101 protein-coding genes, 1 tRNA gene, 1 pseudogene and 2 riboswitches (2 of these 105 running past the window's edge) are annotated in these 115,343 nt (G+C 39.1%); of the genes and pseudogenes, 75 read left to right on the forward strand and 28 right to left on the reverse strand.

Annotated features, from left to right (window positions below):
* Positions 1 to 911: the 5' portion of a dihydrofolate reductase gene (locus V8G61_RS10455; RefSeq protein WP_394875602.1), read on the reverse strand. It extends 1 nt beyond the left edge of the window; only the first 911 of its 912 coding nucleotides appear in the window; it begins with the start codon at positions 909 to 911; the stop codon is cut by the window's left edge — 2 of its three bases fall inside, at positions 1 to 2.
* Between the two features lie 297 nt (positions 912 to 1,208).
* Between V8G61_RS10455 and V8G61_RS10460 the strand changes: the two genes are divergently transcribed.
* Positions 1,209 to 1,505: an isoamylase early set domain-containing protein gene (locus tag V8G61_RS10460; RefSeq protein WP_394875603.1), complete on the forward strand. Its 297-nt coding sequence runs from the start codon at positions 1,209 to 1,211 to the stop codon at positions 1,503 to 1,505.
* A gap of 56 nt (positions 1,506 to 1,561) precedes the next feature.
* Here the strand turns inward: V8G61_RS10460 and V8G61_RS10465 are convergent, their stop codons facing one another.
* The 5 genes from V8G61_RS10465 to V8G61_RS10485 form a co-directional block, all read right to left on the reverse strand.
* Positions 1,562 to 2,386: a thymidylate synthase gene (locus V8G61_RS10465; RefSeq protein ID WP_394875604.1), complete on the reverse strand. Its 825-nt coding sequence runs from the start codon at positions 2,384 to 2,386 to the stop codon at positions 1,562 to 1,564.
* Positions 2,387 to 2,485: 99 nt separating this feature from the next.
* Entirely contained in the window at positions 2,486 to 3,742 is a 1,257-nt protein-coding gene (locus tag V8G61_RS10470) for a nucleoside permease (RefSeq protein ID WP_394875605.1), read from the reverse strand.
* Positions 3,743 to 3,763: 21 nt separating this feature from the next.
* Positions 3,764 to 4,387, reverse strand: a complete 624-nt coding sequence (locus V8G61_RS10475; protein WP_394875606.1) for a bifunctional nuclease domain-containing protein — start codon at positions 4,385 to 4,387, stop codon at positions 3,764 to 3,766.
* 119 nt (positions 4,388 to 4,506) lie between these two features.
* Complete coding sequence (locus tag V8G61_RS10480; protein ID WP_394875607.1) at positions 4,507 to 5,466, reverse strand: electron transfer flavoprotein subunit alpha/FixB family protein; 960 nt, start codon at positions 5,464 to 5,466, stop codon at positions 4,507 to 4,509.
* A 44-nt stretch (positions 5,467 to 5,510) separates the two neighbouring features.
* Positions 5,511 to 6,257 (reverse strand): electron transfer flavoprotein subunit beta/FixA family protein, encoded by a 747-nt coding sequence (locus V8G61_RS10485; protein ID WP_394875608.1) that lies wholly within the window; start codon positions 6,255 to 6,257, stop codon positions 5,511 to 5,513.
* A gap of 203 nt (positions 6,258 to 6,460) precedes the next feature.
* On the opposite strand from V8G61_RS10485, the gene V8G61_RS10490 reads away from it, so the two are divergent.
* Together V8G61_RS10490 and V8G61_RS10495 are read left to right on the forward strand one after the other, a co-directional pair.
* Positions 6,461 to 7,438, forward strand: a complete 978-nt coding sequence (locus V8G61_RS10490; RefSeq protein WP_394875609.1) for a pyruvate dehydrogenase complex E1 component subunit beta — start codon at positions 6,461 to 6,463, stop codon at positions 7,436 to 7,438.
* A gap of 63 nt (positions 7,439 to 7,501) precedes the next feature.
* Positions 7,502 to 10,006 (forward strand): DUF5686 family protein, encoded by a 2,505-nt coding sequence (locus tag V8G61_RS10495; protein WP_394875610.1) that lies wholly within the window; start codon positions 7,502 to 7,504, stop codon positions 10,004 to 10,006.
* A 5-nt stretch (positions 10,007 to 10,011) separates the two neighbouring features.
* On the opposite strand, the gene V8G61_RS10500 is transcribed toward V8G61_RS10495, so the two are convergent.
* Positions 10,012 to 10,905, reverse strand: a complete 894-nt coding sequence (locus tag V8G61_RS10500) for a LysR family transcriptional regulator (protein ID WP_394875612.1) — start codon at positions 10,903 to 10,905, stop codon at positions 10,012 to 10,014.
* Between the two features lie 79 nt (positions 10,906 to 10,984).
* Between V8G61_RS10500 and hutH the strand changes: the two genes are divergently transcribed.
* From hutH to hutG, 4 genes are read left to right on the forward strand one after another with little or no spacing between them, the layout of a single operon-like run.
* On the forward strand, positions 10,985 to 12,472 hold the full coding sequence (gene hutH, locus V8G61_RS10505; protein ID WP_394875614.1) for a histidine ammonia-lyase: 1,488 nt from the start codon (positions 10,985 to 10,987) through the stop codon (positions 12,470 to 12,472).
* An 11-nt stretch (positions 12,473 to 12,483) separates the two neighbouring features.
* Positions 12,484 to 14,475 carry a urocanate hydratase gene (locus V8G61_RS10510; protein WP_394875616.1) on the forward strand — a complete coding sequence of 664 codons (1,992 nt, stop codon included), beginning with the start codon at positions 12,484 to 12,486 and terminating at the stop codon, positions 14,473 to 14,475.
* The gene (hutI, locus tag V8G61_RS10515; protein WP_394875618.1) at positions 14,475 to 15,710 is read left to right on the forward strand and encodes an imidazolonepropionase; all 1,236 of its coding nucleotides are present in this window, start codon (positions 14,475 to 14,477) and stop codon (positions 15,708 to 15,710) included. The genes V8G61_RS10510 and hutI overlap by 1 nt, the downstream gene beginning before the upstream one ends.
* The gene (hutG, locus tag V8G61_RS10520; protein ID WP_394875620.1) at positions 15,703 to 16,704 is read left to right on the forward strand and encodes a formimidoylglutamase; all 1,002 of its coding nucleotides are present in this window, start codon (positions 15,703 to 15,705) and stop codon (positions 16,702 to 16,704) included. The genes hutI and hutG overlap by 8 nt, the downstream gene beginning before the upstream one ends.
* Before the next feature lie 3 nt (positions 16,705 to 16,707).
* Here hutG and V8G61_RS10525 read toward each other — a convergent pair whose 3' ends face one another.
* On the reverse strand, positions 16,708 to 18,939 hold the full coding sequence (locus V8G61_RS10525; RefSeq protein ID WP_394875622.1) for a M1 family metallopeptidase: 2,232 nt from the start codon (positions 18,937 to 18,939) through the stop codon (positions 16,708 to 16,710).
* A gap of 238 nt (positions 18,940 to 19,177) precedes the next feature.
* Here V8G61_RS10525 and V8G61_RS10530 point away from each other — a divergent pair, with 238 nt between their 5' ends.
* The gene (locus tag V8G61_RS10530) at positions 19,178 to 19,705 is read left to right on the forward strand and encodes an inorganic diphosphatase (protein ID WP_394875623.1); all 528 of its coding nucleotides are present in this window, start codon (positions 19,178 to 19,180) and stop codon (positions 19,703 to 19,705) included.
* Between the two features lie 236 nt (positions 19,706 to 19,941).
* Positions 19,942 to 22,341 carry a sodium-translocating pyrophosphatase gene (locus tag V8G61_RS10535; protein WP_394875624.1) on the forward strand — a complete coding sequence of 800 codons (2,400 nt, stop codon included), beginning with the start codon at positions 19,942 to 19,944 and terminating at the stop codon, positions 22,339 to 22,341.
* A 173-nt stretch (positions 22,342 to 22,514) separates the two neighbouring features.
* Here the strand turns inward: V8G61_RS10535 and V8G61_RS10540 are convergent, their stop codons facing one another.
* From V8G61_RS10540 to V8G61_RS10550, 3 genes and pseudogenes are all read right to left on the reverse strand, one after another.
* Positions 22,515 to 23,129 (reverse strand): deoxynucleoside kinase, encoded by a 615-nt coding sequence (locus tag V8G61_RS10540; protein WP_394875625.1) that lies wholly within the window; start codon positions 23,127 to 23,129, stop codon positions 22,515 to 22,517.
* 4 nt (positions 23,130 to 23,133) lie between these two features.
* Positions 23,134 to 23,883, reverse strand: coding sequence for a hypothetical protein (locus tag V8G61_RS10545; RefSeq protein ID WP_394875626.1), 750 nt, complete (start codon positions 23,881 to 23,883; stop codon positions 23,134 to 23,136).
* 63 nt (positions 23,884 to 23,946) lie between these two features.
* Positions 23,947 to 24,069: pseudogene (locus V8G61_RS10550) on the reverse strand (winged helix-turn-helix domain-containing protein); the annotation flags it as partial.
* Positions 24,070 to 24,218: 149 nt separating this feature from the next.
* On the opposite strand from V8G61_RS10550, the gene V8G61_RS10555 reads away from it, so the two are divergent.
* From V8G61_RS10555 to V8G61_RS10570, 4 genes are all read left to right on the forward strand, one after another.
* Positions 24,219 to 25,079 (forward strand): GLPGLI family protein, encoded by an 861-nt coding sequence (locus V8G61_RS10555; protein ID WP_394875627.1) that lies wholly within the window; start codon positions 24,219 to 24,221, stop codon positions 25,077 to 25,079.
* Between the two features lie 88 nt (positions 25,080 to 25,167).
* Positions 25,168 to 26,001, forward strand: a complete 834-nt coding sequence (locus V8G61_RS10560) for a GLPGLI family protein (protein WP_394875628.1) — start codon at positions 25,168 to 25,170, stop codon at positions 25,999 to 26,001.
* Between the two features lie 38 nt (positions 26,002 to 26,039).
* Positions 26,040 to 28,745 (forward strand): carboxypeptidase regulatory-like domain-containing protein, encoded by a 2,706-nt coding sequence (locus V8G61_RS10565; RefSeq protein WP_394875629.1) that lies wholly within the window; start codon positions 26,040 to 26,042, stop codon positions 28,743 to 28,745.
* A 78-nt stretch (positions 28,746 to 28,823) separates the two neighbouring features.
* Positions 28,824 to 28,906: transfer RNA gene (locus V8G61_RS10570), tRNA-Tyr, on the forward strand.
* Between the two features lie 348 nt (positions 28,907 to 29,254).
* Here V8G61_RS10570 and metK read toward each other — a convergent pair.
* Positions 29,255 to 30,508 (reverse strand): methionine adenosyltransferase, encoded by a 1,254-nt coding sequence (gene metK / locus V8G61_RS10575; RefSeq protein WP_394875630.1) that lies wholly within the window; start codon positions 30,506 to 30,508, stop codon positions 29,255 to 29,257.
* 516 nt (positions 30,509 to 31,024) lie between these two features.
* Between metK and ilvD the strand changes: the two genes are divergently transcribed.
* The 6 genes from ilvD (at position 31,025) to azu (ending at position 39,526) form a co-directional block, all read left to right on the forward strand.
* Positions 31,025 to 32,704 (forward strand): dihydroxy-acid dehydratase, encoded by a 1,680-nt coding sequence (gene ilvD / locus V8G61_RS10580; RefSeq protein WP_394875631.1) that lies wholly within the window; start codon positions 31,025 to 31,027, stop codon positions 32,702 to 32,704.
* 45 nt (positions 32,705 to 32,749) lie between these two features.
* The gene (gene ilvB / locus V8G61_RS10585; protein ID WP_394875632.1) at positions 32,750 to 34,489 is read left to right on the forward strand and encodes a biosynthetic-type acetolactate synthase large subunit; all 1,740 of its coding nucleotides are present in this window, start codon (positions 32,750 to 32,752) and stop codon (positions 34,487 to 34,489) included.
* Between the two features lie 16 nt (positions 34,490 to 34,505).
* Positions 34,506 to 35,042, forward strand: a complete 537-nt coding sequence (gene ilvN / locus V8G61_RS10590; RefSeq protein WP_394875634.1) for an acetolactate synthase small subunit — start codon at positions 34,506 to 34,508, stop codon at positions 35,040 to 35,042.
* Between the two features lie 13 nt (positions 35,043 to 35,055).
* Complete coding sequence (gene ilvC, locus V8G61_RS10595; protein WP_394875635.1) at positions 35,056 to 36,531, forward strand: ketol-acid reductoisomerase; 1,476 nt, start codon at positions 35,056 to 35,058, stop codon at positions 36,529 to 36,531.
* 867 nt (positions 36,532 to 37,398) lie between these two features.
* Positions 37,399 to 38,991, forward strand: a complete 1,593-nt coding sequence (locus V8G61_RS10600) for an NADP-dependent glyceraldehyde-3-phosphate dehydrogenase (RefSeq protein ID WP_394875636.1) — start codon at positions 37,399 to 37,401, stop codon at positions 38,989 to 38,991.
* 22 nt (positions 38,992 to 39,013) lie between these two features.
* Positions 39,014 to 39,526 (forward strand): azurin, encoded by a 513-nt coding sequence (gene azu, locus V8G61_RS10605; protein ID WP_394875638.1) that lies wholly within the window; start codon positions 39,014 to 39,016, stop codon positions 39,524 to 39,526.
* Positions 39,527 to 39,601: 75 nt separating this feature from the next.
* Here azu and V8G61_RS10610 read toward each other — a convergent pair whose 3' ends face one another.
* The 4 genes from V8G61_RS10610 to V8G61_RS10625 are packed head-to-tail and all read right to left on the reverse strand — an operon-like array spanning position 39,602 to position 44,224.
* Positions 39,602 to 41,050 (reverse strand): Gfo/Idh/MocA family protein, encoded by a 1,449-nt coding sequence (locus V8G61_RS10610; protein WP_394875639.1) that lies wholly within the window; start codon positions 41,048 to 41,050, stop codon positions 39,602 to 39,604.
* Between the two features lie 19 nt (positions 41,051 to 41,069).
* Positions 41,070 to 41,900 carry a DUF1080 domain-containing protein gene (locus V8G61_RS10615; RefSeq protein WP_394875640.1) on the reverse strand — a complete coding sequence of 277 codons (831 nt, stop codon included), beginning with the start codon at positions 41,898 to 41,900 and terminating at the stop codon, positions 41,070 to 41,072.
* Positions 41,897 to 42,463, reverse strand: coding sequence for a gluconate 2-dehydrogenase subunit 3 family protein (locus tag V8G61_RS10620; RefSeq protein ID WP_394875641.1), 567 nt, complete (start codon positions 42,461 to 42,463; stop codon positions 41,897 to 41,899). Before V8G61_RS10620 ends, V8G61_RS10615 begins: the two co-directional genes overlap by 4 nt.
* A 42-nt stretch (positions 42,464 to 42,505) precedes the next feature.
* Complete coding sequence (locus tag V8G61_RS10625) at positions 42,506 to 44,224, reverse strand: GMC oxidoreductase (protein ID WP_394875642.1); 1,719 nt, start codon at positions 44,222 to 44,224, stop codon at positions 42,506 to 42,508.
* 250 nt (positions 44,225 to 44,474) lie between these two features.
* Between V8G61_RS10625 and V8G61_RS10630 the strand changes: the two genes are divergently transcribed.
* The 18 genes from V8G61_RS10630 to V8G61_RS10715 all read left to right on the forward strand — a co-directional run bounded on the left by V8G61_RS10630 (position 44,475) and on the right by V8G61_RS10715 (position 62,806).
* Positions 44,475 to 45,464 carry a sugar phosphate isomerase/epimerase family protein gene (locus V8G61_RS10630; protein ID WP_394875643.1) on the forward strand — a complete coding sequence of 330 codons (990 nt, stop codon included), beginning with the start codon at positions 44,475 to 44,477 and terminating at the stop codon, positions 45,462 to 45,464.
* Positions 45,465 to 45,492: 28 nt separating this feature from the next.
* Positions 45,493 to 46,722: a nucleoside permease gene (locus tag V8G61_RS10635; protein ID WP_394875644.1), complete on the forward strand. Its 1,230-nt coding sequence runs from the start codon at positions 45,493 to 45,495 to the stop codon at positions 46,720 to 46,722.
* 5 nt (positions 46,723 to 46,727) lie between these two features.
* Positions 46,728 to 47,867 carry a Gfo/Idh/MocA family protein gene (locus V8G61_RS10640; protein WP_394875645.1) on the forward strand — a complete coding sequence of 380 codons (1,140 nt, stop codon included), beginning with the start codon at positions 46,728 to 46,730 and terminating at the stop codon, positions 47,865 to 47,867.
* 6 nt (positions 47,868 to 47,873) lie between these two features.
* Positions 47,874 to 48,926 carry a sugar phosphate isomerase/epimerase family protein gene (locus V8G61_RS10645; RefSeq protein ID WP_394875774.1) on the forward strand — a complete coding sequence of 351 codons (1,053 nt, stop codon included), beginning with the start codon at positions 47,874 to 47,876 and terminating at the stop codon, positions 48,924 to 48,926.
* A 15-nt stretch (positions 48,927 to 48,941) separates the two neighbouring features.
* The gene (locus tag V8G61_RS10650; protein ID WP_394875646.1) at positions 48,942 to 49,673 is read left to right on the forward strand and encodes a DUF1080 domain-containing protein; all 732 of its coding nucleotides are present in this window, start codon (positions 48,942 to 48,944) and stop codon (positions 49,671 to 49,673) included.
* Between the two features lie 556 nt (positions 49,674 to 50,229).
* Positions 50,230 to 50,850: a GNAT family N-acetyltransferase gene (locus V8G61_RS10655; RefSeq protein WP_394875647.1), complete on the forward strand. Its 621-nt coding sequence runs from the start codon at positions 50,230 to 50,232 to the stop codon at positions 50,848 to 50,850.
* Complete coding sequence (locus V8G61_RS10660) at positions 50,847 to 52,022, forward strand: argininosuccinate synthase (RefSeq protein WP_394875648.1); 1,176 nt, start codon at positions 50,847 to 50,849, stop codon at positions 52,020 to 52,022. The genes V8G61_RS10655 and V8G61_RS10660 overlap by 4 nt, the downstream gene beginning before the upstream one ends.
* 26 nt (positions 52,023 to 52,048) lie before the next feature.
* Positions 52,049 to 53,032, forward strand: coding sequence for an N-acetyl-gamma-glutamyl-phosphate reductase (gene argC, locus V8G61_RS10665; RefSeq protein WP_394875649.1), 984 nt, complete (start codon positions 52,049 to 52,051; stop codon positions 53,030 to 53,032).
* Between the two features lie 36 nt (positions 53,033 to 53,068).
* On the forward strand, positions 53,069 to 53,860 hold the full coding sequence (gene proC, locus V8G61_RS10670; RefSeq protein ID WP_394875650.1) for a pyrroline-5-carboxylate reductase: 792 nt from the start codon (positions 53,069 to 53,071) through the stop codon (positions 53,858 to 53,860).
* Positions 53,861 to 53,864: 4 nt separating this feature from the next.
* Positions 53,865 to 54,995: an aspartate aminotransferase family protein gene (locus V8G61_RS10675; protein WP_394875651.1), complete on the forward strand. Its 1,131-nt coding sequence runs from the start codon at positions 53,865 to 53,867 to the stop codon at positions 54,993 to 54,995.
* 9 nt (positions 54,996 to 55,004) lie between these two features.
* On the forward strand, positions 55,005 to 56,201 hold the full coding sequence (locus V8G61_RS10680; protein WP_394875652.1) for a glutamate-5-semialdehyde dehydrogenase: 1,197 nt from the start codon (positions 55,005 to 55,007) through the stop codon (positions 56,199 to 56,201).
* A gap of 1 nt (position 56,202) precedes the next feature.
* Complete coding sequence (proB, locus tag V8G61_RS10685; RefSeq protein ID WP_394875653.1) at positions 56,203 to 56,967, forward strand: glutamate 5-kinase; 765 nt, start codon at positions 56,203 to 56,205, stop codon at positions 56,965 to 56,967.
* Between the two features lie 3 nt (positions 56,968 to 56,970).
* Positions 56,971 to 57,909, forward strand: a complete 939-nt coding sequence (locus V8G61_RS10690) for an N-acetylornithine carbamoyltransferase (RefSeq protein WP_394875654.1) — start codon at positions 56,971 to 56,973, stop codon at positions 57,907 to 57,909.
* Between the two features lies 1 nt (position 57,910).
* Positions 57,911 to 58,687: an acetylglutamate kinase gene (argB, locus tag V8G61_RS10695; RefSeq protein ID WP_394875655.1), complete on the forward strand. Its 777-nt coding sequence runs from the start codon at positions 57,911 to 57,913 to the stop codon at positions 58,685 to 58,687.
* The gene (locus V8G61_RS10700) at positions 58,684 to 59,742 is read left to right on the forward strand and encodes a M20 family metallo-hydrolase (RefSeq protein WP_394875656.1); all 1,059 of its coding nucleotides are present in this window, start codon (positions 58,684 to 58,686) and stop codon (positions 59,740 to 59,742) included. The genes argB and V8G61_RS10700 overlap by 4 nt, the downstream gene beginning before the upstream one ends.
* 41 nt (positions 59,743 to 59,783) lie before the next feature.
* Positions 59,784 to 61,058: an argininosuccinate lyase gene (gene argH, locus V8G61_RS10705; protein WP_394875657.1), complete on the forward strand. Its 1,275-nt coding sequence runs from the start codon at positions 59,784 to 59,786 to the stop codon at positions 61,056 to 61,058.
* Between the two features lie 14 nt (positions 61,059 to 61,072).
* Complete coding sequence (locus V8G61_RS10710) at positions 61,073 to 62,254, forward strand: glycoside hydrolase family 130 protein (protein WP_394875658.1); 1,182 nt, start codon at positions 61,073 to 61,075, stop codon at positions 62,252 to 62,254.
* A 312-nt stretch (positions 62,255 to 62,566) separates the two neighbouring features.
* Positions 62,567 to 62,806 (forward strand): CDGSH iron-sulfur domain-containing protein, encoded by a 240-nt coding sequence (locus V8G61_RS10715; protein WP_394875659.1) that lies wholly within the window; start codon positions 62,567 to 62,569, stop codon positions 62,804 to 62,806.
* Between the two features lie 85 nt (positions 62,807 to 62,891).
* Here V8G61_RS10715 and leuB read toward each other — a convergent pair whose 3' ends face one another.
* A complete protein-coding gene (gene leuB, locus V8G61_RS10720; protein ID WP_394875661.1) occupies positions 62,892 to 64,010 on the reverse strand; it encodes a 3-isopropylmalate dehydrogenase in 1,119 nt (372 codons plus the stop codon).
* A 10-nt stretch (positions 64,011 to 64,020) separates the two neighbouring features.
* Positions 64,021 to 65,196, reverse strand: coding sequence for a 2-isopropylmalate synthase (locus V8G61_RS10725; RefSeq protein ID WP_394875662.1), 1,176 nt, complete (start codon positions 65,194 to 65,196; stop codon positions 64,021 to 64,023).
* A gap of 148 nt (positions 65,197 to 65,344) precedes the next feature.
* Between V8G61_RS10725 and V8G61_RS10730 the strand changes: the two genes are divergently transcribed.
* The 20 genes from V8G61_RS10730 (at position 65,345) to V8G61_RS10825 (ending at position 90,178) form a co-directional block, all read left to right on the forward strand.
* A complete protein-coding gene (locus tag V8G61_RS10730; RefSeq protein ID WP_394875663.1) occupies positions 65,345 to 66,895 on the forward strand; it encodes a hypothetical protein in 1,551 nt (516 codons plus the stop codon).
* Between the two features lie 79 nt (positions 66,896 to 66,974).
* A riboswitch (SAM riboswitch) is annotated at positions 66,975 to 67,081 on the forward strand.
* 116 nt (positions 67,082 to 67,197) lie between these two features.
* Positions 67,198 to 68,475 carry an O-acetylhomoserine aminocarboxypropyltransferase/cysteine synthase family protein gene (locus V8G61_RS10735; protein ID WP_394875664.1) on the forward strand — a complete coding sequence of 426 codons (1,278 nt, stop codon included), beginning with the start codon at positions 67,198 to 67,200 and terminating at the stop codon, positions 68,473 to 68,475.
* Between the two features lie 6 nt (positions 68,476 to 68,481).
* Positions 68,482 to 71,883, forward strand: coding sequence for a bifunctional aspartate kinase/homoserine dehydrogenase I (gene thrA / locus V8G61_RS10740; RefSeq protein ID WP_394875666.1), 3,402 nt, complete (start codon positions 68,482 to 68,484; stop codon positions 71,881 to 71,883).
* Positions 71,884 to 71,919: 36 nt separating this feature from the next.
* Positions 71,920 to 73,092, forward strand: coding sequence for a trans-sulfuration enzyme family protein (locus tag V8G61_RS10745; RefSeq protein WP_394875667.1), 1,173 nt, complete (start codon positions 71,920 to 71,922; stop codon positions 73,090 to 73,092).
* A 12-nt stretch (positions 73,093 to 73,104) separates the two neighbouring features.
* Complete coding sequence (locus V8G61_RS10750; protein ID WP_394875668.1) at positions 73,105 to 73,518, forward strand: RrF2 family transcriptional regulator; 414 nt, start codon at positions 73,105 to 73,107, stop codon at positions 73,516 to 73,518.
* Positions 73,519 to 73,697: 179 nt separating this feature from the next.
* Positions 73,698 to 73,943: a DUF2061 domain-containing protein gene (locus V8G61_RS10755; protein WP_394875669.1), complete on the forward strand. Its 246-nt coding sequence runs from the start codon at positions 73,698 to 73,700 to the stop codon at positions 73,941 to 73,943.
* Positions 73,943 to 74,563, forward strand: a complete 621-nt coding sequence (locus V8G61_RS10760) for a phosphoadenosine phosphosulfate reductase family protein (RefSeq protein WP_394875670.1) — start codon at positions 73,943 to 73,945, stop codon at positions 74,561 to 74,563. The genes V8G61_RS10755 and V8G61_RS10760 overlap by 1 nt, the downstream gene beginning before the upstream one ends.
* An 11-nt stretch (positions 74,564 to 74,574) precedes the next feature.
* Positions 74,575 to 75,480, forward strand: coding sequence for a sulfate adenylyltransferase subunit CysD (cysD, locus tag V8G61_RS10765; RefSeq protein WP_394875671.1), 906 nt, complete (start codon positions 74,575 to 74,577; stop codon positions 75,478 to 75,480).
* A gap of 89 nt (positions 75,481 to 75,569) precedes the next feature.
* A complete protein-coding gene (locus tag V8G61_RS10770; protein ID WP_394875672.1) occupies positions 75,570 to 76,817 on the forward strand; it encodes a sulfate adenylyltransferase subunit 1 in 1,248 nt (415 codons plus the stop codon).
* An 8-nt stretch (positions 76,818 to 76,825) separates the two neighbouring features.
* Complete coding sequence (locus V8G61_RS10775) at positions 76,826 to 78,919, forward strand: HEPN domain-containing protein (RefSeq protein ID WP_394875673.1); 2,094 nt, start codon at positions 76,826 to 76,828, stop codon at positions 78,917 to 78,919.
* A 6-nt stretch (positions 78,920 to 78,925) separates the two neighbouring features.
* A complete protein-coding gene (cobA, locus tag V8G61_RS10780) occupies positions 78,926 to 79,696 on the forward strand; it encodes a uroporphyrinogen-III C-methyltransferase (RefSeq protein WP_394875674.1) in 771 nt (256 codons plus the stop codon).
* A gap of 4 nt (positions 79,697 to 79,700) precedes the next feature.
* Positions 79,701 to 80,282 carry a bifunctional precorrin-2 dehydrogenase/sirohydrochlorin ferrochelatase gene (locus tag V8G61_RS10785; RefSeq protein WP_394875675.1) on the forward strand — a complete coding sequence of 194 codons (582 nt, stop codon included), beginning with the start codon at positions 79,701 to 79,703 and terminating at the stop codon, positions 80,280 to 80,282.
* Between the two features lie 4 nt (positions 80,283 to 80,286).
* The gene (locus V8G61_RS10790; protein ID WP_394875676.1) at positions 80,287 to 81,339 is read left to right on the forward strand and encodes an NAD(P)/FAD-dependent oxidoreductase; all 1,053 of its coding nucleotides are present in this window, start codon (positions 80,287 to 80,289) and stop codon (positions 81,337 to 81,339) included.
* A 14-nt stretch (positions 81,340 to 81,353) separates the two neighbouring features.
* Positions 81,354 to 82,097 carry a serine O-acetyltransferase EpsC gene (gene epsC, locus V8G61_RS10795; RefSeq protein ID WP_394875677.1) on the forward strand — a complete coding sequence of 248 codons (744 nt, stop codon included), beginning with the start codon at positions 81,354 to 81,356 and terminating at the stop codon, positions 82,095 to 82,097.
* Positions 82,081 to 82,971, forward strand: a complete 891-nt coding sequence (gene cysM, locus V8G61_RS10800) for a cysteine synthase CysM (RefSeq protein WP_394875678.1) — start codon at positions 82,081 to 82,083, stop codon at positions 82,969 to 82,971. The genes epsC and cysM overlap by 17 nt, the downstream gene beginning before the upstream one ends.
* A 74-nt stretch (positions 82,972 to 83,045) precedes the next feature.
* Positions 83,046 to 83,163: riboswitch (SAM riboswitch) on the forward strand.
* Between the two features lie 52 nt (positions 83,164 to 83,215).
* Complete coding sequence (locus tag V8G61_RS10805; protein WP_394875679.1) at positions 83,216 to 84,220, forward strand: homocysteine S-methyltransferase family protein; 1,005 nt, start codon at positions 83,216 to 83,218, stop codon at positions 84,218 to 84,220.
* A 242-nt stretch (positions 84,221 to 84,462) separates the two neighbouring features.
* Positions 84,463 to 87,132 (forward strand): methionine synthase, encoded by a 2,670-nt coding sequence (gene metH, locus V8G61_RS10810; protein WP_394875681.1) that lies wholly within the window; start codon positions 84,463 to 84,465, stop codon positions 87,130 to 87,132.
* Positions 87,133 to 87,323: 191 nt separating this feature from the next.
* Positions 87,324 to 88,280 carry a methylenetetrahydrofolate reductase [NAD(P)H] gene (gene metF / locus V8G61_RS10815; protein WP_394875682.1) on the forward strand — a complete coding sequence of 319 codons (957 nt, stop codon included), beginning with the start codon at positions 87,324 to 87,326 and terminating at the stop codon, positions 88,278 to 88,280.
* A gap of 37 nt (positions 88,281 to 88,317) precedes the next feature.
* Positions 88,318 to 89,418 (forward strand): acyloxyacyl hydrolase, encoded by a 1,101-nt coding sequence (locus tag V8G61_RS10820; RefSeq protein ID WP_394875683.1) that lies wholly within the window; start codon positions 88,318 to 88,320, stop codon positions 89,416 to 89,418.
* 16 nt (positions 89,419 to 89,434) lie between these two features.
* On the forward strand, positions 89,435 to 90,178 hold the full coding sequence (locus tag V8G61_RS10825) for a head GIN domain-containing protein (RefSeq protein ID WP_394875684.1): 744 nt from the start codon (positions 89,435 to 89,437) through the stop codon (positions 90,176 to 90,178).
* Here V8G61_RS10825 and gldA read toward each other — a convergent pair.
* Positions 90,165 to 91,079: a gliding motility-associated ABC transporter ATP-binding subunit GldA gene (gldA, locus tag V8G61_RS10830; RefSeq protein WP_394875685.1), complete on the reverse strand. Its 915-nt coding sequence runs from the start codon at positions 91,077 to 91,079 to the stop codon at positions 90,165 to 90,167. The genes V8G61_RS10825 and gldA overlap by 14 nt on opposite strands.
* 282 nt (positions 91,080 to 91,361) lie before the next feature.
* Between gldA and V8G61_RS10835 the strand changes: the two genes are divergently transcribed.
* The 4 genes from V8G61_RS10835 to V8G61_RS10850 are packed head-to-tail and all read left to right on the forward strand — an operon-like array spanning position 91,362 to position 95,272.
* On the forward strand, positions 91,362 to 92,189 hold the full coding sequence (locus V8G61_RS10835; protein WP_394875686.1) for a prephenate dehydratase: 828 nt from the start codon (positions 91,362 to 91,364) through the stop codon (positions 92,187 to 92,189).
* Positions 92,186 to 93,331 (forward strand): pyridoxal phosphate-dependent aminotransferase, encoded by a 1,146-nt coding sequence (locus tag V8G61_RS10840; protein WP_394875687.1) that lies wholly within the window; start codon positions 92,186 to 92,188, stop codon positions 93,329 to 93,331. Before V8G61_RS10835 ends, V8G61_RS10840 begins: the two co-directional genes overlap by 4 nt.
* Positions 93,328 to 94,179 (forward strand): prephenate dehydrogenase, encoded by an 852-nt coding sequence (locus V8G61_RS10845; RefSeq protein WP_394875688.1) that lies wholly within the window; start codon positions 93,328 to 93,330, stop codon positions 94,177 to 94,179. Before V8G61_RS10840 ends, V8G61_RS10845 begins: the two co-directional genes overlap by 4 nt.
* Positions 94,180 to 94,189: 10 nt before the next feature.
* A complete protein-coding gene (locus V8G61_RS10850; RefSeq protein WP_394875689.1) occupies positions 94,190 to 95,272 on the forward strand; it encodes a chorismate mutase in 1,083 nt (360 codons plus the stop codon).
* Between the two features lie 50 nt (positions 95,273 to 95,322).
* Here V8G61_RS10850 and V8G61_RS10855 read toward each other — a convergent pair whose 3' ends face one another.
* Entirely contained in the window at positions 95,323 to 95,970 is a 648-nt protein-coding gene (locus V8G61_RS10855; protein ID WP_394875690.1) for a hypothetical protein, read from the reverse strand.
* Positions 95,971 to 96,055: 85 nt separating this feature from the next.
* On the opposite strand from V8G61_RS10855, the gene rsgA reads away from it, so the two are divergent.
* From rsgA to V8G61_RS10895, 8 genes are all read left to right on the forward strand, one after another.
* Positions 96,056 to 97,009 (forward strand): ribosome small subunit-dependent GTPase A, encoded by a 954-nt coding sequence (rsgA, locus tag V8G61_RS10860; protein WP_394875691.1) that lies wholly within the window; start codon positions 96,056 to 96,058, stop codon positions 97,007 to 97,009.
* Positions 97,006 to 97,458, forward strand: a complete 453-nt coding sequence (gene dtd, locus V8G61_RS10865; protein WP_394875692.1) for a D-aminoacyl-tRNA deacylase — start codon at positions 97,006 to 97,008, stop codon at positions 97,456 to 97,458. Before rsgA ends, dtd begins: the two co-directional genes overlap by 4 nt.
* Positions 97,459 to 97,989 (forward strand): metal-dependent hydrolase, encoded by a 531-nt coding sequence (locus V8G61_RS10870; protein WP_394875693.1) that lies wholly within the window; start codon positions 97,459 to 97,461, stop codon positions 97,987 to 97,989.
* A 144-nt stretch (positions 97,990 to 98,133) separates the two neighbouring features.
* Complete coding sequence (locus V8G61_RS10875) at positions 98,134 to 98,460, forward strand: nucleotide pyrophosphohydrolase (protein WP_394875694.1); 327 nt, start codon at positions 98,134 to 98,136, stop codon at positions 98,458 to 98,460.
* A 34-nt stretch (positions 98,461 to 98,494) separates the two neighbouring features.
* Positions 98,495 to 99,718, forward strand: a complete 1,224-nt coding sequence (locus V8G61_RS10880; protein ID WP_394875695.1) for a 3-phosphoshikimate 1-carboxyvinyltransferase — start codon at positions 98,495 to 98,497, stop codon at positions 99,716 to 99,718.
* 180 nt (positions 99,719 to 99,898) lie between these two features.
* Positions 99,899 to 100,948, forward strand: coding sequence for a tRNA preQ1(34) S-adenosylmethionine ribosyltransferase-isomerase QueA (gene queA, locus V8G61_RS10885; RefSeq protein WP_394875696.1), 1,050 nt, complete (start codon positions 99,899 to 99,901; stop codon positions 100,946 to 100,948).
* A 192-nt stretch (positions 100,949 to 101,140) separates the two neighbouring features.
* Positions 101,141 to 102,181 (forward strand): 23S rRNA (adenine(2503)-C(2))-methyltransferase RlmN, encoded by a 1,041-nt coding sequence (gene rlmN, locus V8G61_RS10890; RefSeq protein WP_394875697.1) that lies wholly within the window; start codon positions 101,141 to 101,143, stop codon positions 102,179 to 102,181.
* Between the two features lie 99 nt (positions 102,182 to 102,280).
* Entirely contained in the window at positions 102,281 to 103,255 is a 975-nt protein-coding gene (locus V8G61_RS10895; protein WP_394875698.1) for a polyprenyl synthetase family protein, read from the forward strand.
* A gap of 9 nt (positions 103,256 to 103,264) precedes the next feature.
* Here V8G61_RS10895 and V8G61_RS10900 read toward each other — a convergent pair whose 3' ends face one another.
* Genes V8G61_RS10900 through V8G61_RS10910 form a run of 3 tightly spaced genes read right to left on the reverse strand, consistent with a single transcriptional unit; the run spans position 103,265 to position 106,622 of the window.
* Positions 103,265 to 104,227, reverse strand: a complete 963-nt coding sequence (locus V8G61_RS10900) for a transglutaminase domain-containing protein (protein ID WP_394875700.1) — start codon at positions 104,225 to 104,227, stop codon at positions 103,265 to 103,267.
* Positions 104,228 to 104,232: 5 nt separating this feature from the next.
* A complete protein-coding gene (locus V8G61_RS10905) occupies positions 104,233 to 105,162 on the reverse strand; it encodes an alpha-E domain-containing protein (RefSeq protein WP_394875702.1) in 930 nt (309 codons plus the stop codon).
* Between the two features lie 17 nt (positions 105,163 to 105,179).
* Positions 105,180 to 106,622, reverse strand: coding sequence for a circularly permuted type 2 ATP-grasp protein (locus V8G61_RS10910; protein WP_394875703.1), 1,443 nt, complete (start codon positions 106,620 to 106,622; stop codon positions 105,180 to 105,182).
* Positions 106,623 to 106,856: 234 nt separating this feature from the next.
* Here V8G61_RS10910 and V8G61_RS10915 point away from each other — a divergent pair, with 234 nt between their 5' ends.
* The 4 genes from V8G61_RS10915 (at position 106,857) to dnaG (ending at position 111,433) form a co-directional block, all read left to right on the forward strand.
* The gene (locus V8G61_RS10915; RefSeq protein WP_394875705.1) at positions 106,857 to 107,423 is read left to right on the forward strand and encodes an RNA polymerase sigma factor; all 567 of its coding nucleotides are present in this window, start codon (positions 106,857 to 106,859) and stop codon (positions 107,421 to 107,423) included.
* Positions 107,410 to 108,180 (forward strand): hypothetical protein, encoded by a 771-nt coding sequence (locus tag V8G61_RS10920; protein ID WP_394875706.1) that lies wholly within the window; start codon positions 107,410 to 107,412, stop codon positions 108,178 to 108,180. The genes V8G61_RS10915 and V8G61_RS10920 overlap by 14 nt, the downstream gene beginning before the upstream one ends.
* 52 nt (positions 108,181 to 108,232) lie before the next feature.
* Positions 108,233 to 109,321 carry a hypothetical protein gene (locus tag V8G61_RS10925; RefSeq protein ID WP_394875707.1) on the forward strand — a complete coding sequence of 363 codons (1,089 nt, stop codon included), beginning with the start codon at positions 108,233 to 108,235 and terminating at the stop codon, positions 109,319 to 109,321.
* Positions 109,322 to 109,471: 150 nt separating this feature from the next.
* Positions 109,472 to 111,433, forward strand: a complete 1,962-nt coding sequence (gene dnaG / locus V8G61_RS10930) for a DNA primase (RefSeq protein WP_394875708.1) — start codon at positions 109,472 to 109,474, stop codon at positions 111,431 to 111,433.
* Here the strand turns inward: dnaG and V8G61_RS10935 are convergent.
* On the reverse strand, positions 111,416 to 112,066 hold the full coding sequence (locus V8G61_RS10935; RefSeq protein ID WP_394875709.1) for a response regulator: 651 nt from the start codon (positions 112,064 to 112,066) through the stop codon (positions 111,416 to 111,418). The two genes, dnaG and V8G61_RS10935, sit on opposite strands and share 18 nt — an antisense overlap.
* A 118-nt stretch (positions 112,067 to 112,184) precedes the next feature.
* Positions 112,185 to 112,973 carry an NAD(+) synthase gene (gene nadE, locus V8G61_RS10940; protein WP_394875710.1) on the reverse strand — a complete coding sequence of 263 codons (789 nt, stop codon included), beginning with the start codon at positions 112,971 to 112,973 and terminating at the stop codon, positions 112,185 to 112,187.
* A gap of 92 nt (positions 112,974 to 113,065) precedes the next feature.
* Here nadE and gldB point away from each other — a divergent pair, with 92 nt between their 5' ends.
* Both gldB and gldC read left to right on the forward strand, forming a co-directional pair.
* Complete coding sequence (gldB, locus tag V8G61_RS10945; RefSeq protein ID WP_394875711.1) at positions 113,066 to 114,028, forward strand: gliding motility lipoprotein GldB; 963 nt, start codon at positions 113,066 to 113,068, stop codon at positions 114,026 to 114,028.
* Complete coding sequence (gldC, locus tag V8G61_RS10950; RefSeq protein ID WP_394875712.1) at positions 114,028 to 114,363, forward strand: gliding motility protein GldC; 336 nt, start codon at positions 114,028 to 114,030, stop codon at positions 114,361 to 114,363. Before gldB ends, gldC begins: the two co-directional genes overlap by 1 nt.
* A gap of 10 nt (positions 114,364 to 114,373) precedes the next feature.
* Here gldC and V8G61_RS10955 read toward each other — a convergent pair whose 3' ends face one another.
* The 3 genes in view from V8G61_RS10955 to rodA are tightly spaced (at most 33 nt apart) and all read right to left on the reverse strand, a layout consistent with a single transcriptional unit that may run on beyond the window.
* On the reverse strand, positions 114,374 to 114,661 hold the full coding sequence (locus tag V8G61_RS10955) for a hypothetical protein (protein ID WP_394875713.1): 288 nt from the start codon (positions 114,659 to 114,661) through the stop codon (positions 114,374 to 114,376).
* Complete coding sequence (gene def, locus V8G61_RS10960) at positions 114,648 to 115,274, reverse strand: peptide deformylase (RefSeq protein ID WP_394875714.1); 627 nt, start codon at positions 115,272 to 115,274, stop codon at positions 114,648 to 114,650. The genes V8G61_RS10955 and def overlap by 14 nt, the downstream gene beginning before the upstream one ends.
* 33 nt (positions 115,275 to 115,307) lie before the next feature.
* Positions 115,308 to 115,343, reverse strand: the final stretch of a protein-coding gene (gene rodA / locus V8G61_RS10965) for a rod shape-determining protein RodA (protein ID WP_394875715.1). Its footprint extends 1,242 nt past the window's final position; 36 of the gene's 1,278 nt are visible here — the last part of the coding sequence; the start codon falls outside the window, past its right edge — the gene reads right to left on this strand; the stop codon is at positions 115,308 to 115,310.

Raw genomic sequence — 115,343 nt, forward strand, 5'->3', positions numbered from 1 at the left:
TAGGCCCGTTCGTAAGTGATAAATGAATAATCGAATCCGTTTTTTGCATCCTTCTTAACTAATTGTCTTCCTGTTTCCTTCCAAAGCGAGCCGTCAATTTCCGGAAAAAATGTATCTGCCTCAAAAGTGGCATGTACTCGAGTTAGTTCAATCTTGTCCGCTAATACCATGGCTTGTTTGTATATTTGACCACCTCCAATAATAAAAGGTTGTTCATCGTCCTTCACATTAGCAATTGCTTCGTTAAGACTGTTCACAACAATAACCCCTTCAGGAACCTTATAATCTTTTTGATTTGTGATCACGATGTGGGTTCTGTTAGGTAAAGGTTTTGGAAAACTTTCAAAGGTCTTTCTGCCCATTAGAATATGGTGCCCCATGGTGAGTCGTTTAAAACGCTGCAAATCATCAGGTAAATCCCAGATCAATTTATTGTCTTTACCCAGTGCATTGTTTTCGGCCGCAGCCGCAATAATGGTCAGTTCACTTTTTTTTTTAGAGGAGTCATCATTTTCAAGAACCTCCTTATCAGCTTTTAGTGTTACTTCTTTTTCAACTTTGGTCCTTAATTTATCAATGCGTTTTTCTTGTTTGGCCACGAGTTTTTCCAATTGATTTTTCTCCCAAGACTTCCCCATAAAACGATGCGTAATAAAAACATTGAAGGTATGGTACATTAGAAAGAAAAGCCAAATGGTAATGGCAATAACAAACCACTCGACACCGAATATGGTAAAATCCTTACCAACACCAAAAACGATATTAGCCAGGATAAAAAATAATGAGCCTATCAAAAATACGACAAAATGAGCGTATAGCTGCTTTTTTTGTCGAATGCGTTTTTGAGCGGTTTCAATGAGCTCCAACTGCTCTTTATCGATGTGTGAATCTGTTTTATTCTTAGTAAACATGGTATAAAAATCTTAGGGTAAAGTTAATGTTTTTTTAGGGATAATTTAGGGCTTTTAAATGCCTAAAAATTAGTATTTTGCCGAAAACGTTTGCGAGGAATTTTGAGCTAAAAATGGGCTATTTTGGTATTATTAAGGTTGTTAATCTTGTAAATTTAATAGGCTATTTTTTCCAACAGTATAATTATGGTAAAGGCATATTAAGAAATTGATAATTCTTTAGCCTAAACCATTAATTCGCTGCTTACTATGCTGTAACTTTTATACCTTAGCACTATCAAACAATACATTTTTATTATGGCTATTAAAAAACAATATTTGAAGAGCAAACCTATTTGTAAGGTGACTTTTTCCATAGATGCTGAAGATGCAAAGAAAGTTTCTGTTGTTGGAAGTTTTAACGATTGGAATGCTAAAAAAGCACCTTTAAAGAAATTAAAGAACGGTACTTTTAAAGGTACTGTAGACTTAGAGAAAGATAACACCTATGAATTTAAGTACATCGTTGACGGCGCTTACTTAAATGATGATAGTGCCGATTCGTATGCATGGAATGACTATGCCGGTACTGAAAATAGTGTGGTAACGGTTTAAGTAAAATAAATCTAAGAAAAATTAAAAAGCTTTCCTGTTTCGGGAAAGCTTTTTCTTTATACCGCTACGGCACCTTTGATATGTGGGTGCGGATTGTAATCTACCAGAGTAAAATCCTCGAATTTGAAATCGAAGATGTCTTTGATCTCAGGGTTTAATATCATTTTTGGTAGTGGCCGGGGCTCCCGGGAAAGTTGTAATTCTAATTGCTCCATATGGTTGCTGTAGATATGGGCATCGCCGAAGGTATGAATAAATTCGCCGGCTTCATATCCGCAAACTTGCGCCATCATCATTGTGAACAATGCATAAGAAGCAATATTGAACGGTACTCCTAAAAATATATCAGCGCTCCGTTGGTATAACTGACAAGATAATTTTCCGTCGGCTACGTAAAATTGAAAAAATGCGTGACATGGCGGCAAGGCCGCTTTACCGTTAGCAACATTTTCACTAAAATTTTTTGAAGTATCAGGAAGAACGGATGGGTTCCAGGCCGATACCAGCATCCGGCGACTGTTGGGATTCGTTTTTAAGGTTTGGATCACCTCTTTGATCTGATCAATCTCATCATTGTTCCAGTTACGCCATTGGTGACCATAAACCGGACCCAGATCGCCATTTTCGTCTGCCCACTCATTCCAGATGCGTACGCCATTTTCGGTGAGGTATTTTATATTCGTATCACCTTTTAAAAACCAAAGCAATTCATAAACAATCGATTTTAAATGTAATTTTTTGGTAGTTACCATGGGGAATCCTTCACTTAAATCGAATCGCATTTGATAGCCGAAGACACTTTTAGTGCCGGTTCCTGTGCGGTCGCCTTTAGCATTACCGTGCTCTAAAACGTGTTTTACTAAGTCGTGATACTGTTTCATATACTTATGCTTTTTCCGGGATGAAAAATATAAAAAAAGGCTAAAACCAAAATGATTTGACCCTCTAATAATATAAAAAGTTATTAACGTGTATTGTTATTAATGCGTAAGTTCTTTAATGACCTCCGGATTGTGTTTGTGCTTGAATAGGAATGCAAAGGCTACAGTGATTACTAAAGCATAGACGGCGAAGGTTAGCCAAATGTTTTGCCAGTCCTTTCCGCTGGCCGAGGTAAAATACTGATCGATTAAAAAGCCACTTACCACACTTCCAAAAATAGCACCAAAACCGTTAGTCATCATCATAAATAACCCCTGAGCAGAAGAACGGATCTTCGGACTTGTTGAGGTCTCTACAAATAACGATCCTGAGATATTGAAAAAATCGAAAGCCATACCGTAAACGATACATGACAGAACGATAAGCACCAAACCGAAGCTTTCCGGATATCCGTAGGCGAAAAAGCCAAAACGCAATACCCAGGCCACCATACTCATAAGCATAACTTTCTTTATTCCAAATCGTTTTAAAAAGAACGGGATAGCCAAAATAAAAACTGTTTCAGAAATTTGTGATATCGACATAATGATGGTGGAATACTTCACCACAAACGAATCGGCATATTGCGGTATCAATTTAAAATCATCTAAAAACACATCGCCATAGGCATTGGTGAGTTGTAAAGCAGCACCTAGAAACATACTAAAAATAAAGAATAGGGCCATTTTATAATTCATAAATAACTTGAAAGCGTCCAACCCAAATAATTCTACAAACGATTGACTTCCGGACGTTGTATTCTCTGGTTTACACTTTGGAAGCGTAAAGGAGTATAAGCCTAAAAAAATGGCCGCAGCGGCTGCAATATAAAATTGATTTGCAGATGCCTTGTTGCCAGTCAAATTAGTAATCCACATTGCTACAATAAAACCGATGGTTCCCCATACACGAATCGGAGGGAAATTTTTAACGACGTCCAGATCACTTTTTTTTAAGGCATTATAAGCTACAGAATTTGATAAGGCGATAGTTGGCATATAAAAGGCCATGGCTAACAAAATCACCCAGAAAAAAGTTGTGGTGTCATTGATCATGGGAACATAAAGTAGAGTTAAACCACTTAAAATATGTAAGGTGCCATATAATTTTTCTGCATTGATCCATCGGTCTGCAATGATTCCGCAAATAGCGGGCATGAATAATGATGCGATCCCCATAGTAGAAAAAATGGCTCCGAAATCAGAACCATCCCAACCTTTTGTGCCAAACCAATAGTTGGCAACTGTAATTAGCCATGCACCCCAAACAAAGAATTGTAAGAAGCTCATGATAATTAGTCGAAATTTTACACTCATATGATATAAGAAATGCTGATTTTATTGTTCCCGTTTAGAAATTTCATCACGAATGTATGCTGCTTTTTCGTAGTCCTCGCTGGACACAGCTTCATCCAGCATATCATGCAGTTCTTTTAGACTTTTGCCTTTCAGGTTTTCTTTTGGAGATTCGCTTTCCAGTTCACTGGCCACAAGATCATCCATTAAAATACCATCATCAGTATCTTCTTCATCTTCCTTTTTGGGGTTCACCTTAAGATAAATACCAGCTTTATCTAGAATATTTTTATAGGTGAAGATAGGTGCCTGAAAACGTAGTGCCAAAGCGATGGCATCACTGGTTCGGGCATCAATAATCTCTTCGATTTTATCTCGTTCGCAAATCAGACTAGAATAGAATACACCATCAACCAGTTTGTGGATAATAACCTGCTTCACCACAATGTCAAAGCGGTCGGCAAAATTTTTAAATAAGTCATGAGTTAGCGGCCGAGGCGGACTAATTTCCTTTTCAAGGGCAATGGCAATGGATTGGGCCTCAAAGGCACCAATAACAATTGGTAGCTTTCGGTCTCCGTCTACTTCATTCAATATCAAGGCATACGCTCCATTTTGAGTTTGGCTGTACGATATCCCTTTTATATTTAATTTTACTAGGCTCATAACATATTAAAAAGCAAAGAACTGTTTAAATTAGGACTTTACCAACTGTAAATTACAGTTTTTCGTAATAAAATGCTAATTTAAACAGTTCTAAATGACTTCACAATTTATGTGAAATTTTATTGTTGCGCTTTAAAGACCTTTAATTTTTCAATGAGTTGCGGTACGACCTCAAAGGCATCACCAACCACACCATAATCTGCAGCCTTGAAGAACGGTGCCTCCGGGTCGTTATTGATAACAACTTTATATTTTGAAGCATTAATTCCTGCCAAATGTTGAATTGCACCTGAGATCCCGATTGCAATATACAAATTAGCCGCTACCGGTTTTCCGGTTTGTCCAACGTGTTCGCCATGAGGTCTCCACCCTAGATCGGATACTGGTTTTGAGCAAGCTGTGGCAGCACCTAGAACATCTGCGAGTTCTTCGATCATGCCCCAATTTTCAGGACCTTTTAATCCACGACCGGCAGATACCACAACTTCCGCATCAGCGATTGTAACTTTATCTGTTGCTTTGTCAACGGAGTCTACTGTAACGCCACTTTCTGCAATCTCTGGTGAAAACGTTACAACCTCTGCCTCGGTTTGGTTCTCATGAAGACCAAATGAATTATTGGAAAGACCAATTAATTTCACATCGGTTTTCAATTCTAAAATTTCAAATGCCTTGTTTGTGAAAGCGGTACGCTTTACTTGAAATGGCTCGGTACTTAAAGGTTTTGCCACAACATTTGAAGCATAACCGGCATTGAGGTCTACCGCCAATAGCGGTGCTAAATACTTATCGTTGGCACTTGAACTCATCACAATAACCTTAGCGCCTTCTTGTTGTGCCACCTGCTTGATCACATCAGCATAAATACTGGCATTGAAGGTTTTTACGGCATCATTGGTAACATTCAATACCTTGTTAACACCATAAGCTCCTAATGCAGCCGGGTCGGCGGCATTAAAACTCACAGCAGTTACTGTAGTGCCCATGGCATCGGCAATAGCCTTTGCGTATGAAGACACTTCAAATGCAATTTTTTTAAATTTTCCTTCTTCGGATTCTGTATATACTAAAACGGACATAATGTTTTTTATCTTTTTAGTTTAAAATTTTCTTTTACTGTTTTTTAAATAACCTTTGCTTCGTTATGAAGTAAGTTCACAAGTTCGTCCAAATTATCCGGAGAAACGAGTTTGACGTCACCTTTTGGAGCTGGTTTTTCGAATTTCACTGAGCTACTTTCACCATCAACAGCAACAGGTTCTATCACGTTCAAAGGTTTTTTTCGTGCCATCATGATCCCGCGCATGTTTGGGATTCTTAGATCACTTTCTTCAACCAAACCTTTTTGGCCTCCAATAACAAGTGGAAGCGCGGTGGTTAAGGTTTCTTTTCCACCGTCAATTTCTCTGATCGCCTTGGCGTTTGTGCCATCAATATCCAAACTAATGCATTTATTTACAAAATTAGCTTTTATCAAACCGGCTAACATTCCTGGTACCATACCGCCATTATAATCGATCGATTCCCGGCCGCAAATGATGAGGTCGAAACCACCATCTTCAACTACTTTAGCAAGTTGCTTTGCTACAGAAAAACCATCGGTTGCAGGGGTGTTTACGCGAATAGCTTCATCGGCTCCTATGGCCAATGCCTTCCGCAGCGTTGGTTCAGTTTCCGGGCCGCCAACATTCGCAACCGTAACACTGGCACCTTGTTTTTCTTTGAACCACATAGCACGCGTTAAACCAAATTCATCATTCGGATTAATTACGAACTGGACACCATTGGTGTCAAATTTGGTATCGTTTTCTGTGAAATTAATTTTCGACGTGGTGTCTGGTACATGACTAATACAGACTAATATTTTCATAATAATTAGGTGTTTAAATTTTATTCAAGTTGGTAAACTTTTAATACAAAAATAGGCTTTTAAACCGCCTTTTAATCAAAGGCGCTACGAAGTTAATTATTTTATTTCAAAAATACTATGCATGCATAATAAATTTTAAAAAAATTGTCCTAAGCACCTCGGCATTTATTGTTATTTTTGCTGTTCTAATAAATATGTAATCAATGAAGACAATTCAATTTAGAGAAGCTATTTGTGAAGCGATGAGCGAAGAAATGCGTCGTGATGAAAGCATTTACCTAATGGGCGAGGAAGTAGCTGAATATAATGGAGCCTACAAGGCTTCAAAGGGAATGTTAGACGAGTTTGGGGCGAAACGTGTTATTGATACGCCAATTTCGGAACTGGGATTCGCGGGGATCGCTATTGGTTCTGCCATGAATGGTAATCGTCCTATCGTGGAATACATGACCTTCAACTTCTCTTTGGTTGGAATTGATCAAATTATAAACAATGCAGCGAAGATCCGACAAATGTCCGGCGGACAATTCAACTGTCCGATCGTGTTTCGTGGCCCGACGGCTTCCGCAGGGCAGCTTGGAGCAACACACTCACAAGCTTTTGAAAGTTGGTTTGCAAATACACCGGGACTTAAAGTTGTGGTGCCGTCGAATCCAAAAGATGCTAAAGGCCTTTTAAAAGCTGCTATTCGCGATGATGATCCTGTGATCTTTATGGAAAGTGAGCAAATGTACGGCGATAAAGGTGAGGTGCCTGAAGGGGAATACATTATTCCTTTGGGTGTGGCTGAGGTGAAACGAAAAGGGGACGATGTTACAATCGTGTCTTTTGGTAAAATTATTAAAGAAGCTTACAAAGCGGCTGATGCTCTGGAAAAAGAGGGAATTTCCTGTGAAATTATCGATTTGCGTACAGTGCGTCCTTTGGATAAAGAAGCCATTTTAGAATCTGTTAAGAAAACCAATCGATTAGTGGTTTTAGAAGAAGCGTGGCCTTTTGGTAATGTGGCAACTGAAATCACCTATATCATTCAAAGCGAAGCGTTTGATTATCTGGATGCTCCGATCATCAAATTGAACACGGCCGATACTCCGGCGCCTTATTCCCCGGTATTATTAGAACAATGGTTACCAAATAGTGACGATGTTATTAAAGCCGTGAAAAAAGTACTTTATAAATAAAATAAAATAATTTACGTTATAGAAACTTCATTGGCCTTGTAGTTAATGAAGTTTTTTTGTCTTATGTCCAAATCACTGCTATCCATCATACTGTTTTTTAGCCTATTTTCCGCGACAGCGCAAACCAAGGTGAGTGGTTATGTTTTTGATGAGTCAAATGAGCCCGTAGCCTATGCTAACGTGATTTTTAAAGATTCAAAAGAGGGCACCACAACGGATGAAAATGGTAAGTTCTACATGGAGTCTGACACCACTTGGTCAACCTTAGAAATTTCTTTTTTGGGCTATGAAACTATCCTATTGCCTTTGGAAAAAAGGGTGAATTACAACCTGAACATTGTATTGAGGGAGCAAAACTCCCAATTGAATGAGGTGATGATCGTCGCCGGAAAACAATCGAAAAAAAATAATCCAGCCATCGATCTATTACGAAAGATATGGGAACATAAGCGTCAGAATGGTCTAAGGCAGTTCAAACAATATACCTACGACAAATACGAAAAGCTAGAATTCGATATTAATACTATCGACAGTGCATTAATAAAGAGTAAGCTTTTTAGGGGGATGGAATTTGTGTTCGATCATGTGGATACGTCCAGCGTGACCGGAAAAACCTATCTGCCTATGTTTATCAATGAGGCCGTTTCGACGGTATACGGTGATAATGAATTAAACATGGAAAAGGAGATTTTAATAGGAAATAAAAACTCAGGTTTCAGTGATAACCAGATTATTATCGACTTTGTGAACGATCTTTATTCAGATTTTAATGTTTACGATAACTACCTTAAATTTTTCGATAAAAGCTTCGTAAGTCCACTATCCCGAACAGGTATCGGCACTTATAATTATGTGTTGTCGGATAGTATGTATATCGATAATAAATGGTGTTATAACATTATATATTATCCGCGGCGGAAAAATGAACTTACCTTCAAAGGTGATTTTTGGGTAGCTGACACCACCTATGCCGTAAAAGAAATTAATTTGAAAGCCTCGAAAAGTGCCAACATCAACTGGGTTAAAGATATTTATATCGAACAGGAATTTGAGGTGCTTAACGATTCCTTGTTTTTGATCAAACGGGATTATATGATGAGTGATTTTGCCTTTAATAAGAAGGAGAAATCACGTGGGATTTATGGTAAACGTACCACTTTGTATAATAAATATAAGTTCGACATCCCTAAGCCAAAAAAATTCTATGAAACGGAGGTTTATAATTACGACCAGGATATTTATGACCGCGACAGTATTTTTTGGGCTGCTAATCGTTTGGAGAAATTAAATCAGGATGAGCAAGGCGTTTATAAAATGCTGGATACACTCAAAACCGTTAAAAAATTTAAACGTCTTTATAATTTAGGGAGTATTCTGGCTTCCGGTTATGTAGAATTCAATAAGCTGCCTCTGGATTACGGACCTATTTTTTCAACCTTCGGGTACAATCAAGTGGAAGGCGTTCGACTGCGAACCGGATTACGGACCTATTTTGGACGTAATGACCTGTGGCGATTGGAAGGCTTTTTAGCCTATGGGATTGATGATGATAAATTCAAATACGGTATTTCGGGTAAATGGTTACTCGACAAGAAAAGTCGCCTTATCATTTCAGGAGGAAACAGACGTGATGTGGAACAAATAGGAGCCAGTTTAACCTCAAGTACGGATGTTTTAGGTCGAAGTCTGGCATCATCTGCAGTCGTAGGAACGGGTATAAACGACAAACTTACTAATATCAATCTGACCAGTTTTGAAATAGAGGCCGAACCCTGGCATAATTTTATAGTCCGTTTGGGTGGAAATTATCGTACTCTGGAATCGGCATCTCCAACATTTAGTTTGGATTATAATACTCCTGATGGTATCGCCTCTACAATTGATCAATATGAATCGACCCTATCCATGTATTATTTTCCAAAGCGAAAAATGACCGGATTTGGCGTTGAACGATTGCCGGCCAATGATAATTATGCGCGTCTTTTTGGGCGGGTAAGTCGCGGTGATAAAAACGTTTTAAACAGCGATTTTGATTATACCAAAGTACAGTTTTCATATGTGCAGCCTTGGCAGTTGGGTGGTTTAGGCAGGCTCACTACTAGCTTAGAATCTGGAAAAACCTATGGCGAAGTGCCTCTCGGTTTATTGAGTGTGGTTCCCGGAAATCAATCGTATTTTTCTATTTATAACACCTTTTCCCAGTTAGATTTTTACGAATTTGTAACCGATACCTACACCTCTTTGCAGCTGGAGCATAATTTTAACGGACGCTTATTTTCAAGAATTCCGCTTTTGCGGAAACTCAACCTTCGCGAAATTTTAAGTCTTCGTGGGGTATGGGGTACTTTATCACAAGATAATATTGACCTAAATACTACGAATAACCCGAATAGTATTCCGCTTAAAGCGCCATCAAGTGAACCTTATTATGAATACAGTTTAGGTGTTGGGAATATTTTTAAGGTGTTTCGGATCGATTTTAATTTTAGAGGAAATTACAAAGATCCTATTCTATACCCGAACGCTCGTAAATTTGGCGTGACAGGCAGTTTCGGTTTCTATTTTTAACAGGTTTACCCTTTTATTTTTTGCATCAATTCTAGAGCATGAAGTAATACAGGATTCCGGTTCTTAGTATGCCATACCATGGAAAGTTCTGTGCGTTGTTTGATGGTTTTCAGGTCGATAAACTTGATGCCTTTTACGGCGTCATTTTGTAAAGATTTAGGAACTATAGAAATGCCAAAATCGTTTGCAACGAGCTTATAAATGGAGGTCGCGTGGATGGTAAGGTGTGAAACCGACGGCGTAAAACCACAATCCTTAAAGATCTGAATTACTTTATCGTAATAAGAAGCACTATAATCCGGATCAAAAAGAATGAAGGTCTCTTCTTTAAATTGAGCCAAAGATTTAAAGTTCTTGCTGTTTATGGCGTGATTCTCAGGAAGGACGATACAGAAAATATCACTTAAAACGGTTTGACGCATCAAATTTTTTGGCAGCGTTTCCAAACGCATAAAGCCAATATCAATATTATACGACAGGAGGTCATCAATTTGGTTTTGATTTTCCATTTCCTTCAAACTAAACATGACATCAGGGTGCTCTTCCCGGTATTTGATTAGCAGGTTAGGAATGATGTTTTGCATGGCAGAACCTACATAGCCTATTTTAAGTTGCCCTTTTTTTCCTGCTTGAACAAGCTTGGCATGATCCAAGATATCCTCAAATTGCTTCAGGTTTAATTGCAGTTCTTTTTTTAGATATTGACCGGTTTTGGTTAAAACGACTTTGCGATTATGGCGTTCGAATAACACCACGCCCAGTTCATTTTCCATCTGCTTAATTTGACGACTTAATCCCGGTTGTGAAATGAACAGGCGTTCTGAAGCTTTTCGGAAGTGTAATTCTTCGGCGACAGCCAAAAAATATCGAATATGGCGTAATTCTATTTGATAACTCATAGTTATTATTATGAAACAAAGATAGTCTTTTTAAGCATTAATTTAAAGCGTAATTTTGTGAAACAAATTCGAACGAAAAATGTTTAAATACGGCATAGACACACTCACTGTTAATAGCGTAATGGCCCTCAGTACGAAGGCTGATAAAGGGGTGTTGACAGATGAAACCAAAGATGTTTTAACGAAATCACGACAAAACGTTGAGACCATGGCGGCCTCGAACAAAGCGGTGTATGGGATCAATACAGGATTTGGTCCTTTATGTGATGTTCAAATCACACCGGAAGAGACCAGTTTATTGCAACACAATCTGCTTATAACACATGCGGTGGGCGTTGGAAACCCCATTGCGCCGCAGTTATCAAAATTGATGATGATCTGCAAGGTCCATGCCTTATGTCAGGGCTACTCTGGAATTCGATTGGAAGTTGTGGAGCGTATTTTGTTTTTTATAGAGAACGATCTTATTCCGGTCGTTCCTGAACAGGGCTCTGTGGGTGCTTCCGGAGACTTGGCGCCGCTAGCGCATTTATTCTTGCCGCTTTTTGGTGAAGGTGAATTTTGGGACGGACAAAATATAGTTCCTGCAAAAATGGTTTTAAAGCAGCATAATTTAGAACCTATACGTTTAGAGGCTAAAGAGGGTCTGGCTCTTATTAATGGCACTCAGTTTATTTTGGCTCATGCCATTATGGGTTTACATAAAATGAATTATCTACTTCAATTAGCCGATGTGGCAGGAGCCATGAGTATTGAAGGTTATAAAGGAAGTGCTTCACCGTTTAAGGAAGCCTTGCATATCATTCGACCATTCAAAGGTAATTTAGAGGTCGCTGCACACATGCGGGAGTTGTTTAAAGGTTCTGAGAATATCATGTCTCATGAAAACTGTGAACGCGTCCAGGATCCGTATTCCATGCGCTGTATTCCACAGGTGCATGGGGCCTCTCGAAACGCCTATTATCATTTAAAAGAATTAGCCGAGATCGAGATGAATTCAGTAACAGATAATCCTATCGTGTTAAGCGAAACCGTAGCGATCTCCGGGGGAAATTTCCATGGGCAGCCACTCGCTATGGCATTGGATTACGCTTCTATAGCGGCTTCGGAATTAGGAAATATATCTGATCGCCGTTCGTATCTATTACTGGAAGGAAAATTTGGATTACCACGTTTACTAACGACAGGTGGTGGCCTCAATTCCGGTTTTATGATCCCACAGTATACGACGGCAGCTTTGGTGACGGAAAATAAATCATTGTGTTTTCCGCCATCGGCGGATAGTATTCCAACATCTTTGGGTCAGGAAGACCACGTATCAATGGGCAGTATTTCCGGCAGACAGTTCAACCAGATATTGAATAATCTGGAAAATATCTTAGCGATTGAACTTATGTATGCGACACAGGCTTTGGAATTTAGACGCCCAAATCGTTTTTCTGAAATTATTGAACAGAATTTTGCATTGATCCGAACCCGAGTTAAAAAACTGGAAGAAGATCGTTTACTGAAAGATGATATCGCAGCCATGACAGCTCTGGTTCGCAATAAAGAAATAAAAGTTTAAAATCTTAAAACATGACGTTTAAAGAAACCATATTACAAGGCATACCGGAAAAACTTCCGACTAAAAAATCGTATCCCGAGGGTGTGAATCGCGCTCCAAAGCGGAAAGATATTTTATCTCAAGAAGAAAAAAAACTCGCAGTAAAAAATGCCTTACGTTATTTTCCAAAAGCTTGGCACGAAACGCTAGCTGTAGAATTTGCTCAGGAGTTATCAGATTATGGACGTATTTATATGTACCGTTTTAAGCCGGATTATTCCATATATGCCAGACCCATTGATGATTACCCGGCAAAATCCCGGCATGCCGCAGCTATCATGCTTATGATCCATAATAATTTGGACCCGGAAGTGGCGCAGCATCCTGAGGAGCTTATTACTTACGGTGGAAATGGAGCTGTATTCCAAAATTGGGCGCAATATTTACTCACTATGAAATATTTGGCTACCATGACGGATGAGCAAACATTGCACATGTATTCCGGGCACCCCATGGGTCTATTCCCCTCTTCAAAAGCAGCACCTCGTGTGGTTGTGAGCAACGGGATGATGATCCCAAATTATTCCAAACCGGATGATTGGGAGCGATTTAATGCTCTTGGGGTTACGCAATATGGTCAGATGACAGCGGGTTCATTTATGTATATTGGTCCGCAGGGGATCGTACACGGCACCACCATTACGGTTATGAATGCCTTTCGAAAAAAATTAAAATCTGGGGAGTCGTCTTCAGGCAAGGTGTTTTTAACCGCCGGACTTGGGGGTATGAGTGGGGCGCAGCCTAAGGCTGGAAATATTGCAGGCTGTATTACGGTTTGTGCTGAAATAAATCCGAAGGCCGCTAAAAAACGGTATGATCAGGGTTGGGTTGATGAGCTGGTCGCCGATATGGATGTATTGGTAGCACGAGTGAAACAGGCTCAAAATAATAATGAAGTGGTTTCTGTGGCTTTCATAGGAAATGTGGTGGATGTTTGGGAGCGCTTTTATGAGGCTGATATTTTTGTTCACTTAGGGTCTGATCAAACATCTTTGCATATTCCCTGGACAGGTGGTTATTACCCGTTAGGTTTGTCTTATGAGGAATCGAATGTGATGATGCGTGAGCAACCCGAACTATTTAAGGAAAATGTTCAAGCTTCTTTACGCCGCCAGGTGGACGCTATAAACAAACATGCTGAACGTGGCACGTATTTCTTTGATTATGGAAATGCCTTTTTACTGGAAGCGTCTCGTGCCGGTGCAAATATCATGGATGGGGAAGACTTTAAATATCCATCATATGTTCAGGATATTTTAGGACCTATGTGTTTCGATTATGGTTTTGGCCCCTTCCGTTGGGTGTGTGCTTCAGGAAAATCCCATGATCTGGATGTCACAGATCGTATCGCTTTAAATGTTCTAAAGACGATACAGAAAACAGCACCTGATGAAATTAAGCAGCAGATGCAGGATAATATCACCTGGATCGAAAATGCGAAAGCGAATAAATTGGTAGTTGGCTCTCAGGCACGTATCTTGTATGCTGATGCTGAGGGACGTTTAAAAATTGCTGAAGCTTTTAACAAAGCGGTAGCCGATGGTAAAATTGGACCGATAGTATTGGGTCGCGATCACCATGATGTTAGTGGTACCGATTCTCCGTATCGCGAAACATCAAATATTTACGATGGCAGCCAGTTTACCGCCGATATGGCCATCCAGAATGTTATCGGAGATAGTTTTCGCGGGGCTTCCTGGGTATCTATCCACAATGGCGGTGGTGTAGGCTGGGGTGAAGTGATCAATGGTGGTTTTGGCTTGGTGTTAGATGGGAGTGAGGACGCTGATGCTAGATTAAAGAACATGCTTTTTTATGATGTGAATAACGGTATTGCACGCCGGAGTTGGGCGCGCAATGATGAAGCTATTTTTGCGATAAAACGGGAAATGGAACGAACGCCTAATTTAAAAGTTACATTACCTAATTTAGTGGAAGAAACCCTTTTAAACGCACTTTTTTAATGACATTACTAGTAAAAAATATTAAAGAATTACTTCAGGTTCGTGAGACCTCGGTTTCCTTTCTGTCAGGGAAAGCTATGGGGGAATTGCCCGCTATTAAAAATGCTTTTTTAGCTGTTGAAAACGGGATCATTTCTGATTATGGAATTATGAGGGATTGTCCGGATGAAACTGGATTTGACACTGTTTTGGACGCCAGTGGTAAACTGGTATTGCCAACCTGGTGTGATTCACACACACATTTGGTCTTTGCCGGAAACCGGGAAGGCGAATTTGTTGATCGGATTCATGGGCTGACCTATGAAGAGATCGCTAAAAAAGGAGGCGGGATCCTGAATTCGGCTAAAACCTTACAGAATACTTCAGAGGAAGATCTTTATGAGCAAAGCAAAACCCGTTTAAAGGCTGTTATGGCCATGGGAACAGGCGCTATCGAAATCAAATCAGGGTACGGTTTGAGTCTGGAGGCTGAGTTGAAAATGCTCCGGGTTATAAAACGTCTGAAAGAGGCATTTCCGATATCTGTGAAAGCTACTTTTTTAGGGGCTCATGCTGTGCCAAAGAATACTGATAAGGCCGCTTACGTGAATCACATTATTCAGGATATGATTCCCCGCATAGCGGAAGCTAAACTTGCTGATTATATCGATGTGTTTTGTGAAACCGGTTATTTTTCTGTGGCGGATACTAAGGCTATTTTGAAGGTTGGGAAATCGTATAATTTACAAGCTAAGATCCATGTGAATCAGTTTACAAGCATTGGTGGTGTGGCAGCAGGTGTTGAGAATCAAGCCCTATCCGTCGACCATTTGGAATTGCTTACAGCGTCTGATGTTCAAGCTCTAAAGAACTCCATGACCATGCCCGTTGCTTTACCGGGCTGTTCTTATTTTTTAGGGATTCCTTACACACCGGCGCGAACCATTATTGATGCGGGATTACCTTTAGCTTTGGCAACGGATTATAATCCGGGTTCTGCACCGTCAGGAAATATGAATTTTGTGGTATCCACAGCCTGTGTAAAAATGCAAATGACCCCGGAAGAAGCTATTAATGCGGCCACCATAAACGGAGCATATGCCATGGGATTAGAAAATGAATTAGGGTCCATTACTAAGGGGAAATTAGCTAACTTTAGCATTACAGAACCAATTAACTCTTATAGTTTTCTGCCGTATTCATTTGGGGAAAATCATATCGAATCGGTTTATATCAAAGGTCAGAACATTGGATAAGTCTTGGAAACAATATAATAATTATGCCCCGGGAAACCGGGAGATCTGGACGGGTAGAAAGACACCTGAACATCTAGGTGTTCAATATTGGTATCAGGCTGTGAACTGCGTTTTGCTTTCTGATTTGAATGACTTGCCTGCCGGTGGTTTTGGCTTAATTGGTTATGCTTGTGATGAAGGTGTGAGGCGAAATCAGGGACGTATTGGAGCAGTAGAAGGTCCGGGAGCTTTACGTGAAAAATTAGGAAAAGTGGCTTGGCATCACCAATCAGAAACAGTCTATGATTTTGGAGATGTTTTGTGTCAGGATGATAATATGGAAGCCAGTCAGGCAGCTTTTGCTGATGGCATTTCAGATTTAATTTCAAAAGGAATTTTGCCCATTGGGATTGGTGGCGGACATGATATGGCCTTTGCACATTTTAACGGTATCAAAAAGGCTTTTAATAATATCAATAAGCGTATTGGGATCATTAATTTTGATGCCCATTTTGATTTGCGACCGGTTGAAGAACAACCGAATTCGGGGACCCCATTTAATCAAATAGCGAAGCTTTTAAAACAAGAAAATAAACGCTTGGACTATTTTGTATTGGGAATCCAAAAAGGGTGCAATACCAGATCTTTATTTGATGTCGCTAAAAAGGAGGGTGTTAAGGTCGTCTTCGCGGAACAATGCCAAAACCAACCTGAGCAAATAAAAGCTATAAAAACTAAATTAAATGCCTTCGTCGCTTCTGTAGACCTGCTTTATATTACGATCGATATGGATGGGTTTTCTTCGGCCTATGCACCTGGAGTTAGCGCTGCATCACCATTAGGTTTTTCGCCCGAATTTGTATTTGAGACATTAGGCTTCCTTTTGAGTAGTGAAAAGGTTATGGCTTTGGATATTGCAGAATTAAATCCGAAGTATGACAGGGATCATCAAACAGCTATTTTAGCTTCGAGGCTTATTGACTTTGTGGTGGCCAATTGTCCTCGAAGCGTTTAGGCTTTAATCTTGTTTATTTTTGAAGGAATCAAATTCCGAAGGTTTTTCTTCTTTAGGGAAACTGTTATTCGACATGTCTGTATCGGCAAATTCAAAATTCGGATCTAAATTTACCTCTTGAACTTCTTTGTCTTTCATAAAGGTATGTTTGACCTCATATTCATTTCTTCGCCAAATTTCTGCTGGCAGGCGTTCAATTTCACTTGTACCATCGGTGTAGATCCATTGTATGGTTACGGGCATCACGAGACCGCCAACATTTTTTATAGTAAGTTCGTAAATGTTCTTACCGGATACGGCCTTGCGCATTTCTTTGCTATCGATCCTTGATAAAAATTGTCCGTAATCTGAATCTGGTGAATCGACCATGGTGACTATCTCAGGTCCGTTTGAAAAATCTTTAGCTTGACTATCAGCGGCATTGCCTTCTGCTTCAATTTTCGTTTTAGAGGCTTTATTTTGATCTTCAATATTCTTATCGTCTTCATAGACTTTGAACCATTTTACATTACTGAGTTCCATATCAACGTGGTCGGTAGAGAAAAACCAGCCTCTAAAGAACCAATCCAGATCTGTAGCCGAAGCATCTTCTAAAGTTCTAAACAGGTCAGCAGGATTGGGATGCTTATACTTCCAGCGATTCGCATAGGTGCGAAAAGCTTCATCGAACAACTCTTTACCTATGATTGAGTTTCGTAACATTTGCAAACCAACTGTTGGTTTTTGATAAAAGTTATTTCCAAATTGATTGAATAATTCATTATCCGAAGTCACCATGATCGGGCGCATGATATTGGTATCGCCGCTCATGAAGGGAACAATACTTTTTGGCGTGGTATGGGGGAATTCAGGGTATCGTTCAGCCAAGGTGCGCTGATGTAAAAAGGTATTTAAACCTTCGTCCATCCACATCCATTTGCGTTCGTCTGAACTCACTATCATAGGAAACCAAATATGACCAACTTCATGTATAATAGTACTGATCATTCCTCGTTTAGCACGATCACTCATAAATCCATTTTTATCAGGTCGACCCCCGTTAAAGCTAATCATAGGATATTCAATACCTACATTAGAGGTGTTTACAGAAATGGCTACAGGATAGGGATAATCAAAGGTCGCCTCAGAGTATACTTCCAAAGCTTGAGTAATTGCTTTAGTTGATTCTTCAGACCAAACCGGCAACCCTTCTTTGGGATAGAATGACATGGCCATCACCTTATTGGTGGGTAATTTTACGGCCTGAGCATCCCAAAGGAATTTTCTCGAACATGCAAAAGCGAAATCACGAACATTCTTGGCCGAGAATTTCCATGTTTTCTGCTTTGTAGATTTTGTTTTTTCATTTTCAATAGCTTCTTCTTTAGTGACGATCATGACAGGCTTGTCGAAACTGCTTTCAGCTTTTGCATAACGTTCACGTTGAGTTTTGGTTAGAACCTCATTCGGGTTCATAAGCTTTCCGGTTGCTGCAACGAGATAATCGGCGGGAACGGTAATAGCCACATCAAAGTCACCAAACTCCAGAGCAAATTCACCTAGACGTTGAAATTGCTGATTTTGCCAACCTTCCGTATCGTTATAAACCGCCATTCTGGGATACCAATGCCCCATAAGAAATTCTTTGTTATCATCCTCAGGGTAATATTCATAACCTTCACGTGATAAACGAAACAAACCTCGATCTGTAACGGGATAAGACCAGGCTAGTTGAAACTGAATGGAAGCTCCCGGTTTAAGGGGGTCGTCCAGATTCAATTTCATCATGGTGTTATTCACTAGGGTACGGATAGGATTTCCGTTACTATCGGTTACGGATTTAATTGTGTAACCAGCTGGAAACTTTATAGGACGTGTTAAAAACTCCATTTTCCGAGTGGTTATGCCGTCCTGCATACTGTTTCCTATAGACCCAAAATCTTCATTACCTTCTTTATTGACATTCTGATCCAGTTGCACCCATAAATAATCCAGAGTATCTGGTGAATTATTGAAATAGGTTATGGTTTCCTCACCGGAAAGTACATTGGTATTTTCATCGATACTGGCCTTGATATCATAATTAGCACGTTGTTGCCAGTACTCAGGCCCGGGAGCACCGCTGGCCGAGCGATAGACATTCGGAGCCGAGATCATATGGTCTATGGGTTCAAATTTCCCTTGCCAGGGTTTGGTTTGTGCCAGTAAATTATGGGAAATAAAAATCAGGGAGAAAATAAAGGTGAGTTGTTTCATGCTGTTCAATTTCAAATTTTAATGATGCAAGATACTAATATTGGAGAAGTTCTTAGACTTAAAATTTCCGTTAAAGCTACTTTTAACACTTACCCATATTGGGGTGCATGAGATCGCCTTGCTAATAAATTGTGTATCCAAATGTTCCAAAGGATTTAAAAGTGCGCAAAAACAAGGGAATTCACTTGTTTGCGGGCAAGGGGTTCAGTAAATTTGCAGCCTTAAATAGAACAGACCCATGAGTGCTAAAAAAATATTGACTTTTGATGTATTGATTGAAATACCTAAAGGAAGCAGAAATAAATACGAATACGATTTTACCTTGCATAAAATTCGGTTTGACCGAACCTTATTTTCATCGATGATGTATCCCGGAGATTACGGTTTTGTTCCGGAGACCTTGGCCTTGGATCACGATCCTCTGGATGTATTGGTTTTATCTACAGAGCCATCCTACCCGATGGTAGTCATGGAAGTACGCCCGATCGGGGTATTCCATATGGCGGATGAGAAAGGACCCGATGAGAAAATAATCTGTGTACCAGTCTCAGACCCGGTATGGAGCAAGCGTTCCGACATAGCCGACCTTAACCCTCACCGTTTAAAAGAAATTGAGCATTTTTTTCAGGTTTATAAGGATCTTGAAAAGAAAAAAGTTGATGTAGGAGGTTGGGGAAATGCTGAAGAAGCCGAGAGAATCTATCACGAGTGTGTAGCGCGCTACGAAAATAGTGATCACAAGAAAAAAAGAACTTTTACAATTTAATATGGTTAAAGCCACCTTTTTTAGGTGGCTTTTTTATTTATTTTCATTTAAAACACGAAATACCATTAAAGTATCGATCCTGCTATTGTATCTCTAAACAAGTCAGATTATCATATTCTTAAAATACCTCGAAAAAATTAAATCATCTTAAATATATCGGGGTTTTTTTTATCACTTATATTTTACTATTTTTAGCCCCGTTAAAATTTTAATAATTCAAACTAACAAGAACTAATATGGATTTATTTGTAGATTTTTTACCACTATTTGGGGTGTTGGCATTAGGCTTTGTATTTTTAAAAAGTGCCTGGGTATCCAAACAAGACCAAGGTGATGAAAAAATGATCAAGATTGCGAAAAACATTGCTGATGGAGCAATGTCCTTTCTTAAAGCTGAGTACAAAATATTATCAATTTTTGTGGCGGCTGTAGCAATCTTGTTGTACTTCAAAGGAAGTGCAGAGCAGGGGTCAAATGGCTTGATTGCTGTATCTTTTATTGTTGGTGCCGTTTGTTCTGCGCTGGCTGGTTTTATTGGGATGCGCGTTGCTACGAAAGCGAACGTGCGTACTACGAGTGCCGCTAGAACCTCTTTAGGGAAAGCCCTTGAAGTGGCCTTCGCCGGAGGTGCCGTTATGGGACTTGGTGTTGTTGGTTTAGGGGTTTTGGGCTTAAGTGGTCTTTTTATGATCTACAGCCAACAAGGTTGGGCTATTACCGAAGTGCTTAATGTGCTTTCCGGATTCTCTCTTGGGGCGTCTTCTATTGCTTTATTTGCCCGTGTTGGTGGTGGTATTTATACCAAGGCCGCGGATGTTGGTGCAGATTTAGTAGGTAAGGTGGAAGCTGGTATTCCTGAAGATCACCCGTTGAATCCTGCGACTATTGCTGATAATGTGGGTGATAACGTTGGAGATGTTGCCGGGATGGGTGCCGATTTATTTGAGTCTTATGTAGGATCTATAATAGGTACTATGGTTCTTGGAGCCTTTATTATAACACCTGAATTAAATGGTCTTGGTGCGGTTTATTTACCTTTAGCATTAGCTGCAACAGGAATTGTAATGTCGATTATTGGAACCTTTTTTGTTCGTGTTAAAGATGGTGGTAACCCGCAAACAGCTTTAAATATTGGAGAATTTGGATCTGCCGGATTGATGGTTGTGGCTTCGTATTTTATTATTTCAGCTTTTATACCTGAAAATGTGGAAGGTTTACCTTTTGGAGCTATGGGTGTTTTCTGGGCTACAATTGCTGGATTAGTTGCCGGATTAGCCGTTGGAAAAGTTACCGAATATTATACAGGAACAGGTAAAAAACCTGTAAATAGTATCGTAAAGCAATCTGAGACTGGATCGGCTACAAACATTATTGCTGGTCTTGGTATTGGGATGATGAGTACTGCTATTCCAATTATACTGATTGCAGCAGCTATTCTAGTATCGCATTACTTTGCTGGTTTATATGGTATCGCTATTGCTGCGGTAGGTATGTTAGCGAATACAGGAATTCAGTTAGCAGTTGATGCTTACGGACCTATTTCTGATAATGCCGGTGGTATTGCTGAGATGGCTGAGTTACCTAGTGAAGTAAGAGAGCGTACAGATAAGTTGGATGCTGTGGGTAATACAACAGCTGCGATCGGTAAAGGATTTGCTATTGCTTCAGCAGCCTTAACAGCTTTAGCCTTGTTTTCTGCCTTTATGAAAACAGCTGGTATTACATCTATTGATGTATCGAAGCCAAATATTATGGCCGGACTTTTAGTAGGAGGTATGTTGCCTTTCGTGTTTTCAGCCTTGTCTATGAATGCTGTGGGGCGCGCTGCGATGTCGATGATCGAAGAAGTGCGTCGTCAGTTTAGAGATATTCCACAATTGAAAGCCGCCTTAGAGGTGATGCGTAAGTATGACTCTGATATGAGTAAAGCATCTGAGGCTGATAGAAAGATTTTTGATGCTGCAGACGGTTATGCCGAGTACGATAAATGTGTGGATATTTCAACGAAAGCTTCCATTAAGGAAATGGTGTTGCCAGGACTTTTAGCAATCGCTGTTCCGGTACTTGTTGGTTATATTGGAGGTGCTGAAATGTTAGGGGGTTTACTTGCCGGTGTTACTACAACCGGAGTGCTTATGGCCATTTTCCAATCGAATGCCGGTGGTGCTTGGGATAACGCAAAGAAAACAATTGAAGAGCAAGGTAGAAAAGGTTCCGATGCACACAAAGCTGCCGTAGTTGGTGATACTGTTGGAGATCCTTTCAAGGATACTTCAGGACCATCTTTGAATATTCTATTAAAATTAATGTCCGTTGTAGCTTTGGTTATCGCACCGAGTATTGCTGTAGGAACTTTGGTTACAGCTGAGGATAGTATGAATTCAGATTCTGCTGCGGTTATCCAGGTTGAGAAAGACGTTCAGGTGAATTTAACTCAGAATGACGATAACACGGTAAAAGCTGTAGTAACCACTACAGTAACCAAGAATGGTGAAAAAACCATTAATTACGATACGATTGAAGGCACTGAAGCTGAGGTTAATGCTAAGCTTGAAGCGATGAGAGCCGAGGATGCTGAGGTTGATGGCGCTAAAATAGAGATCAAGAAAGAAATTAAGGAAGAAGTGACCCGTTAAGGACTTCCAAAACTTAAAATAATATGTAATAAAACCACGCTTCGGCGTGGTTTTTTGCGTTAGGCCTACCCACTTGGCAGGCAGGAATTGAAGCAGGCTTCGGTGTAGCGCGTAAAGCCTGACTCTCGCGCTTCGCGGGAGAAACGCCCAAATAATAGTTTAGATAATAGATTTTAAAAGAGGCCGTGAATTTCGGCGTCGATGGTGTTGATGACCTGTCCAAGATCTTCGGGGTTGGTCACAAAATCGAGTTTATCAACATCAATAACAAGAAGTTTGCCCTTATCGTAACCATGTATCCAGGCTTCGTAGCGCTCGTTTAGGCGACTTAAATAATCGATGCTTATGGAGTTTTCATAATCACGACCACGCTTGTGAATCTGATTAACTAGATTGGGAATGGTGCTACGAAGGTAAATGAGCACATCGGGGCCTTTTACCAGCGACTCCATGAGATCAAAAAGGCTTTTGTAATTTTCGAAATCCCGATTGGTCATGAGGCCCATGGCGTGTAGGTTAGGTGCGAAAATATGAGCATCTTCATAAATGGTACGATCCTGAATGATGTTTTTACCGCTTTCGCGGATCTGAAGCACTTGACGGAATCTGCTGTTTAAGAAATACACCTGCAAATTGAAACTCCAGCGTGCCATCTGGTTGTAAAAGTCATCCAGATAGGGATTGTCTACAACGTCCTCGAGTTGAGCCTCCCATTTGTAGTGTTTGGCCAATAATTTAGTGAGGGTTGTTTTTCCGGCGCCAATATTTCCTGCAACAGCAATATGCATAGTATTAATTGATTTTTAATTGGTATTCCACGAGATTTTCGCGACTGTAAATATACAAGGTTTCGTTGGTTACAAAAAACTGTTTTATTAACAAATTTGGCAGGCTGATGGCCCGTGCATCCTCACTGTTTAATTTGAGAAAATACAGAGTATTATCCTTTTTTAATACAACCCCATTGGATGCTAATTGCATGTCTGTGTAGCCGTTATTTTTTATTTTTTGAAGCACACTGCCAAAGTAATTATAGATGTAAAGGTTGTTTTGGGTTAGCAACCAGCAGGTATTGTAATTACTGGTCATAGCCAAAACAGGTGACGTAACAGGGAGGGTTTTCATCACCGTTTTTTGAAGTTTGAAATCGAAGCGTTCCACATGTTGGCGATCTTGATTAAATAACCATAACGTATTATCGCTTCCAGTACTTATATGGGTAACATTCCTATATTCGGGAAGGGTATTAAAGTCGATTTTATACATGTCGGCCAACCTATTGTCAAGAATCACAACGGTATTAAAATCCTGATAGAATAAATTTATTTTTAGTGGGTTGAAAGCCTGAGCCCGGGTTAATATTCCTAATTGTAAATTCATGTAGCGCAGTAGTTTTGAATCGGTCTTTTTATAGAAAACATTATCAGTAATGTAATATAAGGTTCCAAAATTATCGACTGAAACGATCTGATCTGCTGTGATTTTGATGCTATCACTAAGGCTAACAGGAATAGGTTCCTGAGCTGAAAGCCAGGTACTCATAAAAATTAAAAAGCAAAAGGTATATTTCATTGTGATCTGAAAAGTACAAAAATCAAACCACTTTTAGCAAATTAACTTGTAACCAAAACCTCGGACATTGATGATCTTTAGGTTATCGTCCCAACTTAGTTTTTTTCGAAGTTTTGTAATGAAAAAATCCATACTTCGAGCGTTAAAATAGTCGTTGAGGTAGCGTTGATAAATGATCATAAAGATTGGTAGATAATTTAAGATTATTTTAACGTTTTCGGCTTAAACTAATAAGGCAATGGCTAGTCTAAAAAGGTATTAAAAACCTTTTTACAACAAACAAACTCGGACTATAAACCCTATCCATGAAAATTTTAAGCACCAGTAGTATAGCCTTGGTCATCTTGATGATCATTGGCAGTCAATCAGTCAACGGACAGACCACATTTCAAGGAAAAGCCTATTACAACTCCAAAACAAGTATGGACTTTAGTCGCTTTCGCGGAAGACAACTCACAGAACAACAAAAAAAGGAGATGGAGGAACGCATGAAATCCTTTTTGGAAAAAACGTTCATTCTAGACTTTAATGCAGAGGCTTCCATGTTTAGGGAAGAAGAAAAGCTTGCGGCACCTTCAGCCGGTGGCGGTGGCGGAAGAGGTTTTGGGTTTATGAATAGTTTTTCCAGTGGGCCTATATACAAGAATATAAAGACCAAAACTTTTGTTCAGGATCAGGAGTTTTTTGGAAAGCAATTCTTAATCAAAGATCAATTAACAAGCTATCCTTGGGTCATGGGAAAGGAGATGCGGAAAATAGGTGAGTACACCGCTTTTAAAGCCACTACTATGATTCCTGCAGAATCTTTGAATTGGACCAGACCGCGGCCTCGGGAGGCTGAGCAGAACGAAAACAAGGGAGAGCAGGCAGAAGAGGTTGTTGAAATGATAACCGTTACCGCTTGGTATACGCCACAGATTCCAGTGAGTCAGGGGCCAAGTGAATTTTGGGGTTTACCTGGTCTTATTTTAGAACTGAATACCGGAGAAACCGTGATTCTATGTTCAAAGATCATTATGAATCCTAAAGAAAAAGGTGCCATAGAAATGCCGGAGAAAGGAAAAGAAGTGACCAAAGCGGAATATAATGCCCTTATTAATCAAAAAGTGATAGAATTAAGAGAAAACCGGATGAGAAGAGGTGGCGGTGGAAGAACAAATAGATGATTAATAGGATATTAGATCTAAAAATAAATAAAATTATTGTTTAATGTTTTGTTATATTTGTTAAACAAAATATTTAAATGATATTAAAATGATGAGAACAGCACTAAAAATCACGATTATACTCCTTTCGATTCTGACCGGTACTAAAGACCTAAACGCACAAGATTTCCAGGGGAAAGCTTATTATTTCAAAAAAACGTCTTTGGAGTTAGGGAGTTGGGGCGCCAGAATGAGTGAACAACAGAAAAAGCAAATAGCTGAACGCTTAAAGAACCGACTGGAAAAAACCTATGTGCTAACTTTTAACAAAGAAGCTTCAACGTATAAGGAAATCGAACAATTAGACGCTATTTCCGGAGCCACGGACAGTTGGGGGAAAAACTTTTCTCCCGGACTCATTTATAAGAATATCAAAACCAACCAACTTGTTCAAAACCAGGAATTTTATGGGAAACAGTTTTTAGTAAAAGATAGTTTGCAAGAGATTAAATGGACAATGACAGGAGATACAAAAAAAGTAGGTAATTATATGTGCTTTAAAGCTACAGCCCAAATACCGAGTAGTGATCTGGAATGGTGGTCTTTCTCCTGGAACAGCATTACAAGTTCGAACAACAATGAAGATACCGAAAATGACAATGAGGAAACATCCTTTTCCGAGGTTATAGCATGGTACACGCCACAAATACCGGTAGGACATGGGCCTTTGGAATATTATGGATTACCGGGATTAATTCTTGAAGTCAGTGCCGGAAATACAGTAATGCTGTGTTCTAAACTTATAATTAACCCTGAAGATAAAGATCAGATAGAAGCTCCTGATAAGGGAAAAGAGGTGACCAAAGAAGAATATAAAACCACCGTTATTGCAAAAATGAAAGAGTTTAGAGAGAACCGGATGGGCAGAAGGCCTAGAGGGTAGAACTAAACATGTGAAACCAACCAAATAGAATCAAATTCATGAAAAAATTATTGTTCATTACCATGCTCGCCTTTAGTGCTTTAAGTTTTGCGCAAGTTACATTTCGAGGCACAGTAAAAGACAGCATCGGGGCTCCATTGGAATTAGCCAATGTCATTGCCATTAATAAGGCGACAAATGCTTTGGAATCCTATGGTATAACAAATGATAAAGGAAAATTTATCTTAACGCTGGAAAAGAATACGGCTTATAATCTTCAGGTCAGTTACATTGGAATGAAGACCTTTGAAGAGACCTTTGAAACCAAAACAGAAAACATCGAAAAAGAGATCACACTTTATGACGATAATGCTTTGGCGGAGGTTGAACTTACATATGAAATGCCTGTAAGTGTTAAAGGCGATACCCTGATTTATAATGCTGATTCGTTTAAGGATGGTACTGAACGCAAACTTGAGGACGTCCTAAAGAAGTTACCCGGTGTTGAGGTGAATGACGACGGTCAGATCGAGGTTGAAGGGCAACGCGTGAACAAGATCATGGTGGACGGTAAAGATTTTTTTGATGGGGATACCAAATTAGCAACCAAAAACATCCCATCCAATGCCGTGGATAAAGTTCAGGTATTAAAGAATTTTTCTGAAGTAGGACAATTGAGCTCTGTAACCAATAATCAAAATAATTATGCGATAAATATTAAACTTAAAGAAGGTAAAAAGAATTTCTGGTTTGGTAATGTAACCGCAGGGGGAGGGGCGTCTACGGATAATGAATTATACCTGGCACAACCCAAATTATTCTATTACAGTCCGAAATACAGCATAAATTTTATAGGTGATCTCAATAACTTGGGTGAACCAGCCTTGAACCGACGAGATCTGCAGAATTTTGGAGGTGGTTTTAGGGCACCGAGCCGGAGCAGCGGTACTTCCCTAAATCTGGGAAATAATAATCTGGGCTTTTTGGCGCAACAAAATAACCGTGCTCTGGATGTTGAAAACAAACTCGCTGCAAGTAATTTTAGCTATTCCCCATCAAAGAGCCTTGATCTTAGTGGTTTCGGCATCTTTAATAGCAGTAAGGTGTTTCTGCGCCAAAAAAGTTTCCGCCAATATACCAATCCGGATCTTGGGATTCCAGATGAAGCTACAGATCAGTTAACCAAACAACGCTCAGATATTGGCTTATTAAAACTTAGTGCTACGTACAAGCCTAATATTGATAATCAAATGGATTATGATGTTCTGGCACGATTCACCAAAGAAACACAGGATCAGGACTTGTTTTCATCGGTAGTTGGTAACACAGTTCAATTTGAAGAAAACACACCGTTCAGTATCAATCAAAGCCTCAACTATTACTATACTTTAGATGCTAACAATATATTTGCTTTTGAGGCTCAGCACTTATTACAAGATGAAGATCCGTTTTATAATGCCTTTCTGGAAGATAAAACAACTTATGATCCAACGGCCGGTAGTTTAGGTTTGGATCCCAATCAAAGTGGTTATGATATAAATCAAAGCAGACGCGTAAAATCCAATCAGCTGGATGCGAAACTCGATTATTGGAACATCCTGAACGGAAAAAGCAACATCAATTTTACCTTAGGAGCCTTGGTGAGTCGTCAGGATTTTAATTCCAATATTTTTCAAACTTTAGATGACAATTCAACCTTTGAACCCACCCCAGATTTTAATGATGGTTTGGATACCAACGACACCAAGTATAATTTCAGTGACTGGTATCTTGGCGTTCATTACACCTTAAAAGCAGGCAAATTTACCTTTACGCCCGGTGTGTCGTTTCATGCTTACTCCAATAGTAACGATCAGTTTGGGAATTTATACTCTGATAATTTTTTCCGTGTATTGCCCGATTTTGAAACGCGCATCGATTTAAAAAAGAGTGAAAGTTTGAGTCTTAGATATAGTATGACCAATCAGTTTACAGATGTTACTAATTTGGCCAGAGGCATCGTGCTTAACAATTACGACGCTATTCAAATAGGAAATCCACTTTTAGAAAATGCCTTAACAAATAATATCCGTTTATTTTACCGCAGCTTCAATTTGTTTAACTACACCAATGTATTTGGCTCAGTAACGTATTCTAGCGCCGTAAATCAGATCCGATCGCTATCCGATTTCCAAAGTGTTATCAGGACCAATCGCTTTTTTAATTCTGAATTTGCTGATGAAAGTGTATCTTCGTTCGGCCGTGTACAACGTACTTTTGGTAAATTCCGAGGGAGCTTAAATGCCAATTTCAACTACAGTAAATTTAACCAGTTCATTCAAGGTAATCGCTCTGTAAATGAAAGTTATCGGCAGTCTTATACTCCGGAATTGCGAACCAATTTCAGAGAAGCACCTAACTTCGAGATCTCATATCGTTATAGTGTGAACAATAACAAGCAGGGTGGACGTACCTCAACATTTATAACCCGTGCTCCGCGTGTTGAATTCGATGCCTTTATTTTAAAGAAATTCACATTTTTAACGGACTACAGTTATAACACACAAAGCAATCCTAACGGATCGCCACAAACCTTTGAGATTTGGGATGCTTCACTTTCTTATAGAAAGAACAATGATTCAAAATGGGAGTATACCATCAAGGCAACGAATTTATTAAATACACAGTCTTTGGTGCAAAACGGAAACAATAACGTTTCGGTATTCAGCTCAGAATATTTTATTCAGCCACGATTCATAACCCTTAGAATCAGCTATGAAATATAAATCTGAAAAATAAATCACGAAGTTATACGAATTTTCTTTGTACAAAACCGGAGGAATAATATATTTGCCGTCGGTTTCGGGGAGATACTCAAGCGGCCAACGAGGACAGACTGTAAATCTGTTGTTTTTTAACTTCGCAGGTTCGAATCCTGCTCTCCCCACTTAACTCGGAAAGTCTGCGGGAGCAGACTTTTTTGGTTTTATAAAAAACCAAAACGTGTTTTAGGTTTTTTATAAAACCAAAAAAGTAGCTGTACTAACAGCGTAACTTTTCAATTTCAGGTGCGGGGCAAAAGGATATCCAATCCTGCCTATCGGAAGGCAGGCCTGCCAACCAAAACGTGTTTTAGGTTTTTTAATCCTGTGAAATTTATTTGGGCGTTCCCCTGCGGGTCAGGCTTTCCGCTATATCTTTTTTTGCAAGCTCAAAAAGGATGTTGCTGCAATCTTTAACGCAAAAAAAAAGACCACCAATAAGGCAGCCTTTTTATTTATAATTTAGAAGCATATTACAAGCCAAAAGCTTCTTTGACCTTCTCTACATAATCCAGTTTTTCCCAAGTAAATAACTCGACCTCTACAGTCACATCATTACCATTTGGTTGTGAAAAGGTTTTGGTTACCGTTTCATTTTGACGTCCCATGTGGCCATAAGCAGCCGTTTCACTATAAATAGGTGCACGTAATTTCAGGCGTTCTTCGATGGCAAACGGGCGCATATCAAAGATTTTGCGCACTTTTTCAGCAATTTCTCCATCGGTCATATTAAACGGACAGGTGCCATAGGTGTCAATAAAAATTCCGGTAGGTTCTACAACGCCAATAGCGTAACTCACCTGAACCAAAACTTCTTCAGCAACACCGGCAGCAACAAGGTTTTTAGCGATGTGTCGTGTTGCATAAGCAGCACTTCGGTCTACTTTACTAGGGTCTTTTCCTGAAAAAGCACCACCTCCATGAGCTCCTTTTCCACCATAAGTATCTACAATGATCTTTCTTCCGGTCAAGCCTGTATCTCCGTGAGGTCCACCGATTACGAATTTTCCTGTTGGATTGATATGATAAGTAATATCCGAATCAAATAATTGTTGAGTAGCCTCCGGTAATTTAGCGATAACACGAGGTATGAGGATTTCGATGATATCTTTTCGGATGGTTTCCAACATTGTTTTATCATCTGCGAAATCATCATGTTGTGTAGATAACACAATACTGTCAATACGTTGGGGAACATTATCATCACTGTATTCAATGGTCACCTGACTTTTACTGTCGGGTCTTAAATACGTGATCTCTTTATTTTCGCGGCGTAAAGCAGCTAATTCTTTCAAAATTAAATGTGATAGGTCCAGACCCAGAGGCATAAAGTTTTCAGTCTCGCTGGTCGCATAACCGAACATCATTCCCTGATCGCCGGCACCTTGTTCTTCTTTGCTACCGCGGTCTACACCTTGATTAATATCTTCAGACTGCTCATGAATCGCAGATAAGACACCGCAGGAATTCCCATCGAACATGTATGCGCCCTTGGTATACCCAATGCGGTTTATGGTATTTCGGGCAATTTGTTGTACATCCAAATAAGTGTTGGATTTTACCTCACCTGCAAGAACTACTTGGCCAGTGGTTACTAAGGTCTCACAAGCTACTTTCGATTCAGGATCAAAGGCCAAAAAATGATCGATCAGAGCATCGCTAATTTGGTCTGCTACTTTATCCGGATGTCCCTCAGAAACACTTTCCGAAGTAAATAAATAAGCCATAAAATCTTAAATTTAAAGGAGATTTGACGCTACCGTCTGCAGGAAGTTTGCACTGCCTTTAGCATTTTTACTTATACGGTTTTTAGGCTCGTACAAAGAGGTTGCAATCAGTCAAATCTTTCCTCTGTTTCTTACGGGAGCAAAAGTATAAAAATAAAGAGAAACAATACTCTTTTTTCGATTTTTTGAACCTTTATCATGTGTTAATTTTTTAGCCCCGATTTAGTGCGTTATATATTTCAGTATTATTGCTGATAAAATCTTTCATTTTTTTATGATTTTTTAATCCTTTTGAACATCATAAAAAATATTATTTAAATAACTGAAAAACAGGTATTTGAATAAATTTTTAGTTAGGTGAGTTTAAACTAAGCTTAAAGCACAGCTTATTCTAATAATGCAAATCCAGTAATTTCGATAATTGATAGATGTTTCCGAAGTATTCATGTATATTCTAAGGCATTTCATTTTAATAAAAGACCAACAAGACCTAAAATAAAACAGTTCAAAATACGAATGAAAGAACTAAACAAATACAGTAAAACTGTAACACAAGACCCAACACAACCTGCAGCACAGGCTATGCTTTATGCTATTGGCTTTTCAGACGAAGATTTTTTTAAACCGCTTGTAGGCATAGCCAGTACGGGCTATGAAGGAAACCCTTGCAATATGCACTTAAATGATCTGGCCAAACTAGCCAAGGAAGGAACACTGGAAGAGGATCTGGTAGGTTTGATCTTCAATACGATTGGGGTGAGTGATGGTATTTCCATGGGAACACCGGGGATGCGTTATTCTTTGCCATCCCGAGATATCATTGCCGATTCTATGGAAACGGTAGTGCAAGCGATGAGCTACGACGGATTAATAACCGTGGTGGGCTGTGATAAGAATATGCCAGGGGCACTCATGGCGATGATCCGTTTGAATCGCCCGTCTATTTTAGTTTACGGTGGAACGACAGACTCAGGATGCCATGCCGGAAAGAAACTGGATATCGTATCTTCTTTTGAAGCTTGGGGAGGAAAAGTAGCCGGGACCATTGAAGAAGCTGAATATAAAAATATTATTAAAAAATCGATTCCCGGACGCGGTGCTTGTGGTGGTATGTATACCGCAAATACCATGTCGTCGGCTATTGAGACTTTAGGTATGGCCTTACCGTATAATTCCTCGAATCCTGCGAACAGTGAAGCCAAACGTGAGGAAGCCATACGCGCTGGAAAAGCCATGCGTTTATTATTAGAAAAAGACATTAAACCTTCAGATATTATAACTAGAAAATCTATTGAGAATGCCATTCGCGTGATCACTATTTTAGGAGGATCGACGAATGCGGTATTACATTTTCTTGCGATCGCCAGAGCGGCGCAAATAGATTTCACCTTAAAAGATTTTCAGGATATCAGTGATAACACACCGTTCCTAGCCGATTTAAAACCTAGTGGAAAATACCTGATGGAAGATGTTCATGCCATTGGTGGTATGCCTGCGGTTTTAAAATATTTGTTAAAGAAAGGCTTGCTTCACGGTGATTGTTTGACCGTGACCGGAAAGACCTTGGCTGAGAATTTACTGGATGTTGATGATTTGGCGGAAGGTCAGGAAGTTATAAAGCCTCTTGAGAACCCTATAAAAGCGACGGGGCATTTGCGCATGTTATACGGAAACCTGGCAACGGAGGGAAGTGTAGCCAAGATCACTGGAAAGGAAGGGCTCAACTTCGTTGGAAAAGCTAAAGTATTTAACGGCGAGTATGCAGCAAATGACGGTATTCGTGATGGAAAAGTGGAGAAAGGCGATGTAGTTGTTATTCGTTATGAAGGGCCCAAAGGTGGTCCGGGAATGCCAGAAATGCTGAAGCCTACAGCCGCCATTATGGGAGCCGGTCTAGGGAATGATGTGGCTTTGATTACCGACGGTAGATTCTCCGGAGGTACACACGGTTTTGTTGTGGGGCACATCACACCTGAAGCTCAGGAAGGTGGTAATATCGCTTTGGTAAAAGATGGAGATATGATCACTATAGATGCTGAAACCAATACGATCACTCTGGAAGTTTCAGATGAAGAATTAGCCAAAAGAAGACAAGAATGGTCTGCGCCAAAATTAAAATTTGAGCGTGGTGTTCTTTATAAATATGCTCGCTCTGTATCATCAGCTTCACGAGGCTGTACTACAGACGAATTTTAAAAAATATTTGTCCTGCCCTTAATTGCAGGAAGACCTAAAAAGCTTATGAATACACAAGCACAAACAATAAATAAAACGGAAAACGCAGACAAAAAAGCCTTGCGTATTACCGGAAGTGAAGCCATTATACGCTGTCTCATTGCTGAGGGTGTAGATGTGTTGTACGGTTACCCCGGTGGGGCGATCATGCCGGTATATGATGAACTTTATAAATTCCGAAATGAGATTCATCATGTATTAACGCGCCACGAGCAAGGAGCTACGCATGCGGCTCAAGGCTACGCCCGAATTTCAGGAAGAGTAGGTGTGGCTATGGCGACTTCAGGGCCTGGCGCTACGAACCTGATTACCGGAATTGCTGATGCACAAATCGACTCGACACCTTTAGTGTGTATCACGGGTCAGGTAGCTTCTAATTTGTTGGGGAGTGATGCCTTTCAGGAGACCGATATCGTGGGTATTTCTACACCCGTTACAAAATGGAACCATCAGATCACTAAGGCATCTGAAATTCCAGAAGTGATGGCGAAAGCTTTTTATATTGCTAAAAGCGGTCGCCCCGGACCAGTACTTGTTGATATTACAAAAGATGCGCAGTTCGAGGAATTCGATTTCACTTATGAAAAATGCATCGGCGTACGCAGTTATAATCCGGTTCCGAAAACGGATGTTTCTGCTGTAAAAGCGGCTGCTGAACTTATTAATACAGCTAAAAAACCCATGATCGTTTGGGGGCAGGGCGTAATTTTAGGGGAAGCTGAAGCGGAATTGAAAGCCGTTATTGAAAAAGCAGGAATCCCTGCGGCATGGACCATTTTGGGCGCTTCTGCAATTCCAACCTCACACCCACTGAATGTGGGCATGGTTGGAATGCATGGAAATTACGGACCGAATAAATTAACCAACGAGTGTGACGTTCTCATCGCCATAGGTATGCGATTTGACGATCGTGTAACAGGAAATCTAAACACCTATGCCAAACAAGCCAAGGTGATACATTTCGAGATCGATCCTGCAGAGATCGATAAAAATGTGAAAACAGATGTCGCCGTATTAGGTGATTCTAAGGACAGTTTGGCGCAGCTCTTAACATATTTAGATAAAAATAATCATAAGGCTTGGTTGGAAGAATTCAGAGCTTATGATGCTATTGAGTTTGAAAAGGTTATTAAAGAGGACTTAACTCCAACAAAAGAAGGCCTGACCATGGGAGAGGTGATCAAACAGATCAATCTTGAGACCAAGGGGAATGCCGCTATTGTATCGGATGTGGGGCAGCATCAAATGATTGCATGCCGTTATGCGGAGTTCAATATCACGAAAAGTAATATTACCTCTGGTGGTTTGGGGACCATGGGCTTTGCCTTACCTGCAGCTATCGGAGCTAAAATGGCAGCACCGGAACGTGAGGTTGTTGCGATTATTGGTGACGGTGGTTATCAAATGACTATTCAGGAATTAGGAACCATTTTTCAACAACGTGTACCGGTAAAAATTGTGGTTTTAAATAATGAATTCCTCGGAATGGTTCGCCAATGGCAACAACTGTTCTTTGACAAACGTTACGCGTCCACCGAGATGACCAACCCCGATTTTGTGACTATCGCTAAAGGCTATCATATTGAAGCCAAGCGCGTAAACAAACGTGAAGATCTGGCGGCCGCTGTGAAGGAAATGATCGCTTCCGATGACGCTTATTTCCTGGAAGTTTGTGTGGAGAAAGAAGATAATGTGTTCCCGATGATCCCATCAGGAGCATCCGTTTCAGATATACGATTAAGCTAAATAAACCGAACCAATAATGGAAGAAGATATAAAAACATATACGATCTCGGTTTATACCGAAAATAACATAGGTCTGCTAAACCGGATCTCAGCCATTTTTCAACGGCGCCATGTGAACATTGAAAGCTTAACCACATCGCAATCTGAAATTGACGGAGTAAACCGCTTCGTTATTGTGGTTAATATTACCAAAACACAGGCGATCAAGATCGTGAAGCAAATCGAAAAGCAGGTAGAGACCATTAGGGCGTATTTTCACACGGATGAAGAAACGATATTTACGGAATCATGCATGTTTAAGATCAAGTCGAGTTTGTTGTTCGAAGAACCTCAGATCCAAAATATAATTAAAGAGAGCAATACCCGAATTGTTACGGTGAACAGGGAGTTTTTTGTATTGGAAAAATCCGGACGCCGAAATGAAATTGAGGCTCTACGCCGCGATCTGAATGTGTTTGGCATTATGCAGTTTGTACGTTCCGGGCGTATTGCTGTGACTAAAGATGAAATGAAAATAACAGAAATGCTTTCAGCATTTTATAACCAATACTAATTAAAAACTAAAAATGGGAAATTATTTTAACACCTTATCCTTAAGAGATAAAATAAATCAATTATCAAAATGCCGCTTCATGGAAGCTTCCGAGTTTGAGGAAGGCGTAAATGCGTTAAAAGGCAAAAAAATTGTAATTGTTGGATGTGGTGCTCAGGGCTTAAATCAGGGCTTAAATATGAGAGATTCCGGACTGGATATTTCTTATGCTTTGCGGGATGGTGCTATCAAAGAAAAGCGAGCCTCTTACGTGAATGCAACCGAAAATGGATTTACAGTTGGAACTTATAAAGAACTCATTCCTACTGCTGATTTGGTGTGTAACCTCACACCGGATAAACAACATACGCCAGTGATCAATGCGGTTATGCCTCTTATGAAAAAGGGAGCGACCCTATCGTATTCTCACGGTTTTAATATCGTGGAAGAAGGAATGCAGATCCGTAAAGACCTTACCGTAATTATGGTGGCTCCGAAATGTCCGGGTACTGAGGTGAGAGAAGAATATAAAAGAGGTTTTGGTGTGCCAACATTGATTGCGGTGCACGAAGAAAATGATCCTGAAGGTAAAGGTTGGGCGCAGGCTAAGGCTTATGCTGTAGCTACCGGAGGTGACCGAGCGGGAGTTTTAGCATCATCATTTGTGGCTGAGGTAAAATCCGATCTTATGGGTGAGCAAACCATTTTATGTGGTTTGTTACAAACTGGATCTATCTTGTGTTTTAATAAGATGGTTGAAAAAGGAATTGATAAGGGGTATGCCTCTAAACTGATCCAGTATGGTTGGGAAACCATTACCGAAGGTTTGAAGTATGGTGGGATCACCAATATGATGGACCGCTTATCGAATAAGGCTAAGATCAAGGCTTTTGAACTGTCTGAAGAAATGAAGGACATTATGCGTCCCTTATTTAGAAAGCACATGGATGATATTATGCAAGGGAATTTCTCACAAGGTATGATGGAAGACTGGGCTAATGATGATGAAAAATTATTGACTTGGCGTGCTGCGACCGGTGAGACCGCTTTTGAAAAAACACCTGCAGGAGATGTGAAAATCACGGAACAGGAATATTATGATCATGGTGTACTTATGGTTGCTTTTGTAAGAGCTGGTGTAGAATTAGCTTTTGAATCGATGACCGAATCCGGTATCATTGACGAATCAGCTTATTACGAATCGTTGCACGAAACGCCATTAATTGCCAATACGATCGCTCGTAAAAAATTATTCGAAATGAACCGCGTGATTTCAGATACAGCAGAATATGGTTGTTATTTATTTGACCATGCTTGTAAACCGTTATTAGGGGATTTTATGAAAAAGATTGATACCGATGTGATTGGGAAAGCTTATGCGAAGGACAATGGTGACGGTGTTGATAACGCCAAGCTTATTGAAGTGAATGCGAAACTTAGAAATCACCCTGTTGAAGAAATAGGAAGATTCTTAAGAGCGTCTATGAAAGCGATGAAACCTATCGTTTAGAATAAAAATAACATCTTAGTTATAACCAAAACAGCGCTGTTGCTTGATTGCTCAGTGCTGTTTTTTTTAAGTAGAATTTGATTATTGTCATTCAGAAGGAACGCAGTGCCTGAAGAATCTGGTAACAAAGTATGGAAGATTCTTCGCTAGCGCTCTGAATGACAGCTGGAATTATAATGAACGGATTGCTTCGCCTTGCTCGCAATGACGTTTCGATTTGTCATTACGAGGAGTGCAAGAACGTGGTAATCTTTTAATTTGACCTAGAGATTCTTCGCTAGCGCTCTGAATGACAACCAGAATTACAATGAGCGGATTGCTTCGTTTTACTCGCAATGACGTTTCGATTTGTCATTACGAGGGGTGCAAGAACGTGGTAATCTCTTGAATCAGATTGCTTCAACACTTTGGTAATGATGAGGTTTTTTGTCATTCAGAAGGAATGCAGTGACTGAAGAATCTGGTAACAAAGTATAGGAGATTCTTCGCTAGCGCTCTGAATGACAACCAGAATTACAATGAACGGATTACTTCACTTCGTTCTCAATTACGGAATTCGCGTTAGGGATTGAGGCATTGTTGGAGCTCGCCCAACGGGAAGCGACTGCCGAAAGCCCGACAAGCGCGCTTTTTAGCGCGCGAAGGAACGCCAAAAAGTATAAGGTTCTGAATTACAGTTTTCAACTCATTATTTTCGATGGAATAATTTTATAATGTTTAGGCGAAATCGTTTTCGAATCGTCTTTTCTCGATTTCTTTTTGGATCGCATTAGCAATTCGTTATTTTTTAAAGAAGTCAGTCCGCAAGACGTCTTATTTTTATAAAATATAGGTATATTTACTTTTGATTTAATAACACCTTTTTTGATGATAACAACGTTTACAGACATCCCAGATAAATTCAAAATAAAAACCTTATTACACCAAACGACCTACTTGGTTGACGGTGAGTTGAAGCCCTGGAAAGGGGAAACAGCTGAGGTATATTCAACCATTTCTTCAACCGAGACGTACAAGCCTACTTTATTGGGCACGATACCACAACTAGGAAAAGACGAAGCTATGGAGGTATTGCAGTCGGCGAGCACCGCGTACCAAAAAGGACAGGGATTATGGCCTACCATGAAGGTGATAGACCGCATAAAATGCATGGAGACATTTGTGGAACAAATGAAAACCAAGCGTGATGAGGTAGTGAAATTGCTGATGTGGGAAATTGGAAAAAATTTAGGAGATTCTGAGAAAGAATTTGACCGTACGGTGGATTATATATACGATACCATTGAGGCGTATAAACAAATTGATAGGGATTCGGCGAAGTTTGAAAAGAACTCGGGAGTGTACGCGCATATTCGCCGAGGTCCTTTAGGTATTGTACTCTGTTTAGGGCCTTATAATTATCCTTTGAATGAAACTTTTGCTTTATTGATTCCTGCCTTGATCATGGGGAATCCGGTGATCTTTAAACCGGCTAAACATGGGGTACTATTGATATCGCCACTTCTGGAAGCTTTTCAGACGAGTTTTCCTAAAGGCGTTGTGAATATAGTTTATGGTCGGGGTCGCGTGCTAGCAACACCATTGATGGAAACGGGTAAAATTGATGTTTTGGCACTTATTGGAAATAGTAAATCGGCCAATGCCTTGCAGGAAGTGCATCCCAAAGGAAACCGACTGCGCATGGTATTAGGGCTGGAAGCTAAAAACCCGGCTATTGTATTACCGGATGCTGATCTGGATCTGGCGGTTGAAGAGTGTATTGCCGGAGCCTTATCCTTTAACGGGCAACGTTGTACAGCGCTTAAAGTATTGTATGTGCACGAATCTGTTGTTGAGGAATTCAATCGTAGATTCAGCTATAAAGTAGATCAATTAAATTTCGGAAATCCCTGGGAGGAAGGCGCTAAACTAACGCCACTTCCTGAAACTGATAAGCCTGCGTATATTCAGGAATTGATTGATGATGCCACAGAAAAAGGGGCTAAGATTATTAATAAAAAGGGTGGAGAAACCACAGAAAATTATATTTTTCCGGCAGTATTGTATCCGGTTTCAAAGGACATGCGTGTATTTCAGGAGGAACAATTTGGACCTGTGGTTCCAATCGTATCCTTCTCTGACATTGATGAACCTCTGGATGACATGGCCGAATCGGATTACGGGCAACAAGTCAGTTTATTTGGAAAAAATGTGCATACCTTATCGCCGTTAATAGATACTTTAGTAAATTTAGTGTGTCGTGTGAACCTTAACAGTTCCTGCCAGCGTGGTCCGGATGTGTATCCTTTTACGGGTCGGAAAGATTCAGCTTACGGTACCTTGAGTGTGCACGATGCATTACGCTCGTTCTCTATACGTACTTTTGTAGCGTCTAAAGACAACCCGTATAATAATGCTATTTTAACAGAACTATTAGAAAAGAAAACCTCTAATTTTATAAGTACAGATTACATTTTATAACTACTAGACTAAATTAAACACTATGAAATCAATTAAATTTATACTCGTTGCCTTATTATCGATCACTTTGATGAATTGTGGCGGTAACGATAAAAAGGAAGAGAAGGAAGGTTTTTCCTATGAGAAAAAAACAGATGACACTAAAGAAGTTGAAGCCAATCCCAATGATGTAGTTATTACCGGAGACGATATGATGAAATTCAATAAGAGTGAAATCAAAGTAAAAGCTGGTAAAAAAGTGAAGATCACCCTGCGTCATATTGGTAAATTAGACAAGCAGGTGATGGGGCACAACTGGGTACTTCTAAAACCCGGCGTAGACCTTTTGAGCTTTAGCGCAAAGGCAGCTACTGAGCGTGAAAATGAATATATTCCTTCAGGTTCGGAGGATGTTATTGTTCACACCAAACTTATAGGAGGCGGAGAAACAGCCGTTATTGAGTTTGATGCTCCGGAACCTGGAACCTATGAGTTTTTATGTAGTTTCCCCGGGCATGCCGCTTTGATGCGTGGCACCTTCGTGGTGGAAGAATAGATCTTTATTAAAAGAAAATAAAAACCCTTTTTAGTTTTTCTAAAAAGGGTTTTTTTATATACAGTATTAATATAGTTATACGTTTAGAGACCAACCTTCTCGGTATTCTCTTTTTACAAATTGGTTGGCAGGATCGAAATTAGTGATCTTCATGAGGTCTCCATCCCAAAGTAACTTTTTACGCCCGGGATATTCAAAACGATTTGGTGAAACTTCACGTCGTAAATTGTAGCTTCGGATCGCCAAATTCCCCATAAGGATACTTTCTGTTAATGGTCCGGCAAAATCAAAGGATGAGGTGAGTGCCTGGTGTTTTGGCTTTCCGTAGCCTTCTTTACAGGCTTCTACCCAGTCCGTAGGGTGACCATTCTCAGGAAGACTATTTTCACCTTCACTATCATCATAAGTGAGAAGTTCTCCATTATTAAGATAAACTTTTGGGTTTCGGGCATAGACACCGCAGGTCATAATACCTTTTTCACCAATCATAATGACTCCATTGGCACTATTATCGTCACCTATAGGATGATCTGCCGGGATGAGATCCGGATGGAATGGACGGATACCACCATCAGACCAAGTTAGAGTAATACCTTTAGAGTTTTTAGCTGTTGCCGGGAATTTTAGTTGCGTGCGTGAGGATGGCGGACAAGATTCCGGTAAATATTCCGGTACCCAATCTTGTTTAAAAATGGCACCTACACTACTCTCCACTTCGGTAGGATACCCTAAGCCCAACACTCTGAAAGGTGGGTCAATTAAGTGGCAACCCATATCACCTAATGCACCGGTACCAAAATTCCACCAGCCACGCCATTTAAACGGATGATATAGGGGATGATAATCTACCCATTGTGCCGGGCCAATCCAGTTGTCCCAGGCTAGGCCATCCAAAAGAGGCGGTTTATCGGTAGGTGTTTCGATACCTTGTGGCCAAACGGGTCGGTTCGTCCACACATGTACCGTATCCACAGCACCAATGATACCGGAGTCAAACCACTCGATCATTTTTTTCACCCCTTTGCCGGAAGCGCCCTGATTCCCCATTTGGGTCACAATTTTGTATTCTCTCGCGGCTTTGGTAAGCACACGAGCCTCGTGGATATTGTGGGTTAAAGGTTTTTGTACATATACATCCTTTCCTAGTTTCATAGCCGCAAGTGTAATGACAGCATGCGTATGATCCGGAGTAGAAATGGTTACTGCATCAATATCTTTTTCTTTATCAAAAAGGATTCTAAAATCCTTGTACTTGTTCGCTTTTGGAAATTTCTCAATAAATCGGCCTGCACTATGCCAGTCCACATCGCAAATAGCGGCAATATTAGACGCTCCGTTATTCCAAACATTCATACCATCCGAATAGCCTTTTCCTCCCGCACCAATAACGGCAATATTAAGTTTGTCGCTTGGCGGAATAAATCCATGACCCATAACATGTCGTGGTATGATCGATATACCAAAAGATGTGAGAGCAGTGTTTTTAATAAACGTACGACGGCTATTCGTTGGTTTTTTTGACATATTTGGTAACCTTTTGGAGTTATTTAAATTCTAGTATTTCAATGTTTCTGAATTCGATAGGATGACTTTCGCTTTGCAATGAAATATATCCAGACGTGAGATGTTCCCCATCTTTTGCCTGAATGGCTTCAGAGGCTCCATCTAAATGCTGACCGCCGATTGTGGGGTGACTGTAAGTGATCACAGGTTTTCCGTTAATGAACTGAGTAATAGTATCATTGGAGATAACGACTTCAGCGGCTATCCATTCTTCACCATAAAAGGTGTCGGAGGTAGAATTAATGCAATGTTCGGTGATCAATTCGCCATCCATGATAACATGGGTTCCCGGAGTACATAAATTACCAGAGGGTCTGGCTATTCCTTCTTCTAAGCCTCCAAGTAATTGAAACTCCAAAGACACCGGAAAATTTTGATCTACAGTCATGCTTTCGGGCGACTGGCAATGGAGCATAATACCACTGTTCTTTGTTCCCCAGGCCTGTCCTCCTTTGGCTTGTTCACCAACAAACCGATATTCTAATCTGAGCTTGTAATCAGAATAGGGTGTTTTGTAAAAAATATGACCGAAAGTGTTGTTGAATTCATCATATTGATCATAAGAAACTTTCATTACACCATCCTCAACCCGAAAGGTGTTGTTGTAATTATCATCAAGTTCGTGGCCTTTGATTTTTACATGCCAACCCTCCAAGTTCTTTCCATTAAAAATGGAGGTCCATTCTTCAGAAACTGGCTTCTCTGTAGCTGTTTCAGGTATTGCTTCGGTTGATTTTTCTTTAGTTTCCTTACAGCCGAGTCCCAAAAAGAGGATGCTAATAAGCCCTACAACTTTAATTGTTTTCATCATAATGAATAGTCTTTGCCACCAGTTAATTCTTGAAGATCGCCGCAAAAATATTGCGCAGGAACAGGATCGTATACCAATACATTTTCCCCAATTTCCTGTGTGGTTTTATAGGCTTTAATGGTCATGCTTTTGATCTTGTTTAAGAATTCTGAAACTGTCAAACCCTTAAATTCAATATCGGCTTCTCGTTCTTCATCGATAACATCTTTTAAAAGCATATGGTTATCCAAGAGGGTCATATAATCTTCATCTGAAATGGTAGTAATATCGCTTTCGGTAGTAGGTTTAACCAATGCTATGGTCTTATCGAAAGCTGTTTTGAAATGATCTTGATCTTCAATAGCAAAAACTTCATCTACGTAGCGGTCTATAAATTGTGGTACATTCAGGTCCGTTACAGAGGGGAGATCATCTGTATTTGGTAAAATAATACTTACCAGTCGGGTTAGCACAACGCCTTGTTCTGTAGTTAAGATAATTGGTTGCCAGCTATCGGGCTCTGCAGTGCAACTTTGAAGGATACTTATCATCGTAGGTGTTGCAACAAAAAATCCTGTTGCCATACCCAAATTTTTTAATGCCTCTCGTCGTTTCATAAGTTCGTATTAAGCGTTATTCTTTTTTAATTCTTCTGCGGCATGATTTGCAGCTCTTGCTGTAAAGGCCATGTAACCTAATGACGGGTTATGGCAGGCCGATGAGGTCATGAAGGATCCATCTGTAACATAAACATTAGGACAAGCATGGATCTGATTGTATTTATTTAAAACTGATGTTTTAGGGTCGTGACCCATGCGCGCGGTTCCCATTTCATGGATGCCCAAACCTAAAACTCGGGAATCTTCATCATCATAACCTTGTACATTTTTAAAACCGGCGGCCTCAAGCATTTTTACAGCTTGCTCTTTCATATCTTTCCGCATAGCTAATTCATTTTCACCTAGACCCGCATCAAAGGTTACCGTGGGGAGTCCCCATTCATCTAATTTCTCATAGTCCAGATACATACGGTTATTACGGTCTGGTAATACTTCGCCAAAAGCTGTTAAACTTACTTGCCATTGTCCGGGTTTCAGTATGGCCTCCTTTAGTTGAGGCCCATATTTTAACTCTGCCACGGCATCTGAAGCACTACCTCTACTGGCGCTACCTTGATAACCGTAACCACGTTTAAATTCTTTGACATCGGTATTCCCGCCTAGATTTCTAAATCTTGGGATGTATACTCCATTGGCGCGACGTCCTTTGTTAATTTTATCTTCAAAACCCTCTGCGATGGCACGGGCTCCTACCTTGAAATGATGGTCCATAATATTACGTCCAAGTTGATCGCTATCGTTACCCAATCCATTTGGAAAACGCTCCGATTTTGATTGCAATAAAATAGCAGCCGAAGCTATGGCTGAAGCACATAAAAAGATCACCTTAGCGTTATAAATATGTATTTCTTTGGTTTCAGAATCAATAACTTTTACGCCCGTTGCTTTTTTAGTTGTATCATCATAAATCACTTCGTGTACTATAGAATTTGGTCGTAGGGTCATATTTCCAGTAGCTTCGGCAGTGGGTAAGGTCGATGAGTTACTGCTAAAATAAGCCCCAAATGGGCAGCCACGCATACAACGATCGCGGTATTGGCAAGTACTTCGTCCCATTCCCGGTTTCGTTCCTTCAGTAATATGAGCGGTCCTGCCAATGGTAAGTACACGTCCGTCATCAAATTTTTCGGTAATTTTGGATTTTAAATGCTCTTCAACACAGTTGAGGTTCATGGGCTTTAAAAGCTTTTGATCAGGAAGGATTTCCAAACCTAAATTTTCGCCACAAACCCCTATAAATTCCTCTACTTTATCATACCACGGAGCAATGTCCTTATAACGCACCGGCCAATCTACGGCAATGCCTTCCTTTTTATTCGCTTCAAAATCAATATCGCTTAAACGGTAACTTTGGCGTCCCCAGGTTAGGGAGCGCCCACCTACATGATATCCGCGAATCCAATCGAAGCGACGTTTTTCATTGTAGGGATGCTTTAAATCATCAACGAAAAAATGTTTACGATATTCTTTGGTTACATAACCGGTTCGATGTTGCTTCGCCATGCGCTCTCTAGTTTCACGAGTAGCCTCACCGCCATTTGGAAAATCCCAGGGGTCCATATTTGCGGTTGGGTAATCCTGAATGTGTTTAACCATTCTACCGCGTTCTAAAACCAGAGTTTTCAAGCCATTTTCACAAAGTTCTTTCGCCGCCCAGCCGCCGGAAATACCCGTGCCTACTACAATAGCATCATAGTCATTTTTGAGTTCAGAGTTATTATTCATCTTAAAAAGGAGAATTTATTAATATGGAAAAATTCGATTGTTAAATTTATGAAATATGTATTTAATGAAACAAAATATTAAAGAAATTTAATTATTCGTACATTTCCATAAGAAATATGACGAAAGGTGAACCGAAAACGATTTCGATATTCAATACGTCCTTTTTTTTAACAATAAATTCCGAAGTCATCATAAAAATTAATACATTTCAGTCAATTTCTATTAAAATTCAACAATACCCAACATTAAAATGGCAAAACTAATTTTTCTCCCTAGACTTACCGGATTTATTCTTTTAAGTCTTTTTTTAAGTTTTTCGGCCTGCAAGCAAAAAGCAGATAAGGCGGAAAAAATGGAACCTTCTAATGGAACGGCTATGGCATCTCAAGAACCCTTTTTTAAATTATCCCTCGCAGAATGGTCGTTGCACCAAAAGTTTCAGGCCGAAGGTGGTGACCCGTTTCAATTTGCTGAAATAGCTAAAGCAAATGGCTTTGAAGGATTAGAATATGTGAGTCAATTATACTCCAAACAAATTGAAACTCTTGGTTTTGATAAAGTGATTGATTCCCTGAAGACCATGAGTGAAAAACATGGGATGCAAAATGTTTTGATCATGGTTGATGGCGAGGGAGAATTGGCAAGTCTTGATGAAGCTGAAAGAGATCAGGCTGTTGAAAACCATAAGAAATGGGTGGATGCTGCTGCAACTTTGGGGTGTCATGCTATTCGTGTGAATACTTTCGGAACTAATGATCCTGAACAATGGATACCTGCGGTTACGGATGGATTACAGAAATTAGCAACCTATGCGGCAACCAAGAATATAGAAGTATTATGTGAAAATCATGGTTGGTTATCTTCAGATGCGCCGGTATTAATGAAAGCTATCACAGCAGTTAATATGGATAACGTTGGCACCTTACCTGATTTTGGGAACTGGTGTATCAAGCGGAACCAAGGAGAACGTTGGGGAGCATGTGAAGAAGTGTATCCGGATAAATATGAGGGTATTAAAATGATGTTACCCAAGGCTACAGCTGTAAGTGCTAAATCCTATGATTTTGATGAAAATGGTAATGAAACTACTTTGGATTATCCGCGCATTATCAAACTGGTAAAGGATGCGGGGTACACCGGGTTTATTGGTGTAGAATATGAAGGTACACGTTTAAGCGAACTGGAAGGCATTAAGGCTACGAAAGATTTATTGTTAAGATCGGCAAAGGACCTTGAATAATACGATAACTACCACTAACAACTAAACTATGAATAAAAAAACGCAATTTCAACTATCTTTTATGATGTTCCTTGAATTCTTTATTTGGGGAGGTTGGTTTGTAACATTGGGTTCCTTTTTAGGGAATAACTTAAATGCCACGGGTGCTGAAACGGCCATGGCTTTTTCAACACAATCCTGGGGCGCTATTATTGCCCCTTTTATTATCGGTCTCATTGCAGACCGATTTTTTAATGCTGAAAAAATATTGGGGGTTTTACATCTCATTGGTGCTTATTTGATGTATCAAATGTCTCAGTCCACTGAGTTCGCTTTATTTTATCCGTACGTTTTAGGTTATATGATCGCCTATATGCCAACCTTAGCTTTGGTGAATTCGGTGTCATTCAATCAAATGGAAAACCCAGAGAAACACTTTCCTGTTGTTCGGGTTTTTGGTACAATAGGCTGGATCCTTGCTGGCTTGATCATAAGTCTTGTTTTTAAATGGGATTCTATAGCGAACATTCAGGAAGGGATGTTATCAAATACCTTTACGATGGTAGCTATAGCCTCTTTAATTTTAGGTCTTTTCAGTTTTACATTACCAAAAACACCGCCGAGTGTTGCCAAAGGAGAGAAAGTTACCCTAAGTGATATTTTGGGTCTGGATGCCTTGAAATTGCTAAAGGACAGAAACTTTTTAGTATTCTTTTTGTCATCCGTTCTTATTTGTATTCCACTGGCATTTTATTATCAAAACATCAGTCCGTTTTTAACAGAATATAAAGTAGAAAATTCTACAGCTTGGGCGGCGCTAGGGCAGCTGTCAGAAGTCGGTTTCATGTTATTACTTCCTTTTTTCTTTACAAAATACGGTTTCAAAAAAACCATTTTGTTTGGTATGTTAGCCTGGGGAATCCGTTATGCCTTATTTGCATTCGGAAACGCCGGAGATCTATTCTTTATGCTCGCTTTGGGAATTGCTTTACACGGTATTTGTTATGATTTCTTTTTTGTTTCAGGTCAAATTTACACCGATTCGAAAGCTGGTGAGAAGGTGAAAAGTGCGGCTCAGGGACTAATAACTCTGGCTACTTATGGCGTTGGTATGTTGATGGGATTTTGGGTATCAGGTCAGATCGTGGATAAGAATATTCTAGCAGATGGTAGTCATAATTGGCAGGATGTTTGGTTGTTCCCAGCCTTTTTTGCCATTGGTGTTTTAATTTTATTTGCGGTATTTTTTAAAACGGAAAAAGTAGAATATAAAGCATAATTAATATGAATTCGAAGATCAGATTAGGAATATTAGGAGGTGGAGGTGATTCGTTAATTGGTGTTTTACACCGGGTGGCATCATCGATGTTTGATCAATTTAAGATTGTTGGTGGGGTATTTAATCCCAAATGGGAAGATAATATTAGCTTCTCTGAAAAAATAGGCATCCCAACCGATCGCATCTATAAGGATTTCGATACCCTTGTGGCGGAGGAATTAAAACTACCGGAAGCTGAACGCATTCAGGTGGTTTCTATACTAACGCCTAATTTCTTGCACTTTCCTATGGCTAAAAAGTTGCTGGAGAATGGTTTTAATGTGATCTGCGAAAAGCCGATGACCACCACTTATGAGGAAGCAAAAACTTTAGAGGCTACCTTGAAAAAAGCAAAAACTGTTTTCGCGGTAACCTATACCTATACCGGTTATCCCATGATACGTCAGATGCGGGAAATGATCGCTAATAATGTGATCGGGAACGTTCAGAAAATTGATGTACAATATTACCAGGGTTGGATAAATCCTGTTATTCATGACGAAAAATTGCGTGCCAATACCTGGCGGCTAGATCCCGAAAAAGGTGGGATTAGCTGCTGTATCGGTGATATAGGTACTCATGCTTTTGATATGCTGGAATATGTTACGCAGCTTAAGGTAGGTAAGGTTTTGTCTGATTTGAACTATGTATACGATGACAATAAAATGGATGTTGACGGTACCGTGTTGTTCCATTGCACGAACGGTGTCAAAGGACTTATTAGAGCCAGTCAGATTGCTACCGGAGAGGAAAATAATTTTACGGTAAAGATCTACGGAGAAAAGGCCGGGTTGAAATGGGAGCAAGAAAATCCTAACTATTTATACTTATTAGAAGACGGCGAACCTTTAAGGGTTTTAAAACCAGGACATGCCTACAATAGTGAACTTTCTTTGGATGGTACAAAGTTACCGCCTGGACATCCGGAAGGTATTTTCGATTCTATGGGTAATATTTATAAGGGTGTTGCTAAAGCGATTAGAAAAGAACCTTATGATCACGGAGAATTTCCAACGATGATAGATGGTGTACGTGGTATGAAATTTATAGAATGCGTGGTTGAAAGTCATTTAAAAGGGAATGTCTGGATAGATATAAATGAATAATATATGATGAAAACGATAAAAGGACCGGCTGTATTTTTGGCACAATTTATGGGTGATGAAGCTCCCTATAATAGTTTGGATGGCCTTTGTAAATGGGCTTCAGACTTGGGTTATAAGGGTATTCAAATGCCAACTTTGGATCCCCGTTTAATAGATTTATCTAAGGCTGCTAACAGTCAGGATTACTGTGATGAGTTATTGGGAAAAATAAATTCTTATGGCCTAGAACTAACAGAACTTTCTACTCACATTCAAGGGCAGTTAGTGGCGGTACATCCGGCTCATGATATCATGTTTGATGTGTTTGTTCCAGATGCCTTGAAAGGAAAACCAAAAGAGCGAACGGCTTGGGCCATTCAGGAAATGAAACATGCCGCCATGGCGAGTAGAAGGCTGAACCTTAAGGCACACGCTACCTTTTCCGGATCATTATTGTGGCCTATGGTACATCCGTGGCCTCAGCAACCAAAAGGATTAGTAGATCTGGGATTCAAGGAACTTGCAACGCGGTGGAAACCTATTTTGGACGTTTTTGATGACAATGGTGTCGATGTGTGTTATGAAGTACATCCTGTTGAAGATATTCATGATGGTGATACCTTTGAGCGATTTTTAGCGGCGACCGGAAATCACAAACGCGTGAACATATTATATGATCCTTCGCATTTTGTGTTGCAACAATTGGATTATATAGCCTATATAGATCATTATCATGAATTTATTAAGGCCTTCCATGTCAAAGATTCAGAATTTAATCCAACAGGAAAAAAAGGAACCTTTGGCGGGTATAATGATTGGAGAGATCGTGCCGGACGTTATCGATCACCCGGGGATGGTCAGGTAGATTTTAAGAAAGTATTCTCGAAGCTTACAGAATATGGTTGTGATGTGTGGGCAGTTTTAGAATGGGAATGCGTTATTAAAAGCCCGGAACAAGGCGCCAAAGAAGGTGCGCCTTTTATTAAGAATCATATCATTGAAGCAACGACCAAAGCTTTTGATGATTTTGCCGGTGGTGATTCCAACGAAGATCAACTAAAAAAAATATTAGGATTATAAATTAATTACATAAACATGAGATACTTATTAATAGCAGTATTAGCACTTGTTACCTTAACGAGTTGCAAAAACAAAAAAGAAGAGGAAAAAATAGAATCAATGCAAGAGCAACCTGCGGTTGTTGAAGCAGATTGGGAAGTGCTTTTTGATGGTTCCAATTTTGACCAATGGCGGGGATACCTTAGAGATACCATGCCTTCAGAATGGCGTATTGAAGGCGATGTTATGGTGTTTGAGCCAGGAGAGGAACTGGCCTATATACTTACCAAGAAAAAATATACTGATTTCATTTTGTCCTTAGATTGGAAAATTTCTGAAGGAGGAAACAGTGGTGTCCTATTTGGCGTTAGTGAAGTGGATAGTTTACCGGAACCATATTATACCGGACCTGAAATTCAGGTCTTAGATAATGAACGCCATCCTGATGCTAAAGCCAACCCGAAATATCACCAGGCAGGAGCACTTTATGATATGGTACAACCAATGCATGACGTAGCGAATCCGGCAGGTGAATGGAACCATTTTGATATTATGGTAGATCACAAGACCAATTCGGGAAGCGTGACATTGAACGGGACTTTAATTGTTGAATTTCCTGTGGAAGGAGAATCTTGGGATTCTTTAGTTTTGAATTCTAAATTCAAAGAGTGGAAAGAGTTTGGAGCTTACAAAACCGGTTATATCAGTTTACAGGATCACGGCGACAAGGTGTCGTACAGGAATATTAAAATTAAGACACTTAACTAACTGATTACCTGATTTAAATTAACAGATTCTTACAAAAAGTGAGGTTTAATTGCCTCACTTTTTTTGTTTGTCGAACTTTTTTATGGCTTTTCTCTCAAAATCGGCATCTGTTTTATTTTTTATCTCCTAAAAAAAGAGCTTCAAAAACAGTATTTTTTCATTCAAAATGTAAAAAAATAGAGATTATTATAATTTTTTGTAAAAATTAGTTACTTACTAAATGATTCTTAAATAAATATTATAGTTTTACAATATGAAAAATTTAAAAAATATCATACGTTTTCCGGTTCCCGGTTTCCCCGTGCGCTTTCGCCGCCGCTATTAATCTTTACAATAGCCAATCCAAAAACGTCATTTTTTAAATTTTTAGTACCGTGTCAAAACAACAATTCATAACATTTTATAACTCAATTCATTCAGTAATTAAATTTACTATGCGCCGTCCATTTCTCCGTCGCCCGTAAGGGTATGTGCTTATATTTTTGAATCAGGTGTGTCCGTTTCAGTTTTTAAACAGGAAAATTATAAAATAGAACATTAAAAAAATTTAGGAAAAATGAAGGTTGTCATAGCCGATACATCACACATAAAATACGCTCAAATAATTTGCGATACTATTGCAGAGTCTGCTTTGGTTCGCGGGACGGGTATAGCTCGTCGTACTCCCGAATATATCGCTACCAAAATGGAAAATGGTAATGCCGTTATTGCTTTGGATGGCGATACCTTTGCTGGCTTTTGTTACATTGAAAAATGGGGCCATGGTAAATTTGTGGCTAATTCAGGATTAATAGTACATCCCAATTATAGAAATCAGGGTCTGGCTAAAAAGATCAAACTTAAAATTTTTCAACATTCAAGATCTAAATTTCCCGATGCTAAAGTTTTTAGTATTACTACCGGATTGGCAGTTATGAAACTTAATACGGAGTTGGGGTATAAACCTGTACCTTTCTCAGAGTTAACAGACGATTCTACCTTTTGGGATGGTTGTCAAACCTGTCGAAATTATGATGTATTAACTCGAACCGATAGAAAACTGTGTTTGTGTACCGGGATGCTTTACGATCCGAAGGTCAAAGAACCAGAAAAACAAATACGAGAAAAAACATTTGAACGCTTAAAAAGTATTAAGCAGTCGTTATTTCTTAAAAAAGATAAAAATAAAGACAAATGAAAAAATTAGTCATTGCATATAGCGGCGGATTAGATACCTCTTACTGTGCCGTAAGTTTATCCAAGGAATATGAGGTTCATGCGGTAAGTGTTAACACCGGTGGATTTACGAAGGATGATATAAAAAAAATTGAGACCAATGCTTATAAGATGGGTGTTTCAACCTATAAGAATATTGATGCCGTTGCAACTTTTTATAACAAGGTTGTAAAATACCTCATCTTTGGGAACGTATTAAAAAATAATACCTATCCTTTATCCGTAAGTGCTGAACGGATTATTCAGGCTATTGAGATTATTGAATATGCCAAAAGTATTGATGCCCAGTATATTGCTCACGGTAGTACCGGGGCCGGTAACGACCAGGTACGTTTTGATATGATATTTCAAACTCTGGCACCGCATATTAAGATCATTACGCCTATACGGGATGAACAACTTACGAGACAACAGGAGATCGATTATTTAAATGAAAATGGGATCAACATGTCCTGGGAAAAAGCGAAATATTCGATTAATAAAGGGCTTTGGGGTACCAGTGTTGGTGGTGCCGAGACCTTAACCTCGGATAAACCCTTGCCGGAATCAGCATACCCATCTCAATTAAAACACAAGGAGGAAGAAAAAGTGAAGCTAAGCTTTGAAAAGGGAGAATTGGTGGCTGTTAATGGTATAGAAAACGACCCGGAAATAAATATTGAGATTTTGAATTCACTGGCCTCTGCTTATGCTATTGGTCGCGATATCCATGTGGGAGATACTATTGTGGGCATCAAAGGCCGTGTGGGTTTTGAGGCTGCTGCAGCGTTAATAACCATTAAGGCGCATCATTTATTGGAAAAGCACACCTTAACCAAATGGCAATTACAGCATAAGGAGTACATCGCCAGTTTCTACGGGATGCATTTGCACGAAGGGCAATATCTGGATCCGGTAATGCGGGATATGGAGGCTTTCCTGAAAAGTAGTCAGGCTAAGGTTTCTGGTGATGTGTTTGTGACTTTAAAACCATATCATTTTGATCTCGATGGCATCGCTTCAGAACACGACCTTATGAATGCTAAATTTGGAAGTTACGGGGAAGAAAATAAAGGCTGGACTGCAGATGAGGCCAAAGGATTTATAAAGATCCTTGGAAATCAAAATAAAATATATCAGCAGGTGAACTCTTAATACCTCGTGGTAATAAAACAATAAAAATGAAAACAATACAGGTTGGAATTATAGGAGGTGCAGGTTACACGGCGGGTGAATTGATTCGGTTGCTTTTGAACCATCCCAATGCTGAACTCAATTTTGTGTACAGCACGAGTAATGCAGGTAATAAATTAAGTCATGTGCATCAGGATCTGATAGGTTCAACCGAAATGGTCTTTACCGATACTGTCAATCAGGAGGTAGATGTTCTTTTCCTGTGTTTGGGCCATGGAAATTCCGTTAGGTTCTTAAAGGAAAATAGCTTTTCTGACCACACAAAAATCATTGATCTGGGAAATGACTTTAGGTTGGAAGCTGATCAAAACTTTGAAGGTAAAACTTTTATTTATGGTCTTCCGGAACTGAACAAGCATGCTATCGAAAAAGCCCGATATATTGCCAATCCGGGCTGTTTTGCAACAGCCATACAACTGGGTGTTTTACCTCTGGCCTATGCCGGCTTATTACGTTCCGATGTTCATGTAAATGCAGTAACAGGAGCTACAGGCGCAGGTACTTCTTTATCAGCGACCACCCATTTTACCTGGCGTGATAATAATGTATCACACTATAAGGCCTTTACACACCAACATTTAGGAGAGATCAATCAATCGGTAAATCAATTACAAACAGATTTTACTTCAGATATTTTATTTATCCCGAATCGAGGTAATTTCTCAAGAGGGATTTTTGCTACGCTTTACACTGATTTTGAAGGAACTTTAGAAGAGGCCCAAAAACTTTACGAATCTTTTTATGAAGAAGCCAAATTTACCTTTGTTTCAAATGAGAATTTGCATTTAAAACAAGTAGTGAATACGAACAAGTGTTTGATCCATTTACATAAATACCAGGGAAAATTATTGATCACCAGTATTATCGATAATTTATTGAAAGGTGCTTCGGGTCAGGCGGTACAGAATATGAATTTAATGTTCGGAATGGATGAAACAACCGGGTTACAATTAAAAGCTTCCTGGTTTTAAATTCCAGATTTATAATAACAACATACAAACCAAGACATGAAAATAGCCATAATAGGAACCGGAAATTTAGGGAGTGCCATTGCCAAGGGGCTTATTAAAAATAAGACCTATACCTCGTTGTATCTAAGTGATAAAAATACAGCAGCGGTAAAAGGGTTTAGTACTGAACCTTACGTAACTATTACGAGTGATAACAAGGCAGCTGTTGAAGCTTCGGAGATTTTAATTTTCGCCCTGCAACCAAGACATATTGAATCCGTACTAAAAGAGGTGGCTCCAAGTGTAACAAAAGATCATGTGGTCCTTTCTGTGGCAGCCGGATTTGCAATTTCAAATATCGAGGCCATCATTGGACAAGATAAGAACATCATTCGCGTGATGCCGAATACGGCTATTTCCATCGGGAAATCCATGACCTGTTTAGCAACCAATTTGAAAGGTGAAGGAAAAATTGCTATGGCTCAGGATATTTTTAATCAGTTGGGAACTACCATGGTGATTCCTGAAGAACATATTCAGGCGGCTACAGTGATCTGTGCCAGCGGAATTGCTTTTTGGATGCGTTTGATCCGGGCTACGACCCAAGGTGCCATCCAATTAGGATTCGAGGCTCATGAAGCCCACAAACTAGCGGTACAAACCTGTTATGGGTCGGCGAGTTTACTTTTAGAATCCGGAAATCATCCCGAGCAGGAAATCGATCGAGTAACCACCCCGAGCGGTTGTACTATTGAAGGTTTGAACGAAATGGAACATCAGGGTTTAAGCTCCTCACTTATTAAAGGTTTGGTAGCTTCATTCGAAAAAATTAATCATTTAAAAAAATAATCCTATGCCATTATTTGATGTGTATCCTTTATATGATGTAACGCCGGTTTCGGGTAAAGATGTTTATGTTTATGATGAGCAAGGAACGGAGTATCTGGATCTTTATGGCGGTCATGCCGTAATTTCCATTGGGCATGCTCATCCCGACTATGTTGAAGCCATAACGAGTCAGGTGTCGAAATTGGGGTTTTATTCCAATGCCATTCAAAATCCTTTGCAACAGCAACTTGCTGATAAATTAGAGGCGCTTTCCGGCTGTAAAGGGTATAATTTGTTTTTGTGTAACTCAGGAGCCGAGGCCAATGAAAATGCACTTAAGTTAGCCTCTTTCAAAACAGGGAAGTCCCGGGTTATTGCTTTTAAGAATAGCTTTCACGGGCGAACTTCGGCAGCCGTAGCCGTTACCGATAACGCTAGTATTATTGCGCCGATCAATGCCCAACAAAAGGTTACAATTTTAGAATTGAATGATGTTGCAGGGGTAAAAGCAGAATTGGAAAAGGGTGATGTTTGCGCCGTTATTGTTGAGTTTATTCAAGGTGTTGGTGGTTTAGACCAGGGGAGTAGCGATTTCTTTGAACAGGTTTATGCACTATGCAAAAACAACAATACGTTCTTTATTGCCGATGAGGTACAATCAGGGTATGGTCGTTCCGGTAAATTTTTCGCTTTTCAACATTATAATGTAACGCCGGATATTATTTCAATAGCTAAAGGCATGGGGAATGGTTTTCCTATTGGCGGTATTTTAATTCACCCGGATATAGAAGCGAAATACGGTATGCTGGGTACAACTTTTGGCGGAAATCATCTGGCTTGCGCTGCGGGATTAGCAGTATTAAATACTATTGAGGAAGGGCAATTAATGGATAATGTGAATGCGATGTCGGACTATTTTATTGAAAAGGCTAAATCCATTCTGCAAATTAAAAAAATTAAAGGACAGGGCTTAATGTTAGGACTGGAATTTGATTTTGAAGTAGCTTCCCTTCGTAAAAAACTAATCTATGAGTACCATATATTTACAGGAGGTGCATCTAATAAAAAACTATTACGCATCTTACCACCCTTAACAATTCAAAAAGAGCATATCGACCAGTTTTTCAGTGCTTTGAAAAATGCGGTAGAAATTTAAAAGTAGGCCATGAACACCTTATTATCCATAGAAAAGAGAAATGCCGTTTTAAGGAACATGGCTAAGTTATTGGAACAACACCGCGAAGCCATCATTACCACGAATAAAGCTGATTTAGATGCCTATAAAGGTGATGATATTTCTATGTTCGACCGCTTAAAGGTCGATAACGCCAAAGTTGATGAGATGATGGCATCCGTTTTACATTTGGCGCAGCAAGATGACCCTGTTGGCGTGGAACGATTTAGTTTTACACATGATAATGGTATTCAAGTCTATAACAAAACAGCCTCTTTTGGAACCGTTTTGATTATTTACGAGTCACGACCGGATGTTACGGTGGAAGCGGCCGGGATTGCCTTGAAATCGGGGAATAGTATTCTGTTAAAGGGAGGTAAAGAATCTTTGCGATCCAATAAAAAAATTGTTTCATTATGGCATGAAGCCTTAAAAATGGAAGGTGTCTCAACGGATTGGATCAGTTATCTGGAGTTCAATCGCACCGAAACGCAGGCGTTTTTAGAAAAACCTACCCAAAAGGTCGATCTCATTGTGCCCAGAGGTGGGGAACGGCTTATCGCGTTTGTAAAACAGCATGCTCAATGTCCGGTTATTGTGAGTGGTCGAGGTAATAACTTTGTTTATGTTCATGAAGATGCCGATTGGGATATTGCTTTAAAGGTGATCCTCAATGGAAAGACTGCAAAAATATCAGCATGTAATGCTGTTGACAAGGTTTTAATAGATGAAAATTTAAAAGATAAAACCGAATTTATTCAAAAGCTGGTCATAGAATTGAAAGGCTTTGATGTCAAAATTTTTGGGGATAAAGAAACCTCAAAGATTTCCGGGATTTCACCTTTTGAAACAGAAGATATTTGGTATGAAGAGTTTTTAGATTATAAAATTGTGATCGGCGAGATTCCTTCGAATGAGGCGGCAATTGCAAAAATTAACACCTATTCCGGAGGGCATTCCTCAGTCATTATAACCAAAGATGAAACAGCTGCAATGCACTTTATGGAAAATGTAGATACGGCTGCGGTTTATCATAACGCTTCCACGAGATTTACAGATGGTAGCCAGTTTGGTTTAGGTGGTGAATTGGCTATAAGTACTGATAAGTTGCACCAACGCGGGCCCATAGGATTACAACATTTGGTAACTAACAAATGGTATGTTTATGGTAGCGGACAAATACGATAGAATGCAGAAAAAGAAACGTATATTATTAAAGATAGGTTCTAATACCTTAACCAAGGAGACCGATAATTTATCGCGGGGGAAGATCGAGGATATTGCGAATCAGATTGCCCTCCTCAAAGATGAATACGAGTTTATTATCGTGAGTTCAGGAGCGATTGCTGTGGCAAAACAATTTGTGAAACTGGAAAGTCAGCAGGACAGTGTTTTTGTAAAGCAAGCTCTGGCATCCATAGGGCAACCCCATTTGATCCGCATATATCAGGAAATTTTTAGATCTTACGGTTTACTAACATCCCAGTGTTTACTGTCGTATTCAGATTTTGAAAAACAAGAAAGTAAAACCAATATTATAAACACCATAAACGTGTTGGTAAACAATAATTACATCCCTATTATTAATGAAAATGACACCGTAGCCACGGATGAAATTAAATTCGGGGATAACGATAAATTAGGGGCATTAACAGCAGTTTTATTGGGCGTCGATCTCTTTATCATTGCTACCAATACGAACGGGATTTATACCAAAGCTTCGGTGACTAACAAAAAACCTGAAACCATCCGGGAAGTCACCGATTATGAGCATTTAAAACAAGAGGTGTTGCCATCTAAATCCTCGCACGGCAGTGGTGGTATGCTTTCAAAAATAGAAGCAGCCAACGTTACAAAACAAGCTAAAATAGAAACCTGGATCGTCAATGGACTGGAAGACGACTTTATACTGAATGCTTTTGGAAATAAAGTGCCATTCACAAAAATAAAATAAGGAATGAAACATTATACCTCGATACACGATATAGATCATATTCAAACCTGGATATCGGAAGCCTTGGCCTTAAAAAAACACCCTGTAAAGCACCACGCTTTGGGAAAACATAAAACCCTGGGTTTATTGTTCTTTAATTCCAGTTTACGAACGCGTTTAAGTACTCAGAAAGCAGCCTTGAATCTCGGTATGGATCCCATGGTAATGAATGTTTCCGGGGATGCCTGGGGCATTGAATTTGGCGATGGTACAGTTATGGATGGGTCTACCGCTGAGCATATCAAAGAGGCCGCAGCAGTGGTTTCACAATATTGTGATATTATTGCAGTAAGAGCTTTTCCTACCTTAACGGATAAGGAAAGAGACGAAAATGAGGTAGTTCTTAATGCTTTTAAAAAATATGCATCGGTTCCTGTAGTTAATATGGAAAGTGCCACAGCGCACCCGCTTCAGGGTCTTGCCGATGCTTTAACGATTTCAGAATTTAGTAAAAAGGCACGACCTAAAGTAGTTCTTAGTTGGGCGCCCCATGTAAAAGCTTTGCCTCATGCGGTGGCGAACAGCTTTACGCAAGTTATGCAAAAAATGGATGTCGAATTTGTGATCACAAATCCTAAAGGCTATGACTTAAGCCCCGAGATCACTAAAAATGTCCCTGTGATCCACGATCAAAAAGAGGCTTGTAAAAATGCTGATTTTGTATATGTGAAGAACTGGAGTTCCTATGATCAGTACGGACAAATTTTAGAAACCGATAGGTCGTGGATGATCACCAAATCGTTACTAGGGCAAGCTAAATTTATGCATTGTTTGCCGGTGCGTCGAAATGTAGTTGTTGAAGATGCCGTATTGGATAGTCAGAATTCTATTGTGTTGCATCAGGCGAATAATCGAACCTATGCCGCACAATTGGTGTTGAAAAAACTATTAGAAAACCTGTAACATGGACAGTTTAAAAATTATAAAGGTTGGCGGAAATATTATTGATAATCCGGAAGCCCTAGATCATTTTTTAGAACAGTTTGCTGCATTGCAGGGACCTAAAGTATTGGTTCATGGCGGTGGAAAATTAGCCACAAAATTAGCTAAGGATATGCAGGTTCCTGTGAATATGGTTGAAGGAAGGCGTATTACCGACGCGGAAACCTTGGATGTTATTACCATGGTATACGCGGGTAAAATCAACAAAGGTATTGTAGCCAAATTACAAGCTTATAAATGCAATGCTATAGGTTTTACAGGTGCAGATGGGAATACAATTTGTTCGGTAAAACGACCGGTAAAGACGATCGATTATGGTTTTGTAGGAGATATTGAACAGGTAAACGCAGACGTATTACAAGTCTTGTTAGAACAGCAAATTACCCCAGTGTTTTGTGCGATAACCCATGATAATCGTGGGCAACTGCTTAACACCAATGCTGATACTATAGCGTCTGCATTAGCAGTCGGACTCTCTGAATTTTTTAAAACCGAATTAATCTATGTGTTCGAAAAGAATGGTGTTTTGTTATCGGTAGATGATGATAATTCTGTTATTCAAACTATTAATTCTGAAGGTTATAATACTTTAAAACGAGAAGGTGTTATTGCTGATGGTATGTTGCCAAAGTTAACTAATTGCTTTGACGCTTTGAAGGCTGGTGTGTCAAAAGTGATCATCGGAAATGCCACAGTCATTAGTGCAAATCCTCAAAAACATACAACTTTAAAGTTATGATACAGAAACTTAAGAGTGAGGCGATCGAGCTTTTAAAAAAACTAATAGAAACACCATCATTTTCGTCGGAGGAAGACCAAACCGCACAATTGATCGAGGATTGGTTTAAGGCTCATAATCTCACGTATACCCGAACTAAAAACAATGTTTGGGCAGTAAATAAACACTTCGACGCAAGTAAACCAACACTGCTATTAAATTCCCATCACGACACGGTAAAACCCAACACGGCTTACACTAATGATCCGTTCAAAGCTTTTGTGGAGGATGGAAAGTTGTTTGGCCTTGGGAGTAATGATGCCGGGGGTTGTTTGGTATCTTTAATAGCGACTTTTACTTATTTTTACGATCATACGAATCTAAAATATAATCTAGTTTTGGTCGCTTCCGCGGAAGAAGAAAGTAGCGGCCCTGATGGCTTGAACAGTATGCTTGAGGTGATCCCAAAAGTGGATGTGGCCATTGTAGGCGAGCCAACGCTCATGAATCTCGCTGTTGCCGAAAAGGGCTTGGTAGTATTTGATGCTAAGGTTGAAGGCACTCCAAGTCATGCCGCGCATCCTAATAACAATAATTCTATTTATAACACGATTGCCGTGCTGCAATGGTTCAAGGATTTTAAATTTGAAAAAAGTTCGGAGGTTTTAGGTGATGTCAAGTTAACGGTAACCCAGATAAAGGGAGGATCTCAACACAATGTGGTACCTGCCGATGTTGACCTTGTTATTGATGTTCGTGTTAATGACGCCTATACGAATAAGGAAATTGCAGAGATATTACAAAAAGAAGCACCTTGTAAGATAGAACCAAGAAGTTTGCGTTTAAATTCGTCGTCTATTCCAATGGACCACGATCTGGTAAAAGCAGGAATAGCTCTGGGGCGCTCCACTTATGGGTCACCAACTTTATCGGATCAGGCGACTTTGTCTTGTCCAAGTTTAAAGTTAGGACCCGGAGATAGCACGCGTTCGCATTCTGCAAATGAATTTATTTATGTTCATGAAATTGAAGAAGGCATTGAGATTTACATAAAGCTGTTGGAGAAGGTATTATAAGTTAAAAATTAGATCCGAAAAAAACATAAAACAAAAGAAGCATGAAACTTTGGGATAAGGGTATATCAATAGATAAAAAGATAGAGCAGTTTACCGTTGGTAATGATCGGGAGATCGACAGCCATATTGCAAAATATGACATTATGGCTTCGAAAGCACATGCCAAAATGTTGCAGAAGATTGGTGTTATTTCAGTGGAAGAGTTGGTGGAATTGCTGGGTGGTTTAAAAAAGCTAGAAGAGCAAATTGCTAATGGCACATTCGTTATTGAGGACCAGTTTGAAGATGTACATTCAAAAATTGAATTTGAACTTACAAAATCACTAGGAGAAGTCGGGAAAAAGATCCATACGGCGCGTTCCAGAAATGACCAGGTTCTAGTAGCTTTACACCTGTATTATAAAGATCAGTTGGAGGCGATTCAAGCAAAAACAAAAACATTGTTTGATACTTTACTGGGACTTGCGGAAAAATATAAAAATAATGTTTTACCGGGCTATACACACTTGCAGGTAGCGATGCCATCCTCGTTTGGGTTATGGTTTTCAGCCTATGCTGAATTGATGATCGATGATGTATATCTGTTACAAGCAGCTTCAAAAACCGTAGACCAAAACCCATTGGGTTCGGCTGCAGGTTATGGTAGTTCGTTTCCCATCGACCGTGAAATGACCACCAAAGAATTAAAGTTTTCAACTCTTAAATACAATGTGGTAGCAGCCCAGATGGCGCGTGGAAAAAACGAACGCACAATTGCTGCTGCCTTGGGTGGATTAAGCAATACATTGGCACGATTTGCTATGGATGTATGCCTGTATATGAGTCAGAATTTTGGATTTATCAGCTTTCCCGATGCTCTTACAACCGGGAGTAGTATTATGCCTCACAAAAAAAATCCGGATGTTTTTGAACTGATCCGTGGGAAATGCAATAAGATTCAGGCACTTCAATCTGAAATGATCCTGATCACCAACAATTTACCCAGTGGCTATCATAGGGATTTCCAGTTGCTAAAGGAAAATATGATCGCCGCTTTTGAAGATTTGAAGGCTATTTTGGATATCTTTGATTATGCCATTCAACAAATTGAAGTAAAGAACGTAGATCTGAATGATTCAAAATATCACTATTTGTTTACGGTGGATAATATTAATACTCTGGTTGAAGACGGAATGAGCTTCCGCGAAGCCTATCAGAAGATTGGCGGACAGGTTCAGGATGGTACTTATAAACCGGATACTTCAAAGAAACATACACATTTAGGAAGTATGCATAATTTGGGTCTAGAAAAGATCCGAGCGAAGTTTCCAGAATAAATTAAAACGAAAAAATGGATGTTAACATCTATAAGAAGTTACTTTTAAGGATAGTTTATGCTTTGGCTATCATGCTTCTTGTAGTGAATTGTGGTCAAAAAAAGACTGATGAATTAACTGAAGATGATAAGGTTGATTGGGGGTTTCATACCGTTGAAAAAGTAGATTCCTTGAATCCCATTTTGAAGCCCTCGGTAGATTTTTCTTTTGAATCTCCAATTTCTAATAAGACAGTCTATTGGGAGAGCCGGAATGTTCTAAATCCGGCAGCTGTGGTGCACAACGAAACAGTGTATCTCTTTTATAGATCCCAGGATTCCAGCGGAACTTCGCGCATTGGTTTGGCTACGAGTACCGATGGTTTACACTTTGATAAAAGGTCAAAACCTGTTCTGTATCCGGATGAGGATCCTATGATGCGCTACGAGTGGCATTATAAAAAACTAGCCAATGACACCTTGGATACGGATTGTAAGAACTGTTTGTTTGATGGCATTGAAGATCCGAGAATTGTAGGTAGCCCGGATGGGAATTACGTGATGACCTATACAGCCTATGATGGGAAAACTGCTCGGTTGAGTGTGGCCACCTCGAGCAATCTGTTACATTGGACGAAACAAGGTCTGGCGTTTGAGGATAAAAAGTACCGAGATGTATGGTCGAAATCAGGGGCGATCGTTGCAGAACTTCAAGGTGAAAAGGTAATTGCAAAAAAAATAAACGGCAGCTATTGGATGTATTTTGGTGATACTGATATTTTTCTTGCAAAGTCGGATGACCTGATCCATTGGGAGATTTGTGAGAATGAAGAATCTAAAAACCCGATTTCAGTGTTGTATCCACGCCCGGGTTATTTTGATAGTCGGTTGGTAGAACCCGGCCCTTTCGCTTTATATACAGCCAAAGGAATTTTACTCATATACAACGGGAGTAATGCTGCAAATTTTAATGATACTGAATTACCAAAATTCACCTACGCCGCAGGGCAAGCCCTTTTTGATAAGGAAGCACCATATATCTTGTTGGATAGAACGAGTGACTATTTTATTTACCCGGATAAACCATATGAAAAAATAGGTGAGGTAAATCTGGTGTGTTTTGTGGAAGGTTTGGTTCCTTATTCAAACCGTTGGTTCTTATACTACGGCACGGCAGATTCTAAGATTGCTGTGGCAACAACCGTGTTGGATGAATAGAATTCATTCGTAAATGATTATAAAGAGATTCCTCGTTTCACTCGGAATGACATTCAAAATCGTCATTATGAGGAGCAAAGCGACGTGGTAATCTTATCAAGCGAATTGCTTCCTGTAGATTCCAGGCTTCATTTGGAATAACAAAACATCTTTCATATTACTCTTGCTGCGTTAGCGATTGAAGCGGCATCCTTTTTTGGTACAAAAAAGATACAGCGTAAAGCGCGACCCTTGGGGAACGCCCAAATAGATTTTTATAATCAGAATTTTGATTTCAATACTTATTTCTTATATTACTTAAAAATTAATGATATGAGCAAAGCAAAAGTTGCCGGAACAGCACCGGTTGAAATAGAGTTAAACAAAGGTGAAACCAAGTATTTCTGTTCTTGTGGTGAATCGGATAAGCAACCGTTTTGTGATGGTTCACATCGTCGTAATGATTTCGAACCGGTTGTTTTTGAACCAAAGCGTGATGGTAAGGCATTTTTATGCATGTGCAAGCAGAGTAGCAATTTGCCGTATTGCGACGGGAGTCATAACAGTCTTTAAGATTTATAAAAAGCAAAAAGCGCATATTTACATGCGCTTTTCTAAGCAATACTACGTTTAATTTGTTGACGACTAACTCTAAAAATTAAATAATAGTCGATTGCCCTAAATGTATGTTGGTAAAGTTAAGGTTTGTTTCATCAGGATTATTGATGAAATCCTCAATGAAATCTCCTACTTTAGTTGTGCTTATATTGTCGTATTTTGTATTTAAATCTGGTGTTGTGATATGCAGTTTTAATGATTTGCCTACCCCATCGCGTACACGAACGGCCTCATCATCCAGACCAAAATGATCTAACAACATGGCGGCTGATAAAATGGAGGCTATTGGATTGGCAATACCTTTGTTTGTAGCCGGACTGTACGAACCGTGAACAGGTTCGAACATAGCATGGTCTTTTCCAAGAGATGCTGAAGCGAGAAGCCCTATCGAGCCGACAATAACACCAGCTTCTTCAGATAGAATATCTCCAAACATGTTTTCGGTAAGTAAGACATCAAATTGTTTTGGATTAATGATGAGTTCCATGGCTGCATTATCGATAAACATATAATCGAGTTTTACATCTGGATATTGTGGTGCTATTTCTTGAACCACCCGACGCCAAAGTCGTGAACTTTCCAGCACATTTGCCTTATCAACCAAAGTTACTTTTTTGCGTCTTGCCTGAGCAGCTTTGAACGCCGGATGTGTGATACGTTCGATTTCCTGGCGCGTATAAGCACAGATATCAGAAGCTTCATTACCGTCGTCGCTTAATTTTTTTTCTCCGAAATAGATTCCTCCCGTAAGTTCGCGGTATATCAGAATATTGGTGTCTTTAACTTTGCTTTTCTTTAAAGAAGCCTTGTTTAATAACTCTTCATAAGCGATCACAGGTCGGATATTCGCAAAGAGATCAAGAGCTTTTCGCAATTTTAGTAAGCCTTGTTCCGGACGCATTTTGGCATTCGGATCAATATCATAGGCTGTAGTTCCGATGGCTCCAAATAAAATAGCATCTGCGTTTTTGCAAATGCTAAGCGTTTCTTCAGGGAGTGGATCGTTATGTTTATCAATAGCGCTGGCCCCAATCAAACCATATTGAAACGTAAATAAATGATTGAACTCCATAGCAACAGCTTTCAAGACCTTTACGGCTTGTGCTGTAACTTCTGGGCCAATACCATCGCCCGGTAAAACGGCAATATTTAGTTTCATTCGTTTTGTGCTATGCGGAAATGATTTCCTTATACAATTTACAACTTTCTATGATTTGGTGGATATCATTATCATCAACTTCTTTTTTCTTATCTGCAAAATCTAAAAAGTTTTTATAAACTTCGTCTAATTGAAGCTTCGTTAATTCATAACCAACATTTTTGGCACGATAGGCCAAGGCGGCTCTACCACTACGTGCAGTAAGCACAATTGCAGAGGCGGTTACGCCAACATCTTTTGGATCGATGATCTCATATGTTTCACGGTTCTTGATCACCCCATCCTGATGGATACCAGAACTGTGTGCAAAGGCATTAGCCCCTACAATAGCTTTATTAGGTTGCGTGTAAATCCCCATACGATCGGAAACCAACTGGCTTATACCATACAACATTTGCGTATTGATATTCGTGTCTAAGTTTAAGTAAGGGTGTTGTTTTAGGATCATAACAACTTCCTCAAGCGCCGTATTTCCGGCACGCTCGCCTATACCGTTTATGGTACATTCTATTTGACGTGCTCCATTTATTACCCCTTCAATAGAATTCGCGGTGGCTAAACCTAAATCGTTATGGCAATGGCAGGATAAAATAGCTTTTTCGATGCCTTTTACATTTTCTTTTAGGTATTTTATTTTCGCTCCGTATTCACTAGGTAAACAATAGCCTGTAGTATCGGGAATATTCAAAACGGTAGCACCTGCTTTTATAGCAGCTTCACATATGCGCGCTAGGTAGTCATTGTCTGTTCTACCAGCATCCTCCGCATAAAACTCGACATCTTCAACATAGGTTTTAGCAAGGCTTACAGCTTTAACAGCACGTTCTATAATGGCTTCGCGATTTGATTTGAACTTGTGTGTAATATGTGAATCGGAAGTTCCTATACCCGTATGAATTCTCGGTTTTTTGGCATATTTCAGCGCTTCTGCAGCTACTTTTATATCATTTTCTACAGAACGTGTTAAGCCGCAAACCGTAGCGTTTTTAACAATTTTAGAAATTTCTTCTACCGATCTAAAATCACCAGGACTCGATACCGGAAAACCAGCTTCAATCACGTCAACTCCCAATATATCTAACTGCTCAGCAATAATAACTTTTTGCTCAGTATTCAGTTTGCAACCGGGTACTTGCTCACCATCTCGTAAGGTCGTATCAAAAATTTGGACTTTGTTATCAGACATTTATTAAAATATATTTTCTAATTGTACTACGAATGTATATTTTGGTTTGGAAAATAGAGAATTCATCGTACATTTATTACGATGTTTAAACTAATATTTTGGAACCTAAAAACCTAATAGTCAAAAACTTAAGGTTTAGATTATAACTATGACAAGAGATCAAAAAGATAATTTGTTTGTATTGGTAAAGTCCCTCTCGAAGTCTGAAAAGCGTCAATTTAAACTTTATGTCGGAAGATTAGGGGTAAATGAGGACTCAAAATTTTTGATGCTATTCAATATTTTAGATAAACTTTCTACTTACGACGAATCAGTAATCATTAAAAAAGGGATTGTAAAAAAGCAGCAATTATCGAATCTGAAAGCCCACCTTTACAAACAGATCCTAATCAGTTTACGTTTAAACCCGTCCCATCAAAATATTCGAATTCAAATTCGGGAACAGCTTGATTTTGCTACGATATTGTATCATAAAGGCTTGTACAAACAAAGCTTAAAAATATTGGATAAAGCCAAAAGTTTGGCAATCTCCCACGAAGAGAAGAATATTGCCTACGAAATTGTCGAGTTGGAAAAGGTTATTGAATCACAATATATCACAAGAAGTTTAAGTAATCGAGCTGATGAATTAACCATACAGGCTAAAGAACTGAGCGTTCAAAATGTGTTGACCAGTAAATTATCGAATTTATCGTTGCAGTTGTACGGTTTATTTTTGAAAACCGGCTATGTTAAAAACGATGAAGAGCATAGAATAGTCACTAAATATTTTCATGATCGCCTACCTAAATACGATATTAATAACCTGGGATTTCGTGAAAAACTTTGGTTGTACAAATCCTATTTGTGGTATAGTTTTTTAACGGTAGATTTTTTATCCAGTTATAAATACGCTTCCAAATGGGTGGATTTGTTTTATGAAAATAAAGATATGATCCAGTTGAACCCGGTGTTTTTCCTGAAAGGGAATCATTATTTGCTTGAAGCTCTTTATTATTTGAGACAGCATGAAAAGTTCAAAGAAAGTCTTGAGCGTTTTGAGAACGTGACGCAAAAAAAATGGTTTCATACCGACGATAATGTGGAAGGTTTAGCTTTTCTATACATCTACAACAACAAATTTAATCTCTATTTTATGGAAGGCCGTTTTAAGGCGGGATTACCATTGATCGATGAGGTTCTGGATCGCTTAAAAATTTATAAAGATCGTATTGACGAGCATCATATTATGGTGTTCTATTACAAAATGGCCAGTATGTATTTTGGTGCCGGTGAGTTAAAAAAGTGCATTCAGTATTTGGATAAGATCATCAGTAATAAAAGCCTTCAAATGCGAGAGGATTTATTGTGTTTTTCAAGGATTTTGAACTTGGTAGCGCATTACGAGGCAGGATTGGATTATAATCTCGATGTATTGATTAGAAGTACCTATAAGTTTTTAATTAAAATGGAGGATCTGCACGAGGTTCAGAAGGAAATCATTAAATTTTTACGTGGCTTGGGGGATATTTATCCGCATGAAGTTCCAGCGGCCTTCACCAGACTTCATAAAAAATTAAAAGAATTTGAGAATGACCCTTATGAAAGTCGGGCGTTCTTGTATCTCGACATTATTTCATGGTTGGAATCGAAGATTGAAAACAGGCCTATCGCAGAAATTATCCGGGGGAAATTTGAGGCCAATCAGTTAGAAAAATAAAAATAACCTCTAAAAAATTTGGATATTCCATTTTTCTAATTGAATATTTGTACTCACAAAGTTCAAAAAACGTATTGAAATGTTATCAAGAAAGGCAGAGGGAATAGACCCGTTGAAGCCTTAGCAACCCTTTACCTGTAAAGAAGGTGCTACATTCTACTAAATGAAAATTTAGATAGATAACTAACGAGTTACTTTTAGTAATTTATTACATTTTCTTTTTAACATTTTTCTATGAAGTACGCTTAAGGGCGCATTTTGGCTTTAGGTTTAATTATTTTAAAACTAAAAAACTTAGAAAAATGAGTACACAAAAATTAGCAACCCATGCATTACATGCTGGACACGATGTAAAAGCCACTTGGGGCACAAGAGCAGTTCCGATTTATCAAACCACCTCGTATGTGTTTAATGATTCCGATCATGCGGCCAATTTATTTTCACTACAAGAATTAGGCTTTATTTACACCCGTTTAAACAATCCAACAAATCAGATATTACAAGAGCGTTTAGCCGCGTTGGAAGGTGGTGTTGGTGCTGTGGTTTTTGCTTCCGGAACGGCAGCGATCGCGACAGGCTTTTTGACTTTATTAAAGTCCGGCGACCATATCGTAGCGTCTAGTAGTTTATATGGTGGAACTTATAATTTGCTTAAAGTAACCTTGCCACGTTTAGGTATCACAACAACGTTTGTAGACGCCGATAATCCGGATAATTTTGCGGCAGCTGTTCAGGTTAATACACGAGCCTTTTTTGTAGAATCCTTAGGAAACCCAAAACTGGATGTTTTGGATCTGGAAGCGATTGGAAAACACTCGAAAGCCGCGGGAGTGCCTTTTATAGTTGATAATACCGTGGCGACCCCAGCCCTGTTAAACCCTATAAAGTACGGGGCGAATATTGTGATACACTCTCTAACCAAATATATAGGAGGACAAGGAAATTCCCTTGGAGGGGTTATTATTGATGCCGGAACTTTTAAGTGGGACAATGGTAAATTCCCTGAGTTTACGGAACCCTCGCCAGGTTATCATGGTTTGAAATATTATGAAACGTTAGGAGCTCCGGCTTATACTTTTAAATTAATTTTGGAAGGCTTACGAGATTTTGGTGGTGCATTAAGTCCAACCAACGCCTTTAATATTATTCAGGGCTTAGAAACCTTGCCCTTAAGAATAAAGAAACATAGCGAAAATGCACTAGATTTGGCACTGTGGTTAGAAAAGCAGGATGCCGTAGCCTGGGTTAATTATCCCGGATTAGCTTCCAGTAAATATAAAGCGCTTTCTGATAAATATTTGCCAAACGGACAGAGTGGTATCATAACCTTCGGTGCGAAGAAGGGTTTTGAAGCGGCAAAAGCAATTGCTGACAATACCAAATTATTCTCTCTATTGGCGAATATAGGAGACACAAAATCTTTAATTATTCATCCGGCAAGCACAACACACCAACAGCTTACCGAAGAAGAGCAGGCTTCAGCCGGTGTTACCAGTGATCTAATTCGCTTGTCTGTTGGAATTGAAGATCTGGATGATTTAAAAAGTGATTTAACTGAAGCTTTTAAAACGATAAAATAGAACCCCTTGAATTCAAAACTGAAACATACCAGAATTACTAATTTTACTACTGAAAGTGGTGTCCTATACCCTGAAATTCCTTTGAGCTACCAAGTTTTCGGTAAGGCGTTGGGTAAGGCTCCTGTGGTGCTGGTAAACCATGCCTTAACGGGAAATAGTAACGTGGCCGGAGAGGATGGCTGGTGGAATGATCTTGTGGGTGACGATAAGGTTATCGATACGAAACTTTACACGGTATTGGCCTTTAATATTCCCGGAAATGGGTATGATGGTTTTGTGATCGAGAATTACAAAGATTTTGTAGCCAGAGATGTAGCCCGGATTTTTTTACAGGGTTTAACGACCTTAAAAATTGAACAAGTTTTTGCTATAATTGGTGGTTCTTTGGGCGGTGGTCTGGCCTGGGAAATGGCTGTTCTGAAACCCGATGTGGCCAAACATTTGGTAACCGTGGCCACAGATTGGAAGGCTACTGACTGGTTGATTGCCAACTGTCAGATTCAAGAACAGTTTTTATTGAATTCGAAAAACCCGGTACATGATGCCCGTATGCATGCCATGCTGTGTTATCGAACTCCGGAATCTTTTAAAGCACGTTTTCAGCGTAGTAAAAATGAAGATCTGGAGATATTTAATGTGGAAAGCTGGTTGCTTCATCATGGTAAAAAGTTGCAGGAACGTTTTCAGTTATCTGCCTACAAATTGATGAATCAGCTATTGAAGACCATAGATGTGACCAAGGGAAGACCCGAGGCTTTCAACGTTTTAGATAATATTGAAGCCAATATTCATATCGTGGGTGTCGATTCTGATCTGTTTTTTACGGCTGAAGAAAATCGGCAAACACATAAACAATTGGCAGTGTCGCATGCGAATGTTACTTACAATGAAATTCATTCGGTGCACGGTCATGACGCCTTTTTAATGGAATACGAACAATTAGAGAAGATTATCGAAGGCATTTTTGTGCCTGATTCAAAAAAGAAAAAAATGAAAGTGATTAAGTTTGGCGGGACGTCTCTTGCGAATGGTGAAGGTTTGGAAAAAGTGATTTCCATAGTAGAAGCAAAAGTGAAGGTCGGGGAAAAAATAACCCTCGTGGTTTCCGCCAGAGGAAATGCCACGGATGCGCTTGAGTCTATATTAGATAAGGCATATTTGGGCAAAGATTATAAAGCCGATTTTGAAACTTTTAAAGCCTATCAATCGGAACCGCTACCATCTGTGGATTTTGAAGCCGAATTTTCAACATTAGAAAAACTGTTTGAAGGCGTGAGTTTATTGCGCGATTACAGTAAAAAAACCAAGGATGAGATTTTAGCACATGGTGAATTACTAGCCGTTAAAATGGTATCTGGGTTACTGAATGAGCGTGGTATTAAAGCACAGCCTACAGACGCTAGAAAACTAATAAAAACGGATGGCAGTTTTGGAAATGCGCAGCCTATTGCACAACTGTCCAAGGACAATATCAAGCAGTATTTTAAAACTATTTTAACCGATACCGTGCCCGTAGTTACTGGTTTTATTGCATCCAATGCGAATAATGAAACAACTACTTTGGGCCGTAACGGTAGCAATTATACAGCTGCATTACTAGCCAATTATCTCGATGCCGAAGAATTGCAAAATTATACCCATGTAAATGGTATTTATACGGCTAATCCTGACCTTGTTGAGGATGCCCAAAAGATCAGGGAACTTTCGTTTAGTGAAGCCAATGAGTTGGCCAACTTTGGAACCACCGTTCTGCATGCTAAAACGATTATTCCGTTGGTTGAAAAAAACATCAATCTTCGAATTTTGAACACCTTCAATCCTGAGGATGAAGGTACTTTAATCACTGCAAAACCGAATTCTAAGGAAGTTACATCCTTATCTGTTTTGGAGAATGTATCCCTAATAAACCTCGAAGGTCGCGGTTTGCTGGGGAAAAGTGGTGTTGATGCCCGTATTTTTGGAGCTTTAGCAAATAAGGATATTAGTGTGAGTATCATTTCGCAAGGGTCTTCTGAACGTGGGATAGGTCTGGTTATTAACGCCGACCAGGCAACTCAGGCTGTGATTGCTCTTGAACGTGAATTTGAACGTGATTTTTATTCTCAGGACGTGAATAACATTCATGTTGTTGACGATGTTTCGGTAATTTCCATTGTGGGAATTGCTTTAAGTTCTTTCCACAAACCATTTAACGCTTTGATCAAAAACCAAATCACACCTTTATTGTTTAATAATACAGTTACAGGAAAAAATGTGAGTTTGGTGGTTAAAAAACAGCAGCTTCATAAAGCCATGAATGTGATTCACGGAGAGGTTTTTGGGATCTCAAAGAAGATCAATATTGCTATCTTCGGTCACGGTTTGGTGGGTGGCGCGCTTATCGATCAGATATTAAAGTCGAAGGATGATATTGAGAAGCGTAAAGGCATTTATTTAAATGTTTTTGCGATTTCAAATTCGAAAAAATTAATATTAAATAAAAAAGGGGCTACAGTAAACTGGAAGTCAGAAATACAAAATACGACCACGGAAAGTTCGATTGAAGCGATCATTGATTTTGCTAATACGCATCATTTAGAGAATTTAATTGCGGTGGATAATACTTCAAGCAGCGATTTCCATAAGAATTATGTGCCTCTTGTAGAAGCCGGATTCGATCTCGTATCGTCTAATAAAATAGCGAATACCATTTCACATGATTTTTATACTACACTTCGCAGTCATTTGAAAGAACACAATAAGGAATATCTGTATGAAACCACAGTAGGGGCGGGTTTACCATTAATTGACACCATTAAATTATTGCATGAATCCGGGGAGAATATTACCCGAATTCGTGGGGTGTTTTCAGGAACTTTGAGTTATTTATTTAACCATTTTTCAGTAAAGGATAAACCTTTTAGTACTATTGTACAGGAAACTATAGATAAAGGATTTACAGAGCCCGACCCGCGCGAGGATTTTTCAGGGAATGATGTCGCTAGAAAATTATTGATTTTGGCCAGAGAATTGGATCTACGAAATGAGTTTGAGGATGTGTCTATTCAAAATTTAATTCCCAAGGAATATCAGGATATTTCGGTAGAAGACTTTTTGGGGCAGTTGAATGTTCTTGATGACGGATTCCAAACCCTTAAAGAAGAGCAAGCTGACGGTCATGTATTGCGGTACGTAGGCGATTTATTTGGAGATCTATCTCAGGATAAAGGTCAGTTGGAAGTAAAATTGGTTTCTGTGCCTGAAGATAGTACCTTGGGCCATGTTAAAGGTAGTGATGCTATCTTTGAGATATTTACCGAAAGTTATGGAGAGCAACCCATTGTAATTCAGGGTGCCGGTGCCGGTGCTGAGGTAACGGCAAGAGGCGTTTTTGGTGATATTTTGAGATTATCCAAACATATAAATTAGTTGAAAAAAGCGTAGTGAGCAGCTTAAAATAAGTTTATGAGTAGTAAAAAGAGACATATAGAAACAGAGGCCATTCGTAGTCAGTTGGATCGTACAGAATTTTTAGAACACTCTGTACCCTTGTATCTAACTTCAAGTTTTATTTTTGAGGATGCTGAAGATATGCGGGCGTCATTTTCGGAAGAAAAAGAGCGCAATATTTACAGTCGCTTTACGAATCCCAATACGAGTGAATTTGTGGATAAAATTTGTAAAATGGAGGGTGCTGAAACTGGTTATGCATTTGCAACCGGCATGGCAGCCGTGTTTTCAACATTTGCCGCTTTGCTAAATAGTGGTGATCATATCGTCTCTGCACGATCAGTCTTTGGATCTACGCATAGTTTGTTTACTAAGTTTTTACCAAAATGGAATATAACGACAAGTTATTTTGATATTAATAAACCGGAAACGATTGAATCTTTTATCACTCCAGCGACTAAAATTTTATACGCTGAGACACCTACCAATCCGGCGGTGGATATTATTGATATGGACGTATTGAGTAGTATTGCGAAAAAACATGATTTGATCCTTATCATTGACAATTGTTTTGCTACACCTTATATCCAGCAACCTATCAAACACGGTGCGCATTTGGTGATACATTCTGCTACAAAATTGATCGATGGTCAGGGGCGCGTTTTAGGAGGTGTTACCGTAGGTCAGGCTGATCTGATTCGGGAAATCTATTTGTTCTCCAGAAACACGGGTCCGGCCTTATCTCCATTTAACGCCTGGGTGCTCTCTAAAAGTTTAGAAACACTACCGGTTCGTGTAGAAAAGCATTGTGAGAATGCTATGAAATTAGCAGTGTTTTTGGAAAATCATCCGAAGATCAATTGGGTAAAATATCCTTTTTTAAAGTCACATCCGCAATATCAGGTGGCTAAAAAGCAAATGAAATTAGGAGGCAACATTGTAGCTTTTGAAGTAAAAGGTGGCATTGATGCCGGTCGTAAATTTCTAAATAGCATAAAGATGTGTTCGCTTTCCGCAAATTTAGGGGATACCCGAACTATTGTAACCCATCCGGCTTCAACCACCCATAGTAGTTTGGCTGAAGAAGACCGCTTAGCCGTTAATATTACGGATGGTTTGGTGCGAATCTCTGTAGGGCTTGAACATGTAGATGATATTATTATTGATCTGGAACAGGCATTAAATTAGTATATTAGCAGAATGCTTTCCAAGAAAACAAAATACGGACTAAAAGCCCTCACATATATCGCACGTCATGAGGGAGAAAACCCTGTTCAGGTCGGGGAGATTGCCAAATTTGAGCAAATCCCACAGAAATTTTTAGAAAGTATTTTATTAACGCTTCGTAAATCGGGTTTCCTTGGATCTAAAAAAGGGAAGAACGGTGGCTATTACTTATTAAAGGAGCCTGAGTATATTTTAATGACGGAGGTTATGCGGGTTCTTGAAGGTCCCATCGCAATGGTGTCCTGTGTAAGTTTAAACTATTATGAACCTTGCGATGATTGTCCCGATGAGAAAACGTGTAGCGTTCACAAACTCATGTTAAAGGTTCGTGATAACACCCTCGATATATTCCGGAACACCACTTTAGCTGATTTTTCTAAGGCTTAACCTCTACGACTTTCTCAATTTTTATTGATTATCTTCTCAATATTTAAAGGAATTGCCTAAAATTCTATAATATTCAAAAAAATTAAATCATCTCCTTTTTTCTTCCAAATTTATTTATACTTTTGTATTTCCTACTAAACTGATAGGAATTATATGAAATACTAAATAGTTGTGATATCATGTTAATACAAACGAAAGAAAAAACAAATTATAAAGAGGACGTTCTGGATGAGAAACCGCTTCGAAGTATTGTGAAATCTTTGAGTTGGCGTACTATAGGAACGTTGGATACCATACTTATTTCCTGGTTAATAACGGGGAAACTAGATTTAGCCTTTTCAATTGGAGGGATCGAACTGGTCACTAAAATGATATTGTACTTTTTTCACGAGCGTATTTGGAACACCATTCAATGGGGAAAATAATGATAAAACAAGAATACATAACTAAACTAAATAGAGATTTGGCAGCAGCTGAGCCGGAAGCGATTATTAAACAAGCCTTAGCGCTTTCCGGCAAAGCAGTTGTCACTACAAATTTTCGTCCATATGAGGCGGCAATTTTGCATGCTGTCACTGAAGTTTCACCCAGAACAGCTGTAGTTTGGTGCGATACGGGATACAATACGCCACAAACCTATCGTCATGCCGAGGCCGTTATTAAACAATTAGATTTAAATATCTTTTTATATGTTCCGAAACAAACGGCTGCGCATCGCGATGTGGTATTGGGCATTCCTCAAATTGATACACCGGAACACACCATATTTACCGAACAGGTAAAATTGGAACCGTTCACCCGGGCCATGGCAGAACATCAACCTGAAGTTTGGTTTACCAATTTAAGAAAAGGGCAAACGGCCTTTAGAAACAGTATCGATATTTTCAGTTTGAGTAAAGATGGCGTCCTTAAAGTGAGTCCATTTTACCATTGGTCTGACGAGCAATTAGACGCTTATTTAGCAACACATAAGTTACCAAACGAATTTAAATATTTTGACCCCACAAAAGCATTGGCCAACAGAGAATGTGGCTTACATGCTTAAACACAAAAACAATGAAACAAGACACATCTCATATTAATTCATTAGAGAACGAAGCGATCTACATTCTGAGAGAGGTTGCGGCACAATTTGAAAAACCGGTACTTCTATTTTCAGGAGGAAAGGACTCGATTACTCTGGTTCGATTGGCTGTTAAAGCCTTTTATCCGGCTAAGGTTCCATTTCCATTGATGCATATCGATACTGGGCACAATTTCCCTGAGACTATAGAGTTTCGGGACCGCTTAGTTAAAGAACTTGGTCTGGATCTTATTGTGCGTCATGTGCAGGACTCTATTGACGAAGGAAAGGTTTTTGAAGAATCCGGACGTTATGCGAGCCGTAATTCACTGCAAACTACCACGCTTTTAGATGCTATTGAAGAATTTAAGTTCGATGCGTGCATCGGTGGAGCACGTCGTGATGAAGAGAAAGCACGTGCTAAAGAACGTATATTTTCGGTTCGTGATGATTTCGGTCAGTGGGATGAAAAGAATCAACGACCTGAATTATTCGATATGCTTAATGGCAACATCGAAATCGGACAAAATGTTCGGGTTTTTCCAATTTCAAACTGGACGGAACTGGATGTTTGGTCTTATATCGAAAGAGAACAAATTGAAATTCCATCCATTTATTTTGCTCACAAACGTAAGGTCTTTTTACGTGATGGATTGATCTGGACCGCTGATGATGAGGTTGTTTATCGTGATAAACATGAGGAAGTGTTTGAGGAATTTGTAAGATTCCGAACCGTAGGTGATATGAGTTGTACCGCAGCTGTAATGTCTTATGCCACCACGATTGATAAGGTGGTTGAAGAGATCAGAGAAAGCAGTATTTCAGAGCGCGGTGCTCGAATTGATGATAAACGCTCGGAGGCCGCCATGGAGAAACGTAAACAACAAGGTTATTTCTAAAATTCGAAGGTATTTGATTCGAGTTTTATTCAAAAAAAATTTAAAAAATTAGTTTCAGCTAAGCTGAAATGAGTTAGTCAAAAGACATTATGGAAGTATTAAAAATAGCAACAGCAGGAAGTGTAGATGATGGGAAAAGTACACTCATCGGACGATTACTTTATGACACAAAATCGTTGACAACCGATAAGCTTGAAGCCATTGAAAAAACAAGCAAGCAACGAGGATATGATTATTTGGATTTTTCCTTAGCCACCGACGGCTTGATCGCCGAACGCGAACAGGGCATTACTATTGACGTAGCCCACATTTATTTTTCAACCAAGAAGAAAAGCTACATTATCGCAGACACCCCGGGTCATGTAGAGTATACAAGAAACATGGTTACCGGTGCGTCCACCTCGCAAGCTTCCATCATCCTTATTGATGCACGAAAAGGTGTTATCGACCAAACGAACCGTCACTTTTTCATCAACAACCTTTTACGTATCAAAGATGTGGTTGTGGCGATTAATAAAATGGATTTAGTTGATTATTCTGAAGACATTTATGAAAATATCAAATCTGATTTTGAAGCTTTGATGGCGAAGCGTGATTATCAGGATCAAAAAATAACCTTTATTCCTGTAAGTGCTCTAAAGGGTGATAACGTAGTAAATAAATCTAAGAAAATGACCTGGTATGAAGGTGAAACGTTATTAGAACATTTAGAAAAAGTACAAAAGGCAGATATTTTCAATGTGGGTACGCCACGTTTTCCTGTGCAATACGTAATTCGCCCTAAAACAGAAGATTTTCATGATTTTCGCGGCTACGCCGGAAAGGTTTATGGTGGTGAATTAAGCGTTGGTGATGAGGTTGTGGTACTGCCTTCACAAACGCGATCAAAGATTAAAGCGATCTATTTTTACAAGGATCAGTATCAAACGGCGTCCAGACGTTCATCTGTAACCATCACCTTGGAAGATGAAATTAATGTAAGTCGGGGCGATATGATCGTAAAAGCAAATGACCTACCCACCGTAGATAAACAATTCACAGCCAATGTTTGCTGGATGGATGCTGAAAAATTAACTCCCGGAGCAAAATATGTGGTACAGCACGGTGTGAATAAAGTTCTTGCCAAGGTAGACGCTATCAATCATAAGATACATCCGGATTATTCAGGGATTGAAACTGGGGCAACTGATTTGGGTATGAACGATATTGCGTCGGTAAGTTTCAAACTGAATAAGCCTATTTTTTATGATGCTTTTAAAAATCATAGAACAAATGGGTCCTTCATTTTAATCGACACTAGAAATAACAACACGGTTGGTGCCGGTTTCATTCAATAAATAGAAACATGCAAAGTTTTAGAACAGAAATAGAAAATCCACTTGTGGAACGCGATATTATTGAATTAGCTCAAAAAATTGAACAATTCAATAACAAAAATATAGACGAGGAGAAGTTCCGTAGTTTACGTCTGGCACGAGGTGTTTATGGACAACGTCAGGAAGGTGTGCAAATGATCCGTATCAAATTGCCTTATGGGAAAGTGAAGAGTCATCAATTGCGTCGTATTGCTGATGTTTCCGATGAATACTCGCGCGGCCGATTACATATTACCACGCGTCAAGATATTCAAATTCATTATGTGGATTTGAATCGTACACCAGAACTTTGGGCAGAATTGGAGCGTGATCAGGTCACTCTGCGTGAGGCCTGTGGAAACACGGTTCGAAATGTAACCGCGAGCGAAACGGCCGGTATTGACGTGAACGAACCTTTCGATGTTTCGCCTTATGCTGAAGCGGTATTTAAGTTCTTTTTACGTCATCCCATCTGTCAGGAAATGGGGCGTAAATTTAAAGTGTCTTTTTCATCATCTGACGAAGATACCGGCTTATCATACATGCACGATCTGGGCTTTATAGCTAAAATCCAAAATGGTGTTCGTGGTTTTAAAGTGATGATTGGTGGAGGTTTAGGATCTCAACCGCGTCATGCTGATGTATTTTATGAGTTTTTGGAAAGTGATAAGATCATCCCTGTAATGGAAGGGGTGTTGCGTATTTTCGATCGCTATGGCGAACGTAAAAGTCGCGCGAAAGCTCGTATGAAATTTTTATTGAAGGATATCGGTTTAGATGCCTTAAAGGAATTAATTGCTGAGGAACAAAAAGCTATTGAAAATAATTCTGTGCCCATTGATGCCGATGCTTATGAAGCCTCGCAACCAAAAAGTGTCGAAGTTCCTGAGGTGGAGATCGCAGATAAAAAAGCTTTCGAATTATGGAAATCCAATAACTTGGTGCCTCAAAAGCAAGAGGGTTATGTGGCTATCGGAATTAAAGTGTTGCTTGGCGATTTTTATACGGATAAAGCGCGTTTATTAGCTGATCTTGTTGAAGAATATGCTGCAGGAGAAATTCGTTTAACGCTCCGACAAAACATTTTAATTCCTTTCGTAAAAGAAGATCTCATACCTTTTTTCTATACCGAATTGAAAAAATTAGGTTTTGCTGAACCGGGTTATAATAAGGCTGTTGATATAACAGCGTGTCCCGGAACTGATACTTGTAATCTGGGTATTGCAAGTAGTACGGGAATTGCCGATGAGTTAGAGCGCGTTATTAAAGCGGAATATCCACAATATTTGAATAACGACGACGTGGTTATTAAAATCAGTGGTTGTATGAACGCTTGTGGCCAACATAATATGGCGCACATCGGTTTTCAAGGCATGTCTGTGCGAACTCCGGATAAATTAGTAGCACCTGCTTTGCAAGTGTTATTAGGTGGTGGTAATAAAGGAAATGGGCAAGGTGTTTTTGCTGATAAAGTAGTGAAAGTTCCCAGTAAAAGAGGTCCGGAGGCGTTGCGACGTATTTTAAATGATTATGAAGCAAATGCAGAAGGAAAATCCTTTGAGGCCTATTACACCATAACCGGTGAACGGTATTTCTATGATCTGTTAAATGATCTACAGGATGTTTCTAATTTGACGCAGGACGATTTTATAGATTGGGGAACGAATGAGGAATATGTGAAAGAAATAGGTATCGGGGAATGTGCCGGTGTTGTAGTGGACCTGGTAGCGACATTATTTTTGGAAAGTGAAGAAAAGATTGAAAGCGCAGAAGAAGCCTTCGAAAATAAGGTGTATTCACATGCTATTTATCACGCTTATACATCCATGGTCAATTCGGCGAAAGCCTTATTAATTGCGGAAAACAAAAAAACCAATTCTCAGGCAAATATCATTAAACAGTTTGATGAGCTATTTGTTGAATCCGGTGAACTTAGCTTAGGCCAGACTTTCTCAGATATTATTTATCAAATTAATAAATTTCAACCAAGCGAAGAATTTGCGACTCAATATATTGAAAACGCAAAGAAATTTTTAAACCAAGTAAGAGCGTTTAGAGAATCTTCCGTTGGAGCGTTAAAATAATGCGTTATGAGAAATGAAGTAGGAAAAATTCCAACATTAACGGTTGTGGGCGCAGGCCCCGGAGATATTGATTTGATTACGCTTAAAGCTATCAAAGCGATTAAATCAGCCGATGTTATTCTTTATGACGCTTTGGTTAATGAAGATTTACTAGAGTATGCCAAAAAAGATACCGAGTGTATTTTTGTTGGGAAGCGCAAAGGATGTTATAGTTATCAGCAAGACCAAATCAACGACCTCATTGTCATGAAAGCCCAGACAAAAGGCCATGTGGTGCGCTTAAAAGGTGGCGATCCCTTTATTTTTGGTCGTGGTGCCGAGGAAATTGATTATGTACGTTCTCATGGATTGGAAACCTATGTGGTTCCTGGAATCAGTTCAGCTTCAGCAGTACCCGCGTATCAAGGTATACCACTTACAAAACGTGGAGCTTCTGAAAGTTTTTGGGTCGTTACGGCAACAACCAGACATCATTCCTTGTCTGAGGATGTCGCTTTAGCGGCACAGTCTACGGCTACGGTAGTTATTCTCATGGGAATGCATAAGCTTTCAGAAATCGTAGAGATTTTCAAAAGTGCAGGGAAAAAAGATACATCCGTTGCCATCATCCAAAATGGAACCAGAAAAGATGAACAGGTTGGAATTGGTACTATAGATACGATTGAGTATCTTGCAAAAGAAAAAAAATTGAGTTCTCCTGCGATTATAATTATTGGTGATGTAGTTAAGGAACGAGCTGTTTTAGGCAGGATAAATAAAGAATTCGCGAAGGCATAAAATTATGGATCGAAATAATCTATATCCTATTTTTTTAAAAGTGAAAAACCTTGAGGTGCTTATTGTTGGCGGAGGCTATGTGGCAGAAGAGAAGCTTCACTTTTTATTAAAGTCGAGTCCGGATGCTAAGGTAACTATGGTATCGCCGATGTTTCGTTCGGATACCATAGCGCTAGCAAAAACAGGAGAGGTGACTTTGGTTGATGACGTCTACAAAAAAGAATATTTAAAGGGTAAGCATATCGTTGTAGCTACGACCGATATACCCGAGGTTAATATTAATGTTTGGCGTGATTGCCGGGCTGAGGCTAAATTAGTTAATGTAGCTGATAACCCTCCATATTGTGATTTTTACATGGGAGGCATAGTGACCAAAGGCAATGTTAAAGTAGCGATTTCAACAAATGGAAAATCGCCAACAACCGCCAAACGTTTACGTCAGTATTTTGAGGAGGTAATTCCTGAAAACATTGATGATTTGGTAAAAAATTTAAATGAATACAGAAAAACAATACAAGGAGATTTTGAGGAAAAAGTAACAACCCTCAATGAATTTACGAAAGGATTAATTGCGAAAAAAGAATAATAACATGATAAAGACAGATATCCTAATTATAGGAGCAGGACCAACAGGGTTATTTACCGTATTTGAAGCGGGTTTATTACAATTGAAATGTCATTTGATAGATGCTTTACCGCAACCAGGCGGGCAGTGTTCTGAGATTTACCCTAAAAAACCGATATATGATATTCCCGGTTTTCCGGAAATATTAGCGGGTGATTTAACTCGAAATTTATTAGAGCAAGGTAAACAGTTTAAACCAGGGTTTACTTTGGGAGAACGTGCTGAAACTATAGAAAAACAAGACGATGGATCTTTTATTGTAACAACCAATAAAGGAACCAAGCATCAGGCCCCTGTGGTGGCTATTGCTGGAGGTTTAGGGTCTTTTGAACCCAGAAAACCGGTGCTTGATAACCTTTCCAAATTTGAGGATAAAGGTGTAGAATATATCATAAAAGATCCTGAAATATACCGCAATAAAAAAGTGGTGATTTCTGGTGGTGGTGACTCCGCTTTAGATTGGAGTATTTATTTAGCCGATATTGCTTCCAATGTGACCTTAGTGCATAGAAGAAATCAATTTAGAGGCGCCTTGGATTCGGTTGAAAAAGTACGCGAATTAACACTTTTGAATAAAATTGACTTAATTACTCCTGCCGAAATCACTGCCTTACATGGAAATGGCAAGATTGATTCGGTAACTGTTGATAAAGAAGGTGAGATCAGTTTAATTGAAACAGATCATTTTATACCTTTGTTCGGCCTGTCGCCTAAATTAGGACCAATAGCAGATTGGGGCTTGGAGATTGAAAAAAATGCGATTAAAGTAGATAATTCTCTGAATTATCAAACGAATATCCCCGGCATTTTTGCAATTGGAGATGTAAACACGTATCCTGAAAAATTGAAACTGATTTTATGTGGATTCCATGAAGCGACGCTCATGTGTCAGGCAGCTTACCGTATTATTAACCCCGGTAAAAAGTATGTGTTAAAATATACAACGGTTAGTGGGGTTAATGGTTTCGACGGTACGCGCAAAGAAGCACCAAAAGCTGTTGTTCAATCCATCAAATAACATATTCCACGTACGTGAAAAGTTATAATGTTTGTTTAAAAGATACTGTTAAAACATTTACCAAAAAGCTATTTTATTCTTTATTCGACGCCCAACAGGCAGAGCTGCATAAAGATTTCTTAGAAACAACCTTTCTAAAAATTTTAAATAAGCTGGATATTGAAAATGGAGAAGTGATCTGGAAGGCATTTCAACAGCAGTTGCCGGAGATTCGTCAGAAACTGGATAAGGATGCGATTGCCTTTGAATGTAATGACCCCGCTTCGCATTGTTTGCAAGAAATATATTTGGCCTATCCAGGCTTTCATGCGATTTCTATTTATAGGTTAAGTCATGAGTTACATACTCTTGGTGTTTATATTTTACCTCGAATGATGAGTGAATATATCCATGGCATTACGGGAATTGATATCCATCCCGGAGCTTCCATAGGTGAATCGTTTTATATCGACCACGGTACAGGGATCGTAATTGGGGAAACCTCAATTATTGGTAATCAGGTAAAAATTTATCAAGGTGTTACTTTAGGAGGTATTCAAATTTCTAAGGAACTGGCTTCTGTAAAACGCCATCCGACCATTGAGGATAATGTAACGATTTATGCGAACGCCACTATTTTAGGAGGCGATATTATTATTGGAAAAAATAGCATCATCGGGGCTAATGTGTGGATTACTCAATCGGTACCCGAAAACTCTGTGGTGACTTATCAAACTGAAATAAAAATCAGACCTAGAAAAAATGGCATTCGAAAATAGCATATTAGGTCAAATAGGGAACACCCCTTTGGTAGAAGCAACGCATTTACTTGCCAAACCGGGAGTGCGTTTGTTTTTAAAGTTGGAGGGTAATAATCCGGGCGGTAGCGTAAAGGATCGGCCTGCTTTTAATATGATCAACGAAGCCTTAAAACGCGGTGATATTAAAAAAGGAGACACGTTAGTGGAAGCCACAAGTGGCAATACCGGGATAGCTTTGGCTTTTATAGCAAATCTTTTAGGGTTGAACATGGTGTTGATTATGCCTGAAAATTCCACCGAAGAGCGCGTAAAGACGATGCGGGCTTATGGTGCTAAGGTTATTTTGACATCGGCTGATATTGGAATAGAAGGATCACGGGATCTTGCCTTTAAACTGCGTGATGAAGAAGGCTATACCTTGTTGAATCAGTTTGAAAATGACGATAACTGGAAAGCGCATTATAAAACTACAGGTCCGGAGATATGGGAAGCTACTAATGGAAAGATAACACACTTTGTAGCTACTATGGGAACCACAGGCACCATCACCGGAACCTCAAAATATTTAAAGGAACAAAATCCAGATATTCATATTGTGGGAGCACAACCGGCAGAAGGCGCTAGAATTCCCGGAATTCGCAAGTGGTCGCCTGAATATGTGCCAAAATTTTTCGACCCTAAACGTGTTGATACCGTAATTGATGTGTCTGAAGAAGATGCTAAAATCACGACCCAGCGTTTGGCTAAAGAAGAGGGTGTTTTTGCCGGTATGAGTAGTGGTGGCTCGGTGTATTGCGCCTTACAAACCGCTGAGAAATTGGACGAGGGATTAATCGTCGCTGTAATTTGCGACCGTGGCGACCGTTATTTATCCTCAACTTTGTTCGATTAAGAATATTTTAGAACCTTTTTCAAGGTTAAGAAAAATATAGTTATTATTTTTGTCGCAGTTCATAACCGTACTAGATGTTATCAAGAAAGGCTGAGGGACTAGACCCGCTGAAGCCTTGGCAACCCTTTTTCTGGAAACAGATGAAAGAAGGTGCTAAGTTCTACTAATAAACTTTTATTAGAAAGATAACGAAAAGTGTTTCCCTTACTTTTCTTGATGACATACAGGTATAAAAAATAGAGGTATGTCAATAACCCTACATAAAGCTTTACAAGACCGTATTTTAGTGCTCGATGGTGCTATGGGTACGATGTTGCAGGCCTATCAATTTAAAGAGGCCGATTTTAGAGGCGAGCGCTTTAAGGATTATCCAACGGCATTGCAAGGTAACAACGATTTGCTATCCATTACCCAGCCACATGCTATAAAGGAGATCCATGCAAAATATTTTGCAGCCGGAGCGGATATTGTTGAGACCAATACTTTTTCGGGAACGCGTATCGCTATGGCCGATTATCAGATGGAAGATCTGGTATATGAGCTGAATTATCAATCGGCAAAGTTGGCGCGGGAAGTGGCAGATGAATTTACATCAAGAGAACCTCATAAACCACGTTTCGTTGCTGGATCCATTGGGCCTACGAACCGAACGGCGAGTATGTCGCCTGATGTGAATGATCCCGGGTACCGTGCGGTCACTTTTGAAGAACTGCGTGAAGCTTACAAAGAACAGGTTGAAGCTTTAATGGATGGTGGCTCGGATATTTTACTGGTGGAAACCGTATTTGATACCTTGAATGCAAAAGCGGCTTTGTACGCTATTGAAGAAGTGAAAGAAGAACGTGCTATTGATATTCCCATCATGCTGAGTGGCACCATAACCGATGCCTCAGGTAGAACCTTATCTGGACAAACTGCGGAAGCTTTTTTGATCTCAGTATCACATATTCCTTTATTATCTGTTGGATTCAATTGTGCTTTGGGTGCTAATTTACTGCAACCCCATTTGGAAGCTATTGCACATAAAACTGAGTTTGCAATTTCGGCACATCCTAATGCGGGCTTACCAAATGCCTTTGGTGAGTATGATGAGTCTCCGGAGGATATGGCAGAACAAATTGAAGCCTATTTTAAAAAGAATTTGGTGAATATCATTGGTGGCTGTTGCGGCACAACCCCGGAACACATTCGGGTGATCGCCGAGACCGCTGCTAAGTATGAACCACGGCCTTTGGCTGTAACAGTTTAGAATGAAAATGATTAATAAACACCGTCATAGCGAGCAAAGCGAAGCATTCTTTCGAATAAATAGCTTTAAGGGTTTGTTTAAAAAGATTACCACGTCGTGAAGCTCTTCGTAATGATACAAAAGATGGAAAATGTCATTCAGAGCAAAGCGAAGAATCTCAAATAGATAAATTTAGAAGAGATTCATCAGTCACTGCGCTCCTTAGGGATGACAATGAAATAAAATTGAATTAATAGTAAAACATGGCATTAAAACAAACAAAATACATGCGCTTATCCGGTTTAGAACCATTGGTTTTAAATGAGAACAGCAATTTTGTAAACGTAGGTGAACGTACCAACGTGGCAGGATCGCGCAAGTTTTTACGTTTGATCAAAGAAGAACAATTCGATGAAGCTCTGGACATTGCAAGACACCAGGTAGATGGCGGGGCGCAGATTATTGATATCAATATGGATGATGGCTTGATCGATGGTAAAACAGCCATGGTTCGTTTCCTAAATCTTATTGCCGCCGAACCGGATATTTGTCGGGTGCCTATTATGATAGACAGTTCAAAATGGGAGATCATTGAAGCCGGTTTACAGGTGGTTCAAGGGAAGTGCGTCGTGAATTCTATTTCTTTAAAAGAAGGTGAAGAAAAATTTATATGGGAAGCCAAACAAATAAAACGCTATGGCGCTGCTGTGATCGTGATGGCTTTTGATGAAGTAGGGCAGGCCGATAATTACGAACGTCGTATTGAGATCGCGAAGCGCTCTTATGATATTTTGGTAAACAAGGTTAAATTTCCTTCCGAGGATATTATTTTCGATCTTAATATTTTTCCGGTGGGTACTGGTATGGAGGAACACCGAAGAAACGCTATTGATTTTATTGAAGCGACACGTTGGGTGCGGAATAATTTACAAAATGTATCCGTTAGTGGCGGTGTGAGTAATGTGTCCTTTTCATTCCGAGGTAATAATGTGGTGCGCGAAGCCATGAATTCTGCCTTTTTGTATCATGCTGTACAGGCCGGAATGAACATGGGGATCGTAAACCCTGCGATGCTAGAGGTTTACGACGATATTCCAAAAGATCTTTTGGAACACGTGGAAGACGTTTTGCTGGATCGTCGGGATGATGCTACCGAACGGTTGTTGGAGTTTTCCGAAACCGTAAAGGGTGAAAAAGTTGGAAAAACTGCTGATTTATCCTGGAGGGAGAAGCCCTTGCAGGAACGAATTACTCACGCCTTGGTTAAGGGCATTGATGCCTTTATTATTGAAGATATTGAAGCAGCCCGACAGGCCGCGAAAAAGCCTATTGACGTGATCGAAGGGGAGCTTATGACCGGTATGAACGTGGTAGGAGATCTGTTTGGGGCAGGAAAAATGTTCTTGCCACAGGTGGTAAAATCAGCACGGGTTATGAAAAAGGCTGTGGCCTACTTGAATCCTTTTATTGAGGCTGAAAAAACAGATAAACAAGAACCTGTTGGAAAAATATTGATGGCTACCGTAAAAGGTGATGTACACGATATTGGTAAAAATATTGTAAGTGTGGTACTGGCCTGTAATAATTATGAGATCGTAGATCTTGGGGTTATGGTACCCCCCGAAAAAATTATAGAAACAGCTATTAAAGAACGCGTGGATGCCATAGGTTTATCAGGTTTAATTACCCCTTCGTTGGATGAAATGGTATACCTAGCCAAAGAAATGCAACGTGAGAATTTTGAAGTACCTCTACTGATTGGTGGTGCTACAACCTCAAAAGCGCATACCGCAGTTAAGATTGATACCCAATACAAGAATGCCGTAGTTCATGTAAATGATGCCTCGCGTGCTGTAACCGTGGTTGGCGACCTTTTGAATAAAACCAACAGTAAAGCTTATGTTGCGAAACTTAAAACGGAATATGAAGAATTTCGGACGAAGTTTTTGAAACGCGGTAAGGAGAAAAATTATATTTCCCTGGCAGAAGCTCGTAGCAAAAAGTTTATGCCGGATTGGGAAACCCATCCGCCAGTGAAACCTAAGGAAATGGGAATTCAGGTTTTAGAACAGCTGAGCTTAAAAACCTTATTGCCTTATATAGATTGGAGTCCGTTTTTTAGGAGTTGGGATCTGCATGGCAGATATCCGGATATTTTAAAGGATGAGGTTGTGGGTGAACAAGCCACACAATTATTTGAGGACGCCCAAGCCATGATCCAGGAAATTATTGCGAAACAGCAATTAAAGCCAAAAGCGATTTTTGGTCTGTTTGAAGCCAACAGCGTGGAAGACGATATAGTTGTAAAGAAAAAAGGTGAGGCCATAGCGGTTTTCAGGACATTACGCCAGCAATTAAAAAAGCGGGAAGGTCTGGCTAATTTTGCATTAGCTGATTTTATTGCTCCGGAAACTTCCGGGACATCTGATTATATAGGTGCTTTTTGTGTGGGAATTTTTGGGACTCAGGAATTGGCTGACCGATATAAGGAAGCTCATGACGATTACAATGCTATTATGGCGCAGGCATTGGCAGATCGATTTGCGGAAGCCTTTGCTGAGTATTTACACAAACAAGTGCGCACGAAACATTGGGGTTATTCGCCGGGTGAAAGTTTGAGTAACGACGAATTAATTAAAGAACATTATAAAGGCATCCGGCCGGCACCGGGTTATCCGGCCTGTCCGGACCACTTGGAAAAAGAAACCATATGGGACCTGCTGGATGTTGAAAATAAAATAGGTGTAAGTTTAACGGAAAGTTTGGCCATGTGGCCGGCGGCGGCTGTATCGGGTTATTATTTTGCGCATCCGGAGGCGAAGTATTTTGGATTGGGTAAAATTACCGATGATCAGGTGACCGATTATGCCAACCGAAAAGGAATTCCAAAAGCGAAAGCCCGAAAATGGTTGCACCCCAATATTGCTGAATAATTTGCGTTAGCGATTGCAGCGGCATCCTTTTTTGACGTAGGAAAAAAAAGATATAGCGGAAAGCGCGACCCTTGTGGTAACGCCCAAATAATATAGAAATGAAATACCCAGAAATAAGAAGTTTGAAAATTCCAGCTGGGTCCGAGGATGGGTATCGCATCTGACCAATAAAAACAAAAGAGAATTACCAGATGAAAGTAACTGAACATATTGAAAACGCGAAGGGAAAAACGCTGTTTTCGTTTGAGATTATTCCACCGAAAAAGGGAACGAGTATTGACGAACTGTACAATAATATTGACCCGTTGATGGCGTTTAATCCGCCGTTTATTGATGTAACAACCTCTCGAGAAGAGTATGTGTATATTGATAAAGGCGATGGGCTTTTAGACCGGAAAATTACGCGGATGCGCCCCGGAACTGTAGGGATTTGTGCGGCGATTAAGCACAAATATAATGTGGATACCATACCGCATGTGTTGTGTGGTGGGTTTACTAAAGAGGAGACCGAATATTTACTGGTAGATTGCCATTATTTGGGGATTGATAATGTGATGGCGCTGCGTGGCGATGCGATGAAACATCAGCAGTATTTTGAGCCTTCGGAAGGCGGAAATCATTACGCTTGCGACCTAGTAAAACAGATGAATAATTTGAATCAGGGTAAGTATTTGCTAGATGTGGTGGAATCGGATTATAAAACAGATTTTTGTATTGGCGTGGCGGGTTACCCTGAGAAACATTTGGAAGCACCATCGATGCAATCTGATTTAAAAAGGTTGAAAGAAAAAGTTGATGCCGGTGCAGACTACGTGGTTACACAGATGTTTTTTGATAATAAGAAATTTTTTGATTTTGTAGAAAGTGCGCGTGAGATGGGAATCACGGTTCCGATCATTCCAGGCATCAAACCGATTGCTGTGAAACGGCACTTACAATTATTACCACAGGTTTTTAAAATTGATATTCCTGAGGAGTTAATTACGGCCGTAGAAGGGTGTAAAGATAATAAAGCGGTGCGCGAGGTAGGGGTTGAGTGGGCAATTCAGCAAAGTAAGGAGCTTCGGGATTTTGGTGTGCCTGTATTGCATTACTACTCGATGGGTAAAAGTGATAATATTAAAGCGATCGCAGAGGCCTTGTTTTAAAAATTCTCTTACATTTGCCGCATAATTGTACCCATTAATGCGCCTATTTCTTTTTGGAATTGTTTTTTTTCTAAGTTTTCATGGTGTTTCACAAGAGAAACATTACACGGAGGCTTTGGATTTGAATTATTTTTACGGCAACATTACCCTGCATAACAACGATATTCTACATTTAATTAAAGGGCATCCTGAAGGCTTTATTTTGGGTTGGAATAAACAAACCTATGGTTTTAAAGACTGGGAGCAACGCTTTAATTATCCGGATTACGGATTTTCTTTGGCCTATCAGAATTTAAAAAACCCAGAATTAGGAGGCGTCGTTTCGGCCTATGCCCATTACAACTTTTACTTTTTAAACCGGCACATGATGTTGCGAATTGGTCAGGGTTTAGCGCATACAAATCACCCTTATGACAAAGTTGAAAACTATCGCAATATCGCATTTGGTTCACGTATCATGAGCAGCACTTATGTGATGCTAAATTATAAAAGTAAACCCTTGTTTAAAAACTTTGGTTTGCAGGGTGGATTGGCCTTAATCCATTATTCTAATGCGAATGTGAAGGCGCCTAATGCTAGTGTGAATTCCATAACCCTGAATTTGGGTGTGACCTATGATCTGGATGCCGAAATGCAGCCTGAATATCAGTATACTTTGGCTGAAGATGATAAAAAGTTTACGGAGCCTATAAAATACAATGTTGTATTTCGTTCGGGCATCAATGAGAGTGACGTGGTAGGCAGCGGAAAATATGCTTTTTATATTTTTTCTGGTTATGCCGATAAGCGGTTGAGCAGAAAAAGTGCTTTGCAATTTGGAGCTGATGTATTTTTTTCCAACTTTTTAAAGGAATTGATCTATTACAGAAGTGTTGCTTATCCTGAAGAAAATGTATCAGGCGATGAGGACTATAAGCGTGTTGGCCTTTTTGCCGGCCATGAATTATTTATTAACAGATATTCGGTAGTTAGCCAGTTGGGTTATTATGTATATTATCCGTATGATTTTGAAGGTAGAACCTACTTTCGGGTTGGTTTAAAGCGTTATTTTGGCGATAAATGGTTTGGCGCGATAACCTTAAAATCGCATGGTGCCAAAGCCGAGTGTGTTGAATTTGGGGTTGGTTTGCGTCTGTAACAAATGATAGTTTAAAATGAAAAAAGCAATTTACATACTGGTGTTTTTGATGTTGGGATGCAACAGTGAAAATGCTGGTGATTGTTTTCAAACGGCCGGACCTTTGGTTCAGGAAGAAGTTATTGTGGCGCCGTTTGACAAAATTTTGGTGAATCGTAATATAGAACTGATCCTGAAGGACGGACCTAGCCAAAAAGTTGTTATTGAAGCAGGGCAGAATTTAATGAATGATGTCTTAGCTACAGTGACTGACGGTAAACTCACATTAACCGATAATAACACCTGTAATTTTGTGCGTGATTACTCAAGTATTAAGGTGTATATTACATCTCCCAATATTACCGAAATACGCGCTTCTACGCAATATGATGTGCGTTCTGATGGGGTATTAAGCTATCCTAGTTTTACTATTTTATCAGAAGATTTTAATGATCCAGATGGTTTTCCCAGTGCTAATTTTTATCTGGAATTGGATGTGACCACCTTTCGTGTGGTTTTTAATAATTTATCTAATTGTTTCGTTTCGGGTCAGGCTACAAACTTAAACGTAACTTTTGCTGCCGGAACCTCTCGTTTTGAAGGACGGAATCTTATCGCTGAAAACGTGACCATCTGGAATCGAAGTTCTAATGATATGATCTTGAATCCCCAACAAGCTATTACGGGAAAAATATCGGGTATCGGTGATGTGATCTGTGTGACACGACCGCCAATTGTTGCTGTTGAAGAACTCTATCGAGGACGACTTATTTTTGAGTAGTTTCTGCCTTACCGGTCAGATCTCTAAAAAGGCTTTCTAAACTAGCATTCTTTTGGTTGAGCTGGAGTATTTTCAATTTATTGTCGTGGGCAAAATCAAACACATGGCCACGCATGTCTTCCGTTGTTTTAAAGGTGATCTCATACACAAAATCATAACTATTGACCACGTTTTTTACCTCAGGTAGCTGTTGTAAAAAGGCCTCTTCTACACGGTAATCAAATTCCACAATAACCGTTTGCTCCTTGTCGTCGCGCAGCGCCTTTAATTTTTTATCAGCAACGATCTCACCTTGGTTAATAATGATCACGCGATCGCACATGGCTTCCACTTCCTGCATGATATGTGTGGATAGGAATACCGTTTTGGTTTGCCCTAAACTCCGGATAAGATTTCGAATATCTACCAATTGGTTCGGGTCTAAACCTGTGGTGGGTTCATCTAAAATTAAAACCTCCGGATCATGAAGTAGGGCATTGGCCAATCCCACTCGTTGGCGATATCCTTTGGAAAGTTGCCCAATCTTTTTATGGGCCTCAGGCGTTAAACCTGTTTGTTCAATAACGGCGTCTATTCGGGATTTGGGAACTTTATAAATACCGGCGTTGAATTGTAAATACTCACGAATATAAAGATCTAAATAAAGCGGATTGTGCTCGGGCAAATAGCCAACACTTTTTTGAATATTTTCGGGATTGTCATCAATGTTAAAACCATTTACCAACGCAGTGCCTTCAGAAGGTCTTAAGTAGGTGGTTAAAATTTTCATCATGGTAGATTTCCCTGCGCCATTTGGACCCAAAAAACCAACGATCTCGGGGCTGTCAATTTTAAAGGACACCTGGTTCAAGGCTTTCTGTTTACCATATAGTTTGGTGATCCCGGAAACTTCAATAGACATATATTAAAATATTTATTCAAAAATAATGATTATCTAATGTATTTTGGCAATTGCTGTAAATTCTTTAAAACTTTTCAAAAAAAAGTAAAAAATGGTTTTAAGTATTTTGATTTCTTAAATTATTAAGTACATTAGCCGCATAATTACAGTCATGACAGGATTCTATACATATTTTAACAACTGGTTTTATTTCTTTTATAGCAAAGGAATCGAGGCGTTGTATGTATAATTTATAAAGATAAATTTAATATGGGTCTCGATGAAAATCGGGACTTTTTTTTTATGATCAATACAGTTGCAATACAGGGCGTTAAAGGATCTTTTCATCATATTGTGTCACAACAATTTTTTGAAAAGCCTAGAGAGATCATCGAGTGTTTAACCTTCGATGATGTTGTTGCTGCGCTTCTCGAGGGTCAATGTGATGCTGCGATCATGGCTCTGGAAAATTCCATCGCCGGATCGATCATCCCTAATTATGCCTTAATAGATAATCATGGCTTGCACATCGTTGGAGAGCATTATGTAGATGTGCAACACAATCTGATGGTGCTTCCGGGACAGCACATTGAAGATATCACAGAGGTGTATTCCCATCCCATGGCCTTATTGCAATGTAAGGAGTTCTTTAAAAAATATCAACATATCAAATTGGTTGAGGATAAAGATACTGCTGAAGTAGCACAACGCATTCAGGCTCAGCAATTAAAAGGTGTAGGCGCCATTGCGAGTGTTATGGCTTCTGAGATCTTTGAATTGGATATTTTGGCGCGAAGCATTCAAACCATAAAGTCGAATGAAACGCGTTTTGCGATTGTAAAAAGGAAAAATTCTGAAATACCAGAAAACGAAATAAACAAAGCGTCTATTAAATTTGAAGCCGATCACAAACGAGGAAGTTTGGCAACTATTTTAAATGTGATGAGTGATTGTAAGTTGAATTTAACTAAAATACAATCTTTACCCATTATTGATACGCCTTGGAAATATGCTTTTTTTGTTGATGTGACTTTTGCCACTTACGCGGATTTTAAGAAAGCACAATCTATTATTGAAATTATGGGGCAGCGGTTTAAGGTTTTAGGCGAATATAAAAATGCAAAACTATGATAGCGACAGCCGATAGGTTACATAGTGTTGAAGAATACTACTTCTCAAAAAAATTGCGGGAGGTAAATGCCTTAATTGCCAGTGGTAAACCGGTAATAAATTTGGGTATAGGAAGTCCTGATCTACAGCCGCCACGTAAAGTAATTGATGCGCTAACTGCTGGAATTTTGGATGCTCAGGCTCACAAATACCAGAGTTACCAAGGCTTACCCGAGTTGCGAAAAGCCATTTGTGATTTTTATAAAACACAATATGACGTTCGTTTGGAACCGAATTCAGAGGTGCTTCCACTTATGGGAAGTAAAGAAGGGATCATGCACATTTCTATGGCTTTTTTGAATAAAGGTGATGAAGTATTGATTCCAAACCCGGGATATCCAACGTATCAATCGGTGACCAGATTATTGGAAGCGAAACCAGTGTTTTACAATTTAAGCTCAGAGAATAACTGGTTGCCCGATCTAAAAGCTTTGGAGCAAAAAGACCTCAGTAAGGTGAAGCTGATGTGGGTTAATTATCCGCATATGCCTACTGGAGCAGTGCCTACAAAGGCGGCGTTTACAGCTTTGGTGGCCTTTGCTCAAAAGCATAAGATATTGATTATTAATGATAATCCGTATAGTTTTATTTTGAATGAGAATCCGATGAGCATTATGGCCATTGATGGTGCCAGGGAAGTTTGTATGGAGTTAAACTCTTTGAGTAAAACCTTCAATATGGCCGGTTGGCGCGTGGGTATGGTCGTGGGTAACGCTGAGCATATAAATCATGTTTTAAAAGTAAAGAGTAATATGGATTCAGGGATGTTCTATGGCATACAGAAGGGCGCTATTGAAGCTCTGAAATGTTCTAAAATGTGGTTTAGCACTCTAAATGATGTTTACCGCGAGCGACGTGATGTGGTTTGGAAACTAGCTAAAGCTCTGGATTGCACCTATGATGAAAATGCTACCGGACTTTTTGTTTGGGCGAAATTACCGAAAGATATAAAGGCGGAGGATTTTATTGATAGGATATTACAAGAACAGCACATTTTTATAACGCCCGGAACTATTTTTGGTACACAAGGTGAAGGTTATATTCGGTTTTCCCTTTGTGCCGATACAGAATTATTAGAGGAAGCATTAACACGCATATCATGACGAATATTTATTCTATAGGAGTTGGTTTAATTGGGGGAAGCCTTGCGTTGGATATTAAAAAGAATAATCCGGAGGTTGTAATTCATGGTATAAGTCGGAAGGATGAAACCTTAAATAAAGCTTTGGAACTCAAAATTATTGATAAAAAAGCAGTGTTGGAGGATGTGAAGCATGCTGATCTGGTTATTGTTTCCATTCCGGTGGATGCTACCGTAAAATTATTGCCTGCGATTTTGGATCTGATTCCGGATACGGGGCTGGTAGTTGATGCTGGATCGACAAAATTTGATATTTGTAAAGCTGTTGAAGATCATCCTAAGCGACGAAATTTTCTGGCCATGCATCCTATCGCGGGTACTGAGTTTTCTGGACCTGAAGCAGCTTTTGAAGGGCTTTTTATGGGAAAGACCAATATTGTTTGCGAGGTTGAAAAGACCACGTTCAAACTTCAGGAAAAAGCTTTAAAATTGTTTACAGATATTGGTATGCGAATTCGCTATATGAATCCTGAAGCACACGATAAGCACATTGCTTACATGTCACATTTATCGCATATTAGTTCCTTTATGTTAGGAAAAACAGTAATTGAAAAAGAAAAGAACGAACGTGATATTTTCGACATGGCTGGCAGTGGATTTGAATCGACCGTACGTTTGGCAAAAAGTTCACCCGAAATGTGGACACCCATTTTTGAACAAAATAAAACCAATGTTATTGAAACCCTGGAAGAGTATATAACCAATTTAAAACATTTTAAAGAGCTTATGGAACAAAACGATTTCGAGGCTGTTTTTAATGAAATGAAAAACACAAATCATATAAAAGATATTTTAAACGGAATTGCTTAAGTAATATATTATGGAGAACACAAAAGAAATGAGAACCTGGTTAGATGATATGCAATTAGATCACCCTTTGGTGATTGCCGGGCCATGCAGTGCAGAAACTGAAGAACAAGTATTAAAAATCGCCAACGATTTAAAAGACACCGATGTTAATTACTACCGCGCCGGTATCTGGAAACCAAGAACGCGACCCGGAAACTTTGAAGGTGTTGGAGCCTTAGGTTTAAAATGGTTGAACAAAGTGCAGAAAGAAACCGGTATGAAAGTTTGTACTGAGGTTGCTAATGCTGCCCATGTGAAGCTAGCTTTAGAGCACGATATTGATATGCTTTGGATTGGAGCGCGCTCCACGGTGAGTCCGTTTATCATGCAGGAAATTGCGGATGCTCTAGAAGGTACCGATAAACCAGTATTGATCAAAAATCCTGTAAACCCGGATTTGTCTTTATGGTTAGGAGGTATCGAGCGTATTTATAGCTCAGGCGTAAAAAATATCGGAGCGATACACCGTGGTTTTTCAACCTATCAAAAAACAAAATATCGAAATATTCCGGAGTGGCAGATAGCTATTGAATTTCAAAATAAATTCCCGGATATTCCTTTGATTAATGATCCGTCTCATATTACGGGAAGACGTGATATGATCTTTGATGTGTCGCAAACCGCTTTAGATCTAAATTTCGATGGTCTAATGATCGAAACGCATATTGATCCGGATAATGCGTGGAGTGATGCTGCACAACAAGTAACCCCTTCAACCTTAGTTCAAATTATGAAGGATTTAAAAATTAGAAAAGAAACCGACGCAGAAGCAGAATACACTACGGCTTTGAGTAATCTTCGTGCACAAATTGATGTGATCGACAATCAGATTATTGAATTATTAGGGAAGCGAATGACGTCTGCCGATAGTATTGGGGTACTTAAAAAGAAACGTAACGTGGCTGTTTTACAATCGAAACGCTGGAATGAAATTCTAGGTAAAATGGTGTTGGAAGGTGAACAACATGGCTTGAGTGAAGAATTTATTTTGAGAATGTTCAAGGCCATTCATCAGGAATCCATTAACCATCAGGAAAAAGTTATTAATGGTTAAGAATAAAAAAGCCTCACAAGTTGTGAGGCTTTTTTAATACATCTATTTTTTTAACTGTTTTTGGTGTAGGATAATCTTCTTGAAGCCTTACGCATTAATATATTAATGAGGTCTTCAGGAGAGCTTCCAATACTTCCATTTACTTTCTTATTATAATTCCAAAGTAAAATACCATCTTCAGCATTATGCACACTCATATTCACTGTGGCGCTGTTAGTGCTTCCCCAGAAACCTATCAGTAATCCGAGGGCCACCGATGCACCTTCAGACATGGGTTTGTTAGTTTCAAAAGTTCCGGAAATAACAGCGTCTACGCCTAAAATAACAGCAAGTTCCTGAGGTGTAAATTCCGTTAGATTGTCATAATCAATATCCTTTTTTAATAATAATGCGGTAGTGATATTAGGGTCCTGTACCTCTAAATTCTCTAACTTTCCACGCTTTTTCCGTTTTAAAAACCAAGAATACATAGCTGTTTGCATTCCTTCACCTTCAGAACGCTCAATTTTATAAAGCTGTTCATTGGTCATATCCTTCATTTGCTTAGGTCGTAATTTAACCTGAGTTTTAAATGGAACTATAGCTATTATTTTGTGTGTTTTAGCTATGTCATCAAATTTTGGGTTTTCGTAAAGACTCGTTTGTGCAAAAATAGTAGTGGTTAGAAACAGTAGTGTAATTGGCAATAATTTTTTCATAATGTGTTAATTGAATGTTTGTGGCTAATATATCGTATTTTTCTTATATTATTAATTCCTTTTTTTAAATTACTTTTGATATCTAATGACAGGACGCGTTTATAAATCTACAGGGAGTTGGTATACGGTAAAAACCGATCTGGGTGAAACCTACGATTGTCGTATCAAAGGGAAATTTCGTATCGAAGGAATAAAAAGTACGAACCCTATTGCTGTGGGTGATGTTGTAGGTTTTGAGTTGGAAACGAACAATGACGAAACGACGGGAGTTATCAATAAAATTCATGATAGGCGAAATTATATTGTACGTAAATCGGTTAACTTATCGAAGCAAACACATATCATCGCTGCCAATATCGATCAGGTGTTTTTAATGATCACTATTGATAATCCACCTACGTTTACCAGTTTTATTGACCGCTTTTTGGTGACTGCTGAAGCTTATTCCATTAAAACCATTTTATTGTTCAATAAAGTGGATGCCTATGATGAAGACATTTTAAATGAGGTTCGTTATTTAGCACATGTATATCGCAAAATTGGTTACGAATGTATCGGTGTTTCTGCAAAAACAGGTAAAAATGTCGATAAGGTCAAATCGCTAATGTATGACAAGATCAGTATGTTCTCGGGACATTCCGGAGTTGGGAAATCTACTTTGGTCAATGCCATAGAACCGTCACTGAATTTGAAAACAAAAGAAATTTCAAATCAACATATGCAGGGACAACACACCACCACATTTGCAGAAATGTTCGATCTCAGTTTTGATGCCCGGATTATTGATACACCGGGGATCAAAGGCTTTGGTGTTGTTGATATGGACAAAGAGGAGATTGGTGATTATTTCCCTGAAATATTTGCCTTAAAACAAGGCTGTAAATTCAATAATTGTCTGCACGTCAAAGAACCGAAATGCGCTGTTAAAAAAGCTTTGGAAAATGATGAAATAGCCTTCTCCCGTTACCGCAGTTACTTGCAGATCCTTGAAGGTGACGATACGGTTTACCGAACAGAAAATTGGGAAAGGAACGAATGAAAGTAGTCGTACAACGCGTAAAACAAGCAAGTGTAACGATTGATAAAAAGGTTGTTGCAAACATAGGCCATGGCATGCTAATTTTCCTTGGGGTTATAGAAGAAGATACTTCCGAGGACATTAATTGGCTTAGTAATAAATTGGTTAATTTACGGATTTTTAATGATGCGGATGGCATCATGAATACCTCTGTAAAAGACGTTGAAGGCGAGATTATTGTAGTGAGTCAGTTTACTCTGCATGCCAATACCAAAAAGGGACACCGGCCCAGTTATAATAAAGCCGCCAAGCCTGATGTGGCCATTCCATTATATGAAGCCTTTTTGAAACGCTTAACGGAAGATTTTGGTAATACGGTGCAAACGGGAGAGTTCGGTGCAGACATGCAGGTTGGTTTGGTTAATGACGGTCCTGTAACTATTATTATTGACACAAAAAACAAAGAATAAATGGCTTCCATTTTCGGACATGGCATAGTGGGCTACACCATTTCAAAAGTGGCTCAAGACAAAAACATGACTGTTTTGGTGATGGTAGCAGTGTTCTCCGCGATGTTACCCGATTTTGACGTGATCGGTTTTGCTTTTGGAATTCCTTATGCGAGTCCAATAGGTCATCGAGGCTTTACCCATTCCATACTATTTGCACTTCTATGGGCTGTGCTTTCAATGCTCTTTTTCGGTAAAAACCATAAAAAATTATGGTTTTTGATTATTTTTTTTTCAACAGTTTCTCATGGTGTTTTAGATGCAATGACCACAGGAGGATTAGGCGTGGGATTCCTTATCCCTTTTGATAATAGCAGATTTTTCTTCCCTTTTAGCCCTTTAGTTGTCTCGCCTATTGGGATAACAAATTTTTTCTCAGAATGGGGGTTTCGAGTAATAATAAGTGAATTAAAATATGTGTTATTGCCATGTATTTTTATATTTGGAATAAGAATCATAATTAAAAGTCTCGACAAATCAAAGGAGATTTAATCATTGTTAAAACTTCTTAAGCAGTCATTAATTGTGAAATTAATCTTGCCGGCACGGGGCCAAATAATTATGTATATTTAAAGGAACTTTTTAATCAAATGATTATTAAGGAAGCCGAGCAGATTGTTTTAATTAAAACCTGATATGGATATAAAAAACGCCCAGAAAATTGTAGATGATTGGATAAACGATCACGGCGTTCGTTATTTTAATGAATTAACGAATATGGCTCAGCTCACTGAAGAGGTTGGCGAAGTGGCTCGAATTATTGCCAGGCGGTATGGGGAGCAAAGCGAAAAGGAAAGTGATAAAGACAAAGACCTTGGCGAGGAATTAGCCGATGTTCTTTTCGTGGTTTTATGTCTGGCGAATCAAACCGGGGTAAATTTACAAGAGGCTTTTGATGAGCGAATGGATAAGAAAACAAAACGCGACCACGACAGACACCATAATAACGAAAAATTAAAGTAAATTTGCAGCTTGTTAACACACCGACGTTTTACTAATGCAAATCTCACTTCATAAGTCAATACCAAATAAGCAGTCGCGTATAAAAGTTACCGGTTCTAAAAGTGAATCGAACCGTCTGTTATTATTGCAAGCTCTTTATCCGCAGTTACATCTGAAAAATGTTTCCAATTCTGATGACAGCCAATTAATGACCAAAGCGCTGACCTCTGACCAAGCCCTTATCGACATTCATCATGCAGGAACAGCCATGCGATTCCTTACCGCTTACCTGGCTATTCAGGAAGGAAGATCCGTGGTGATCACAGGTTCAAAGCGCATGAAAGAACGCCCTATCAAGATCCTGGTAGAGGCGCTACAACATTTAGGCGCTGACATAAGTTATGAAGAAAATGAAGGGTATCCACCACTAAAGATCACCGGTAAAAAATTAACGGAACATCAGGTGTCTCTTGAGGCCAATGTAAGTAGTCAGTATATTTCAGCCTTATTGCTCATAGCTTCAAAGCTGGAAAATGGATTAGAACTAACTTTGGAAGGCAAGATCACTTCGGTACCCTATATTAAAATGACCTTAAGTTTGTTAGATCAAATAGGGGTTAAATCCAGTTTCGAAAACAATAAAATTACGGTAGCGCCATTTACGGGGCCATTGGAACCCAAAACGATTACAGTAGAATCGGATTGGTCATCGGCTTCCTATTTTTTTAGTATTGTCGCTCTAAGCGCACCGGGAACCCAAATTACACTCGAAGCTTATAAACAAGACTCTCTACAAGGAGATACTGATCTTGTACATATATATAAACAATTTGGTGTAGAGACTACCTTCGACGGGAATACCATGTCTCTTATGAAAACAAAGCAAGCTGTTTCCCATTTTGACTATGATCTGGTGAATGCGCCGGATATTGCTCAAACCATTGCGGTAAGCTGTTTTGCACTAGGTATGTCTTGCGACCTGAAAGGTTTACACACTTTAAAAATTAAAGAAACCGATCGTTTGGTAGCCCTTAAAACAGAGCTAGAAAAACTAGGAGCCACAGTCGATATCACAGATAAAAGTCTGCATTTACAGAGTTCTAATGCCATAAAAAGTGGGGTGTCCATTGCGACCTATAACGACCACAGAATGGCCATGGCTTTTGCTCCTTTAGCACTTAAAACAGACCTGAAAATTGAAGACGCCATGGTCGTTTCCAAATCCTATCCAACCTTTTGGGATGATATGGAAACCATCGGTATCAAATTAACCAAATAATAATCACCTAATTACTTGACAACCCCTACCTTCAGATTGTATATTTGCAACTTTCCTTTAAAAACTAAATAGAAACAGATGAAACCGATATATTTAAAATAAGCATTAAACTCTCAGAGGAATGGTTATTTTAAATTTAGAGGTTACATATGACCCTTAATAAACAATAAATATAAACAGATGAAATTATCCAATTTTGGTTTCAATTTGCCAGACGAGTTATTAGCGGAGTATCCATCCGAACACAGAGATGAAGCACGTTTAATGGTGTTAAACCGCAAAGACAAAACCATCGAACATAAATTATTCAAGGACATCATCGACTATTTTGATGAAAATGATGTGCTTATTTTAAATAACACCAAGGTTTTTCCAGCCCGTTTATACGGAAATAAAGAAAAGACCGGTGCCAGAATTGAGGTATTTTTATTGCGCGAGCTCAATCAGGAACAACGTTTATGGGATGTTCTTGTAGATCCTGCTCGTAAGATCCGAATTGGAAATAAACTCTATTTTGGAGAAGATGAAAATCTTGTGGCAGAAGTTATCGATAATACAACCTCTCGCGGACGTACGCTTCGTTTCTTATATGATGGGTCCTATACCGAATTCCGTCGTAAATTAACTGAACTTGGCGAAACACCACTTCCAAAGTATATCAAACGTGCTGTAGAGCCGGAGGACGAAGAGCGTTACCAAACTATTTATGCTAAAAACGAAGGAGCAGTAGCCGCACCAACTGCCGGATTACACTTCTCAAAACACCTTTTAAAACGTTTGGAGATCAAAGGCATTAATTTTGCCGAAGTAACCTTGCATGTTGGTTTAGGAACTTTCAACCCGGTAGAGGTAGAAGATCTGTCGAAGCACAAAATGGATAGCGAAGAGATCAGTATACGTCCGGAGGCTGTGAATATCGTCAATACAGGTATCAACAACAAAAAAAGGGTATGTGCCGTAGGAACAACTGTAATGCGCGCCATAGAATCAGCGGTTTCATCCAATGGCATGTTAAATGAAATGGAGGGCTGGACCAATAAATTCATCTTTCCACCATACGATTTTAGTATTGCCAACAGTATGATCACCAATTTCCACACACCAAAATCAACGCTCCTCATGATGGTTTCGGCCTTCGCAGGACACGATTTTGTGAAGCATGCTTACGAAGAAGCAGTTAAAGAAAAATATAAATTCTACAGCTACGGCGACGCCATGCTTATCATATAATCTCAAGCCCCGGTTATCGGGGCTTTTTTTTATTTCATATTTATTTTCAGGGCATTCCCCTGGCGGGTCGGGCTTTCGGCAGTCGCGCTTTTCAAGGCGCTCCAACAAAGCCTCAATCCCTAATGCAGCTTTTCAAAAAATAAACGGGCATATGCGCTAATCGAAAAAGCATTCACTATTTTTGCACTAATCATGGAAACAAAGAAAAAAGACATACGTGCTTTAACCAAAGAGCAGCTTCGTGAATTTTTTGTATCGCAGGGCGATAAAGCCTTTCGTGGCAATCAGGTGTACGAGTGGCTCTGGCAAAAGGCAGCGCATAGTTTTGAGGATATGACCAATATCTCAAAAGAAACGCGCAGTATGTTAGAGGATCATTTTGTGATCAACCATATTCAGGTCGACACCATGCAGCGCAGTGCCGACGGTACGGTGAAAAATGCGGTACGGTTGCACGATAACCTCGTGGTTGAGTCCGTACTAATTCCAACACCAAAACGCACTACAGCCTGTGTTTCCAGTCAGGTGGGGTGCAGTCTCGATTGCAAATTCTGCGCAACAGCACGATTGAAACGTATGCGTAATTTAAACCCTGATGAGATCTACGATCAAGTAGTTGCCATCGATAATGAAAGCCGTTTGTATTACGATCGACCCTTAACCAATATTGTTTTTATGGGTATGGGCGAACCGCTGATGAATTACAATAACGTATTAAAGGCTATTGATAAAATCACATCTCCCGAGGGTTTAGGTATGTCGCCCAAGCGGATCACACTGTCGACTTCCGGTGTGCCGAAAATGATCAAAAAAATGGCTGATGATGGTGTAAAATTTAATTTGGCTGTGTCTTTACATTCTGCCATCGATGAAGTAAGAACCCAGATCATGCCCTTCAATGCAACCTTTCCTTTAGACGACTTGCGGGAGTCGCTGGAATATTGGTATGCCAAGACTAAACGAAAGATCAGTTACGAATATGTGGTTTGGAAAGGAATCAATGATACTCAGGAAGCTATTGATGCCTTTGTGAAATTCTGTAAATATGTGCCCTGTAAAGTCAATATCATCGAGTACAACCCTATTGATGATGGTGATTTTCAGCAGGCCTCGAACGAAGCACTGCAAAACTATATCGATACCCTGGAAAAAAACCGTATTGTGGTCAATGTTAGACGTAGTCGTGGAAAAGATATTGATGCCGCTTGTGGACAATTGGCAAATAAATCTTAAACTTGTAAAGTGTAATGAGCCTTAGCAAAACACTGGAAACAACTCAGATGATTATTGGCGAATTACAACTGACTTACATAAAAAACAAAATTTGAACAGTTGAAAATTGTAGAGCAAATAAAGCAACCTATTGCCTTCGAAATGAATCTCTTTGAGAAGAAGTTTCAACTTTCGATGTCCAGTAAAGTAGCTCTTCTAAATCGTATTACGCATTATATCGTTAACCGAAAAGGAAAACAAATGCGTCCAATGTTCGTTTTTTTGGTGGCCAAAATTGTGTCTGGTGAAGTCAATGAACGCACCTATCGTGGGGCATCAGTTATCGAGCTCATTCACACAGCAACCCTGGTTCACGATGATGTTGTAGACGACAGTAACCGCAGACGTGGTTTTTTCTCGGTGAATGCCCTTTGGAAAAATAAGATCGCAGTACTGATAGGGGATTATTTACTGTCAAAAGGACTACTTCTTTCCATTGATAATAATGATTTTGATCTCCTTAAGATCATATCTGTGGCAGTACGTGAAATGAGTGAAGGCGAATTACTTCAAATTGAAAAAGCTCGAAAGTTAGATATCACTGAAGCTGTGTATTATGAGATCATCCGCCAAAAAACGGCCACGCTAATTGCGGCCTGTTGTAGTCTTGGGGCAGCCTCCGTAAAACCCGATTCAGAGCATGTTGAACGCATGCGGAAGTTTGGAGAGCTCATAGGTATGGCCTTTCAAATTAAAGATGACCTATTTGATTATGGTGATGACCAGATTGGTAAACCTACCGGTATTGATATTAAAGAGCAAAAGTTAACATTGCCACTTATTTATGTCCTTAATGGGGCTGATAAAAAAGATAAGGACTGGCTCATTAATTCTATTAAAAATCATAATAAAGATGCCGATCGCGTAAAACAAGTTATTGCTTTTGTGAAGGAAAAAGGTGGACTGGATTATGCTACTAAGTTGATGAAAGGCTATCAAATGGAAGCTTTGGAGATGCTGAAAACCTATCCGGAATCGGAATTTAAAACCTCTCTGGAATTGATGGTCAATTATGTGATCGACCGAAAAAAGTAAATCTTAATTTTATTGCTGTTGCTGTTGCTGCTGTTGCATTTGTTGTAGGATCTCCTGATTTTTTCGAAAACTGTTCGAAATATTATCTTTTTCATTCACCGGAAATACAAGATTCTCATTGTTGTTTTTTACGGTACTCACCTTGACTTTTACAAATAAATCGTCTTGGACATTACCTTTATAAACACCTTTTACAGGCGAGCAATCTTTATAGTCTCTTCCGGTTGCCAATTTTACATGATATTGATTCGCGATAGCATTGTTTGTAGGGTCGATACCTAACCAACCATAAAAGGGAATATAAACTTCAATCCAGGCATGTGTGGCACCTTCACCACGCACATTATCATCACTGGGACAAATATAACCACTCACATAACGTGCCGGAATGCCTAGCATTCGAACCATTTGCAGGAGAATATTCGTAAAATCCTGGCACACACCAGCTTTTAATTTCCAAACCAGATCCAGTTTGGAATCTACGGTAGTGATGCCCGACTTATATTCAAAATTTTTGTAAATGAACTCACAAAACTCTAAAGCTATTTTGTAGGGAGAAATGTTGTTGAGATCCTTAGAAGCGATCATATCCAAAATCTCAGGAGTTCCATCGAAAGTTTTGTATTTGAGAAAATCCATATACTCCGGGTCTTTTTTAAGGACCTTCAGGACCTTCCATTGCTCTTCAGCTGGAGCGCTATCCTCCGGAAAAATCTGTTCACTGGTTTCTACTTCAACCTCAGAAGAAATAGATAAAAAATTGTGCGGCACAATGACCATAAATGAACCCACCGTATTATTGTAAAAATCCTTAAAGGTTTCAATAATTGGTTGATTGGTTACCTTAATAGTTTGGTTTATAACCTGTTGATACGCATCTTCAATAGGGTACAACTTTATCTGGTTGGCCCCATCGATCACAAAGTCACTATACGTGTACTTAGTAAGATGTTTAATGTAAAACCTTGGCATTTTATTTATGAGTTGGCATGTGAAAAATACACCGTATTAATACTTAAAGATATATTTCTAATATCATCTTTTATACCCTGAATAAAGTTTTCCAAACCTTGTTCATTGATACTATCAATAGTAGTATATTTTATTGTACTTTCCAGCTTTCCGAGTAGAAATTCCAAATTATTTTTTTCAAGTTCCTGAATTTCAATTAATTTCTGAATATGGGTGTAAAGTTTATTAATGCAGTAATACACCGATCGAGGAAATAATTTATCCTGAAAGACCATGGTAATAACATGACTCTCAGTGAAGGCCGACTTATGTTTTTTCAAATACAATTGATAGCCACCTAACGAAAGGAGAAGGTTTTTCCAATAAAAGGTTTGTTCAAGGCGATCGGTTGTTTTTGAAATTTCAACCAATTTTATAGCGGTATAATCCGAGATCTGGATCACACGTTCTAAATATTTTCCCACATTCATAAAATAATAAGAGGGGCCGCGTTCTTGGGTAAGATCCATATTACCCTGATACATCATATGGTAGGATTTTAAGCGGTCTAAAAACAAAATGGGATCACCCTCTCGTAACTGCTGAGGTAATGTTTTATCTGTTAAGAACAAATAATAATTATTTATGCACAGCCAAAGTTCTCTGGAGATATGTTCCTGAACACTTCGAGCATTCTCTCTAGCTCGGGTTACAATATTGATAATGGAATTACCGTGATCGATATTAAAAACCATGTAATCAATACATTCTATAGGATCTTCCGTAGTATATTTATTTTTGGGGTCATTATAATTTTTTATGATGGGTGCCCAGGGAAATAATTCAGGAGAATCCTGATTGGCGTTAAAATTTAGTTTCAGTAAGTTAATAATACTGTTGCCGCGCTCCATGTAGCGGTCTAACCAAATTAAATTATTTGCAACTCTACTTAACATTATGTTTTTGTTTTTAATTATTGAATAACCCAAGTGTCCTTACTGCCACCGCCTTGAGAACTGTTTACAACCAATGAGCCTTTTTTCAAGGCCACACGAGTTAGTCCACCAGGGGTGATATCGATACCATCGCGACCCGTTAAAGCAAACGGACGCAGATCGACGCATCTAGGGGATAATTTCCCATCAATACAACATGGCGCTGTAGAAAGTCTTAAAATGGGTTGGGCAATAAAATTGGTCGGATTTTTATCAACAGTTTTCAGGTAATCCTCAATTTCATCATCGGTGGCTTCATGTCCCATAAGCATTCCGTAGCCGCCACTGCCGTCGGTTTTTTTGATCACCATTTTACGAATGTTTTTAGTCACGTATTCGTAATCTTCGGGTTTGGCCAGTTGGTAGGTTTCAATATTCTTCAATATCGGCTCCTCATCCAAATAATATTTGATCATATCAGGAACATGTACATATATGGCTTTATCATCAGCTACACCGGTACCGGGTGCATTCACAATATTTACGTTGCCCTTTCGATAGGCGGCCATAATTCCGGCAACACCCAAAGTGCTTTCAGCTTTAAACTCCAGTGGATCCAGGTAATCATCGTCAACACGACGATAGATGACATCGACGCGTTTTAAACCATTGGTTGTTTTCATATAAACGAAATGGTCTTTTACCAAAAGGTCACTTCCTTCCACCAATTCGATGCCCATCAGTCTGGCCAAAGTGGAGTGCTCGTAATACGCTGAGTTGTAAATTCCCGGGGTTAGTAATACAACATTAGGTTCTGCCTGATCGGAAAGTTCACTTAATTTTTTATAAAGCAAATTAGGATAATCTGAAACCGATCGAATTTCGTTTTTAGGTAAAATACCCGGATAAATTCGTTTTGAGATTTCGCGGTTTTCCAGCATGTAACTCACCCCTGAAGGTGTTCTTAAATTGTCTTCTAAAACATAAAATTCTCCGTCGTTGTTTCGAATAAGATCAACGCCGGCAATATGTACATAAACATCATGAGGTACTTCTACACCAGCCATTTCACGTAGGTAATTCGGGCATGAATAAATAAGGTCGGCAGGAATAATACCATCTTTTAATATAAATTGATCATGATAAATATCCTTAATAAACAGGTTCAGGGCCTTTAAACGCTGTTTTATACCTCGATCTATTTTGTCCCATTCTTTAGATGTAATAATTCTGGGAATAATATCAAATGGAAATATTTTTTCAATACCCTGCTCGTCATTGTACACGGTAAAGGTTACTCCTTGACTCATAAATAATTGCCTAGTGAGTTCTTCTTTTTTATAAAGACTCTCTGGAGAGGTTGCTTTTAAATAATTATTTATAATATCGTATTGAGAACGTATTTTTGAATGGTTATCATACATCTCATCCCAGGTTTCTGGAAGTAAGCTGTATGATGAAAATAAGTGGTCACTAGCCATAAATGCTCTTTTGAGGAAATATAAAGATAATTTAAATTAAATTCAATTAATTAGGCCTTTTAAAAGAAATAATTTAGTGGTTATTAAAATTTACTGATAATTATTACTAATTCAGATTAAAAAACCTTCATTCTTTATGGGGACAATAATTTTTTAAAGGTTTAATTTTATCTTCAGGCAACCTTTTTAATAAAATTTGCGTCTATACTAATAGAAAGTAAAATGAAATCATTTTTGAAAGTCATAACACTCAATAATAACGAAAAGGCGCTTATTCAAAAAGCTCAAAAAAATAATCGTGAGGCTCAGCACCGTTTGTATGAGTTGTATGCTCCAAAAATGCTGAGTGTTTGCCGATACTACATTAATGATTTACAGAATGCTGAGGATGTTATGCTTTCTGGGTTTTTTAAAGTATTTACCAATTTAAAACATTTTAAAGGTGAAGGAAGTTTTGAGGGCTGGATTAGAAAAATTATGGTTCGCGAAGCAATTTCATTCTTGCGACAGCAAAAAAAAATGGAGTTTTCCATTGAAGATCATGTTATAAAAGGTGAAACCGTGAATAACATTGCCACGTCCATGGAGGTGGCCGATATTCAAAATGCTATTGATACCTTGCCTGAAGGGTATAAAACGGTTTTTGTTCTCTATGCCGTAGAAGGGTATAAGCATCATGAGATAGCAGCTTTGTTGAATATCACAGAGGGAACTTCAAAATCACAACTGTTTAAAGCACGAAAATTGCTTCAGGGTAAACTTGAGGCACAAGATAAAATGGCGAATTATGGAACAAAATAAGTTTGATACAGCAATAAAATCCAACATGGAAAAGCGCAGGCTTAAACCATCTGAGGGATTATGGGATAAATTATCAGAACGTTTGGATGCGGTTGAAGACCCTAAAAAGAAAAACTCTTATTGGTGGTTGGGGATTGCCGCAAGTTTTGTAGGTATTCTACTGGTAGTGTTCCAGTTTTACAAAGCCGATTCAACGGAGGTACTTCATGAAACAAACACACCGGGTATCGTAAACACACCAAAGGGTCCAACCGAGAATAAAGATGGTTTTGAAAAACAAGGCATAATCACGGAAGTTGAAAAGAATAAGGAGGCTTTGGTTTCTACGGAACCTGACATACAAGTGGAAAACCAAGTTGTGATTAAAGAAAAATCCTTGGTGAATCAAGAAACCAATGTGGTTGCGAATTCCCAGGATATCGAAACTGTTTCAGGTGAGGAACGAACATTTAATAGCACTGAAGATATGAAGTCCTTTGAGGACCAAAAAATTAAGGACATTGTAAATAACGTTCATGCTGTGGCGCAAAATAATCAGGAAGTCACAGAGGCTTATATCGATTCTTTATTACTGGCTGCAGAAAAGGATATTCTACGACAAAAATTCTTAAATGAATATCAAGGCCGTGTTAATGCAGAAGCTTTATTGGCCGATGTGGAGTCTGAGTTAGATGAATCCTTCCGTACAAAAGTCTTCGAAGCTGTAAAATCAAGTTTCAATTCGGTTAAAACGGCCGTGGCGAATAGAAATAATTAATTATCAATCAAATCAATAATCATTCATTAGAAACATCAAAAAACGAACAATCATGCAAACAATTACAAAAATTTTAGTACTCCTAGTAGTATCATTTCACGTAAGCCTCAGCCAGGCCCAAGACAATGACGTAGAAAAGGAATCAGTCAATAATGCCGAAAAAATAGAACGGCTAAAAGAAGCCAGAGAAGCTGTAAAGACTGAAGAGCGCGACTTTTTAAAGGCCGAAGTTGAAGCTATCGATGCCCGGTTGGATAAAGGGTATATTACCCCTGAGGAAGCTGATATTTTAAAAAGGGAAGCCGCCAAAAAAAGGGCTTTGAATATTGAAAACCGCTTGTCCATTATTGACAATAAAATTGCGTTGCTTCAGCGGAATGAAGAAGGTTATTATACAAATGACGACAAGGAGCCTTCAAAAATTGGAATAACCATTGATGGTGAAGAATACAGTTTTGCCGGGATTAATATCAATAAAAAGAATAAACCCAGAAAATATGATTTGAGAACCACTAGTGATTTTGTTTTAGCCTTTGGTTTGAATAATGCGATTATAGAAGGGCAGAGCTTAGATGATTCGCCGTATAAGTTCGGTGGGTCCCGATTCTTTGAAATTGGCTGGGCCTGGAAAAACCGTGTATTCGAAAATTCAAATTTTTTACGATTAAAATACGGGGTATCGCTTCAAATCAATGGGTTAAAACCGGACGATAACCAGTATTTTGTAAACCAAGACGGACAGATAAGTTTACAGCAATTCCCGGAAACCCTTAGGAAATCAAAGTTAGCTATGACCAATTTAGTTTTTCCGGTTCATTTTGAATTTGGCCCATCAAAACGTTATGACCACGATACGTATTTCAGATATTCAACCCAAAATCAATTTAAATTTGGAATAGGTGGTTATGGAGGTTTTAATATTGGTACCCGTCAAAAACTGAAATACAGTATTGATGGCGATCGTAAAAAGGAGAAGCAAAAGGGAGGTTTTAACACTTCGAATCTGGTTTACGGGTTAAGTGCTTACATGGCATTTGATGACATGGCTGTTTACGTGAAATACGATCTATCGCCCATATTTAAAGATCAAGCTATTGAGCAGCGTAATATTTCTTTAGGAGTTCGCTTTGATATGGATTAGGTTTAAAAAGCTTTTTTAATTTGTTTTAGACGCGTAAAAACCCTCAGAAATCTGAGGGTTTTTCGTTTTGTTTTGGTAGATTCATCTTTGGAAAAGATTTCTAAAATCAATTCTTAAATAGTACATTTACAATCCAATTAATTTCAAACTTTGATATCACCAACAACCATAGATCAGGTATTTGAAACCGCTCGAGTAGAGGAGGTTATAGGTGATTTTGTGCAATTGAAAAAGGCCGGAAGTAATTTCAAAGGCTTGAGTCCGTTTAGCGATGAGCGCTCACCCAGTTTTATGGTATCCCCGGTAAAGCAGATTTGGAAGGACTTTTCAAGTGGAAAAGGCGGCAATGTAGTGGCATTTCTAATGGAACATGAACACTTTACGTATCCGGAGGCGATTAAATATTTGGCGAAAAAATACAATATTGAAGTAGAAGAAACCCAGCAAAGCGACGAACAAAAGGAACAGTCCAGCGAGCGTGAAAGTTTGTTTTTGGTTAGTGAGTTTGCGAGTTCTTATTTTCAGAACATATTGCATAAAACCGATCAGGGCAAATCCATTGGGTTGAGTTATTTTAAAGAACGCGGTTTTACGAATGAAACTATTAAGGAGTTTGATCTCGGCTATTCTCTAGACGATTGGTCTGCTTTTACAGATAGTGCCTTAAAAAAGGGCTATCAATTAGAGTTTCTGGAAAAAACCGGACTTACCATTGTAAAAGGCGAAAAGCAGTTTGATCGATTTAAGGGTCGCGTTATGTTTCCTATAAAAAGTATGAGTGGTCGCGTTTTAGGATTTGGTGGTCGGATTCTAACCAATGATAAAAAAGCAGCGAAATACCTAAACTCACCTGAGAGCCCGATCTACCATAAAAGTAAAGTGCTTTATGGTATTTTTATGGCCAAGCAAAGTATCGCAAAAGAAGACAATTGTTATTTGGTTGAAGGGTACACTGATGTGATTCAGTTTCACCAACGAGGTATAAAAAATGTGGTGTCATCATCCGGAACAGCATTAACCTCGGAACAAATCCGACTTATAAATCGCCTTACCAAGAATATCACTGTGCTATTTGATGGCGATGCAGCCGGATTACGAGCGTCACTAAGAGGAATTGATCTGATCCTGGAACAAGGCATGAATGTAAAGGTATGTACATTCCCTGAAGGAGAAGATCCTGATAGTTTTGCCAGAGAAAATTCGCTGGAGGAGTTAAGTTTATTTTTAGAGGATAATTCGAAGGATTTTATTCAATTCAAAGCATCTGTACTCTTTGAAGAATCCAAAAATGATCCTATTAAAAAGGCTGAGACCATTCGGGATATTGTAAATAGTATTTCAAAGATTCCCGATCGAATCAAGAAGGAAATCTATATTCAGGAATGTTCTAAAATTATGGATATCAGTGAGGGTGTTCTTTTTAGCACTTTAGCACAGATCAATAAAAAAGGCATTCAGGACGCCGATAAAAAATTTAAACAGGAGCGGCAACAAACCTTCAATGTTATTAAACACAAAGATCCTGTAGAAAAGGTTAATGTTCAGTATGTTTTGGAGCGGGAAATCATTAAGATCCTATTGCTTTACGGGAATAAAAAAGAAGACTTTGAAGATCTTATCTTGAAAGAGAACGAAACAGGTGATCTCATTTTAGAACCGGTTATCCAGGAAGCTAAGGTGTTTGAAAAAATATTCCTGGATCTCCAGGAGGATGAGATGGAATTCACGAATGAGAAATTCAAGCATTTGTATTATACTATAATCGATCAGTTGAATCAAACGACAGATTTTGAATTAAAATCTTTTATCAATACGGTTGATGGTGATATCGCAAGTGAAATCACCACGATCCTTATGGAAGATGAGAGGTATGCTTTGGACGATTGGAATCGGATGAATATTTACCCAAAAGAAAAAGATCATGCCGTAGCTCAATTGGTTAGTGAAACTATTTTGAGTTTACGCTGTTATTTGATTGATCAGAAGGTGAAGCAATTCCAAAATGAAACCCTACAAAATAAAGCAACCTCAAACACAAATGTGCTTGAGGAAGTTAAAGATTACTCCGGTCTAAAAATGCTTTTGTCTCGAAAATTAAATCGAGTTCTCTAGATTTTTTACTTCTTTGTTAAGCTTTGCTTGATTTATGAGGTCTACCAAGTTATTTACTTTTAGCTTGCGCATCAATCGAGCCTTATAAGTACTTACAGTTTTTTCGTTAATGTCAAGTTCTTTAGAAATTTCTTTATTCTTTTTACCTACGGTAAGCAGTTTTAGTACTTCTGCTTCGCGAGTCGATAATTTTTTATAGAAACCATCAGAAGTTTTTGATTTAGTACCAAAGGCTAACTGTTGTGTTAACTTGTTGCTTAAATACATGTCTCCGTCATATACTTTTAGGATCGCTTCATTCACAGTAAGGACATTTGAAGATTTATGAATGTAGCCTGAGGCACCTGCGCGAATCGCATTAATAGCATAAACCTCTTCAGGTTGAGCGCTAAAAAAGATGGTTTTGATGTTCGGATAATCTTCTTTTAAATACCTTAACAATGTAAGGCCGTTTAATTTTGGAAAATCAGTTTCGGTAAGAATGATGTCAACTGGATTTGATTTGACATAATCTAAGATGGCTTCGCCATCATCAACACTAGCAACAATTTCAATGTTGTTTGACGCAGAAAATAGGGCTTCCAGGCCCTTCCTAGTAATAGGATGGTTGTCTGCTATTAATAATTTAATCATGTTTAGTTCAGCTTTTATAATCGTTAATATTGAGAGAGTATTATAATTGAGAGTAAGCTTAACACAAAAATAACACTTTTTTAAGGATTTGGCAACGTCAAATTAATTTTGTATGAAATTATTTTATTTTTTCAGGGATTATACAGACGGGAATGGGTATCATTTTGTGTGTATTTGCTTTATTAAAAGACTGATAAATGGAAAAAACCTTCTGCTCTCGACCCTCAAAATCGTCTTGGGTTTTTCCGGATTCACTCATGGCCATAGCCCATTCTAACTCGGGATAGGAAGCTCCAATTTGAGCTTCGTCACTTCGGGCATCACCAAATAAACCATCGCTGGGTGCTGCCTCCATGATAGATTGAGGCACTTTTAAATATTCCCCTAATTCGTAGACTTCAGACTTTAATAAATCGGCAATCGGACTCAAATCAACCCCGCCATCGCCATATTTTGTGTAGAAGCCAACCCCAAAATCTTCAACCTTATTACCGGTACCCGCAACCAGTAGTTTGTAAATTCCGGCATGGTAATATAGCGTTGTCATTCGTAAACGGGCTCTGGTATTGGCTAATGACATATCAATAACCTCAGGTTTACCGTCCAGAGAAACTTCGGTTTTAAATTCTTCGAAAACAGGCGTGAGATCCACACGAACAGAGCGCACATTTTTAAAACGCTTTTTTAACTGATCGATGTGCTCATTTGCCCGGGATACATGGCTTTCTGCCTGATGGATAGGCATGTCTATACATAATACATCCAAACCGGTTTTGGCGCAAAGCGTTGAGGTTACGGCGGAGTCAATTCCTCCTGAAACACCTACCACAAATCCATTTACACCTGCTTTCGTTGCATATTCCTTTAGCCAGTTGGTGATGTAATTAACGACTTTTTCTGTTTGCATTTTCAAAGAATTTAAATCAAAGAATATTACCTTTGCAAACAAAAATAAAGCTTACACTCAATTAATAAAAATTATAAGCGTTTTAGTTTTAGATGAAACAGATAATCTTTAGTTTTTTCATTATTACCCTGCTAATCTCATGCAGCCAAAAGGATGAGGCCGAAAAGGCTATTAATGCCATAGGTACAAATATTACTATTGAACGTTTCGATTTGGCTTTTTACAAGGCAACCAAAGGGTCTCTGCCCGAATTAAAAAAGACTTATCCCTTTATGTTCCCTAAAACCTACCCGGATTCGGTATGGGTTTCAAGGCTTAACGATACGCTGCAACAGGAGTTATCAAGAGAAGTTAAAAAGGTTTATCCTAATACTGAGAACGTAGAACTTGAGATTGAGTCCCTTTTCAATCACATAACCTATTATTTCCCGGAATTTCATCCACCTCGCGTAATTACTACAACCAGTTTTGTGGACTACCGAAATAAGGTGATTGTTACCGATACCATTGCTCTGGTAGCTCTGGATAATTTTTTGGGAAAAGATCATTATTTCTATGAAGGTATTCCAGCATATATCGCTGCTAATTTAAGACCCGACCAGATTGTGGTGGAAATGGCGAACGCTTACGCGGAAAAATATGTGTTTCAGAAAAATCAAAAAACATTATTGGACAAAATGGTGTTTTTTGGGAAATTGCTTTACTTTAAAGATCAGGTGATTCCCTTCAAATCTGAAGCTGAGCGTATGGGATATACGGAAGATGAACTGCAATGGGCTAAAACGAATGAGAGCGATATTTGGCGTTATTTTGTTGAACGCGAATTATTATACAGTACCGATGCCAAGCTTTCCGGTCGGTTTATAATCGATGCGCCCTTTTCTAAATTTTATCTTGAGGAAATCGATACCGACTCTCCTGGACGTTTAGGGCAATTTATAGGCTGGCAAATTGTGAGAGCCTATATGGAAAACAATGATGTTTCTCTAAACACCATGATTACAGAAGATGCTGAAACCATTTTTAATAATTCAAAATATAAACCCAGAAAATAATGGCAAAAAATCATAGCTCGAAAATAGAATTACAAGTAGAATTAGATGACAACCGTATCCCTGAAAAACTATTCTGGACGGCTCAGGATGGCGGTATATCCAATGAAGAGGCCAAAGCCATGATGCTTTCGGTTTGGGACTCCAATGCCCAGGAAACCTTACGTATTGATCTATGGACCAAGGATATGCCGGTTGATGAAATGAAGGTGTTTTTTCATCAAACACTTGTAGCTATGAGCAATACCTTTCATCGGGCAACCCAAGATGAAAAAATGACAGCTACTATGAAGGATTTCTGTGATTATTTTGCTGAAAAACTGGAGCTTAAAAAATAAAATGGTCGTCTTAACTTCCTGCAAAGGGCGTGTTGAAAATTCCAACAGATAGCTCTAGCCAGATCAATAAAAATATAAAAATAAGAGCCGCTAGTAATAAATAGCGGTATTTTTTAAGGCTTATGTTCCGTAAAATAAGTTCTGCCAGAAAAACCAAAACAAACAGAAATACACCGGCAATTATAAAGTCGAATCTGGTCCAGGCTACTTCCGAGGAAAATTGCATGGCGATGTAAGGAATGGCTAGTAAAGTGCCGGCCATTATCAGAAAAAATATAAGGCGTTTATTTTTTGGCATCTTTTATTTCTTTATTCAGGTGGTCGAGATATAATATACCATTCAGGTGATCGACTTCATGTTGGAAGATTACCGAGGTAAATCCTTCAACCGTTTCTGTGCGTTGTGTACCTTCCATGGTATCGTAAGTTACTACAATTTTTTCGGCTCTGTTTTCTAAAACTGCTCTCCTGTTCGGGATCGAAAGACACCCTTCTCGTGCTGTTTGCTTCTCCTTGGAATACTCAACGATTTTGGGATTTAGATATACTTCAAAAGGCATATCATTCTTATCTAAACGCTGGACCCAAATAATATTTTTGAGAATTCCAACCTGAGGTGCCGCAATACCCAAGCCTAAAGACATGCTATCTCTTACCGTAGCATACAAACGGTTCACAAAATTTTTCAAAACCGGATCATTTGGTAAAACTTTTACAGCCTCACTTTTCGTTCGTAACAGGATGGAATCGCTTTTACTGGTAATTTTAAATACGCGCATCGGGGTAAGGTAATCGGCATTCATGATAAGTGTGGTTTGTGCTTTTGAAAATCCGTTTGAGGAAATCCCTTTTTTTGAGCCACAGCTCATTAACAAAGAACCGACAAAAAGAAAAAGTAAAATGTTTTTCATGTGAATAAATGCGTATTAAGAGGCTTTTAAAGCCTACCATTCATTAATTCTGTTTGAATCTAATTTAAT

This window comes from Gaetbulibacter sp. M240 (assembly GCF_043876815.1).
Classification (GTDB): Bacteria; Bacteroidota; Bacteroidia; order Flavobacteriales; family Flavobacteriaceae; genus Gaetbulibacter_A.

Excerpts from the sequence above, each read along its gene's own strand:
- V8G61_RS10560 (WP_394875628.1), top strand. The coding sequence starts at position 25,168 with ATGATGAGAACAGCACTAAAAATCACGATTATACTCCTTTCGATTCTG.
- ilvD (WP_394875631.1), top strand. The coding sequence starts at position 31,025 with ATGAAAGAACTAAACAAATACAGTAAAACTGTAACACAAGACCCAACA.
- V8G61_RS10920 (WP_394875706.1), top strand. The coding sequence starts at position 107,410 with ATGGAACAAAATAAGTTTGATACAGCAATAAAATCCAACATGGAAAAG.
- V8G61_RS10495 (WP_394875610.1), top strand. The coding sequence starts at position 7,502 with ATGTCCAAATCACTGCTATCCATCATACTGTTTTTTAGCCTATTTTCC.
- azu (WP_394875638.1), top strand. The coding sequence starts at position 39,014 with ATGAAATCAATTAAATTTATACTCGTTGCCTTATTATCGATCACTTTG.
- queA (WP_394875696.1), top strand. The coding sequence starts at position 99,899 with ATGAAATTATCCAATTTTGGTTTCAATTTGCCAGACGAGTTATTAGCG.
- V8G61_RS10460 (WP_394875603.1), top strand. The coding sequence starts at position 1,209 with ATGGCTATTAAAAAACAATATTTGAAGAGCAAACCTATTTGTAAGGTG.
- V8G61_RS10490 (WP_394875609.1), top strand. The coding sequence starts at position 6,461 with ATGAAGACAATTCAATTTAGAGAAGCTATTTGTGAAGCGATGAGCGAA.
- proC (WP_394875650.1), top strand. The coding sequence starts at position 53,069 with ATGAAAATAGCCATAATAGGAACCGGAAATTTAGGGAGTGCCATTGCC.
- V8G61_RS10820 (WP_394875683.1), top strand. The coding sequence starts at position 88,318 with ATGCGCCTATTTCTTTTTGGAATTGTTTTTTTTCTAAGTTTTCATGGT.
- rsgA (WP_394875691.1), top strand. The coding sequence starts at position 96,056 with ATGACAGGACGCGTTTATAAATCTACAGGGAGTTGGTATACGGTAAAA.
- nadE (WP_394875710.1), bottom strand. The coding sequence starts at position 112,973 with ATGCAAACAGAAAAAGTCGTTAATTACATCACCAACTGGCTAAAGGAA.
- V8G61_RS10790 (WP_394875676.1), top strand. The coding sequence starts at position 80,287 with ATGATAAAGACAGATATCCTAATTATAGGAGCAGGACCAACAGGGTTA.
- V8G61_RS10710 (WP_394875658.1), top strand. The coding sequence starts at position 61,073 with ATGGATGTTAACATCTATAAGAAGTTACTTTTAAGGATAGTTTATGCT.
- V8G61_RS10660 (WP_394875648.1), top strand. The coding sequence starts at position 50,847 with ATGAAAAAATTAGTCATTGCATATAGCGGCGGATTAGATACCTCTTAC.
- V8G61_RS10835 (WP_394875686.1), top strand. The coding sequence starts at position 91,362 with ATGATCAATACAGTTGCAATACAGGGCGTTAAAGGATCTTTTCATCAT.
- cysM (WP_394875678.1), top strand. The coding sequence starts at position 82,081 with ATGGCATTCGAAAATAGCATATTAGGTCAAATAGGGAACACCCCTTTG.
- V8G61_RS10845 (WP_394875688.1), top strand. The coding sequence starts at position 93,328 with ATGACGAATATTTATTCTATAGGAGTTGGTTTAATTGGGGGAAGCCTT.
- V8G61_RS10555 (WP_394875627.1), top strand. The coding sequence starts at position 24,219 with ATGAAAATTTTAAGCACCAGTAGTATAGCCTTGGTCATCTTGATGATC.
- V8G61_RS10955 (WP_394875713.1), bottom strand. The coding sequence starts at position 114,661 with ATGCCAAAAAATAAACGCCTTATATTTTTTCTGATAATGGCCGGCACT.
- cobA (WP_394875674.1), top strand. The coding sequence starts at position 78,926 with ATGAGAAATGAAGTAGGAAAAATTCCAACATTAACGGTTGTGGGCGCA.
- V8G61_RS10755 (WP_394875669.1), top strand. The coding sequence starts at position 73,698 with ATGTTAATACAAACGAAAGAAAAAACAAATTATAAAGAGGACGTTCTG.
- V8G61_RS10870 (WP_394875693.1), top strand. The coding sequence starts at position 97,459 with ATGGCTTCCATTTTCGGACATGGCATAGTGGGCTACACCATTTCAAAA.
- V8G61_RS10935 (WP_394875709.1), bottom strand. The coding sequence starts at position 112,066 with ATGATTAAATTATTAATAGCAGACAACCATCCTATTACTAGGAAGGGC.
- V8G61_RS10760 (WP_394875670.1), top strand. The coding sequence starts at position 73,943 with ATGATAAAACAAGAATACATAACTAAACTAAATAGAGATTTGGCAGCA.
- V8G61_RS10735 (WP_394875664.1), top strand. The coding sequence starts at position 67,198 with ATGAGTACACAAAAATTAGCAACCCATGCATTACATGCTGGACACGAT.
- V8G61_RS10645 (WP_394875774.1), top strand. The coding sequence starts at position 47,874 with ATGAAAACGATAAAAGGACCGGCTGTATTTTTGGCACAATTTATGGGT.
- ilvN (WP_394875634.1), top strand. The coding sequence starts at position 34,506 with ATGGAAGAAGATATAAAAACATATACGATCTCGGTTTATACCGAAAAT.
- V8G61_RS10475 (WP_394875606.1), bottom strand. The coding sequence starts at position 4,387 with ATGAGCCTAGTAAAATTAAATATAAAAGGGATATCGTACAGCCAAACT.
- V8G61_RS10715 (WP_394875659.1), top strand. The coding sequence starts at position 62,567 with ATGAGCAAAGCAAAAGTTGCCGGAACAGCACCGGTTGAAATAGAGTTA.
- V8G61_RS10725 (WP_394875662.1), bottom strand. The coding sequence starts at position 65,196 with ATGTCTGATAACAAAGTCCAAATTTTTGATACGACCTTACGAGATGGT.
- V8G61_RS10480 (WP_394875607.1), bottom strand. The coding sequence starts at position 5,466 with ATGTCCGTTTTAGTATATACAGAATCCGAAGAAGGAAAATTTAAAAAA.
- def (WP_394875714.1), bottom strand. The coding sequence starts at position 115,274 with ATGAAAAACATTTTACTTTTTCTTTTTGTCGGTTCTTTGTTAATGAGC.
- V8G61_RS10690 (WP_394875654.1), top strand. The coding sequence starts at position 56,971 with ATGAAACATTATACCTCGATACACGATATAGATCATATTCAAACCTGG.
- V8G61_RS10600 (WP_394875636.1), top strand. The coding sequence starts at position 37,399 with ATGATAACAACGTTTACAGACATCCCAGATAAATTCAAAATAAAAACC.
- V8G61_RS10905 (WP_394875702.1), bottom strand. The coding sequence starts at position 105,162 with ATGTTAAGTAGAGTTGCAAATAATTTAATTTGGTTAGACCGCTACATG.
- V8G61_RS10775 (WP_394875673.1), top strand. The coding sequence starts at position 76,826 with ATGCAAAGTTTTAGAACAGAAATAGAAAATCCACTTGTGGAACGCGAT.
- rlmN (WP_394875697.1), top strand. The coding sequence starts at position 101,141 with ATGGAAACAAAGAAAAAAGACATACGTGCTTTAACCAAAGAGCAGCTT.
- V8G61_RS10635 (WP_394875644.1), top strand. The coding sequence starts at position 45,493 with ATGAATAAAAAAACGCAATTTCAACTATCTTTTATGATGTTCCTTGAA.
- V8G61_RS10610 (WP_394875639.1), bottom strand. The coding sequence starts at position 41,050 with ATGTCAAAAAAACCAACGAATAGCCGTCGTACGTTTATTAAAAACACT.
- V8G61_RS10530 (WP_394875623.1), top strand. The coding sequence starts at position 19,178 with ATGAGTGCTAAAAAAATATTGACTTTTGATGTATTGATTGAAATACCT.
- V8G61_RS10875 (WP_394875694.1), top strand. The coding sequence starts at position 98,134 with ATGGATATAAAAAACGCCCAGAAAATTGTAGATGATTGGATAAACGAT.
- V8G61_RS10615 (WP_394875640.1), bottom strand. The coding sequence starts at position 41,900 with ATGATGAAAACAATTAAAGTTGTAGGGCTTATTAGCATCCTCTTTTTG.
- V8G61_RS10540 (WP_394875625.1), bottom strand. The coding sequence starts at position 23,129 with ATGCATATTGCTGTTGCAGGAAATATTGGCGCCGGAAAAACAACCCTC.
- hutH (WP_394875614.1), top strand. The coding sequence starts at position 10,985 with ATGTTTAAATACGGCATAGACACACTCACTGTTAATAGCGTAATGGCC.
- V8G61_RS10565 (WP_394875629.1), top strand. The coding sequence starts at position 26,040 with ATGAAAAAATTATTGTTCATTACCATGCTCGCCTTTAGTGCTTTAAGT.
- V8G61_RS10880 (WP_394875695.1), top strand. The coding sequence starts at position 98,495 with ATGCAAATCTCACTTCATAAGTCAATACCAAATAAGCAGTCGCGTATA.
- V8G61_RS10675 (WP_394875651.1), top strand. The coding sequence starts at position 53,865 with ATGCCATTATTTGATGTGTATCCTTTATATGATGTAACGCCGGTTTCG.
- V8G61_RS10700 (WP_394875656.1), top strand. The coding sequence starts at position 58,684 with ATGATACAGAAACTTAAGAGTGAGGCGATCGAGCTTTTAAAAAAACTA.
- V8G61_RS10640 (WP_394875645.1), top strand. The coding sequence starts at position 46,728 with ATGAATTCGAAGATCAGATTAGGAATATTAGGAGGTGGAGGTGATTCG.
- V8G61_RS10745 (WP_394875667.1), top strand. The coding sequence starts at position 71,920 with ATGAGTAGTAAAAAGAGACATATAGAAACAGAGGCCATTCGTAGTCAG.
- V8G61_RS10525 (WP_394875622.1), bottom strand. The coding sequence starts at position 18,939 with ATGAAACAACTCACCTTTATTTTCTCCCTGATTTTTATTTCCCATAAT.
- gldB (WP_394875711.1), top strand. The coding sequence starts at position 113,066 with ATGAAACAGATAATCTTTAGTTTTTTCATTATTACCCTGCTAATCTCA.
- V8G61_RS10770 (WP_394875672.1), top strand. The coding sequence starts at position 75,570 with ATGGAAGTATTAAAAATAGCAACAGCAGGAAGTGTAGATGATGGGAAA.
- V8G61_RS10825 (WP_394875684.1), top strand. The coding sequence starts at position 89,435 with ATGAAAAAAGCAATTTACATACTGGTGTTTTTGATGTTGGGATGCAAC.
- argH (WP_394875657.1), top strand. The coding sequence starts at position 59,784 with ATGAAACTTTGGGATAAGGGTATATCAATAGATAAAAAGATAGAGCAG.
- hutI (WP_394875618.1), top strand. The coding sequence starts at position 14,475 with ATGACATTACTAGTAAAAAATATTAAAGAATTACTTCAGGTTCGTGAG.
- gldC (WP_394875712.1), top strand. The coding sequence starts at position 114,028 with ATGGCAAAAAATCATAGCTCGAAAATAGAATTACAAGTAGAATTAGAT.
- V8G61_RS10910 (WP_394875703.1), bottom strand. The coding sequence starts at position 106,622 with ATGGCTAGTGACCACTTATTTTCATCATACAGCTTACTTCCAGAAACC.
- dtd (WP_394875692.1), top strand. The coding sequence starts at position 97,006 with ATGAAAGTAGTCGTACAACGCGTAAAACAAGCAAGTGTAACGATTGAT.
- V8G61_RS10620 (WP_394875641.1), bottom strand. The coding sequence starts at position 42,463 with ATGGCAACAGGATTTTTTGTTGCAACACCTACGATGATAAGTATCCTT.
- V8G61_RS10730 (WP_394875663.1), top strand. The coding sequence starts at position 65,345 with ATGACAAGAGATCAAAAAGATAATTTGTTTGTATTGGTAAAGTCCCTC.
- V8G61_RS10470 (WP_394875605.1), bottom strand. The coding sequence starts at position 3,742 with ATGAGTGTAAAATTTCGACTAATTATCATGAGCTTCTTACAATTCTTT.
- V8G61_RS10535 (WP_394875624.1), top strand. The coding sequence starts at position 19,942 with ATGGATTTATTTGTAGATTTTTTACCACTATTTGGGGTGTTGGCATTA.
- argC (WP_394875649.1), top strand. The coding sequence starts at position 52,049 with ATGAAAACAATACAGGTTGGAATTATAGGAGGTGCAGGTTACACGGCG.
- V8G61_RS10545 (WP_394875626.1), bottom strand. The coding sequence starts at position 23,883 with ATGAGTACCTGGCTTTCAGCTCAGGAACCTATTCCTGTTAGCCTTAGT.
- V8G61_RS10785 (WP_394875675.1), top strand. The coding sequence starts at position 79,701 with ATGGATCGAAATAATCTATATCCTATTTTTTTAAAAGTGAAAAACCTT.
- V8G61_RS10655 (WP_394875647.1), top strand. The coding sequence starts at position 50,230 with ATGAAGGTTGTCATAGCCGATACATCACACATAAAATACGCTCAAATA.
- V8G61_RS10840 (WP_394875687.1), top strand. The coding sequence starts at position 92,186 with ATGATAGCGACAGCCGATAGGTTACATAGTGTTGAAGAATACTACTTC.
- leuB (WP_394875661.1), bottom strand. The coding sequence starts at position 64,010 with ATGAAACTAAATATTGCCGTTTTACCGGGCGATGGTATTGGCCCAGAA.
- V8G61_RS10900 (WP_394875700.1), bottom strand. The coding sequence starts at position 104,227 with ATGCCAAGGTTTTACATTAAACATCTTACTAAGTACACGTATAGTGAC.
- ilvC (WP_394875635.1), top strand. The coding sequence starts at position 35,056 with ATGGGAAATTATTTTAACACCTTATCCTTAAGAGATAAAATAAATCAA.
- V8G61_RS10680 (WP_394875652.1), top strand. The coding sequence starts at position 55,005 with ATGAACACCTTATTATCCATAGAAAAGAGAAATGCCGTTTTAAGGAAC.
- ilvB (WP_394875632.1), top strand. The coding sequence starts at position 32,750 with ATGAATACACAAGCACAAACAATAAATAAAACGGAAAACGCAGACAAA.
- V8G61_RS10485 (WP_394875608.1), bottom strand. The coding sequence starts at position 6,257 with ATGAAAATATTAGTCTGTATTAGTCATGTACCAGACACCACGTCGAAA.
- V8G61_RS10805 (WP_394875679.1), top strand. The coding sequence starts at position 83,216 with ATGTCAATAACCCTACATAAAGCTTTACAAGACCGTATTTTAGTGCTC.
- cysD (WP_394875671.1), top strand. The coding sequence starts at position 74,575 with ATGAAACAAGACACATCTCATATTAATTCATTAGAGAACGAAGCGATC.
- proB (WP_394875653.1), top strand. The coding sequence starts at position 56,203 with ATGCAGAAAAAGAAACGTATATTATTAAAGATAGGTTCTAATACCTTA.
- V8G61_RS10465 (WP_394875604.1), bottom strand. The coding sequence starts at position 2,386 with ATGAAACAGTATCACGACTTAGTAAAACACGTTTTAGAGCACGGTAAT.
- V8G61_RS10855 (WP_394875690.1), bottom strand. The coding sequence starts at position 95,970 with ATGAAAAAATTATTGCCAATTACACTACTGTTTCTAACCACTACTATT.
- V8G61_RS10750 (WP_394875668.1), top strand. The coding sequence starts at position 73,105 with ATGCTTTCCAAGAAAACAAAATACGGACTAAAAGCCCTCACATATATC.
- V8G61_RS10625 (WP_394875642.1), bottom strand. The coding sequence starts at position 44,224 with ATGAATAATAACTCTGAACTCAAAAATGACTATGATGCTATTGTAGTA.
- metH (WP_394875681.1), top strand. The coding sequence starts at position 84,463 with ATGGCATTAAAACAAACAAAATACATGCGCTTATCCGGTTTAGAACCA.
- V8G61_RS10925 (WP_394875707.1), top strand. The coding sequence starts at position 108,233 with ATGCAAACAATTACAAAAATTTTAGTACTCCTAGTAGTATCATTTCAC.
- V8G61_RS10500 (WP_394875612.1), bottom strand. The coding sequence starts at position 10,905 with ATGAGTTATCAAATAGAATTACGCCATATTCGATATTTTTTGGCTGTC.
- V8G61_RS10650 (WP_394875646.1), top strand. The coding sequence starts at position 48,942 with ATGAGATACTTATTAATAGCAGTATTAGCACTTGTTACCTTAACGAGT.
- metF (WP_394875682.1), top strand. The coding sequence starts at position 87,324 with ATGAAAGTAACTGAACATATTGAAAACGCGAAGGGAAAAACGCTGTTT.
- gldA (WP_394875685.1), bottom strand. The coding sequence starts at position 91,079 with ATGTCTATTGAAGTTTCCGGGATCACCAAACTATATGGTAAACAGAAA.
- V8G61_RS10850 (WP_394875689.1), top strand. The coding sequence starts at position 94,190 with ATGGAGAACACAAAAGAAATGAGAACCTGGTTAGATGATATGCAATTA.
- argB (WP_394875655.1), top strand. The coding sequence starts at position 57,911 with ATGGACAGTTTAAAAATTATAAAGGTTGGCGGAAATATTATTGATAAT.
- V8G61_RS10630 (WP_394875643.1), top strand. The coding sequence starts at position 44,475 with ATGGCAAAACTAATTTTTCTCCCTAGACTTACCGGATTTATTCTTTTA.
- V8G61_RS10510 (WP_394875616.1), top strand. The coding sequence starts at position 12,484 with ATGACGTTTAAAGAAACCATATTACAAGGCATACCGGAAAAACTTCCG.
- metK (WP_394875630.1), bottom strand. The coding sequence starts at position 30,508 with ATGGCTTATTTATTTACTTCGGAAAGTGTTTCTGAGGGACATCCGGAT.